We start from the raw sequence: 115,343 nt of genomic DNA, 5'->3' as shown, positions 1-115,343 counted from the left end.
GAGCTGCGTGCCCTTGAGCGCGCTCCCCGGAGTGTCGAGCAACGCACCGGAGACGGTGACTCTGCCGGTCCGGTCGAGTGGTCCTATGAGCAGGAGCAGGGCCGCCTGCTGGTGACGTTGCGGGAGCAGGTTGAGGCGCAGGAGCTGAGCATCCGCCTGGCGGCAACAGCCACCGAGGGAGGGCCTGGCTCCTGGCTGGAGGAGACGGACGAGGAGCCTGCCGACCGGCTTTGAGCGGTAGGCAAGCTGTTGACCTTCCCGCTGCTCGCCCTGGTCACTCACCAGGCATTCAAGCCGCCGCGCGGCCTGGTTCGCTTTTTCGCCTGGGCTCACTCATTAGATCTGTCTTCAAGACCTTCGTGCCGCCAGAGCTAGAGAGAGGAAGAGTGCTGGCAAGAGGTGCCAGCACTCTTCTTTTTGTTTCTCTCCTCTTTTTTTTGAATACTTCCGAGGATTCCGATACTTTAGCGGAATCCTCTCGCTACTCTTGTGGACATGAGCGCGCTGCTGCTAAGGCTGCTTCAGCCTGGTAGCTGCAGTATAATCACCAGACTATTCCGATAAAAATGCCAATGGCTATCGTCTGACAGATAGGGAAACAATGAATCTGATTGTGGAAGGGAAAGGCATCTTTATTAGTAAACATCAAGGAAGAATTCGTCTGGTTCAGGGATCGCAGGTCGTAGAGGAAGTACCTCTGATCCATCTCAAGCAAATTCTTGTTATCGATACAGGCGTTGGGATCTCCAGCGATGTGGTGAAGCTCTGCAGCGAGGAAGGGATTGCGCTGCATTTCCTGGAGAAAAATGGCATGGTGAGGGCCTCACTTTACGCCGCCGGACTGACAGGTACTGTGCTCACCAGGCGCGCGCAACTGCAGGCTTTCAGTTCCGCGAAGGGCTGCGAGCTTGCCCTGGCTTTCACCCGCGGCAAACTGGCGAATCAGATGAATCTGCTGCGCTACTTCATGCGGAGCCGCAAAGATGAGCAGCCGCAGCTCTGCCAGAAGCTGCACCAGTCGGCGCAAGCCATTCAGGATCTGCTTGGGGAAATGGACGGGTTGACCATCAATCGAGAGGGAGTTGAAGAGCTGCGCCCCTCTTTGCTCTCATTGGAGGGCCGGGCCGCTCAACACTACTGGGCAGGTGTCAGATATGTTCTGCCTGAGCAGATCGCTTGGCCCGGACGGCAGACACGGGGAGCCACCGATCTTTTCAATGCCCTCCTCAACTACGGCTACGGCGTGCTTTATGCTCAAGTTGAACAGCCGCCGTGTTGAGACAATAGTGGCGGCGATCCGTCGGAGCCTGCAGACAGAGGGTCTGCCAGGGCCCACAGCTCAGCAGCGCCGCTGCCCACTGTACGAGTTTCGCCGCTTCTGCAACGACGTGGTGTGAGTCAGGAGAACAGGAGAGCAGAGAGCTAACGCAAGGCGTGCCGGTCTTTTCTCTAAGACCGGGATTCCGACGATTTAGCGGAATCGTCAGGCTATACTGCTTCCCAGAGCAGCAGGCCGCCTGGCTCAGCTCCTCGGCCAGGTCAAGCAAGACAAGAGCACGAAGGGAAAGGAGACGCCGCCTTGAATACCGAGACCATGAAACGGGTCCATCGCCTGCAGACTATCATTCACCTTTTCGAGAGTCAGGTGAAGCGGCGGTGGCGCACCCGCGAAATCGCTGAGCGGCTGGGCATCAATGAGGATACGGCGAACAAGTACCTGAATGAGCTGCAGCTAACCGGCCTGCTGCCTCTCACGAAAGAGGGCCTCTACTGGTTTTTGCCGGAAGGGGCGGTCATCCCCAGGCTACAGCTCTCCCTGAGCTATCCCGAGGCGGTGGGCCTCTATCTGGCTGGCCGCCTCCTGGCTCAGACGCGCGATGAGCGGAACTGGCATTTGACAATGGCCCTGCATAAGTTGGTAGAGGCCCTGCCCGCTCCCGTGCGCGAGCAACAGGAGACTATTGCCGCGCTGCTGCTCACGGAGGATCGCGACAGGGAGGATGTTTCGGCCATTTTTCTGGCACTGGCGTGCGGCTGGGTCCAACACCGCCGCCTACGCCTGGTCTACGAGCCGCCGCGCAAGAGCCGTTTCGAGACGCTTTTCGATCCTTACCTGCTGGAACCATCAGCTATCGGACGGACTATCTACGTGCTCGGCTACAGTCATACCGTGCAGGCGTTGCGTACTTTGAAGCTGGAGCGCATCCGGCATGCAGAGCTAACCAGTGAGACGTTTGTCCCCAATCCCTCCTTTAAGGCTGAGGAATTGCTGCAACGGGCCTGGGGCGTGATGTACGGCGATGAGGAACCGGTCAGGGTACGCTTGCACTTCAGCAGCCAGGTGGTGAAGCGCGTGCGTGAGACGCGCTGGCATCCGTCGCAGGAGATTCGTCTGACGCGCGACGGCTGCGAGTGGACGGCCCTGATCGGTGACCTGGTCGAGATCGAACCCTGGGTTCGCGGTTGGGGCGCCGACTGTGTGGTGTTGGAACCGGAAGAGCTACGCCTGCGAGTCATTAGCCACGTCCAACGAGCCTGCCAGAACTATGGATTGCAGCCCGCCCCCCTCTCCACCCACGAGCCAGGCAGGCTCAACGCGGATCTGTTCCGCCGTCCCGCCCGGCCAGAAGAGGCTGAAATGAAGGAAAGAAAGGAGTGAGCGGTTTTCCTCATGAAGACTCTCTATCCCTATCAGGAGCGCGTGCTCCAGGTGCTGGCCCAGGGCCGCAATGTGATTCTGGTCATTCCGACGGGCGGCGGAAAGACGCTGGCAGCCCTGCTACCCTTCCTGCAGAGCTGCGCGTTTAACGATGGGACGCTGCCCGGGAAGGCGCTCTACGTCTCGCCCATGCGGGTGCTGGCCACGCAGTTCATCAGAACCTGCCGCCAGTTACTGGAGGAGGAGCTGAACCCGCTCTTGATCGAGCCGCTGCGCCAACGCTATGCCCAGTTCGGTCGTTCGCTGCTCAGTTTGCAAACAGGCGAGTCGCCGGACGATCCCCAGTTCGAGTCATTGATCATTGCCTGCACGATCGATCAGCTGCTGGCCAGTGCTCTCGGCGTGCCCTATAGCGTCGACGGGGCGCGCGCCAATATCAATGTTGGTCTGCTCGCCAGCACCTACCTGATTCTGGATGAGCCGCATCTCTATCCGCTCAATCGGCAAGGCCAGAGCTGCTTTGGCGCCCTGACAACAACGATCGAGCTGCTGCGCCAGCTCAAGGATCTGACCCGCTTTATCTTCATGAGCGCGACCCTCTCCAGGCCACTGGTGGAGCAACTGGCGCAGATGATCGATGCTGAGGTGATTGAGGCAAGCGATGAGGAGCTGACCGCCCTGGCCAAGGGACGTCAGCGCGTCTTTCGGCGCGTGGCGGAGCCGCTGAGCGCCGAGCAGGTGCTTGCGCGTCACCAGCGCTGCTCTCTGGCGGTCTGTAACCGTGTCGAGCGAGCCCAGGAGCTATATCTGCAGCTTGATGAGCTGATTCAAGAGCGCGGGCTTAACATCCGTCTGCAACTGCTGCACAGCCGCTTTAGCGATGAGGATCGGCGCCGTCAGGGCGAGGAACTGCAGCGTTTGCTTGGTCCCGCCGCCTGGGACGAGGAGAGCGGACGCTATCAGGGCGAGAATGTGATTGTGGTGGCGACGCAGGTGGTCGAGGTAGGGCTTGATATCTCGGTTGAGACGCTGCACAGCGAGCTGTCGCCAGCCAATAGCCTGATCCAGCGCGCCGGACGCTGCGCGCGCTTCCCTCGCCAGCAGGGGCAGGTCTTTGTCTACTCGCTCCCCGTCGATGATCAGGGTCAGTCGCAGACACTGCCCTACGAGCCGGAACCCTGTCAACGTACCTGGGAGGCCCTGGCCGAGTACGATGGCCAGGTAGTGCGCTTTCAGGAGGAGCGCCGCCTGCTTGACGCGGTCCACTGTGAGAGCGACCTCCAGTTGCTGGCGCGCTACGAGGAGCAACGGCCCCTTCTGCTGGAGAAGATGGTGACCAGCTTGAGAAAACCCGATCCAAGTGTGCGCTCTACGCTGATCCGTGATGATCTGCAAGTGGCGCTGCTGGTGCACGATAAGCCCGAAGAGGAGATCGTCACAGCGCCCTGGCACTGGCAGCTTTTCACGCTGCGTCCCAGTCTGCTGCAGGGCCGGCACTGGCAGGCCCTGCAAGAGCAGGCTAACGCACTGGGCTTCAAGTGGGTGTGCAAACAAGCGGTGCTCGTGGATAGCGGGAGCGGGACAGCGGCCCAGGGCGAGGACGATAGCCGGCGCGAGCCACTCTATACGTGGGAGCCGGTGACCAACCCGGCCCAGATCAGCAGTGCGCTGGTCTTGGCTTTGCCGCAGGCCCTGGTGACCTACGATCGCGATCTGGGCCTGGTCTTCCGCGACGGACGTCCGCCGCTGTCCGCGCGCTGGCGGCAGCGCCTTGAGGGCACGCACTACCAGAGCCGTCCGCAGGAGCGGCCTTCAGGTGCGGCCAGTCAGACGGTCTCGCGCCAGCGCTACGAGGAGCACATTGGGGGACTGGCCGACGCCTACCACTACGGCCTCTACCATGAGCTGGCCTATGCTCTGCGCCGCCTGGAGGAGCGCATGGGAGTGGCAGCGGGCACGATTGATCAGGCCATTCAGTTGGCCCTGGCCCTGCACGATCTGGGGAAACTGGCTGAGGGCTGGCAGCGCTGGGCCCGCGCCTGGGAGCGCCTCTATCACGAAAAGAAGGGTCTGCACTATCAGGAACCGGCAGCCGATTATCTCTTTGCCAAGACGACCTATAATGTGCGAGCCCGCGAAGAGCGACAGTGGGAGCAAGAGCTAGCCGAACGCCGTCCTAACCACGCCTGTGAGAGCGTGGCTTTGGCGCGCCGCTTCATTGTGGACTGCCTGGGCGCGACAACGCCGGCCAGCCCCACTGCGCCCGTGGTGCGGGCCACCTGCTATGCCATTGCCCGTCATCATACCACAGGGGCCCACGAATATGGCGCGAGCAGGCTGGCGCCAGGAGCCTTAGAGGCGGTACGGCGAGCCTTAGCCCTGGTACAGCGCGAGACCCCGCCTCGGCCCATGAACCTGCAGTTGATTCTGCCAGCGTGCCAGCAAGGAGATCTCTTCCCCGAGAACGCCACTTCGGGGAAGTTCAGTCAGCCTGCGCTGGACCTGCACAAACCCCAGTACGAAACCTGGCTGGCCTTTGTCATGACACGAGCCCTGCGTCTGGCTGACCAGCGCGCCGACGCCTATCGTTAGCAAGGCGAGCCTGCCAGGAAACTGGCAAGCTCGTGATACGCAATCATGCGCCAGATAGTGTACCAAATGCCTGCCAAGTTATCATTTATGGTTTGCTCGTTTTATAAATAGCGCACAATCGCCTAACAGAGGACAGTGTATGACAACGCTCTATGTCAACAAAGCGAGCGGGACATTCGCCGATACCCTGCTCGCCCTGGGCCTAGCCGATCTCATGCAGCTCGGCCTGGCGCGCCTGGGTCGTCTGGAGCAGTCGCCGGAGATCTACGACGCCGGCCAGAGCTTTCTGATCCAGCTCCCTCCCGTCGAAGAAAGCGACCTGGCGAGCAGCAACCGCCTCCCCCTGCTGCGCCCGCTGAGCACCGCCAAACAGCAGGAGCGGCAGGCAAAGAAGGGGCGCACACTCAGCGAGGTCGAGATCTTCGACTACGAGGCCGAGCAAGAGAAACAGCGTCAGCTGCAGGCGCAGCTCGCCAAACTGCCGCCCGAGAAGCGGTCGCCGAAAGCGCGTCTCAACCCTTCCCCGGAGCTGCAGCAGATCCTGAGCAACGGCCCCAGCCCTGAGCTGGAGCACTACAAGGCCATCAACGTCATGAAGGTCGCCGACACCTTCAATGAGCTGGTGCTGCGTTGGGAGAGCCTGAGCGCCGAGCAGCAATGGTTTGCCGTGCGTCTGCTCTTCCGCCTTTTCTCCGAGCCGCTCAACGACGTCGAGCAGGCGCAACGCACCTGGGAGAAGTGGGCCAAGGAGCAGGGCCTCAGCGGCAAGGCCCAGGCCACCGCCGTGCAGCTGCTCAATCCGACCAGTGGCAAAGGGGCCAACGCCCCCAAAAGCAACCGTCTGGCGGTTGGCGGCCTGGAAAGCTTCTGGCTGCTGGAGCTGGTCAAGTTCCGCGGCTTCATGCTGGGGGCCGCTCCCTATACGCTCAGTGGCAGCAAGGACCGCAAGACCTTCGTGGTGCTGCCCGAAAAGGTCGAGCTGGAGACGCTCAGGACCATCATGCAGAAGTTTCGCGAGATCTGCTGGTCCAGCACGGCCATCAAACAGGATATTCTGGCCGTCCTGCGCCTGGCTCAGGCTCTGGTGAACCACCGGCGCAATGAGCTGGCGAGCAGCCAGAACCTTGACCCGGACGAGCTTCCTCCCCTGGTCAGTATCACCCACGGGCTTGACGTGGCTTTCTACAAGGACATGGGCAGCGCCCACGCGGTGATGAACGTCTCGACCATCAATCTGCCCTCGTGGCTGCCGCCGCGACCGCGCTCCGTCGCCGAGGCCACGCAGATCGATGAGCTGCTGGACGAGCACATCGCTATCATCAACCGCATCGAGGGATCACAGGGGAAAGAAGGCAGCGAAGAGCTAGAGCTGCTGCGCATCTATCGCGACTGCCTCTCCAGCCATGATCTGCGCCTCTTCTGGCGCTTCGCCGCCAGCTATGGCCCTTACCTCTTCCGTCAGCGGGAACGCGAGAAAAACGAGAAGCGCTGGCTGAAGCAGTTCACCAGCCAGGGATTGGACAAACTTGTATTATCGGAGAATGCAGCTATGGAAACAAAAAAAGGAACCCAGGACCTGAAACTGACCCCCATTCTTCAGAACAAAGGCTTCCAGCGCATTGCCTCGGCCATTCGTGAGGCGACGGTCAACGCCCAGCGGCGTCGCTTCCAGGATCATAATCATAACTATCCCTACGAGGTGCGCTACGGACTGGGGCAGGAGCTGCTGCGCAAGATCCACCGTCGCGACGAATTCATGAAGGCCCTCAGCGAGTTTCTGTTGCAGTACAACGCCGAGACAGCGCGCGAAGAGGAGAGACTGGCGCAGAAGCTGGGACGTGCCTTGCGTCCAGAGGACTACAGTCAGCATCATCTGCGCTACCCCGTCATGACCAGCGACATCGACGAGTTTACGCCCCTCCTCGACCAGTATCCCTGCGAGCTGGTGGCCTCGATGCTGCTCTCCTATGGCTACGCCCGCTGGGGCAAGGCCGCGGAAAGCAGCCAGAGCGAGGAGGATACAGAGGCAGCAGACGACCAAAGCCCACAGGCCTGATTCATCGTTCACTTTCTACAAGGATAACCGCAACGGTAACGATCATCCTAAAGAAAGGAAGGCAATCGAACTATGGCGAACACACCAGTCTCTCTCTCAATCGCTGCGCGCATGACCCTGAACATGCACAGCCTCAATAACGAAGGCGGCGAGAGGAACCAGATTCAGACGCGCATGGTCGATATCGTCGGAGACGACGGTCTGCTGCACACCGTCAACGCCATCTCTGGCGACATGCTCAAGCACGTGCTCATGGAGCACTTCTATCGCCGCGCACGTGAGGAGGGCTTGAGCCTCTGCGCTGGCTGTCAGCAGTTCGATGCCAACCGCATCAATGCCGACAGCGACTTTATGAAGGGAGCCGGCAATACTGGCGCGGCGCTCATCGATGGCCTGCTGGAGCGCTGCGCTATGGACGACGTTGGTGGGATTCTGGTGACTGAAGGCGGGCGTTCGGTCCCGCGCAAGTCGGTTTGTGAATTCGGCTGGGTTGTGGCCTTACCCGAGCGCGTACGGACCGATAGCTACTTCCACGTCAAGTACGCCCTGGAGCGCGGTCCGGGCGCGACGCGCAAGGAGGAGAGCGACGAACACAAAGGGGCCAACCTTGGACAAAGCATCTTCCATCGCCCGGCTTCCAGCGGTGTCTACGCTGTAGTCTGCCACGTCGAGTTGAGCCGGGTGGGCTACAACGATATCACGCAGAACTACGCCATCAGCGCCGAAGAGCGCCAGCGCCGCACTCGCGTACTGCTTGAAAGCCTGCTCTACAGCTTCCTGGAGCTAAACGGCGCCATGCGCTCGACCCAGCTCCCTCACCTGCTGGCCCTGGAAGGCTTCATCAGCACCAGCGACACCGCCACTCCGGCGCCGCTGGTCAGTCCGCTCCTGGGCGGCAGCGACGAGCCGCAGGCCTATCGCGAGCAGGCGGAAGCCATTGTCCGCGCCCTGAACGGCACTGGCCCCCAGCATGTGCGCCTGCAAACCTTCGACACGCTGGCCGAGTTCTCGCAGCAGATGCGCTCGCTGATCGACAGCATTACTCCCGAGGGGGCCTCGGCCTAGGTAGGTCGGTAGTTCGGTTGGCAGATCACATAGAAAGGAGGCAGACGGCCAATGTGGATCGTCGCGCACTACTTGCCGGTCTCTTTCTTCTCACTGCGACCGGCCAGCGCTACATCCTCGGGTGGTCAGACGCTGCTGGTGCCGACCCCTTTCGCTATCAAGATGGCCTTGCTCAGCACTCTGATCCGTACTCGCGGTCTGGCAGAGGGGGAACGCCTCTTCCCCGCTCTGCGCGACCTGCCTATCGCCCTGGAGCCACCAGAGCAGGCGGTCGTTATCAAGGGCTTCAGTAAGATCCGCCGCGAGCTGAAGGACAAGAGCAATCCCGAAAAGGCCGCTCGCGCGCGTCTAGAAAAAGAGTATCCTTTTCAGCCGACAATCGCTTATCGTGAGTACATTAGCTACTACGGAAGCCTGCGTCTGGCCTGCGAGGTTGCTGAAGGGAGTCCTCTGGTGACAGTGCTGCCGGAGCTGCTGGTCGGTCTCAACTACCTGGGTAAGCGCGGCGGCTTCATCCAGATCCTGCAGCCTCCTCAGCAGAGCGCGGAGCTGCCCGCTGGCAACTTTCTGCTGCTGACCGCCTCGCGGCAGGAGACGTTTCCTATGCAGGGGACGCTGCAGGTGCTCGACGACTGCGGCCCGAAGCTGACCTTCGCTCAGGCCAACATCTATACGAATGAGCGCATTGTGCTGAACCGAGATCGCGTGCTACGTCATGTGGTGCTCCCTTATCAGCGCTGGCGCTCCTCACACGCCTATAGCTGGTATCGCCTCCTGCCATCCTCATGAGAGGAGAGCATACGAGCGGCGATGCTGCTGCCGCGTAGCGCCGTCCTCTGTTCCTGCTAGAGAAGGGCGGAGGCTCCACCGACGGACGCGCACATACACTTACATGGAAGGAGGGCATATGCTGACAACCTATCACTTGCTATGGACCATGCGCGTCGAGACGCCACTAGAGCTGGACGATTCTCCCGGGACGGCGCTGCGCGGCGCCCTCTTTACGGCAATCTGGCGCCGTTTCTGCACAAACAAGCAGGCGCGCACCTGCCTGGAATGTCCCCTGTTACAGGTCTGCCCTGTCAGTTCACTGCTGGCACCAACGGATGACCCGCAAGCACCAGTACTGCAGCGCCTTAACGGGCAGCCCTGGGGGCGCGATATTCCTCGCCCCTATGTGCTGGAGCCACTGTTAGAGGGCGGGCGGCGCTACGAGCCAGGCGAGCAACTTGTATTTGGGATGACGCTCATTGGCCGGCGCGTGGAGCTGCTGCCTTATGTCATGCTGAGCAGCCAGGAACTGGAGCGCCAGGGTCTCGGGCGGCCTCTGCCAGAGAATGGCTCGCCCCCTCGGCGTGGCGAGCTGCGCATCGAACAGATCGAAGCCTATCACCCCTTCAGCGGAGCGCGGCAACTACTCTACCGGGCAGGAGCACGCCAGGTGACCACGCCAACGCTGGCCGTGCAGGCGGAGGACGTGCGCCAGCGCGCGCTGACGCTGTCGGGGCGACGAGTAAGGCTAACGTTCTTGACGCCTCTGCGCCTGGTACGACACGGCACCCTCTGCAAGGAGCCGGATTTCGCGGCCCTGGTACAGCGACTGCTTGAGCGCCTGGAGCAGTTGGGACTTGCTTACGGCAACGCCGAAGAGGCCCGCGCTCTGGCGCAGCAACGTGGGCGCCTGTTGGAACTGGCGTCAGCTGTGCGCTGTGAGGAGCATACCACTCGCTGGCAGGATATGCCCAGTTATTCGCGTCGGCTGCGACGCGCTACCCCCATTGGCGGTTTGCTGGGAGAGGCGACCTTCGCTGGTGAGCTGGCGGAGCTGCGGGAGCTGCTGGTGTGGGGTGAGCTGATCCACGTGGGGAAGAACGTGGTGAAAGGCGATGGCTGGTATCGCGTCTGTCATTCGCTGGAAGCGGATGCACATCCCCCCTCTCTCTCTGTTCATGAGCGAGAGTAAGCGCACCAATCAGGAGCAACCTGGCAGCAGGCTGGCCTCATCAGCCTCATCAGCTGCCAGGTTGGCTTACCTCTGATTTGCCTCGCCGACGACGCTCCCTTTTCACAGGGAGGAGGCTAGTACACTCCACTCACTTCGCTGCCTATCGCGGAGGTATTGCCGCGGCCATGCTGCCAAAGCACTCACTGGTTAAGTAAGCCTGGGCCAGGTCGGTCAGCAGAGCAAAGCAGCCAGCCTGGCCCGCGCCAATTACTCCCTGCCCGCCGTGGGACTGCCGCCTATGAGGTGGCTTCGTCGGAGGTGCCGGGCTTGCGTCCCCGGACCGTCAGCAGGTTCCAGAGCGCACAAAAGTCCTCTTGTTGCATCTCCGCTACAGCTTGCTGATAGAGGCGCTCTAGCTCTTCCCTTGTCCCCATCCCCATCTTGATCAGAAACGGTTGCACCAGCTCCAGGAAGATCAGGGCATCTTTGAAAACGGGATAGTGTCCCTCGGTCCCCATCGACCACTCGATCACGCTCGCTCGCAGCCGCACTTCTTCAAAGCCCGCCTGACGCACCAGCCGCGGCAGCACCGGCGTGATGCCGACGTGCCCCCCATCGGGCGAAAAGCTCTGTCCGGCCCGCTTGAGGGCCTGAGTACCCAGATGAAAGTAGTGTTCATAGGCTGGGCTGGTCGTCAAAGGAGACTCCATCTCGGTCAGGCGCACAACTCCCCCAGGCTTGAGCAGGCGGAAGCACTCCTTGAGCAAGCGTGGCCAGGCCTCCGGCAGCATGAAGCCACAGAGCAGACGCCCGTTGATCAGGTCAAAGGAGCTATCTGGGAACGCCAATGGCTCCATCACATTCATCACCTGAAAGTGGGCGTTCTCCAGTCCACGCGATTGCGCCTGGGCTCGGGCATACTCGATCACTTGCTGGCTAATATCGATGCCGAAGACGTCGACGTGCGGATAGTGAAAGGCCACTTCCAGGTCCCAGCCACCAGGACCACAGGCCAGATCGAGCACTCTCCCCCCTTCCGGCAACTGCTGCCCCTCGGGAAAGAGTCCCCCCATTCCCTCGGTCAGCAGCCGATCCTGTTGCATCAGGCGCGCTAACTCGCCCGCATTCTCTGGGTCGATGATATAGGTATGCTTCGCGGCTTCTTCCATGCCTCTTGCTCCTCGCTCGTCAGGTTCACGGTTCCACGGCTCATCTGGCCCTGAGCCAGACCAGACCGGGACCTTGTGTCACGACTGCTCACCACCTGGCGCCTCTGCCAAAGAAGAGATTTCCACTACCGTACAGGGACGCCAGCCAGACCGCTACCATCCCAAACACGACAGAGCATCAAGCCTCTAGCTTGCCTCCAGCGCACCCCTGACCTGGATTGGGAAAGGTAGCGCATCGACACATGTCCAGAGTGATGACGCCTGTTTCTCACTCTGCTTCTTCAAGTGTAGCAGACACTGGCCCGGCAGTGGAAGAGGCACGGCCACCAGAAGACTGATTCTCGCCATCTTCGCCGGCGAGATGGCCCCTTCGTCTCCAGAGAAGAGCCAAGATAAGAAGAAGGCAACAGGAGCTTTCAAGCTCCTATTGCCTTCGGCTGGTAGAGGTGCAGGAATAAAAGGAGGAATTTTTGGTAGTAAGGGATGAGAGATTCGCACAGAGCAACGAGCGAGGAGGAAACTAGCGACGCACCTCCTCCGGCAACTCATACCACTGCAGACGCCGCCCGACCAGGGCCCGCAGCTTCCAGGCGCTGGACTTCGGTGCCTGATCCAACAGGCGCAGCATCTCCTCACTGTGCCGCTTGACCAGGACTGCTTCTTCGGCCTGCAGAAGCTGATCCGCCTCTTGGGCCAGGCGCCGCAGATTATCAGTGACGGTCGTGTACCAGCCCCAGTCGTGAGCACAGACCTGCGTCACGATGCGCATATCAAGCTGCTCGCCAGGATTGGCCGCCTCCTCCTGGGGAGGGAAGTCCAACAGCAGCGCCAGCAGATCCTGAATATCTTTGGCATTCAGCTCCACAATCTGCAGCTTCGTCAGCAAGAGATCGGCTGGCGATAGCGTCAACGGATGCAACTGGAGCCGCGGCTCCAGTACGAGCTTATGACACATCTCAAAGACGCTTAGGAAAATATCGATCTGGCGCTGGTGGACCTGATCGTAGAAGAGCAGACGCCGCTCGCCGTGCAAAGCGTTAAAGCGCCGGTCCGCAACATAGCCGTTGGCCTCCAGAGCACCCCGTAATGGACGAGCCTGCTTCTTGGGAGCCACAAAGTCCAGATCGGCATAGGAGCGCGCGAGAGAGCGATGCCTGGCACTGGGACAGCGCAGCCTCACCGCCAGGCCTCCCAGGAGGCGCAGCGTCAAGCCCTCTTGCTGCAGCGCTGTCACCAGACGCTGGGCCTCGGCCTCGCCATCGGCCAGAGTCGGCCCTGGCCCGTTGGCGCTCTCAGCCTCCGCTGCCAGGGGCAAGTCAGCCTCAAAGTCTCCCTGCCTTGTCATGGCCACCGCCTTTCCTTTGCCGTCTTGACTGACGGATCGAGTGAGTGGGCTTCATCCAGTGATCAGTTGATAACTGAGCAGCTTTGGCCCCTTGAGCGTGACCAGCGCAGCGCGCAGATGCCCGTCGCCATACTCGCTGCCTGGATTGATACAGGTCGTGCGCCCGATTTTGCTCACCGCTCGCGACTCATGAACGTGACCATGCAGCGAGACCAGGGGCTGGAAACGCTCGATCATCGCCCGCACGGCTTTGCTGCCCACCGGCCCGGTGGCAATCTCGCCACCGACGACGACCGGCTTGAGCTGCTCGTCCAGCTGCGGCGCGGTATCCAGACCAGAGCCATACGGCGGAACATGGACGTTGAAGATCGCTCGCTCGGGATGCTGGAGCTGACCGGCCATTGATTCAATAAAGCGACCCAGCTCCTCATCAGGAATATCGCGCGGCGCATGCCAGGGCGTCAAATTCGCAAAGCCCGCGCTGACCATCTCATGCTCATCATCGATCAGCACCACCTGGCCCTCGGGCATCTCCACATAGCTGGCCTGCTTTAAGACCTCCACGATCTCTGGCTCGTCATCGTTTCCCGCGTCGATAAAGCAGCGCACGCCGCTTCCGCGAAGACGCTCCTCTGCCAGCTCACACCAGCGCTGCACGCTCTCAACCATCAGGCGGGTAAAGAGGCGGTCGACAAGGGTCCGGTCGCTTTCCAGGGCGGCCAGCTCCTCCACCGTCGTCCGAAATGGATAGGCTCCAGCATGACGCACCTGACGCTCGAAGGCAGCCAGGGCCTCTTCAGACTCCAGCGTCACTCGCTCCCCTAGAAACGTGGCTCGATAGCGACTACTGTGGCCATCGCGCACGATGGGGATCAGTGCTTTGCCAGTAATATCGCCTCCGAGAATCAAGACATTGGCCCCGTAAAACTTGGCGCTGTTAATGAACTTCATAAAACAGCGTTCGGAGCCATGAATATCAGTAGCAAAGAAGATCGTGGTTCGACGAGTGCCAAACATCAGCGAGACAACTCCCCTTCCAGAGCGGCGGCCCGGCCCGCTCTCTCCAGCACCCTACCCCAGGGCCAGCCAGCGCGACTACGCTCAGCGGCTACATGCCCCAAGGCCATCGGCGGGCGAGGCGCGCCAGACCGGATGACATACCTACCACCAGCGCCTGGCCAGCCCGGCGATCGGTCAGGACATGAACGCCCCACCATTCACATCGACCGCCAGACCGGTCATATAGGCTGCACGCTCACTCAGCAGAAAGGTCACTACCCGCGCCACATCCTCCGGCTCCTCCAGGCGCCCCAAGGGGATCGCCCGCAGATAGTCGGCAATCACCTCCTCGGACGTGATACCCCGCAATTGGGCCTCCCACACCACTTCACGCTCTTGCATCGAGGTCCGCACATAGCCCGGACAAACAGCATTGACGCGAATGCCGGCCTCAGCAGTCTCCAGAGCCAGGGCCTGGGTGAAGCCAACGACGGCGAACTTGGAGGCGGAATAATGGGCCAGGAAAGGCGCCGCCTTCTTGCCGGCCATCGAAGCAATGTTGACGATGCTGCCTCCCCCTCCACGATGCAACATGGCGCGCACCTCGGCCTGACAGCAGAGAAAGACCCCTTTGGCGTTGACATCCATGTTAAAGTTCCAGTCGTCCTCAGTCAGGTCAACCACGCGAGCCATCGAAGAAACGCCAGCGTTGTTGACAGCCAGCTCCAGGCCCCCCAGGCGAGCCTGGGCATCTTCAATGCAGGCAGCCACTGCCGCGCCCTGTCGCACATCGAGAGCTGCCGCGTAGAGACGGGCCTCTGGCCGGAGCGTCCTCGCTTCAGTCGCGGTGCGTTGAGCGGCCTCTCCATCCAGATCGGTAATATAGAGATCGGCCCCCTCGCGCACCATCTCCAGAGCAATGGCGCGCCCAATCCCGGTACCTGCACCAGTGATGAAACCGCGCAAACCAGCTAAGAGCATCTCCCTTGGTCCTCCTTATGGCTTTCTCGGTTCAGTCTGAGTTGAGTTGAGTTGAGTTGAGACCACCAGACTGGACGGGTAGGTCTGCCTGGGCCTGAATCAGGCGCGCCACATCCGCGAGCTGGGCCAGCTCGGGAAAGAGAGGCTGCAGACGACGGTAGAGATCGCGGTAGAGCAAGAAACCACGCTGATAGAGCGCCACCTGCTCGGCGCGTGGCCAGTAGGTCGGTCCTTGAACGATGAAGCGTGTGATCTCTTCCCAGCGCTCAAAGAGGCCGGCGCCCATCCCGGCGACGTAGGCCACGCCCAGAGCCGAGGCTGCCTCACCGGCCACAACGCTCACCGGCTCGCCGACAACATCCGCCGCGATCTGCATCCAGAGCGCGCTCCGACTGCCCCCATCGGCGGCACAGAGGCGCCGGATGGGCCGTCCTCCCTCACGCAGCAGCGCCAGATGATGGGCGAAACCATAACAGACCGCCTCCAGGACAGCCCGATAGAGATGGGCGCGCCGATGATGGAGCATGACACCTGCGAAGACCCCACGCGCCGTCGGGTCGAAAATGGGGGTCTTCTCCCCCAGAAAATAGGGCAGCGCTAACACGCCATCGGCGCCGGCGGGCACGGCAGCCGCCTCCTCATCCAACTGAGCCAGCGAACAGCCGGGCGCCAGCTGGCTGACAAACCATTTCACCAGCGAGCCACTGGCCGCCATACAGCCGTTGATGAGCGTCAGGCCCGGGATATCGTGATAATCAAAGTAGAAATGGGGATCAGGCTCCGGCTGATCGGAGCAGTAGAGAATGTCGCCCGCTCCGCCGAACTTCAACAAGATATCGCCTTGCTGAGTCAGACCTGCCGCCAGCGCTGCCGCCACATGATCGGCACTTCCAGCCACCACCGGCGTTCCGGCCTGCAGGCCAGTTGCCTCGGCCACCGCGGCACTGACTCCACCCACAATCTCAGTAGGGGCATGCACCGGTGGCAGCAGGGCGCGCGCGATGCCAGCATGCTCCAGATAGGGCTGATGCCACTGCCGCCGCCGCACATCATAGAGCGCGCTCTCTACGGCCCAGTTCTCTTCGAGCGAAAGCTGACCAGTGAGGCGAAACACAATGAAGTCATAGGAGCCGCAAAGGCAGACGGTGCGCGCTACCACCTGCGGCTCGTGCTTGAGCAGCCAGCGCCAGCGTGGATCAATATTTTGCTGATTGACTGCGCTCCCAGTAACCTGGAAGAACGCTTCTTCATCGACGGCGGCGCGCAGCTCTTCGACTTCCAGAGCTGAGCGCGCATCGTTCTGCAGGATCGCCGGGCGCAGCGGGCGCCCACCCTGATCTAGCAGCACCATCGCTGGCACCATGCCAGAGACGCCGATCGCCGCAATCTCGTCGGCAGGGATCTGCCTCAACAGCTCGCGCAGCGCCTCCTGACAGGTCTGCCACCATTGCTCGGCATCCTCTTCGGCCCAGCCGGGCTGAGGCGAGCGCAGCTCATGCGGGCGCTCAACCTGCGCCACCAGGCCACGCTCACGCTCGAGGGCGACAGCCTTTAAGGCGGTGGTACCCACGTCCAGCCCCAGCGCGTAGCGCTTCTGAGCGGCCATCGTCAGGCCTCCTCACGCGCAGCACGTACCTCAGCCATAAAGCGCCGCACACGTTCGGGATCAACCGGATTCCAGGTGTAGCCGTCGCGCTTGAGACCCGTACCCACAATCACGCCGTCGGCAACCGCCAGCGTGGCGCGGACCGTCTCGATGCGTACCCCGGTGTTAGCCAGTACAGGGGTGGAGGGAACGGCAGCCTTGGCCTCACGAATGTGGCTGAGATCGGCCTCGGCGCCAGCCATTGGACCGGAAATCAGGATAGCATCGGCCAGCGAGGAAACAACGACGCTCCGCGCCAGTGCTCCAATGGGGCGCGGGCTGAGCGGACGCGCAAACTCAGGCTCGATGTTGAAGAAGAGCTTGATGTGCTCGGCCCCAATCTGCCGGCGATAGTCCAGGGCAGCGGCGGCATCAGGCTGCCAGAGACCCATGTCACTGTCATAGACGCCGGTGAAGACCTCGCGCACAAAACTGGCCCGTACCGCCTGGGCTACCGCCAGCGCCGCCAGCGGGTCCCAGAGCAGGTCAACCCCATAGGGTAAGCTCAGATAGGGGCGCAGCTCGCCAATCGCGGCAGCCATCGCCGCTACCTGAGCGCGATCGATCTTGAGGGCATAGGGGCGATCACCTTCATTACAGAAGAGCAGTCCGTCTACCCCCCCCTCCTGGAGGACTTCCAAATCACGCCGGAGGGCGTCAACAATGGCCGCCATTCCTGCACGACTGTCATAGAGCGGTCGCCCGGGTAGGGGCGGCAAATGCATCATGGCGATTACCGGACGCTCGCGTCCGAAGAGCTGTTCCAGCACAGAACCTGGCCCTGTTGCTCTCTCTGACATCTTCTTCTTATTACCTCCCTGAGAGCGACTAACCATATACGCCTAGAGGCGACAGACAAGCGGTCGCACCACTCTGGCAATCGAACGGGACGGGATCGGGCCGGTCCGCCCTGTCGGCCCTGGTCCAGGCGAAGAGGGAACAACGAGCCTGCGGCTCATTCCTCTTCCCTTCCCATCGCTGGACCAGGACCAGGAGCGGCGTGGGGTAAGCCTGTCACGTCTGGCCAGAAGAGGCCACTATCTTATTCCACGCCCCACGCGCTCCCACTCCCAGCCTGTCCGTCCGCCCGTCCTACTCAGGCGGGATCTCACGGAAAGCCGCGCTGAGCTGGATACCCTGACGCTGGCGGATCAAACGTACGATCAGATAGTAGATCAGGCCCAGCACCGGCACAGCGAAGGCTTCCGCCATTGAGAGCAGCGAGACCTTGCCAAAGGCGGTCGTCGTAAAGGTGACATAGAGGACAAAGGCCCAGCTCAAGAGCATCACGACGCCGACCAGCGTCAGCACGGGGATACCCAGCAGGCGGGTCCGCACCATCGCCGGCGCCTCCTCAAAGAGAGCGGGGCGTATGAAAGGCATCAGGATCGCTGCCAGTGCTACCGCGATAAAGGCCAGCGCCATGACCGCGATCACATTGATCAGCAGAGCGCTCAGGCCCTGATAAATGTTGAGGTAATTGAGCAGCTCGATCCAGAGGGCAATCACCACCGTGGCAATTACCGGTGTGTGCAGGCGCTCACTTACTTCTGCCACTCCCGCCGGCGCCAGGCGATCAAAGGACCAGGCGAAGAGGTTGCGCGTCGCGATCATAAAGCCGGTCGGCGTCCACCAGAGCACCGAGAGCACAAAGCAGGCGGTTACAAACACCTGCAGGAAAGTGGGCAACGAGAGGAATTTGACCAGCGACGGCAAGTACGGGGCAAATGACAAGGGCGAGGGCGAGACGTTGAAGCCGAGATAGACCAGCGAACTGAATTCCGAGCCATAGGTACGATAGATCAGTGCGCTCCCCAACACGTAGAGCAGGGCACTGATAAGCAAAGCCCCCAGAATGGAGAAGGTGGCAGTCCGCCGCACGTTCTTGATCTCACCCGCAAAGTAGCCAGTCCATTGGAAGCCAGTAAAAACCTGGAAGGCGTAGATCATGGCGAAGATCGTGCCAGCCCAGTCCAGACCCGCGCCCGACGAGAAACCGGCCTTCGCCGCCGCGCTGACAGCTGTGGCCAGGGTGGTCCCGCTGTGCGCGTTAAAATTGCTGACAAAGGCGCTGTGATCGGTAATCGCCAGACCAATCAGCCAGACCAGCATGCCCAGCCAGACCACGACAAACATCACCAGCATATAGCGCGCCACCCGCCTGGCTCCTAACACCATCAGGCCAGCAAAGATCACGGTGAGCGCAGTCGCGATCAGAAATTGCGTGAGCTGGTCGGGGGCCCAGGTAAAGCCGGCCACAAAGCCCAGGCTGGGACCCAGCAGCGTGAGCATGGTCGTGAAATTAAAGGAGATCCAGGTCGTAAAGACAAAGGTCAGTGTCAGATTGGTCAAGAAGCCAATTCCCGGCCCCAGCACCCGGCTGACCCAGACATAGTCACCGCCGGAGCGCGGCATCGCTACCGTGAAATAGAGGTAGACCATGCCGAAGCAGAAGACCAGCGGCAGGGAGAGCAAGAAGGAGACCAGGACATTTGCACCAGGCCAGAAGGTGGGCGCAAATGAGAAGACCTGTGTGATCCCCACCGGAATGAGGACAGCGGAAAACACCAGGTTGAAGGCGTCAAACGGCGACAGCTCGCGCACCAGTCCTGTGGCATTGCGAACAAAATGCGTCGTGGTGCCGGCTGCTCCCTTGCTGACGGTAGACATCAGATCCTCCCTCCAGATGCAGGGGAATGCAAACAGCGGACAACAGTGATAGCTGTCCCTCCCGGCAAAAGCAGCTCACCGTGGGAGAGGGTCATGCGACTATGATGTCCAGAGATCAGGACATACGACTGGCCTGACAAACTGAAACAGAGGAAAATCAGGGTGTTGTGCTGCTCTCACCTCCAGAGGCGAATTCGACCTTACCAGCAGGCGGCGATGGATGAAAGCCGCTAGCGCTGTGGCGGCGGTGGCGCTACCGACTCGCGCACCACGAGCGTGACCGGTAGAACCACATGGGGGATCACCGGAGCAACCTCCGCCTGGTCATCATGAGGCTGCTGCTGACCGGCGCGGTCGCGATGGTTCTCGCCGGCTTCGATGCGCTGGAGCAACAGCTCTACGGCAGCGGTGGCCACGCGCGTCGATGGCTGCTGGACCGTGGTGAGCGATGGCGTGATCATCGCCGTGAACTCAACGCCATCGAAGCCAGTGAGCGAGCAGTCGCGCGGCACCTGCAGCTGTAGCTCACGCAACGCGCGCAGCGCCCCGAGAGCGATCATATCGTTGGCCGCTACCACTGCGGTCGGACGCTCCTCCCCCACGGCAGCAAAGACACCCTCACGTGCACAGATATGGATCGTCTCGTAGCCGTGACTGGCGCGATACTCGCCAAAGCGCAGGAGCAGGTTCGCGGGAGCACCCCCGCCTTCGGCCAGGCCAGCGCGGAGACCATTCAGGCGATCCGTAACTGTGGGCAGGCCCTCCGGCCCTCCGATAAAGAGCAGCGAGCGGTGTCCCAACTGCGCCAGCAGTCGCCCAAGCTGGCGCCCTCCATCAAAGTTGTCGACAAAAACGCCCGGTAGATTATCGATACGCTCGTCCACGACCACTACAGGCACGCCGGCAGCTACTGCCTCCAGCAGCGCCCGATTGGGCACACGCGTTCCGGGGAAATAGAGCAGGCCGTCAACCTGACGACTGAGCAGCATCGAAAGATAGTCGGCCTCGCGCCTCGAATCAAGATTCGTGTTGCAGAGAATGACGCTATAGCCTCGGTCGTGCGCAGCGATCTCCATCGCCTCGGCCATGCTACCAAAGAAGGGATTGGCCAGGTCCGGCACCAGCAGCCCCAGCGAACGGCTGCTTTTGCTCACCAGGCCCTGGGCCAGCCGATTCGGGCGATAGCCCAGACGCTCGATGGCTTCCAGAACCCGCAGGCGCGTAGGCTCGCTGATCGGTCTCCGCCCCGAGAGCACATGCGAGACCGTGCTCACCGAGACACCCGCCGCCCGCGCGACATCTTTGATGGTGATCATCCGTGCTCCGCTCGTGCCCTTTCGCCTGGTAATCAAAACGTTTTGATTTCGATAGGGGAAGTATAAGGGAAAACGTTTTGATTGTCAAGGGTCAGACCTCCGGTTGCCGCCCTCTCGCCTCCTGCCGGGCACGAGCGAGCGCAGGCAAGAGCGGGACCGCGGGCGAGAGCAGCAGCAGGCCAGAGGGATCGTTGAGCGCTCAGGGTCAGGGAGCGGCCTCAAAGCTCTGCTCGATCAGCAAGCGCAACTCTTCGGCCCCTACAGCGCGCGGACTGTTGACGAGCAGGCGCTGCTGCTTGAGCGCACCCTCGACGAGGGCTGGCACCTCCTCGCCTGTATAGCCGAGCGTCCCCAGGTCACTGGGCACCCCCGTATCGCGCATGAGCGTCCGCAAGGTCTGTGGCAGGATCTCCCGTCGCTGTGCCTCATTCAAGCCGCTGACCTGGGCACCGAGCAACTGGGCCGCGCGCAGATGACGCTCCGGGTCAGCGGGATAGGTCCAGCGGAAGGTTGCTGGAGCGGTGACGATCACTGAGAGGCCATGCGGGATGAGCGGCTCTTCGTGCGGATAGTCGGGCGGCGAGAAGCGCTTGACCATGCCAGCGATGGGATAGGCGAGGGCATGGGGAATATGAACGCCGGCGTTGCCGAAGCCGATGCCGGCATAGGTGGCTGCCAGCGCCAGATAGGTGCGAGCCTCGACGTCCATGCCGTTGAGGACGGCTCTGCGCAGGTAGCGCCCGAGATATTCCAGCGCCTTCTCGCACCAGAGATCGCTGATGGGATTGCTCCCGACATAGACCGGACGCTCTTCCGGCTTGTGGCGTGGGCGGGCGTGGTAGGGCCGGCTGGTGTAGGACTCCAGTGCGTGGGTGAGGACATCAAAGCCAGGATAGGCCGTCGCCATAGGCGGCAGGGTGACTGTGTTGAGGGGGTCGATGATGGCGAACGTGGGGCGTAGAAAGGGGTGGGAGATGCCGGTTTTGACTTTGAGCGCGAGGATGTCCAGAATGGCTACCGCCGTTGTTTCGCTGCCTGTGCCAGCGGTGGTCGGGATGGCGATCAGCGGCTTGAGTGGTCCGGGGACAGGCAGCCCCTTGCCGATGGGCTTATTGACGTAGTCCATAAGCGGCGCCGGGTAGGTGGCATAGAGGCGCGCCCACTTGGCGGTATCGATGCTGCTGCCTCCGCCAATGGCGATCATCCCATCGTAGTTGCGGCCCTCGATGAAGCGGGCGATCTCTTCAAACGAGCGATCCGTCGGTTCGACGTGGACGTCATCGTAGATGTCTGCCTGGAGGCCAGCCTCGGTGAGCAGACGGCGCACGCGTTCGGGCAGGCCGAGCTGCATGAGGCCGCGATCGGTGACGATCAAGGCGCGCTGGATACCCAGCCGTTTGGCGTCATAGGCCACTTCGGCAGTTGCTCCTACGCCAAACTTGATGGGGGTCATCTCCATGACAAAGACGGTTTCGTTCGGAATGTCGAGGCACCCCATGATGGTTCATCTCCCTCGCAGTAGCTGCTTCATGACCTTCCCGCCAGGATTGCGCGGCAGCTCGTCCCGCACTTCAATCAGCGCCGGCACCTTGAACGAGGCCAGGTGCTGCGCCGCGAAGGTCCGCAGCTCTTCGGTATCCAGCACCTGACCTGGACGTGGCACCACGACCGCTTTGACGATTTCTCCGTAGAACGGGTCCGCCTGCCCAACGACAGCCACCTCTAGCACGGCGGGATGGCCATAAAGAACGTTTTCGACTTCGGCGCAGTAGATTTTCTCCCCTGCTCTGTTCATCATATCCTTTTTGCGGTCCACAATGTGCACGAAACCGTCCTCGTCAAGGCGGGCCATGTCGCCCGTCAGAAACCAGCCGCCGTCGAGAAAGGCCGCCTGCGTTGCCTCTGGATTGCGCCAGTACTCTTTGAAGACCATCGGGCCGCAAATGGCCAGCTCGCCAACTGTCCCCGGCGGCAATGGCTCATGATTGTCGCCAACAACCAGCAGCTCGCTGACTGGCAGCGGCAACCCCGCCGAGCCTGGTCGCTCTAGCTTGTAGCGGTCCGGCAGGCAGGTCGCAGGCGAGGTGGTCTCGGTCAGGCCGTAGAAGTTGAAAAACCGCACCTGCGGGGCCTTCTGCGTCCAGCTGCGCACGACATCTGGTGGCAAAGGGGCCCCGCCCGAGGCTGCCAGGCGCAACGATGAGCTGTCGCGCTGCCGAAAATCGCTGTGATTCATGAGCATGATGTACATGGTGGGCACGCCGAAGAAATGGGTCACGCGCTCGCGCTCGATCAGCTCTAGCGCCGGGCCGGGTCGGAAGGGCAGGCGCTGCAGGACAAGCGTACCGCCCTGGTAGAGAAACTGGGCGAACTGGGCCGCCAGCCCCGTAATATGGAAGATGGGAACGCCGAGCAGGGTGATGTCGTCAGCGCTCAGTCCTTTGACCAGCTCGTAGTTGAGGAGGGTGTGGATGAGGTTAAAGTGGGTGCAGATGACCCCCTTGGGTAAGCCAGTGGTCCCGGAGGTATAGCAGAGATAGACCGGACTGTCTTCGCCGATCTCGACCGGCCTGGGGTGACCGCCGCGTAGCAGGTCGCGCCAGGGACGAGTTCCCGCCGGGCCTTGAGGGTGCTCGTCACCAATCACAAAGACGCCCTGGAGTTCCTTTAAGGCTGCCCGCTCTGGGGCCAGCTGCTCCCAGTGCTCTGTGGTGGTAATCAGCACCCGGCTGCCAGAGTGCGCTAGCAAAGCACCCAGCTCCGGCCCACGCAGGCGCGTATTGAGCGGTACCAGCACACCCCCCAGCAGCGAGCAGCCGACAGCGGCAATAACGAACTCCGGTAAGTTGCCTGTAAGAACCGCCAGGCGCTCGCCAACATCGAAAGCGTAATCCTCTTGCAGGACTGCCGCCAGCGAACAGGCCTCCTCCCAGAGGTGACGATAGCTCCAGCGCTGGCCTTCGAAGACCAGCGCGGTTTTCTCGGGAAAGGTCTCCACCGAGCGGCGCAGCACCTCGTTGAAATGCCGTGGGCGACGGGCATAGGTCAGGACCGCTCTGCCGTAATGGGTCTCGCGCGTGCGCTCTGGAAGAGGCCCAGACGCAACTGATGGCTCCGGCCTCATATTTCCTCCTCCTTTCCTGAGTGATTCCGTCATTTCCTCTCTCTGGACTTGGGCCTCGTCGCGGGCGGCACCTCACCGTCTCTCATCGCGCTCATCTTCGAGAATGGCGACAGCGCGCACCGGCGAGCCGGTGCCCTGGCGAATGCGCAGGGGGAAGCCGACAAAGATGAAGCGCCGTCCCACCAGTTGCTCAAGGTTGGCCAGGTTCTCGTAATGGGTGATTCCGTGGGCACGGCACATCATATGACAGGGATAGGTTCGGCTGATGGGATTATCCGGGCTGGGCGCATCCACACCGAAGGTTTTGACCCCATGCTCGACCAGCCAGTTGCTTCCTGCCTCATCGAGGCCGGGGTACTGGCTCAGATAGGCAGCGGTACCGTGGTAACGGTTGTAGGTGCCGGTGTAGAGCAGCAGAATATCGCCGCGCCGCAGCTCGCTCCCGGAGCCTTCCAGGGCCAGGTCAAGATCACGCGCCCCGATGTAGGTCTGCGGCTCCTTAAAGGAGACATCGAGGCAGAGCGCTGGACCATAGAAGAGATCGAGCGCCATCTGGTCGATCGAGGGAGCCTCGGGACGCGGATCAAGATGGCTGAGGGCATCAACGTGGGTGGGACCGTGATCGCTCATGAGCAGCCCGCGCGACTGGTAGGAGAAGCCTCCTTCGAAGTTCTTGCGCGTCTCTTCATGCGAATGGTGCTCCCAGATCACGGTCTTCAGGTGGCCCGGATAGACGTACATGCCCTGGTAAATTTCCTGGGATAGATCAATCAGGCGTGTCATTGCTTGCGATCCCTCCGCGTGTAGAATAGCTGGCCAGATGGCGCTCTTGCTCTTAATACATGACAATACCCGCTGAGACATTGAGGTCCTCACCCGTGATGGAGGCCGCCTGCTCCGAGGCCAGAAAAACTGCCGCGGCAGCGACCTCTTCCGCTGTGACCAGCCGCCCGAGGGGGGCATCGCGCAGGAAGGTTGCGCGCGCTTCCTCCAGACTGATGCCCTTGACTTCGGCTTGCTTGCGGATGACCTGTTCGATGCGTTCGCCCTCGACGGGGCCGGGCGAGATCACATTGACGCGAATGCCGTAGGGACCAACCTCCCAGGCCAGTGTACGCGCCAGCCCCACCAGCGCCAGCTTGCTGGCCGCATAGGGCGTGCGTCCGAACAGGGGCCGTTTGCCGGTCATTGAGCCGATGCAGATAATACAGCCGGAAGCCTGAGCGATCATCAACGGGAGCAAGGCACGGCAACAGAGAAAGGTTCCGCGCACATTGACAGCAAAGGTCTCTTCCCAGGCGTCAGGAGTGATCTCCCAGAGGGGGGCAGTTGGTCCGGCGGTGCCGCTGTTGTTGACCAGGATATCTACCCTCCCAAAATGCTCCTGCACAGCTTGAGCAAGCGCGGCGACAGCCGTCGCCTGGCTGACGTCGGTTGGAATGACCACGGCCTCGCCACCGAGGTCGCTGACCATGCGGCGCGTTTCTTCAAGGGCGGTGACTGAGCGAGCGGCCAGGGCCAGCCGCGCGCCAGCCCGTGCGTAGGCCAGGGCGATCGTGCGACCGATGCCGCGTCCGCCACCGGTAATGACGGCAACTTTCTCTTGCAAGAGCATATGCAGCGCCTCCTCCTCAGTGGGACGGTATGCCAAGCCAGACGAAAGAGGAGGCAGCCGCTCGGGCCGGAGCGGACTGCCTGCGGTGGTGTAGTTGTCGCCTCAGTGTGTCTGTCTCGAGTGGCGGCTCTGGGCCTCCTTGACCCAGCGGACAATCTTCTCGGGAGTGATCGGCATCTCAGCGATGCTGATCCCGAAGGGTCTGAGGGCATCCTCAATGGCGCTCGTGACGGCTGGCGGCGCCACCATGCGCCCGCCTTCCCCACCGCCTTTGACGCCATAGGCGGTGAAGGGCGAGGGTGTCTCTTGATGGTAGACCTCGATGGAGGGCACATCGCTGGCCGAGGGCAAGAGGTAGTCGACAAAGGTCGACGTGAGATTCTGCCCATCCGCGCCGTAACGCACCTCTTCCAGGAGCGCCAGGCCGATGCCCTGGGCGATGCCGCCACGGATCTGGCCCTGCAGCGAACGCGGATTGAGGACAGTGCCAACGTCGTGCACGGCCACATACTTCTTAAAGAGCACCGCCCCCGTCTCGATATCCACCTCGACGGCCACCAGATGGGCGGCGTGTCCCATGATCGGATAGAAGACCCCCAGGTCCTTGCGGTCGTCGTGTGGCTTCGTGGTATAGGGATGATCGTAGGTAAAGGTGCCTTCAAGGCCGCTCTCCAGCTCGGGCGGCAGGTCGAGCTTGAACCAGTAGGCGCGCATGCCGATATCAGCCAGGCTGACAGAGGAGGAGGGCACGCCCTTGACGCGCACCTGACCGCCGACCAGTTCCAGATCGGAGACGCTGGCTTCGAGCATATGGGCAGCAATCTTGAAGATTTTTTCCTTGAGACGGGCAGCAGCACCATGTACCGCCCCAGCCAGCATGACCGTCATGCGACTGCCACCCGGGCCGGCGCTCGGCAGGGCGTGCGCGGTGCTATCGTAGGTGACGTTGACGTCGCGGGGATCAATGTCCAGCTCTTCGGCCACGACCTGCGCCACCACGGTCTCGGGACTGTTGCCCCAGAACGGTGAGAACATGGTGACCGTCACTCCTCCGGTGGGGCCAACGCTGATGCGTACGCTTTCCGGGGTTGAGTTGAGGCCCGTAGCTGGTGCGGGGTTGTGAAACCAGAACTCCGTCGAGCTGTAGGTGCTGCGCTGCTGGGCCGTTGCCAGCCCAATGCCCAGATAGCGCCCCTCCTGACGCGCCCGCGCCTGCTCCTGGCGCCAGGCGTCAAGGTCGAAGTGCGCCAGGGCCAGGTCGAGGACGCCAGGATAGTTACCGCTGTCGTAGACGTTGCCGGTAGGAATCTTGTAGGGGAACTGGTCGGGCTGAATGAAGTTGCGCCGGCGAATCTCGACGCGATCGATCCCCAGCTGCTCGGCGGCGGCATCGACTAAGCGCTCAAGAACCCAATTGCCAACGTCGGAACCGGCCCCCCGAAAGACGGTCTGCTGATTTTTGTTGGTCAAGACGGCCTTGATGCCCGTTGCTACGCTGCGAATGGTGTAGGGGCCGGTAATCTGCGCCATCATGTTGGTGTTGCCGGTAATGGCAAAGATGAAGTAGGCGCCGTAGTCGTCGATGGTCTGCAGGCGCAGACTGAGGAACTTGCCGTCGTTGGTCACCGCCAGCTCAGCATCGTAGATGCGTTCCGGTCCCTGAGAATCGTTGGCCATCAGGTTGTCCAGGCGATCTTCCATGAACTTGACCGGGCGACCTGTGACTTTGGAGAGGGCGCCGGCGATGCCGATGACCTTGGCCAGGAAATGCTTGCTGCCAAAGCTGCCCCCGGTATACATCGGGTAGAAGTTGAGCTTGTGGGGTGGGATCTTGAGCATGCTGGACATGACCCAGGAGGCCGAGTTGAGCATGTTGGTATTCGACCAGATCTCCATCGTGCCCCTGGCCGGGTCATAAGCACAGACGGCGCCATTTGGCTCCAGTGGGGCTGCTGTGGCCCGTGGCCAGCGCAAGCGGCGCCGAATGACATGGTCGGCCTGAGCAAAGTCTCCGTCAACATCGCCGAAGGTAAAAACATGGTCATAGACGACGTTGGTTCCAAGATTCTCGTGGACGAGGGGCGCGCCGGGCTGCATGGCGCTGAGGGCGTCGGTCACCGCTGGCAGCGGCTCCCAGTCAATTTCAATCAGGTCAAGGGCATCCTCAGCGATGGCGCGGCTCTCAGCGGCGACAGCGACCACTGCCTCGCCGGCATAGCGCACTTTTTCAACGGCGATGGCCTGTTCGACCACGGGTTCAGCACAGAAAGCCGGTACCGGACCAATGACCTCGGCGGCCTCCTTGCCTGTGAGCACGGCCTGCACCCCTGGCAGGGCACGCGCTGCGCTGGTGTCGATGGCTCGAATGCGGGCATGGGCATAGGGACTGCGCAGAACGGCGGCGTGCAGCATCCCTGCGACCTTGAAATCGTTGATATAGGTTACCGTTCCCATCAGTAAGGCGGGATCTTCTCGCCGCTTGAGGTCCTTGCCAATCCAGGCGCGTTCGCTGACAGTAGTGGTCATGGGTGCACGCTCCTTTCGTGAGGTCAAGCCGTCGTCTCCGACGGAGTGGCGGCCTCCGCCTCCTCACGCAGGCGCTGGGCTGCCAGGCGGATAGCCTCGACGATGTGCTGATAGCCCGTGCAGCGGCAGAGATTGCCGGAAAGGGCGGAACGGATTTCCTCTTCGCCAGGATCGGGATTCTGCTGAAGCAGCTCGTAGGCTGTCATGAGCATGCCCGGCGTGCAAAAGCCACACTGAAGCGCCTGTTTTTCCCAGAAAGCTTCTTGTAAGGGATGCATACGCCCGTGGCGGGCCAGGCCCTCGACGGTCATCACCTCATGGCCATTGGCCTGCACAGCCAGTAACAGACAGGCCCGTACGCTCTGGCCATCGAGCAGGACGGTACAGGCGCCACAGCTGCCGTGCTCGCAGCCAGCGTTTGTACCCGTCAGTTCCAGGTCTTCTCGTAGCATGTCCAACAAGGTGCGGCGCGGCTCGACGAAGAGGCGATGGGGGACGCCGTTGACAGAGAGGCGCACCGGGATAAAGTCGTCATCCATCATGAGTGGCTCCTTTCTGCGCGCTGGGCGGCCAGCGCCAAGGCGCGCCGGGTCAGCACGCCAGCCAGGTGACGGCGGTAATCGGCAGAGCCGTGAATATCCGAAGGAGGCTCTTTGAGGTCACTGACAACGGCTTCCGCGGCGGCCTGCCAGGCGACATTGTCGGGATGGCGGCCTCGGAGGACGGTTTCGGCGGCGGCAGCTCGGAGCGGAGTGGGGTCAACGCTACAGAGAGCAAGGCGGGCCTGGGCGATGGTGCCATCTTCGGCCAGGGAGATGACAGCGGCGACACCAGCCAGAGCGTAATCGCCTTCGCGCCGCGCGAATTCGAGGAAGGCGCTACCGCTGCGGGGTGGCAGGCCAGGAAGGTGTATTTCGGTCAGAACTTCCCCATGCTGCAGAGCCGTCTGAAATGGCCCCGTGAAGAAGGCTGCCGCTGCGATGGTGCGATTGCCGTTGCTGCTCTGTAGGGTGAAGGTAGCCTCCAGGGCCAGCATCACGGCGGGCAGCTCCGCCGCTGGGTCGGCATGGGCGAGGCTGCCACCCAGCGTGCTCCGATGGCGAATGGCGGGGTGCCCGACGTAGTGGGCGGCTTCGGCCAGGAGAGGCTGCCGGGCTGCTACCAGTGGATCGCGCTCCAGGGTAGCATCGCGTGTCAGTGCGCCCAAGACCAGACCGCCATTCTGCGGATGAATGAAGGCCAGACTCTGGATCTCGTTGAGGTCAATGAGCGCTGAGGGGCGGGCCAGGCGGAGATTGAGCAAGGGAAGCAGGCTCTGGCCACCAGCCAGAAGACGGGCTTCCTCTCCCTGCTCGTCCAGTAATTGCGTGGCTTCGGCGATAGTATGTGGAGCAAAATAGCGGAAACGCGCTGGCTTCATGAGCAGTTCCCTTCCTTTCTCGTCTCGGGGGTCCTTCAGGTCACGGGCCGTCAGCTGGCGAGACAGGACAGGCGGCAGCCCTGCGCCCTGTGATCTCAATTTGCGGCAATGGCGACACGCGCTTCGACTCTGCTTCTTCCTGCCTCATCGCTCAGGGTTCTCTGCCTGTGCTGGTCATTGCCTCTGTGCTCGCTCAGGGACGCGATGACCAGGCGAAGAGTTCGATGACATGGCCATCGGGATCACAGATGTAGAGCTGCATGACGCCGTCACCGCGTGGTCGCGGCCCCCCGACGATGGGCACGCCCAGCGCCTGCAGGTGCTGCCTGGCCCCTTCCAGGTCGATGACCTCAAAGGCCAGATGGGTGACCCGCCCAAGGGCCAGCTCCTTGGGCAGATAGCCAGGATGGGTTTCCAACGCCCGCCCGGCAACTTCTTCGCCAATCAGGTGGATCTGAAAATCTCCTCTGGTCAGCCAGGCGCCGGGAAAGTCAAAGCTGGGGGGACGAGGAATCTCCTGCAGACCCAGTACCTGGCTATAGAATTGGCGCGAACGGTCCACTTCTTTCACCAGCAGGGCCACATGGTCAGCCCGACGGATGTCCATCACAGCGCACACTCCTGCTAAAGAACAGCCATAATCTCAGTCCACGCCGCTGTCGTTTCCTCTCCTAGCGTAGCATCCCGGCAGGGAGGAATACATCAGACAAAGGGTGGTTGGAGGGAGAGACTTTCGAGGGATGGCTTCCTCCCCCAAAAAGGGGAAGGAGGCCATACTTAGGTGGCAAGAGGGAGCCTGACGCGGACCAGTGTGCCCTGGGCCGGCGCGCTGGTGATCTCGAGGACGCCCCCGATCTGGCTGGCGCGCTCGCGCATGGAGTGCAGCCCAAGATGGCCGGGAAAGGTGGCAGTGGTATCGAAGCCCAGGCCATCATCGCCTACTTCCAGCACTATCGTCCCAGCCTCTCTATAAAGAGCCAGCTGACAGCGATGAGCGCGCGCATGCTTGACCACGTTGTAGAGAGCCTCTTGCGCAATGCGATAGAGCGCTTCTTTGGTTTCCAGGGGAAGCCCTGGCTCAGGGTCGAGTCGTGTCTCTACGTCCAGCTGGTGCAGGGCCTTAATGGCCGCGGCGCGCCGGGCGAGGGCCTCGACGATGCCGTTGCTCTCCAGGGCTTCAGGATGGAGGGCGAAGATCAGCGAACGCATCTCAGCATGGGTAGCCCTGGCCAGGGAAAGCACGTAATCAAGAGATTCGTGCGCGTGCCTCTGATCGGTCTCCAGAGCAGCTCGGGCCGCCTGCGCTCCCAAAACGATGCCGTAGAGACCCTGAGCGACTGAGTCGTGTAGTTCACGTGCCAGGCGTTGACGCTCTTCCAGGGCGGCTTTTTCCTGGGCGGTCTGCAGCAGCCGCGCGTTCTCGACGGCGACGGCTGCCTGATCGGCAATGGCAGAGAAGAAGGCGATCTCGCTCTCATCGGGCGGCGGCCCCGGCGGACAATAGACGGTAAAGACGCCCCGGCATTCGCTGCCATAGATCAAGGGGATGCAGACGATGGTCTCCCAGCAGGAGGCACGCAGGAAAGGGTGAACAGGCTCGTAATGGGGGTCGGCCAATAACGCCTGACGCAGGCCGGTCGCCACAACGGTCCGCCGCTCCGCGTAAGCCTGCATCGTAGGGAGGCAGATGCCCTGCTGCACCAATCGCACCAGGCCGTGGGCATAGCCTGGCGGGAGACCGTAGCTGCCAACCACGCGGAAGAGAGGGGGCTCACCGTTAATGAGTGGTACGAGGCAGGCCATGACTCCTGTCGCCTGGACTACACTACGCGCCAGGGCGTTGAGCGTGGCCTCCAGCGAGCCGGCGCCAACCAGTGTGCTGGCAAACTGCGCCAGCACTTCAGCCTTGCGTTCAAGCTGGCGCTGGAAGGTAAGGTCACGCACGACGATGATGGTGAACCACTCTCCCTGACTCTCAATGACACTCTGCTGGCATTCTACTTCCCGCTTCTCGCCATTGGAACGGAGAATGATCGCGGACCAGCGCCCGGCCCGCAGGCTGAAGAGCTGGGCGCTATCGCTCTGCTGCTGGGGAAAGAGTACGCTCAGGGGCTGGCCCTGCAGGCTGCTGACTTCGCGTCCGAAGATCTCGGCGGCAGCCCGATTACCATAGAGACAGATCTGCTCGGCATTGCTGATCAGGTAGCCGTCTGGGGAAAGATCGAGCAAAGGCGCTACGATGGCCGGGTCCAGGCGACTGAGATGCAAAAGGTGCTGAAGCGGCAGAGGATTGCTGTCTGCTCTGCGAGAGGTCAGGGCGGGTCGCAAGCTACTTGACATGGTGGTACCTCCCTTGGGCGCACCTCCCAGGTGGGATAGACGAGGAAGGCGCTAGGGTGCGGGCATCAAGCCATTGCGCATGGCATAAAGGACGGCCTGGGTGCGACTCTGTACGCCGAGCTTATGGAGAATGTTGCTGACGTGGGTCTTAACGGTCTCTTCGCGCAGATGGAGTGAGCGCGCAATCTGTTTGTTTGACTGGCCCTGGCCGAGAAGCTGAAGCACCTGCATTTCGCGCCCGGTCAGCTTCTCAACCTGACCCTGTCCGTGCAGTTCATGCATCAGATGAGTAAGGGCCGAGGGCGCGAGCTGCACCTGGCCAGCGGCGGCGGCACGCAGGGAGCGACACAGCTCTTCGCCGTCAAGATCTTTGAGCAGGTAGCCAATAGCACCAGCGCGCATAATCTCGACAATGGTCTTCTCTTCGAGTACGCTGGTTAGCCCGAGCACCTCGATCTCGGGCAGTTCTTTGCGAATGGCTGCCGTGGCAGCTATGCCGTCCATGACGGGCATCAGAATGTCCATCAAGACAACATCGGGCATGAGCTGGCGCGCCAGTTCGACGGCCTCGGCGCCGTTCGCTGCCTCACCTACAATTTCGATATCCGGGTCCATACGGAGAAAGAGGCGCAACCCTTGACGCACTACTTTGTGATCGTCGGCTATCAGGACGCGAATCATTGCGCAGCCCTCCTTGTTCGATCAGCAGCGACCACTCTTCTCTAAAGGAGGCAGGCACGGGCAGCACTCCGAAGCAGAGTATACCATACCCGGCGATTGGCTTGCCGGTCGTGTGGAGACCGAGCAGGCCAGGTGAGTAGTGGCACAGGCTCCCTTCCGTGGCGCTGGGAGTGGTCACTCCGCAGGCTTGTCTGCTCGGTTGCCTGTGGCCACCTGGCTCGGCTCTCGCGGGCTGGCTAGAGTAGGCCCTGCACTCTGGCTCGCGCGTAGGCCGCTAGCGTGAAGCTGTCGGTAATCTTATTCTCGCGCAACAGGCGCTCAAACAGCGAAAGGGATACTGGTAGAATCTCGCTAATGGCCTCCCGCTGCTCTGTTGTGCGAAAGGTTGCGACTTCAGCATAAAAGAGTTCGTCACATTCCGCCGCTATGCCGGTATTGGGGTGGATCTGGCCGAGGGGGACCAGGCGCACAGGCTCAGCCCCCAATTCTTCTTCCAGCTCTCTGCGGGCGCTTTCTTCGCTGGTACAACCCGGCCAACCAAATCCTCGCGGGATCTCCAGATGCCAGGTGCGCGTAGCGTGGCGGAAATGACGCAAGAGTAGGATCTGCCCCTGACATAGGGGGAGGATCGCAACGCCAGGCGTCTGCCCTTGCGGCGTCACCAGACGGATATAGGTGCCGATCGCTTCGTCCGGGAAGCGGACGGCATCGCGTATCACGAGCAGATATTGATCACGACAGGCGACCCCCACCTGCGACCATTCCCTGGCCGTTTCTTGGGCGATTCCTTGCGCGGCCAGCGCTTCCTGCATCGAGGCCTCAGCCTGGGCAATCTCCTCCTGACCAAGCAAGATGGTGATAATAGCCCCCGGCGGATTGGCAAAGAGATCGTGACGCTCGTGAACAAGCTCGAAGTACTGCTCTGAATTCCTCATCTATCTTTGCTCCTATAATACACACCTTTTAAGGTTTTTTAGATTTTAATACTAATCTGCCATCTTGCCCTTTATCGCCATCTGGAAGGCATCGGCAGGGCGGCTTTTGGTCTGCTCCTCGCTCCGCCATCAGCGAGCTCGATCTCCATTGGAGTATAGAGCGCTGGCAACGTCAAGGAATCAATGAAAAGTTCTCCACACACAAGGAGCGGAAGACACGGAAAAAGGAGCGGACTGAGACGTTTTTCTCTCTGGAGAGAAAGGAGTCCGGCCATGAACCAATCACTCGAATCGTCCTCTCAAATGGCCCCGGACCAGGCTCAGGATCAAGCGCTGCGGCCATTGCCACCAGCTGCCAGGCTTGGGCAAGATGGCAACGTTGAGTTTGAGCGTCTGAGTACCGATGAGCTGCAGTCGATTCCTGCTGTGGCTCAGGCCCTCGATAATCAGTGGCTTCCACGCAGCTTGCTTCAACCAGTTTTTCAGGCAGGTGGAGTGACAACAAAACACACTCGAATCTTAAGAAATCACGTCCGCTCAGAGTATATTCGCTTACTTATTCAAAGTGAGCAGATCATTCTGAATCGTGCATACCTCTATAATTCGGCAGCAGTCACGCAGGACTACGTTGGCCGACGCAACCCTGCACGCCAGATCTTCCAGGAGTTGCTCGAAAAGGCTACGATTGTCCCCTTCTTGCTCTATGAACGCAGTCCGGTAGATCCGCCCCAATCTTCACCGCAAGGCCAGGCTTATGGCGTCACGGCGGCCTTCCAGCAGTGGCGGGAGGTCTGCCAGGAGGTGCGCCCTCGCTGTCTCCGCCTTTCCTGGGATGATCAGGAGAACGAGCTCCGGGCCAGACAGGCCCTGGTGCACCCCTTTACCAGCTTCGCCAGGTCCATTACTGAGCACGATCTCGACCTCTGGCTGCAGGATCTCGCCCTTCCGGAGAGCGCCAGGGAGCCTTTTCGGCAACGCCTGATCGAGGTCGAACGTTTCTGTCTCGCTCTGGCTGACGCTGGCAAGGATGTGACTCGCGATGCTCTGTACAAGGAGTTCGTGGTGGCAGGGTCAAATACAGCTGAGCGACGCTACGATAGCAGCAAGCCTTTTGCTGCAAAGCTGAAGCAGCTCTTTGATCTGCGCTATAACGCGAACCTCCCCGATGCTTTGGGCAGCTATCTGCTCACGCCCGCCGACAGCCTGCCTCGTGTTGCCTTACAGGAGCTGGCTGCCCCCCAACGGCAGGCATCGCTGAGCGGCGAGGAGATTGTACAGCTCCTTAAGCATCTGGCCTTTGCTCTTGTGCAACAAGGGCTGAATCTCCCGTCTCTGCACCTGCTTAGCCTGCAGGATGTGGCGACGATCCGCCGCATGGATGAATGGCAGGACTATATGCAACAGATGCGAGCCTTGCTCGCTCATCCCCAGACCTTTGCTGACGGGGGCGCAGCCCACGTGTATGAGAGCTACATCCGCCTGACCAGAAGAATTGTGCAGCGGATTCAGGAGAAAAAGCTGCGCATCCCGCTGAAGGCCTGGTCTCCCGTTGTCATGATCGTCTTTAATATTGCCGGGGCTTTGCTTGAGGTCACGCTGACCAGCAACGGCCTGATCTACTCGCTGGCCGGACAGGTCGCCGGGTCACTGGTAGGCGAGGCCGCCTCGGTCGTCGCAACGCTGGTGATTCGCGATGCCGCGCAGCGGCACGCCCGGCAGGGCCTGAGCATGAGTGTCGACTTTATGCGCTGCCACCTGCGCTCAGCACAGTCAGAGTGGCGCGAGATCCAGCGCATGGTCCGGGCCTTGCCTGGCTTTCAGGAGAGTCGGGTCCCGCCAGTCAGGCCCGACGAGGCCACTTCTAACCTGAGTGGCATGGAGAGCAACACTCATTCAAGCTGAGCAGCTTGCCACTCTACAAGTCAGGTACTCCTGCTTCAAGCCGGAAGCTTCCGGCGCACAGTTCTCCTGGAAAGGAAAGAAAAACCTGGATATGATTCTGCCGAAGGAACGCGATCCCCGCCTGGTGACCATCCGCCGCGGCGGAACCCTCACCGACGAGCATCATCACTTGCTCGCTCTCTGGGCGGCCACCTGTGCAGAACACGTGCTGCCGCTCTTTGAATCGCTCCGTCCAGAGGACCCACGACCGCGTCAGGCTATCGCCGCTGCACGCGCCTGGGTCCGCGGCGAGATCAAGATGATGGAGGCCCGTGCCGCTGGCGGGCATGCGATGGCAGCAGCCAGAGACTTGCGCGGATCAGCCCGCTATGCCGCCTATGCCGCTGGTCAGGCCGCGGTCGTTGCCCATGTCGCCGCGCATGCCCTGGGCGCTGCTGCTTATGCGATCAAGGCCGCGTGTGCCGCTGCTCCGGCAGGTGAGAGCGAGAGCGCACGACAGCGGGAGTGCCAGTGGCAGCGCGATCAACTACCCGACGCCATTCGTGAGCTGGTTCTTGATGACCAGCGGGTGCGCAATGCTCTCTGCTGGTTCGTCTTCTCCTGACAGCAGCGCCGATAAGGCAGGCTTCACATTAAGAACTCATAAAAATAGAAGGGAGTGCGCATTTCCCTCTCCTACGCATTGACAGGGGCCTATCTGCTTCTCTACACTCCCGGCAGAGAAGCATCTCCTGCGTGAGAGGGAATCGATCCTGACTTCTTGAGAGGTCTGGCCTGGCGGCCTGGCCTGCGCTCTGCGGTTGCAGCCTGCATTCTTTCCTTGATCGCGCTGCTGGCCGGCCAGCAGGCAGGCAGTTGAGGAGCAGGTGTCTGAGAGGACTGTGAGCAGAGCAGGAACGTCCTCGCAGGAGATCTGACACCAGCAGAGAAAGGAGCTGCCGATGCCCTGGTGGTTCTTCCGTCGCCGCCGTGCCCCAGCTGCTGCCGCTGGCCCTACAGGTGTGGCCCCGTCCGCACCTGACAGGCAACCTGGCGAGGGTGCTCTACCGCGCCTGCAGGGCAACCGTCGCTATCTTCAAGAGCAGCCCTATTTGTTACCTAAAGACCTCGGCGAAGTGAACCGGCTCGACTTTCAGCATTATGTTTTGCGTAGCCTGCTACGCGGCAACTACTTAGCGCCGATTGGTCAGCCGCGCCGTATCCTCGATGTGGGGTGCGGCACGGGTCAGTGGGCCTTTGAATTGGCTCAGCAATTCCCTCAAGCCGAAGTCATCGGCCTTGACCTGGAGCAGGTCAAGATCACCAGCACGCCCCCAGCGAACTTCCGCTTTGTGCAAAGCAATGCGCTGCAGGGGCTTCCCTTCGAAAGTGGCTCGTTCGATTTCGTCCACCAGCGGCTGCTGATTCTGGCCGTACCTGTGGCCGCCTGGCCTGGTCTGATCCAGGAGCTAGCGCGTGTTACCGCCCCCGGCGGCTGGGTTGAGCTGGTTGAGACCAGCACCATGCAGGACTTCGTCCCGGCGGGACCGGCCACACGCGCCTTCTACCAGCTGGGGAGGCCCCTGGCGGCGACGCGTGGCCTGGATGTCGAGGGTGTGGTGCTGCGCTCCCTGGAGCGTTACCTGGCGGAAGCAGGTTTCATCAATATCCAGCGCCAGCTGATCGAGGCTCCTCTCGGCGACTGGGGTGGACGGCTTGGCTCCCTGCTGGCGCTCGACATTCGCGAGGCTTCCAAGGCCGTGTGTGGGCCTATAGCCGCCCTCGCTCACCTCCCAGAGCAGGAAGTCCTTGACCTGCTTGAGCGCGCGAGCCAGGAATGGAATACGCAGCAAACCCGTTGTCCCTTCGTAGTCGTCTACGGCCAGAAGCCGACCCACGGCTGAGAGATCTGAGTTCTCTCTATCATCTTAGTCGGGCCTGGCCGCCGTGCGTCCCGGCAGCAGCGAGGTTTGCCGGTGTCTGGTCCAGGTGGATGGCTCTCCACCTGGACCAGGCGACCATGATCATGACCAAAGGAGAGCCGCCTTGATCAGGGGCTTTCACTGGCAGGCCCTGGCTAGCTGGCGAGCGCGCCGGCATCTACGGCCAGCGTGCTGCCGGTCATCAAGAGTGACAGATCACTGGCGCAGAAGAGCGCCACCCGTGCTACATCGTCGGGCACTCCAGCCCGTCCTAGCGGCAGACTCTCGCCAAATGAGTCGCCGAGCACATCTGGCGCTCCGGCAGACGTCATCTCCTGACGCAGCTCGGCGATCCCCGGCGTGCGGATCAGTGTCGGAGCCAGAGCCAGCACGCGAATATTGTAGGGGCCAAACTCAATGGCCAGGCTCTTCGTCAGGCCCCGAACTGCATGCTTTGAGGCCACGTAATGCGCCATGCCAGCCCCTCCCTGGTAGCCGGCAGTCGAGGCCAGATTGATAATCACGCCGCCGCGCTGGGCCTGGATCATGCAACGCGCCGCCTCGCGCGCTCCCAGAAAGGTTCCGCGCAGATTGATCGCCAGCACCCGGTCCCATTGCTCATCAGACATCTCCAGCACGGGGCTGCTGGGATAGATACCGGCGTTGTTGACCCAGATATCCAGGCTGCCCAGCTCCTGCACGGCCCGCTGGGCCAGATTGCGCACCGAATCGCTATCCGTGACATCCACAGAAGCAAACAACGCCCGCACCTGATAGCGCGCAGCAAGACGCTCCGCCGCGGCCTGGCCCTCATCGGCCCGCAGATCGCCCAGTAGCACCCCTGCTCCGGCCTCCGCCAGTCGCTCCGCAATGGCCAGACCAAGGCCCCGGGCCCCACCGGTAATAACGGCATTGCGCCCGCGTAGCGAGATCAGCTCGGCCAGTGTCTTCTGACTTACATCAGGGATCGCCATCGTCTGTACTCCTTTCTGCGATTGTCTGTTCAGCCAGACAACAGACGCCTATTGAGGTAGCTTCGTCGAGCCTCGTCAAGAGGGAGGTCCATAGACAATAGACAGCATATACCGCAATCAGCGTCAGTTGCCAGCCGGACACCAGCACATGTGAGGCGGCAGAGGAACCTTCAGGCTCAGACGAAGTCAGAGCCTGAGAGGGCGGCGTGCAGAGCGCCATAGGCGGCGGCCTTGTCTCCGAGCAGGGCGGGCACAATCGGCGTCTCCCGGACCGCTGGAGCCCCATAGCGAGCGAGATTCTCACGCAACCAGGGGAAGAATAGATCAAACGCCTCGCAGAGGCCTCCAGTGATAATCAGCAGCTCGGGATCAAACAGGCTGGCGATGCTTGCCAGAGCCAGCCCCAGCAGGTGCCCTACCTCCTCCACGAGCGCAAGGCTGGCTGGCTGGCCCTGACGGGCCTGAGCAATGACCTCATAAGAAGTCAGAGGCGGGTCGAGCTGCTGGCTGCGAGCAGCCAGGGCGCTGCCGGAAGCCAGTAATTCCAGATAGCCATGATCGGGATCAGGGAGGTGAGCGCGATCGAGCGTCAGCCAGCCAAAGGCGCCGGCGCTCCCATGTGCCCCCCTGACCAGCCGGCCCCCCAGCATGAGTGCCCCACCGATACCTGTGCCCACACTGACCAGCGCGACCTGCTGCCGTCCGCGCGCCGCACCACGCCAGGCTTCACCCAGCAGGGCAAGCTGAGCATCATTGCTCAAGACCACCGCCGCCCCCAGACGCTGCTCCAACTCGGCGGCCAGCTCGCGCTCATGTAAAAAAGGGAGATTCGGCACCCAGAGCGACCGGCGACGGGTGCAGGTGCCTGGTAGCCCCAGGCCGATGCTCGCCACCGGCTCTCCCTGCTGCCGCGCCACCGTTTCAACCAGCTCCACCAGTGCGCGCAGAAACTCCTCATAGTTCGCTGGGGTTCTGACGCGCGGCGTCAGGGCCACCTCACCCGTCGCCGTCAGATAGGCCCCCTGAATTTTCGTACCACCTACATCGATGCCCAACTCCATTGTTGCCTCACACCTCCTGGTCGTGGACGCTTCAAGCCAGCTTAGCCCTTGATGCCGGTCAGCGAGATCCCTTCGATAAAGTAGCGCTGCGCCCACAGCGTCAGCAGCACACTGGGCAGGATGCCGATCGCCGTGCCCGCCATAACAATATTGGCGAATGTGACACTCGATGTATAGGTCCGCAGCCCATTCAGCGAGAGGACCACCGTGCTCATCTCGGGCGAATAGACTATTGAGAGGGGCCACAGGAAATTGTTCCACTGGAAGACAAAGGCAAAGAGAACCAGCGCCGCAGCTGCCGGACGCAGTAATGGCACCACTACGCGCCAGAGGAGCGTCCACTCGGAAGCCCCATCCAGACGGGCGGCCTCCAGCAGCTCATCGGGAATACCGGCAATAAACTGACGCATCAAGAAGATACCGAAGCCGTTGGCCAGATTGGGCAGAATCAGGCCCGGATAGGTATTATCGAGATGCAGGGCCGCCATCATGCGATAGAGCGGGATCAACATGACAAATTGGGGAACCATCATGGTCGCCAGGACACAGACGAAGATGGCATTTTTCCCGCGGAACTGATGCTTGGCGAAGACATAACCAGCCATGATACTGGTGAGCAGGATGCCCACCGTTGAGGAGACAGTCACGATCAGCGAATTGAGTATAGCGCGCGCAAACGGCGTTACTTCGAAGACCGTTCGATACGAAGAGAAAGCCGGGTGAGCGGGCCACCAGACCGGCGGAAGCGCCTCCAGGTCCTCTGGCGACTTCAGGCTGGAGGCAATCAACCAGAAGAAGGGGAAAAGCATGATCACCAGGATCAGCACCATACAGAGATACTGCAGTGCCAGAGAGAGCCAGCGCCGTCCCTGACTGGGGCGACGATAGCTCTTGGTATAGACCGACATCGTTGCTCTCCTTCGTCGTCTGATGCCCGCGCCCCTGCGGGAGCAGCGGGAGCCGGGTTCACCATCGCGCAGCGCACTCCCTTCCCTTGCGACCCTGCCCTGCCTTCACAGGGAACGGAAGAGGCGCAGCTGGAACAGAGAGAGCACCAGCACAATCGCCAGCATAATCATCGCCATCGCGCTCGCCTGTCCGGCCTGCCCGTAGTTAAATGCCGTAATATACATCTCGTAGGCGGCGACATCGGTTGAATTGACGGGAGATCCCTGCGTCAGCACGTAGACGGGGTCAAAGACCTGTAGCGTATTGATAGTCAGAATCACAAAGACAAAGGCCAGCGTCCGTCTGAGCAGAGGGAGCGTAATATACCAGTGGCGGCGCCACCAGCCGGCGCCATCAAGAGAAGCGGCCTCATAATACTCCTGGGGGATCTCCGTCAGGCCCGCCACCACCATGACCACATAGTAGCCCAGGGTCTGCCAGACATTCAAAATGACCAGCGAGAGCATGGCCTCATGCACGGAGCCTAACCAGCCCTGGGGGGGCAGATGTAGCCAGGTCAGGATCTCATTGAGTGGTCCATATTGAGGCTCGTAGAGATAGCCCCAGACAATGGCCACGGCAACCGTCGGAATCATGTAGGGCAGGAAGAGCACCGTGCGCAGCAGATTACGCCCGTAAATCCGCGCCTGGTACAGAAAGAGACCGAGCAGAATCGCTAGCGGCAGGATGATCACGAGATTGGCCAGCGAATAGAGAAAGACATTGAGCAGGGCCGTGCGAAAGATCGGCTGCTCAAAGACCGTCGCGTAGTTCTTGAGGCCGACCCAGCGCATGCGCGAGTAAGGAATGGCCATCGAGCCTTGATGCAAGCTGATCCAGGCCGTTAAGAGAATCGGCACCGCCACAAAAACGATCAGTAAACCCAGGCCCGGACTGAGGAAACCGACCGTGGCCAGCGACCTGGAGCGGATCAGCGAGCGCTGCCGCTGTATCAATTTGCAGATCCTCCCTTCACCGGAAGCTTTCAGCTATCCCATCGGCGACTCTGGAGAACGGAAGAGAAAGGAGGTTCAGCTGCCTCGGGAGAGAGGGGGGTTCTTCCTCTCTCCCGAGCGTGCACCGCCTGGGCGGCCTGCACGAGGGCAGCGCTGCTGAGATCGAGGCATCCACCAGCGGCCCTGGCAGGACCTCCTTTCTTATCTTATCTTAGGCTCTCCTCACTCCAGTATCAGGAATACTGTTCCGTCCTCCCTACCCCATATCAGGAATAGTAGCGGCTGAGAATCTGGCTGAGGTTGTTCTGTGCCTGGGCCATCGCTTGCTGAGGTGAACTCTGGCCATACATCAGTGCCTCCAGCGACTTCTGCAGGCTGGTAGTGAGTTCATCGCCGCCCAGCACCGTCGGGAACGGGATGCTGTTCTTGAGCTGCTGGACATAGGTGCTGATGAACGGCTCGCTTAAGTCGGCCTGATGGGCCGTCAGATCGGAGGTACGGCTTGGCAGAATCCCCATGCCCATCAGGATATCCCCCATGGCCGAGGAGCCATTTTTGCCGCTCTGAGGGCCATTGAGCCACTGCAAGAACTGCCAGGCCGCCTCTTGCTGAGCCGGGTCCGCGTTGGCATTGACCACCGTACTCCAGGAATACGACACGCTATGGGAGCCGTTGCCGTGTGGTCCCACGGGGATAGGAGCCGTGCCGACATCGCTAAAGCGCGCCCCCATGCCGGCCTTCAGGTTACTCTCCCACCAGTTGGCCATGATGATCATGGCTGTCTTGCCCGCGACAAAATTCTCAAGATAGGGTCCGGTCGTCGAAGCATTGGCCTGGCCCATCGCCGGATCGGTAACCTTCTTCTGGAAAATCAACTGATAGTAGAGGTTCGCCGTATCAAGGGCAGCCTGGCTGGTCAGCAGGGGTTTGTGATCGGCGGAGAGGAGCTGACCGCCATCTGAATCCACCAGCGAGAGCCACGGGTGAACGACGCCGCTATTCCAGCTGGTGATGACCCCAAAGCCCTGCTGGAGAATCTTGCCGGAGCTGTCGCGCTTGGTCAGCTTGACGGCATCGCTCACCAGTTCGTCCCAGGTGGCCGGAGGGTTGGCTATACCGGCCTCGCGGAAGAGGGCCTTGTTGTAATTGAGGGCATAGAGGTCAACTTCGTTAGGATAGCCATAGGTTTTGCCGTCGACCTGAACGGCAGACACCACATTCTGAGGATAGGCCTGCTGGATATCCTGCACAAAGGTGGTCGGGGCCTGAGCTACCAGGCCGTCCTGCACCAGCTGAGGCAGCCAGAGATTGTAGATGCCCATGATGGTCGGCCCGCTGGCGCTGCTTCCCTGGGTGGTGATGGTTGTGAGCAGGTTGCCAAAGGGCACGGTGCGCACCTGGATCGTCACCTCGGGATGCAGCTTCTCGTAGGCGCTGATAGCCTGGTTGAGCTGGTCAACCTGGGGACCCGACCAGTGGGTCAGATAAGTAATGGTTACCTTGCTGGAGGACGAGCCGGTACTGCTACCGCCGCAGGCAGCAAGCAGGAGGGAGAACAAGATCAGCACGAGGGTGACTCGCAGTGTTGGGCGCGTCAGTGAAAAGCGTAGCATAGCTACCTCCAGAGAAGTATCTCATGCCCAAGTCGGGCCGGGGGACAGCCTCCTTCGCAGGCCAGGCGGGCCAGGAGGAGAGTGCTGGCCTCTGCCGTCGATCGCATGAGTGGGCGCTGTTGGGGATCAGCCAGAGAAGCCGGCAACAGCGCTGGCAGATCGCGCTTTCAAGAGCCGTATAGACGACGACGGAACTCCTTGTAGACCTCCTCATTGTTGTCGGGGCTCACGCCCTCGGTATTGGGGGAGGCAAAGGGACGGACCCGGTAGCCGCGACGGGCGAGGGCCAGGGCCGTTTCTGAGACGATGGCCTGCACCAGGGCAATAGCGGCCAGCGTCGAGACGCCGCCTACCTTGCCCGCAACTCCCGGGACAGCGACGACGGCATCCTCCGAGGGAACGCCGTTGAAGAGGATGACATCGGCAATGTCTCCCAGTTTCTTCCCGCTGGAGTGGGTGGCAGGCCGATGGCGATGGTTCTCTTCGGAGGTGATCGCCACCACGTAGAGACCGGCGGCTTTGGCCGCCAGGGCCATTTCTACTGGTGCGGCATTCTGCCCGCCGTGGGAGATAACGATCAGCATGTCGCCAGGGTCCCAGCGCGTATGACGCAGGAAGATGCGGATGTAGTCCTCCTGGCGCTCCAGCCAGAGCAGCTCTTCTGCCCCTCCTGGTCCGCTGACGGCGGTCCACATCAGGCGCGGGTCCATCATGGGGTAGAACCCGACATAGCCGCCATAGCGCGGGAAACAGTCCTGGACCGGGAGGACAGAATGCCCGCTGCCGAATAGACGCACCCAGTGACCACCGGCGATCACGTCGGCGACGCGCTCAGCTACCAGGCGGATCTGTTCGCTCTGCTCCTGGAGCTTATCGATGGTGTGGGCGACTGCTGAAAGATAGGGTACTTCCTGGTGCATGCTCACTCCTTCAGTCTGGAGAGATGGGGTGCGAGAGCGCCTTCCACCCAGCACCACGCCGCTAGCGCTGCCTGCGGGAAGCCCGTAGAAAGAGCTGGACTCGATAGCGGTCGCCGCGCAGGATCGAGACGACAAATTCAAAGGGTTGCTTGGCTTCATCGAAGGTCAGACGCTCGACGTGGAAGCCACAGGCCCCCTCGCTGACCTGCAGCAGCTGCGCTTGCTGGCCGCTGATGCTGGTCATCGAGAAGATTTCTACCGCCTCAGCCGGCACAACGCCGTAGCGTTCCTCCAGATACTGGTAGAGCGAGCGCTCGTTGAGGTCAGCTCGCTCTAGTTCAGGGAAGCGGGCCGCTGGTAGATAGGCCGTCTGAATGCCGATCGGGGTGTCGTTGGCGTAACGCACGCGGCGAACAACCACCAGGGCTTCGCCAGCAGCCAGGCGCAGGCGCTGGGCCATTTCTGACGTGGAGGGTTCGAGGCCAATGCTAAGAACGCGCGCACCAGCGCGCATACCTCGGGCGGCCATTTCATCGCTAAAGGAGGTCAGCCCGCGGGCGCCCGCGGTAATGGTGAGATCACGCACAAATGAGCCGCGTCCTCGCTCGCGCACGATCAGCCCCTCGTCGACCAGAACCGCCAGGGCCTGACGCACCGTCGTGCGGCTGACCCCGTAGAGGTTGCACAGTTCCAGCTCTCCTGGAAGCTGCTGCCCCGGCTTCCAGGTGCCGTTAAGAATGCGTTCACGCATGTCTCGCTCAACCTGGAAGTGCATGGGCACCGGGCTGCTTTTGGATGCCGCTCGATAGCGAGGCTCCGCCATCGCTTTCTTCCCTCCGCCGCTCTCTGAAATGTTATAACATAATGACATTTTACTGTCCCGGTCCGCCAAAATCAAGAGGGCGACCAAGATAGTGATCCCTTCGGAGGAAAAAGTGGGCTGCGCGGGCAGTGATCTGGCCCGGCCCGCTGGTCGGCTGGTCGCCAGTCAGTGCAGCCGCGATGGATCGCCAAACAGACTCACACTGCTCACAGGGCGCTCACGATTCTCTGGATAGAGAAGGCGCGCTATCTCCCCCCGAACGAAGGTAGAGAGCTGGACCCCCACGGCTATCCAGGCAGCGCCGACGACCGCCATGCCGTCATCGACGCTCCGAACCACCCAAAAAGACAGACGGAGGATGGGGCAACAGCTTCCTTCTGCTGCCCCATCCTCTCGCTCAGGGGAAGACAGCCGGTTCACCTTCTTAGAAGCCCTCTTGTGGCCGGCCCGAATCCGGCAAGATCAGATGAGCATGCGATCATGCAGCTGTCCTGACACAAGGGGTCCTTTCCTTAGCGACCCACAATCAGCAGAGATTTGATGGCGCGGCGCTGGTCCATCGCGGCGTAAGCCTCAGCAGTATGATCGAGATCGGTTGTGAAGTCAAAGACACGACCCGGATTGATCTTGCCGCTGAGAACTGCCTCTAGCAGATCGGGCGCGGGGCCGCCACGCATGCCGATGTTGCGGTAGAAGGTCGTTTCGGCTGGGATCTCGACCTCGTGGGGGAGACCGACGCGTCCGACAATGGCGCCGGGGCGGGCACTGGCAAAGGCAGTCTGGTTGGCTTCGTTGGTGCCGACGCATTCAAGGACAGCGTCCGCGCCGATGCCGTCGGTCAGGCGCATGATCGCCTGCACCGCTGCATCACCACGCTCGGCCACGATATCCGTGGCACCGAATTCGCGCGCCAGCTCCTGACGCCTGGGGTGGCGGCTGAGAATGATCACGCGCTCAGCGCCAAGCAGCCGCGCAGAGAGCACGGCACAGAGGCCCACAGCACCATCGCCAACCACTGCCACGGTCTGGCCAGGCTTCACCCCCGCCGAGATGGCGGCATGATAGCCGGTCCCCATGACATCGGTCAGGGTCAGGAGCGAGGCCAACACCTCATCGGAAAACTGGCGCCCAGGAACAGCAACAAGTGTGCCGTCGGCCAGCGGGACCCGCGCCAGTTCGGCCTGTCCCGCGACCCCTTCAACGCCCTGACCAAAGAAGCCCCCACGGACACAGGCCGTATGGAAGCCGGCCCGGCAGTGCGGACAGGTACCGTCGCTAATAGCAAAGGGGGCAATGACGAAGTCGCCCCGCTTGATAGTTGTGACCTCGGGGCCTACCTCCTCGACGACACCGATGAATTCGTGACCAATGGACCCCTCGGGATGGGGCGCAATTCCGCGATAATACCAGAGGTCGGAGCCGCAGACACAGGCCCGAACGATGCGGACGATCGCGTCAGTCGGCTCCTGAATAACTGGGTCTGGACGCTCTTCTACCGTGATATTGCCAGCTCCACGAAAGATCGCTGCTTTCATCTATTTTGCTCCCTTCTCTGACTAGAAGGACTGACTGATCACCTTCCAAGGAGTGAGTCTTTCTTTGCTTTTTCATCTGCCAGGTATTATAGAGACGCTCGCAGGCAGAGCGATAGAATATTCTTCGTTAATAATTGGCCGATTCTGCAGAATGCCGCCGGCGGGCGCGCTGGAATGAGGCGCAGCACGAGGCAACCAGACACCTTCTTGCCAGGGCGCCTCATCAATGACTATAGGCAAGCAAACTAGCAGGATGGTCAGGAGAGGACAGATCGGGGGGGTTTCCTGCCGCGAATTAGCAAGCCAGAGCCTCAGCTATGCAGAGGCGAGTGAGCGAGCCGTTTGGAAGCTATTGTGGGCTGTGCTAACAGGGGAGGGAGAGCGGGGAAGGTCAGAGCCATAGCGAGCCCTCTCTTCTCCTGCGCCTGCCTCTCTGTCTACATTGCTTCAGCCTCGACCTTAGCGAGAAACCCAGTTGCAGCCCTCAACATGGCCTCATAGCGATCGCGGCGGATATTGTGACCAGCCCCAGCAATCTGGACTACCTGGCACTGCCTCGCGAGCGCTGCCGCCTGGTGTGCTGTCTCAGGGGTCAGGACCGCGCCCAGCTGGGGGTCGCCGGTGATCAGTAGCATGGGGCACTGGATGCGAGCGAATACCTCGCGCCAGGGGAAGGCACCTATCGCAACATGGGCCGCATCCAGGACGGCGATCTGCACTTCGGCTTTGGAGGCGGCCCAGGGGTCGATCTCTTCTTCAGCCCAGGCCGGTTGCAGGGCCCGAGCCTTGATCAGGCGCTCTTCGGGCGGCAAGGCCCGCAGTTCAAAGAGCCACTGCCAGGTCGAGGGAGACGCCGGACCGTCAGGGGTGGCAATGAGGGCCTTGGTGACGTCAGTCTGCAAGGGAGGGGCGTCGAGGAGGGGAGGATCTTCGAGAACGATGGCCCGCACGAGGTCGGGATACTCAGCGGCGACCATTGCAGCGGTGACCGCCCCCATTGAGTGCCCGATGAGTATGGGCCTGTCTAGAGACAGGGCACGTATGACGGCGACAGCATCTTCGGCCAGGAGGGCGATTGAGATCGCTTCTGCAGAGAGGCTTGACTGCCCATGTCCACGGGCATCAGGCATGATGACATCGTAGCTAGTCGCCAGCTCGGTGGCTGCGCGCGACCAGCAGCGGCCATTGTCGGTGAGGCCGTGCAACAGGAGGATACTGCGCCGTTGCTGGTCACCGGTGCGAGTATAGTGGATGCGGATGCCATTCGCCTCGATGGTTCCTTCCGTCCATTGGCTCATTGCCTCTACCTTTCCTTCTCTCAGGTACCGAAGGAGACGCTTTACTGATCATCTGGTTAGTGGTCTTGCATTTCAAGCGCTGGCAGCGGCGAGGGCTAGACTCCCTTGTGGTCGCTAGAGCGTTTGGCCGCCATCGACAACCAGGGCGTGACCTGTGACAAAGGCAGCAGCCTCCGAGCAGAGCCAGATCACCGCAGCAGCGATTTCTTCGGGCGTACCCATCCGTCCGATCGGCTCCTGGGCGAGGACCCTGGCCCGCTCCTCGGGAGTATCGCCGAAGACCCGCAGCCTCATGGGAGTATCGACGATTCCCGGACAGACGGCATTGACCCGGATATTCGAGCGCGCATAGTCGAGAGCCGCCACCTTCGTGAGGCCAACGACGCCGTGCTTGGCGGCGCTGTACGCGGCTCCCCCCGGAAAGGCTTTGACGCCCGCTCCCGAGGAGGTATTTACAATGACGCCACCTCCATATTGGAGCAGCAACGGGATTTCATACTTCATGCAGAGAAAGACGCCTCGCAGATTGACGCTGAGAACACGCTCCCATTCCTCTTCTGGGATGTCGGCCAAGGCTGCCGTAGCCTGCTCAATACCAGCATTATTGAATGCATAGTCCAGCCGCCCAAAGGTTTCGACAGTTTTGTCCAGGGCAGCCTTGACGTCCACGGACCGGGTGACGTCACATTTGAGGGCCAGGGCCTGCCCCCCTTCCTCTGTGATGAGTCGCGCTGTCTCCTGGCTGCCCTCCAGGGAGATATCGGCAACGGCGACACCTGCTCCCTCGCGCGCAAAGGCCAGAGCCGCCGCCCGCCCAATGCCACTGGCGGCCCCAGTGACGAAGGCCACTTTGCCGGCAAAGTGGCGCTTCTGACCTTCATGTTCAGGGGCGGTCATAGGATCAAAGCCTCCTTTTTGATTATCAGTGCTGAAGAGAGTGGTTAGCTGCAAGCTAACCATCCTTGATCTCTTGCAGGCAGCAGGCCAGACATCAAGGGGAGCACTCTGCTGCTCAGGAAAACAAGAGCTGCGCCTGCTAGAGCTAGAAGACAGTATAAAACCCTTCGCGGTCACCCAAGCTTGGGAAATCATGCAGAATGTTTGGCAGATTCTCCGCTCATCCAGAAGCTGGAGGGCGACTAGCCAGTCTCCTTCTTCCCTATCTCACCCAGGACACTTGAGCCTTTCACTGGCACTCTCGTGGAGGAGGGAGCGAGGGGATACCCCTTTGGGGATCACTAGCGAGTGAACAGCCTTACGCGCCCTCACCACCGGAGAGACAGGCATAGTGAGATAGAGAAGAACACTTGACATTCAGTATGAGGATAGGACAAAAGCAACGAGGCCAGTCTAACATTCGGTAGATCTTGTGATATAATCCAATCAAGCGATCGCTTGATCTTACTGCAATATGTCAGCTAAGTGCGCCCGTTCTTCGCTATGGCAGGGCAGGAGATGGCCTGAGACAGAGTCTTATACGCTGCCTCTAGCCGGCGGAAGATCATCCAGTGCCTCTACGACAAGGAAAGTCAGGAAGAGCGATGACAGATCTGAAGCCCGTACATCCCTTCCCCGCACGGATGGCCCCCGAGGTTGCTCTGAGTGAGCTGGCCCAGGTCCCGGCGGGCAGCACGGTCCTCGATCCCATGATGGGCTCAGGGACCGTGCTGAGAGCGGCCATCACCCACGGCCTTCGCGCCATTGGCCGCGACATCGACCCGCTGGCTGTCCTGATGGCCCGGGTCTGGACCACCCCCCTGAATACAGATCAGTTGCGTCAACGGGCCAGGCAGCTGGCGGCGCGCCTCAGCAGCGCTGCGACGCCGGTCCCGCTGCCCTGGATCGACGACGATCCCGAGACCGCTACCTTCGTCCACTACTGGTTTGCCGAGCCACAGCAGCGAGACCTGCGTCTGCTCAGCGCCGCCCTGTGTGACGACGACGGTCCCCTCGGCGATGCTCTTCGGCTGGCCCTGAGCCGCATCATTATCACCAAAGACCTGGGCGCCTCCCTGGCTCGCGACGTCTCCCACAGTCGTCCGCACCGCACGCGCCTGACCACTCCCTTCTCCGTCCGAGACGGCTTCCTTCGCGCCGTGGAGCTGATCGCCAGCCGACTGGACGCGCAGCCACCCCAGGCCGGCGCGGCGGAGATCGCTTTAGAGGACGCCCGCCACCTGGCCTCGCTGGCTGACCACAGCGTCGACGTGGTCCTGACCTCGCCGCCCTACCTCAATGCCATTGACTATCTGCGCGGGCACCGTCTGGCCCTGGTCTGGCTCGGCTACCGCTTGCGGGAGCTGCGCGCCATCCGGGCGAACAGTATCGGGGCCGAGCGGGCGCCAGTCCCAGGTGCAGACCTGACGGCCCTGCAGGATCTTCCTCCTTGCCAGGAGACACTCCAGCAGCTGCCCAGTCGCGAGCGAGGGATGCTGCAGCGCTACCTGCTGGATCTGGCGGCGCTGCTTGCAGAGATGCGACGCGTGCTACGCCCGGGCGGACGCGCCATCGTGGTACTGGGCAATTCCTGCCTGCGAGGCGTCTTCCTGCAGAACGCTCGCCTGTTCTGGCTGCTGGCACAGCGGCAGGGGTTCCAACTAGAGCGCTGGGTCGAGCGGGAACTGCCTCCCAACCGTCGCTACCTGCCACCGCCTCGCACCGCTCACCAGGCATTGCTGAAGAGACGCATGCATACAGAAACGATCGTTACCCTTTCCTCCCTCTGATGCCCGAGCCGAGCGCAGCAGGAAGGAGGACGGGCCAGAAGCACTCTTTCGCCCTCCTTGGCGAACGGGTACGCTTCGTTTGTTCGGCGTTGTTCCCACCAAAGGAGGCCCCGATGGGTCTACCAGTATCACCCCCATCAACCCAGGAACTAGAGGCTGTCTATCAGCGCTTGCTCGCTCAAGATCCCACTGCACCGGACGACTTTGCGGAGCTGGTTCTTGATCCATTAACCGCTCAGCTGCGCCTGCGCTACACCTACGTTCCAGATTATCAGTTGATTCGGGATGCCGTAACAGACTCGCTGCTGACGTTCCTTGAACACCCGGAGCGTTACCGGCCAGAGCGTGGCAGCCTGTGGCACTATCTCGTGATGAACGCCGAAGGCGATCTCCGCAACGCCCTTAGCCAGTACCAACGCGAGCAGCAGCGCCAGATTCCTCTTTCTGCTGTCGCACTTGCTCTCTCACCAGGGAATAGTTCTATAGAAGAGGTGAGGCCCTGGCAGGAAGCGGAAGCAAGGCTTGCGCTGAGTGCCCCACCCCTGCAGGCGCTGCTTCAGCGCCTGCGCAGCGAGACATTTACACCCAGCGAATGGCGCATTGTCGTCCTCATGCTCCAGGGTGAGAGGCGGACGGGTGTCTACGCGGCAGAACTGGGACTGACTCACTTGTCAATTGAGGAGCAGCGCAAGCAAGTCAAGCGAGTGAAGGATCGCTTGCGTTTACGGCTCAAGAGGCACGGAGTACGTTTTGATGAGTAGTGAACCTTCACCAGCGCTGGCCTATGCGGCCCAGCGTGCGGCTCAGAGAAGCTTTTTCCTGGCCAGTGCCCTGCGCCAGTACCAGGATCTGCACCAGCTTGATGAGCAAGGGCTAGCCCGTGACCTTGGCTGCGCGCCAGAGGATCTGCCGCGTCTTGCCCTGTGCCGCCGGCCTGTGGGGACCTCGGCGACTTTCCTGGACGATGTAGAGCAACTGACTCGACGCTTTCGGCTGAAGGATGGGCGCCTGCTGGCCTTGCTTCGCCAGGTCGAGGCGATGGAGGCTCTGCAGACCCACATGGCGCGCGCCTCTCAGAGAGAGAGCCTGCTGCAGGCAGCGCGCGATCGCGAGGAGGGGCAAGAGCCATGATGGTTGCCCTGCCGGCCTGGGTAGCGGAGGAGGCCGCCGCCTTCTGGCACTCCGTTGCCTGCACGCCAACCTATCCCTGTGATCTGGCAGCAATCGCCGGACGCGCCTACCCGGTCGCGATCTTCTCACTCACGCGCTTGAGCGTGGAGCGGGTTGAGCGCTGGCTACAGCAGCGGGGAATCGCCTACTGCTCCAGCTGTGCTGAACGCCCGCTTCATGGTTGCCTCCTTGCAGTGCGAGGGCACGGATTGATCTTTGTTGATCGCAGCGATCCGCCCGAAGAGCAGCGCTATACCCTGGCTCACGAGCTAGCTCATTTTCTACACGACTACCTTCAGCCCCGGCAACACGCTATCCGGCTCCTGGGGCCATCGATTCTTCCTGTGCTCGATGGCGAGCGCCCTCCTACCTTCGAGGAGCGACTTGACGCAATCCTGGCCAGCTGCAAGCTCGGCTTCTACCTGGACCTGTTACCGCGGACAACCGAAGATATGGAGCGGGTCAGTGCCCTGCTGCGCGCCGAGCGAGGGGCTGATCGCCTGGCCCTCGAACTGCTCGCGCCCGCCGAGCGGGTGCTCTCCCAGGTCGACCAGCAGCTCCAGAAAGGCGCAGACCCGGCAGAGAGGAGGCGCATCGCCCGGCACCTGCTGATGGCCACCTATGGCCTGCCGCCGGCCATTGCTCAGGGCTACGCCGCGCTGCTCTTCCCAGCGACAACTCAGCGCTCCATTGCTCATCTGCTCGGCTTTTACGATTAACGCCGGCTATTGACAGAAGCTGTCGCACTTTTCCGGGAGGAAGGGAATATGTAGTAGAAACGCTGCAGGATTGGTTGCTCAATGAAGGAGTGGATGAGATGCCTCCACAAGATGAGCCATTGCTGGTGGATGCCCGTACCTATGAGGAGGCATATGGGGAGTCGCTTGAGGAAACACTGGACATTGACAGGTGGCAGGGAGGTAGCGATCTAGAGGCCCTCTATCGCAAACTAGAGGCCGAAATCGCGGAGGCTGTGGTCTTTGAGCGGGCTCAGCGCGAACCAATTCGCCGCGAGGTCTTTCCGCGCATTGCCAGGCGCCCTGGCGCTCCGCGGGGCGCCGGGTGCTACCGGGTCTCATTTGATGATCTGCGCTATGCTCACCGCGCCCTGCTCTTTAACGGAGCGGTCGAGGCCTGTGATGGCACCAGCCAGCGCTACGATAGCCTGCCCATCACGATCACTCAGTTAGGGGTCTGCCTGGTCTCCTATCAGGGTGACCAGGGGTCCTGGTCGCAGCGTCTCTTTCGCCGCGACCTGCGAGCGACGACCGGTAAGCCCTTGGAGGATCTGCTGGCGCTGCTGGAAAGGCGCAGCCAGCGCGGCAGCATCGAGGTTGAGGAACAGAGCCGATTGAGTGAGCTGGCCCGCCGCGGCATCATGAGCTATGCCGAACGGGCGGTGCTCACCTGGAAGGCTCAGGCCCCCTGGCGCCTGGGCCACGGCCCTCCTGTCCCCTATGAGCTGTTGACCGGCTCGGGTAGCATGGAGCTGTTCACGCGCAGCCTGGCTGTGCTGGAGGAGCTGCTCCTTGGCCATCGCAAGGTGGTCTTTGTGCAGAGCGATACTCAGAAGCGCCATTGGCTGACCATCGGCCAGGCCCTTGAGCCTCTGGAGTTTCTCGTTCTGGAGACCATAGAGGAGCAGCTGCTTGAAATCGCCACCAGGGGACACTATCCCGCTCACTTCAAACAGCAGGCAGAACATTTCAGCCATGAGGTCGGCTCGCAGGTGGTGATGGGTGTCTACCGCGCTTCGGCCTATGCCCAGCCTTACCTCTTCTATAGTCACATCGACCATGTCTTTGAGGCCGCGCTGATCGCTCTGGCAGATAGTGTCTTGCACAAGCACCGGGGTTTTCCCTTGCTTATCGATCTGGCTGACGCCATCTGCCGCGTAGTCTTCGGCAATGACATCTTTGAAGATGCCATTCACACGGCTCATGTCCATGCTGGTGAGCCATTCCGCTTTGTCAGTGAGCGCCGGACACGCGCCAGAAAGTAGCAGGCCGCCCAATGAAGAAGCAGCACGATGATTCCCACAACTCTCTCTGGTCCTTTGAGGAGCTGCCCCCAGCTAGACCCGCACAGGCACAGCGTCATCGCAATGGCGCGCCAGCAGAGGGCGCCACGAAGCGGATTGAGGAGAAGGAAGACGGGGGAGGAGGAGAAGAGACCATCAAGTCCTTTCCTCGCGAGGTCTTCGCGCGCCTGGCAGAGGATGCAGAGCACGCCGGCGGAGAATGGCAGGAGCAGGATTACGGCCCTGGCTATGTAGGCCAAACCCTGTTTGACACCCCGGCCAGTGAAGATAATACCGTGACCGTTGTCCTCCCGCGGGCCAACATCGGGAAAGTGCCTGCGCAGGCACCGGTCCGCATTCAGAGCACCGACAAGCGCTCCTACCTGGGGATCGTGGTCCGCGGGCCATTTGCCGAACCGGATGGCATCCGCGGCGACTCGCCGATCGTGATCACGACCTCCGTCCACGGCACTGTTTTCCTGCCAGACTATCACGGGCGCGTCCAGGTTCAGCTACTGGGCGAGGAGCTAGGAGGCAAAGGCGGTCAGCTGGTTCCGCAGCGCTTCCGCCCGTTGCCCAAGAGCCCCGTCTACGTGCTCACCAGCGAAGAAATGGCCCGTGTGCTCAAACTGGAGGGCGAAATCGAGCTGGGCCTGGCCATCGGTCATGAGGAGCTGGTCGTGCGGGTCCCCGCCAGGCGCAAGTCGCTCTGGTTTCGCCACCTCGGCATTCTCGGGACAACCGGCGGTGGCAAGTCAACGACCGTTTCCGGCCTGGTGAGTCAGCTCCAGCGCCAGGGCTTCGCTACGATACTCATCGATACCGAAGGCGAATATACCACCATTGACGAGCCGACGGAGGACGAAACGATGCTCGCCGCTCTGCAGCGGCGCCAGAAGGAGCCTGCTGGCGTGGAGCAGGTCACCATCTATCATCTAGTAGGGCGCCGAACCGCCAATCCGAAGCCGAAGCATGCCACCGTCCAGCCCTTCTGTCTCTCGTTTGAGCAGCTCTCACCATATCTTGTGTGCGAGCTGCTGGAGATGACAGAGGCCCAGCAAGAGCGCTATCTGCGCGCCTACGATATCACCAAGCAGCTTCTACAGCAATTGAAGATCTCGCCCAGAGCTGGAGAAGATGCCAACTGGCTGTTGGAGCTGGATGAGCTGGAGGAAGGTTATCGAGGCATGCGCCTGGAGCACATCTATGATGTGGTCCGCGCCTGCTCTTCCCTTGTCGAGAAGGCCGAGGAAAACATCGAGTTCACTAGCCCGGACTTTAAAGCAGCCTCCCAGACTGTCCTTCCGAAGCTTAAGTCTGCAGCCAGGGGGCTGCCAGGAGCGCCCCCGAGCTGGAAAGCCCTGCAGGGGAAGCTCAGGCGCTTGCTGAATCTGCGCATTTTCGATCATCACAAGGCCCAGCCGCTGCAGTATGACCAGATGTTAGGCCGAGGACAGGTGGCAATTATCGACCTCAGCGATACCGACTCACCACAGATCAACAATCTGGTGATCGCCGAGCTGCTACGCGGAGTGCATCGCTATCAGGATGAGCACTATGCCCGGCTTGAGCAACAGCAAGAGCGGCAGGCCGTCAAAGATAGTGAGGGATTGGTCCCGGTCATGGTGATCATCGAAGAGGCGCACGAGTTCTTGTCGGCGGAGCGCGTACGCCAGATGCCAACCCTGTTCCAGCAGGTGGCGCGCATTGCCCGGCGTGGACGTAAGCGCTGGCTGGGATTGTCCTTTGTGACTCAACTACCGCAGCATCTGCCCGACGAGGTGTTGGGACTCATCAACAATGTGATTCTGCACAAGATCACCGATGCCAACGTCATCAGCCGCCTGAAGCGGAGCATCGGCGGCATCGATGAGGGACTCTGGACGCGGCTGCCCAATCTGGCCCCAGGGCAGGCGATTGTTGCTCTGGATGGAATGATCCAGCCTTTCCTGGTGGCCATCGATCCTACCCCCTGCAAGCTACGCATGGTCGATGAGCTTGCCCCGGCCAGCGAGCGGTTTCCTCCACTTTCTTCGGGAAAGGTATTACCAATCAGCAGGTGGGCGTGGAAGGATCAGGGATGCGTGCCGGGATATCCACACAGAGCGCCGGCGCTTGGCTTCAGTAGCTCGACAGAAGCAAGGGAGAGCCGCTAACTCTGCCTGGACCCGCCCGGCACGTGCCCGGAGTGAAAATAGCCAGGCGACCGGGTCCAGACGCAGACGAGCGATCAGGCGTCGGTCAGAGGCAACCGCTGTCACAGAAGCCACAGGCAAAGCACAGGGCCGGGCAGCTCCGAGGCGCCAAGCCGGCGCTCAGCTCAGGGCTTCTGCCCATAGGCCGCCACGAAGCGGTACATTGTCTTCAGCTGATTGCACTCTTGAAAGACGGCATCCAGCAGTGCTTGATACTCCGGCGGCGCCATTTGAAAGCGCCTCACGACCGCCCCACTCAGAGCCGTGCCGACCTCACGGAAGTCCAGTGCTAACAAGGAGCCGATGCGTCCCCCCCAGTCTCCCAGAGGTACCTCGATGTCATGTCGTTGCACCTGTACCAGCCCGGCCTCCCTCAAGTAGCGATCCAGTGAGCGTGCTACTTCCCCAGAGCCATCCAGTCCCCGCAGCGCCGTTAGCTGCAGGGTCATAGTGAGCACACGCTGCGTCGCTGGCCCAACGGGAGCGATCTCCGTGCTTGCCTCCAGCAGCTCGACCCAGCCCCCACGAGCAGTTACTCGCACCAGCTCGCGCACCACCTGGGGCCAGGCTGGCAGCGGCAGCGCTGCCGTTAAAAATCGCTGGTGAACAAAATCAAAGGTATTGTCATTAAAGGGCAGGCCATTGAGTGCGTCTCCTTGGACAAAGCGATAGTTGGGCGGAGGCGACACCGAGTTTTTGGCCTGCTCCACATCCAGACCGACCACGCTGGCCTGGGGGAACTCCTTCGCCACCTCGTAAGCCCACTGACCAGTACCACAGCCAACATCGAGAATCTGGCGCGTGGCCTGTTCTTGCAGCGGAGCCAGATAGTTGCGGCGCAGGATGGCACGCAGGATGTAGTGTTGAAAGTCCAGACGGTTGACCTCCTTGAGGTCCTTGGGGAGCAGATAGGGCTGCTCCTCCAAGTAGCGTCGCTCTTCGGCATCAGCCCGGCTGGGTAGGGTCACCTCTCCTGCCCAACTGCGAGGACGGGCCGGCGAAGGAGCATCGGGAAGCTGCTGAGAGTGGCTGGTGGGGGCCGCCGCGCTCTTGCGTCTGAAGAACCACCAGGGCACGCTGGGACCTCCTTGTTCTTTAGTCTAGAAGAGCCTTTGGGGGTGGAGCTATAAGAACACTCCTCAGTGTAGATAAGAGGATGATAGATGTCAATATAGAGGAGTGGGAAGAACATCTCGCCGTTCGTTTTTCATACATTTTTAATGACTTGCAGTGACAGCAGAAGTCGATCAGCAAAGAGACCATTGAGCAGCTGCCGGCCATCGTTATCTTCGTGCTTCACGGTAGCGCTGAGGATACTGGCACCATGAGCATGGAATAATTGAGCCAGTTGTCCGGTGTCCGAGGGGCCGCTGATGGTAAGGAGGGCAGGGGTCTAGCAGGCAGAAGCGCCGTGACAGGCTGCTCAGCGGCCCAAGTTCGTCGGGATAGGGAGCTGTTCCGGCTGGCCGAAGCGGGCGACGAGCGAGGCGTTGTGAAACATGATCACGCTGGCGACCAGGCGCGCGCACGCCGTTGCGGCTCTCTGCAGGGAAACTACCTGAATACCGTAGGCCCGATAGGCCTGCTGGGCAGCGTCGGCCCGATAGACGGCAAAGGCCGGCTGACCGTTGGCGACGGTTGGTAGCAGACGCCACTGCCGCCCTTTTGCCGGATGCAAGGGACAGGCTGCCAGGATGGCCCGAATGGCGGCGTGCCCCTGATACCAGGCGGCGTAAGGGGGCATGGAGAGGGTAGCATCTTCTTTAAGCAAGGCGACCAGTCCCTCGACGTCATCGCTCTCCCAGGCCCGGACGTAGCGCGCGAGAAGCTGGCGCGTCGTGTCATCCAGGGCGCCTGGTTGTACTGGCTCACTGCTGAGTGGATGATAGTGCTTCTCCAGGGTGATGCGCGCGCGGTGCAGGGCGGCGTTGATGGCGGCGGTGGAACTGTTGAGCAATTGGGCGATCTCGCTGGCTCGCCAGTCCAGGACATCAGCGAGGATCACGATGGCGCGTTGACGGGGGGAAAGCAGCTGCAGGGCGGTGAGGAAGGCGAGTGAGATGCTTTCTGTGCGCGTGTAGCGTGTTTCCGGATTCTCCGCCGCTTCGCCGAGCCAGCTCGTGGGGAATGGTTCGAGCCAGGTTGCTTCGGCGAGTGGGGAGGCAATGAGGTGAGCGGGATCAGCGGCGGGGAAGGCGGCCAGCGGCAGGGTCCTGGCCGGGCGTTGCTTGAGAGCGTCAAGACAGGTGTTGGTGGCGATTTTGTAGAGCTAGGCGCGCAGGGAGGCTGTGTCTTTGAGGCTCTGGAAGTGACGCCAGGCGCGCAGTAATGTCTCTTGAACCTGGTCTTCGGCGTCATGAAGCGAGCCGAGCAGGCGGTAACAGTAGGCAAGCAATTCCTGGCGATGGGCTTCGAGAAGGAGGCCGATATCAGGGGACTGGCTGGCTTGAGCTGGGCCGGTCACGGGAGAGACTGGAGATGATTGGAGGCCGCTGGGGAAAGGCTGGGCCTGGGCTCGGGCCTGCTTGTGCCTGGTCATCCTTGCTCCTCTGCGGATGAATAGCAAGAAGTATCCGTCTGGTCAGGGTGCTCGCTCAGGGTGAGGGAGCAGTCGCTCTTTTCATTGTAGCACATCCAGGCTGGCCCGCCTGTCCGCTGGCTGTGTGCGTGATCAGCGGCGGTGGCGAGTTTTTTTTGTGGGTGCACGGGCGCACAGTTTTTGCTCTTGCGCCAGTCTTATTGATAGGGACCAAGGCAGTGGACCGTTCTGGTCGCTGTGGCAGGTGGCCAGGGGGAAGCAGGATGGTCAGCGTCTCAAGCCAGAGGGGTCCATTGCCGGTCTGCAGTGTGCAGAAGCCTGAGAAAAGAGAGAAAGGGATGACTAACAATCTTGATTTGAAAGGACCGGCCTTTGTCGGTCTGAAGGTCCGTGATGTGGAGGCCTCGGCGCGATTCTATGAACATGTTCTGGGATTGCGCCGCGATCCCGAAGTGTTTCCTCGAGGGATGGCTTTTCTGACCTACCCTGTTCCTTTTGGTCTGATTCAGGCGCCACCCGATACGAACTGGGAGGCTCTGCCTGCTCCGATCGAGACACCGGCGATCTGGTTCAAGGCAGCTGATAGTCAGGTGGTTCACGATGCGCTGGTGGCTGCGGAGGTGCCTATGCTGCGACCCCTTACGATCGGGCGCTTCGGTCGGCAGTTTACGTTTCTAGATCCCGACGGCTATGCGATCACGATCTATGATCGCGATGCGCCCGCTGCTGGCTGGCAGCACGTTGGTCGTTAGCCGAAGGGCGAGGGAGGAGGCAGCTTCTCGCAGCTCTCTCCTCTCTCTGCTGGCAGGGGAGACGAAGGAAGATGCAGGCGCTATCTTCTTTCTCTTCTGTGCTCGATGCGCGCGGCTCAGAGCAGGCAGGCGACGCGGATGGCCTGACCCGGCCTGATGGCTGTCGGGATGGCGGCGTGATCGCTGCTTTCCTTGCCTGAGGTCGGTGAGGGCCAGGTGCGAGGTGAGGGCTTTATTCGAGCATCGCCCGCTGGGGACGGTTACACGGGTGCCGTTGGCCTGGCCGGCGTCTGTGGGGAGATGAGGCGCTGGCCAGGCTAGGGTTGGCTGAGTTAGCGGGAGCGCGGCGGATGGGCGACGGTGGGATCGGCGGGCGGCGGTGTGAGGCGCGTGCGATAGGGCTGGCCCGTGTCGCTGGCGCGATGGATGGAGGAGAACCATACCCGGAGAACGGGAAGCAGTCACCCGGCTGCCCCACCCCGAGCACGGGGCACAAGCCGATGGTCTGGCCTACCACCTCGCCGACGAGGGCGCCTAACGGCACGGCGCCAATCACGACGAAGCGCATACTGGCGTTCATCCGCCCCTGCAGGCGCTCTGGCGTGATCGCCTGTCGGAGGGTCAATTGATTGATACTGGAGATGGTCCCCCTAGATTCAGGAACTGCGCTTCGACCAGCAAAGGAAGAGGGATCACGAGGGGACCGCGCGTCAGTGGGATGAGCAAAGCACTGATCTCCTCGTTACTGCACAGGACAGGCTGGTCAGCAGCGGCTCTTGCCTGGTGTCATCGAAGAACTGACGCTGAGCAAGAGAGGGCCTGGACCTCTCGCCTGCTGCGAAGCTGGAAAGCCACGCAGGCGGTCCCCATCCTGCTGATCAGCACGTATGATAACAGTATGGACGCGGTGGCTGCTTTGGAAGTAGGCGCAGATGACTCTCTGACGGCTCCGCTACCTGACGCGAGCCATCTGATTCCCGCTGCAGCAAGCGTTTCAGGTGCACCAGATGCAGTGCCCCGAGGAAAGGTGAGTTTCCTTCCTCTCTTCGGGGGATACACGGAAGCAGGAGATCAGACGATTCGCTGGAGCAGCAAGGCTCGTCGTTCCTCCTCAGAGAGCGTGGCGTAGTCGCCGCTCCTGGCCTGATAGAGCGCTATTTCTCGCCTGGCTGCAGCCAGCCTCTCCTCGGGGATGGGGTTTCTCCAAAGCGCGGCGCTGGCCAGAAGGGCCACAGCGATAGTGGCACCGCTGGCTACGATCCAGAGAGGAGGGGCAAAGAAGAGCGAGATCAGGAGCACCAGAGCAACCCCCAGGCCCAGCCCTATCGAGCACCAGATCCGCCACTGATGACGGCGATACTCCCTTTCCTGGCGCATTAGACGCTCGCTCGCTGTTCGCATCGCCTCCCGGGCTGGTCGCTGCTCTTCCTGCTCACGGATGGCTCGCTCCAGCTGCTCTCTCGCCTCCTGGAAGCGCTGCAGGACGACCTGATCGGCAAGCTGACGAGTCTGTTCGATGAGCGCCTCGGTCGTGCTGGCCAGATCGTTCTTGATCTGCTGAGCACACTGCTGCAGCTCATCAGTATACTGTTGCAAGAGGCCACTCAGCAGGTCCTCCGTCTTCCGCCGCTCCTGTTCCAGTTGGGTTTTGGCCTCGATCAGTTGCAATTGACGTGCATGCTCTTGGGCCTGATCCAGGAGGCGCTGCGCCAGATCGAAGACGCGGTTGCGGGCCGCCATCTCCCCAAGAGCAGCTCCTTGCTGCGCTTCCTGCTTGCTCACCTGCTCAATGATCTCCTGATAGGCCTCGTAGGAAAGCTCCCCAGCACAATAGCGCTCAACCGCGCGTTTGACCATGGACTCGGCTTGTTGATCGAGCAAGCGTCCCGCCTCCGTGAGGAACACTCTGATGGCCTCATTTCTTTGACGATGCGTCATTTCTGGATACCATCCGATTCTGGTGACGTCTTTCAGTTTCTCGACTGCTCCTGGATTGATCAACACAGTGCGCCCCTCTTTATCGACAAATATGGAATGAAATTGAACACTATAATAGATTATAGCCTCTTTGAAACTAAGATGCAAGCAACGGAAGATCTCGCTTGAAAACTGGCAGGCGAAGCTCCCTCGTTCTGTGCGATCTAGGCTAGGGAAGGCTGGTTACGGGAGGTAGAGACAGGTACAGTGCGTCTCCACAACCAGCAGTCTCACACTATCCAGCCCGGACCGCCTTTCTCTGCTTGAGCAGAGCAGCCTTAGCTCACGACCGTCTACGCTCTATCACTCTGTCACTGGCCTGCTAGGACTGTGCCGCAGCCGACCGAAATTCATGCGCCAGAGCGTCGCCGACTGCCCGTATGTCAGGCGCCCCAGCGTCTGGCCATCCTTCTCGATGCGCGCGACTATGCGCAGGGGACGCCGCGACTCTCGGCGAAGCGCAAGGCGGTATAGATCTCGTACTGCTGGCAGAGGCGCTCCTCGTCGGAGGTAATTTTGTCGTGGCAGCGGGTCAAGACATTCTGCAGGCGAAAGAGCCGATCCAGGAGCGCTAGAGATAGGTGGATCATGCCCCATGTGTGGCGGATTCTCCAGAGATGCCAGGGAAGGAGCGAGGTAGGCGCAGGTAACGAGGGGCCCGGTCTCTCGATTTGTGCTCGCGGGCGAGACCGGGATCGCCGCCGCGCAGGGTTGGTACGATGTGGATGCTCTTACACCCAATATTACAGTATAATACTCTTCATCTTTCCAGAGTAGACAGGTGTCTTAGAGTATGTTACGATATTTATGGGTGGATGCTGGCGTTTCCCTAAAACTCTTTGCTTCAGAGAGGATCAGATGAGCAAACAGGCGCTGCCGCTACCGGCAAGGAACAGCTCCAATTGCTCACTCGCTAGCTGAGTGGGCACAAGAAGAAGAGGGCAACGCCTGGCATATGGGCTGCAGACACGAGGTGAGAGGCTGTTTCGCTCAAGATAAGCTGGTTCGGATCGGGAGGCGATCGTCACCCCAAATCGCTCAGCTTCCTGTTATCTCAATTCAATAGAGAGCGTTACATTCAGTTTCCCCAGCGAGGTTTCTCCAGGAAACAAGATGGAACAAGAAACGCAGTGTCAGAGCAATGAGTATAAATTGTCTCCAGTTTTGCCTGTCTTTTCAGCTATACTCTTTTAAGAGAGGTAGATGCTATCTCAAGAACTGTTAGCCTGTTGGAGAGAGGCCCAGTCAGCTCCTAACGCTTCTTCTGTTGATAGAAGAGGAGCCAGCGGGTCTGTTTCTCCCTGTGCTGCTGTTATACTCGCTTGCTTTCGTCCAGAGAGTGGGACTCTCCCGGTGAAACAGGGAGAAATATCAAGGACAAGGAGAAGCAGACAGATGCCCATTAGGGTCCATCTGATACAGCACTGCTAGAGTGGAAAGGAAGGAGAAGCGATGCACCAGACCCAGGACTCAGAGGGTGCAGGCCCGCTCCGCCAGGCCTTGATCCGGGCACGCCGCGCCCGCCTGCTCACCCTCGAAGAGGTCGCCGAAGCCGTCGGCGTCAGCAAGGCCACCGTCTGCCGCTGGGAGCGCGCCGGCGATGTCCCCCAGCCCCTGCACCTGCGCAAGCTCTGCCACCTCTTCGGCCTCTCCCCCGCCCAGCTGGGCTTCCGCGATGAGGAGCTGGGCCTCTCCCTGCCCGAGCCTGTCCCTCCCACCAGCGAGCCTCTCCAGGTCGAGTCGGTGCTGCTCCCTTCTCCCCCTGCCGAGGCTGACGCCCTGGCCACTGCCCGCCAGCAGTGCCTGCCCCTGCGGCTGCTGGGCCTCGTCTGGCGCTGGCCCGCCACTGACTCCCCCTATCAGCAGCTCCAGATCCTTGTGAGTACCGAGCTAGAGAAGGACGCTATGAACCAGAACGAGTTGACCCGGCGCGAGACGCTGCGCTTGCTGGCTCTGGCGCCGATTGAATTGTTGGGTCTGTCACAGGCCGGTCCAGCTCCGAAGGGGTCGGCCCTGACCGAGGATATCTTGAAGCAGTGTGCCGCTGGCCTGACCGCCTGCTGGCAGTTGCACCGGCAGGGCGAGTTTGCCTTAGCTGACCAGGCAGTCGCCGCCTATCTGCCCACCTTGCAGGCCCTGGCCAAGGCCGCTTCCCCCAGGCAGCGTCAGGCCGCCGCTGAGCTTGCAGCTCAGGGCTTCCTGCTGCGTTCGCGGTTGGCCTTGCATCTGAGTACTCCAGGACAAGCAGTGTCCTATGCCCAAAAGGCTGAAGATTTCAGCTGCATGGCCGATAATCTCTCCCTGCAGTTAACGGCACTGGGTTTGCAGGCAGTAATGTCCCACTATGGTCATTGCTACAGACAGGCACTGCAGACGATGCAGAAAGCACAACACTTGTTAGAGGAGCGGGATCGGCGTGATCGTCACAAGGAAGCCTCAGTCGCTCAGCCCGCCAGCGAGCCAGTTCCTCCCATCGTTTACAGCAGTTGCTATGGCAGGCTAGCGATGAATCTGGCCGTAGTCACCGGCCAGAAGGGAGAGGTACAGCACGCTCTCAAGCTGGCACATGAGATGTTCCTTGCACAGCACGGAATGGTCCCTATATGGGCGGCTTTTAGTCTGGGTGATCTACTGCTTGATGACGTCTACGCATACAGGGACTCAGGGCTACCACAGGCAGCATTAGAAGCCTGTCAACAGATAGAGCAGCAGTATCAGAATGGTGAAGCAAGATTAACATCCTGCATTGAGGCCCAATTGCTGGCCGTCCTGATCGAAGCCAGTCGCGACGACCAGCCACGCCGCCTCGACTGGTGCCTGGACAAATGGCAGGCCGGCCTCGCCACCGCCCGGCAGCTCCAGAGCCAGCAGCGCCTGGCCGAGGCTCGCCAGGCCTACATCGCCCTCTGTGCCGCCTTCCCTGGCGAGAAGCGCCTCCGCGCGCTGCGCGACCTGCTCACCCTCACCTGAGCTTCTCGCCAACATCGTATGGCGGTCCTCTGAGCAGCACACCTGACCTGTTGTGTGCTGCTCTTTTGTTTCCTTCCCGTCTCTTCCCATCCTCATATCTCCAGTCTTAGCAAAGAGGGAAACACTTAGTAACCTCGCCATCGCAATCGATAACTACTTTCACTGCTCTCACTCAGTGAACAATCGCCTTGTTCCACATAAGCAGCTTGCTTGCTGAAACGATAGGAGACAGCACATCTCATCTCATCATCAGCGCAATAAGAGTCAGATAAGCTTGCTTCTTATTTCATCTGCTAATCTCCTCTTCTAAGAGCAACAATGACAGCAAGCAAGGAACAACATGACTACTCACTGAGCATCAACCTGAGATGCTATTTTTCAGCTTGCCTTCTATACTTCTTGCTAGCGGTAATAGCATGCTGCACGGAAATCCGATGGATCTCAGCACGATCTATCAACGGCGATGATCGATACAGGTACGCCCTTCGCCTGCCCTGCATACAGCAAGCGAAGGCGGCCATGATATCAGCCAGTGTCAGAGGAAACGCTATATTCTGCGGCACATCTCTATTTCGATGCGAGCAACGATTGTCAACTGTCCGCCAGGGGCGAGAGACAGATCATCCTTGCCAAAGAAATAAGGAAGGAGACCCGCTATGGGCCTACTACATAAGCTGCTCGCAGGCCGTCAAGCCCGGGTCCGCGTGGCCCTCACGCCAAGCCCGGATACGCCAGCGACAGCCACCACACACACCTCTCCAGAGGGTTCACCTCTCCTCACGCAGCGCCAGTATCTGGCTGATGTTCCCTATGTATTGCCCAAAGATCCCCTGGAAGACCAGCGGCTCAACTACCAGCACCATGCCCTGTATCGTACCCTGAGTAACCATTACCTGGCCCCGCTCTCCCCCGAGAGCACCCGCACCATCCTGGATGTGGGCACCGGCACCGGCATCTGGGCCTTCGAGATGCAGGCCCTCTTTCCTCACGCCCTCGTGGTGGGCGTCGACGTCTCCTTGCAGTCCCTGCCCCAGCCGGTGCCCCCCACCTGCGTCTTCGTCCGGGCGAACGTGCTGGAGGGCTTGCCCTTTCCCGACGGGCAGTTCACCTACACCCATCAGCGGCTCCTGGTGGCCGCCATTCCCGCCCAGGCCTGGCCCGGCGTCGTCCGCGAGCTGGTGCGCGTCACCCGTCCCGGCGGCTGGATCGAATTGCTCGAACTCAGCGATGGCATCCAGCCCGCCGGGCCAGCCACCCGGCGCCTGCTCGACTGGTTCACCAGCATCAGCCGCCAGCTCGGCTTCGAGATGGCTGTCCTGCGCCAGCTCGGCGAACTGCTCCAGCAGGCCGGCTGCGTCGACGTCACCAGCCACGATATTCCTGTCCCCTTGGGCCACTGGGCCGGGGCCGCCGGCCAGCTCTTGCTCACCGATGTCCTCCACGGCCTGGATGCCCTCAAGGACTCGTATTGCGCCCGCACCAACACCCCGCCGGCGGTCGTCGACCAGATGCTGCGCGAGGCCGCCAAGGAATGGGAGCAGCAGCAGGCTCGCTACGTCTTTCACGCCGCCTACGGCAGGAGGCCCCAGCCATGAGACCGACCGACCGTGATGGCGACCCGGCTGATCCCAGCCTCGGCCACGGCGAGGGCCCGAGGATGACCGCCTCGGGCACGCGCGCACACCCCAGCCCTGGCAGGGACCTGCTGATCCTCACCCAGGAGCAGGTCGCTGCCCTGCGAACGGTGCTGGAAGGCTACCGGGCCTCTGCCTTTCGCCAGCTCTTGCCCACCACCGAGCGCAATGAACGCCTGCGCCAGACCCAGGCCCTGCTCGGCTGGCTGCACGCGCTCGCACCCCCGCCGGGTGGCGAGTGTTGGCTCAACCTCGCACCCGACGAGCTGGATGGCCTGCGGCAGGTGCTGCAGGTCGTCCGCGAGCAGCCCACGCTGCGGGACCGCTGGCGCCGCGAGTTCCAGCTCCTGGCGCCGCTCTTCGGCTGGTCGACCTCCCTCCCTTGAACAGGTGGGGAGTTCCCGAGCCGCCTGACCACCGACGCCAGTCACAACCCAGTCGGAGCCGCACGCCGCGGCTCGCTCTATCATCCTGACCCATCGGAGGAAATGATCCCATGATGTCATCTCGCTGGCAGCATCCTTCTTGGAACCTCTGTGGGTGGATCTTCGCCCAGATCGGAGGTCCACGATGACCTCGCCCCTGCTCCCTCAGCGCCTGTCGAGGCAGCAGGCGCCTGCTGCCCCTACCAGCCACCCGCCTGGCCTCACGGCCCAGCAGCAGCGCCGGCTGGCGCGGCTGCGCCCGACCGACTGGCTCGTCCTGTTGCTGCGCCAGCAGGGCTGGCAGGTCGGCGCGATTGCCACCGCCCTGGGCGTCAGCCCCGGGCGGATTTCTCAACGCCTCCATCGCGCCCACTTCGCCCTGGAGGTGCCCCGCTCCACCCAGGCCCTGCTCGCCGCCGTTCCCTGGCAGCTGTGCCCCGCCGAAGCCCGGGCCGCCTGCGCGCGCTTGCTCGCCCGCTGGCGGCAGGGGCCTCCGCCAGCCACCCCCTGGGACCCTTCCCGCTCGCAGGCCGGGCGCGCCGGCGAGCCGGCCCAGCCAGACGGAGGGATGTGCCATGCCGCTTCGTGAGCACGACGCCCGTTTCGCTATCGGGCTGGACCTGCTCTTCGTCGATGACGACCGCCAGCAGGTCGCCCTCATCCGCCGCCAGGACGAGGGCCAGCTCGCGATGCTGGGTGAGAAACTGCGCTGGGGCGAGCCTGCCGCCACTGGCATCCTGCGCGCCCTGCGCGAGGAACTGGGCATTGAGCGCACCGACTGGCACCTGCACGGCGCCGGCCTGCGCTCCTGCCGGCTCGGCGGCCTCTTCGGCCTGGACCGTCCAGCCCGTGACCCCCGCTTCCTGGGGGCGACTTCCCTGGCCGCCCGCGCCCAGGTCCTTTCCCTCCTCTTCCTCATCGAGGCCGACCTGCCCCAGCTTGTGCGCATCGCCCGCCCCGGCCCCACCAGCAGCGTTCTGGGCCTGGAGGTGCTCCCCGTGGCCGCCCTGGAGCAGCAGGCCCTCTTCCTCGACCATGCCGCGCTCATCCAGCAGGTCCTCGCCGCTGAGCGGGCGGGCCACCTGCCCTTGCTGCCCGTGGGCTCCGCCTGGCCCCTGCGCCGTGCTGACCCCGAGCCGGCCTCAGACCCCGAGTCCCCCCCGCGGCGGGACCGTTCACCTCAGCAAGGAGACAGCCATGAGCACCCCAGTTGATCCCGCTCGCCCGCAGCCCGCGCCTCAGCCGCGCGGACGCTCCACCTCCATCATCGACGCCGAAAACGCCGGAGAGCTGGCCCGCCTCATGCAGCAGGATCGCCTGCTCACCGAGGCCCTGGGCGGCCTCTTGCCGGAGTTTCCTGAAGGGGCGCCCCTGCCCGAAGGGGGGCGCGTCCTTGACCTGGCCTGCGGCCCGGGAGGCTGGGCGTTGGCAGTGGCCTTCGCCTATCCCAACGTGAACGTGATCGGCGTCGACCTCAGCCCAGCGATCGTCGAGTACGCCACCGCGCAGGCCCGCTCCCGTGGCCTGGACAACGTTCACTTCCAGGTGATGGACGTCATGGAGCCGCTGGCCTTCGAGGACGGCTCGTTCGACCTGATCAATGGCCGGCTCCTGTGCGGCTTCATGCTTCCAGCGGCCTGGCCGCGGCTACTCGCTGAGTGCCGCCGCCTGCTCGTCCCCGGCGGGGTCGTGCGCCTGACTGAGATGGAGGAGCCGCTGACCAGCAGTCCCGCCTTCGAGCGGCTCATGGCCCTGGGCTGCCAGGCCCTCTGGCGGGCCGGCCAGAGCTGTTCCCCCAATGGGCAGCATCTGGGCATCACCCCGGTCCTGCCCCGGCTGCTGCGACAGGCCGGCCTGGTCGATGTCCGGCTGCGACCCACCGTCATCGAGTGGTCGGCGGGCACCCCGAGACACTACTCGGTCTTCAAGGATTTTCTCATCGGGCTGGAGCTGGTCCTGCCCTTCCTGGAGCGCCAGGGGCTGGCCACGCGAGCGGCGTTGACCACCCTCTATCAGCAGGCCGTCGCCGAGATGCAGGCCGACGACTTCTGCGCCCTCTGGCCCCTGCTCACCGTCTGGGGCCGTGCGCCGGAGCCGGGGAGACCAGCCCCAGCGAGGCCCGCCGACCGCGCCCTGTCCTAGCCATCGCTCACAGGAGAAAAACGCAGGAGGCCACTGAGCATGAACACGGAGCCGGTGATCAATCGCGAAGACGAACAGCGCCAGCTCTCGACGATCCTGCAAGCCCTCAGGCAGCCGCACCGCAACCAGGGCCAGTCGTGGCCGATTGTGCACCTGTCCGGCGTGGCCGGCATCGGCAAGACCACCCTGCTGCGCCAGGTCCAGCAGCAGGCCCGCGCGCTCCGCCTGCCAGTCCTCTGGGGTGCGGTGCAGCCAGGAGCGCCGATCGATGCCGTCGTCAGCCAGCTGCTGCCAGCTCTGCCGTCGCCACCACCTTCCCTTTCCTCTGGAGCAGGACACGGCCCAGGACCGGATCACCCCACCCCGGGTCTGGCGCAGCTCATCCCAGGGCTCCGCCTCCTCGTGCAGCAGCAGGGAGCCGCCGTGCTGCTGCTGGATGACGTGGAGAGTGACGATGCGTCGCAGCTGCGCTGGCTGGTGGCGCTGCTCGATGCGCTGGGAAAGCAGACCCCCCTGCTCCTGGTGCTGGCGGCGGCGGCGCCGCTCCCCTGGTCCTGGCAGAGCGTGCTGAGCCGCCCGGTCCTCCTCCTGGAGCTGGGGCCACTCGACCGCGTCAGCAGCGCCCTCCTGCTCGATCGCCACGCCCCGACGCTAGCTCCCGAGGTGCGCGCCCTCGCCCTCAACTGGGCCGATGGCTACCCGCTCGCCCTGGTCGTCCTCGCCGAAGCCCTGCGCGACGGGAGGCTGGACCCCCGTCAGCCAGCAGATCGGGCCCGGCTGCGGGAGCAGCTCACCGAGCGCGTCCTCCGGCAGGGTGTCCTGGGCACGCTGCCCCCGGCGGAACGGCCTGCCGTCGAGCAGTTGCTGCGCCTGCTCGCCGTGCCGCGCCGCTTCACCGCCATGCTGCTGCAAGACCTGATCGAGCAGTTTGCCCCCGAATGGAGACAAAGCGATCCCTTTGCCTATTTCTTTCTGCCGCAGCGGCTTGCTGCCGGCACCCACGCCCTGCACTGGCAGTTCGAGCGTGCCGGCTATGTCGTCAGCGCCCCGGTCCGCCACCTGCTGCAGATTCTCTGGCAAGAGGAAGCGCCAAGCCAGTGGCGACAGCTCCAGCGGTGGCTGGCCGCCTTCCAGGAGCGGCTGACGGAGCGAGCCAGCGGACCCGAACGAATCCGCTCCCTGGCCGATCAGCTCGCCTATCGCCTCCTCAGCGAGGAACCAACACGGCGAGGGGAGCAGCTGCCCAGCCTGCTGGCATCCCTGCGCCAGGAACCACAGGCCGTGAGCCTGCAGGTGGTGGCCGCCCTCCAGCAGGACCAGGAGCTCCAGCTCGCTCTGGGCGAACAGGCGTCAGACTGGCAGGCAGCCCTGCAGACCCTGGAGCGTGCGATCCTCACACAAGAACAAGGAAAGGAGTAACAGACCGATGAAGTATGGAGACCGTCAGCGCTTTTCAGCCTTCTTGCTGAGCTGGCTGGCCCAGACGCAGGCCAAAAGCCCCTGGCTGCTCTGGCTTCACGATGACAGCCCGAGCACGACCCTCAGTCCAGCCTTCCCAGTGCCAGGCGATCCCTCTGGCGGGTTTGGCAAGAGTCGGCTGCTGCACCGTAGCCTCTCCCTCGTCCGCCAGCGCTTTCCCGGGCTGCCCATCGTCTGGGTCGATGGCCTCTGCACAGCGGCGCATGATCAGCTCTCCCTGCTAGAGCACGTCGTCGAGCAGCTCCAGGCCGCATACCCTCCCTGGCAAGCCCAGACCTTTGCCATGACCAGGGAGACGCTCCAGACCACCGGCCAGCTCTCGCCATCAGGGCGGCACTCGCTCATCGATCTGGACAGGAGAGAGCGGCTCTGGGCGGCCCTGGCCCGGGATATCAAGGCCCTCCGGCCTCACCTGCCCGCTGAGGGACCCACCCTCCTGCTCTTCTTTGACCATCTGGAGCAGCTGCTCCCGAGCGCTCAGGAGCTGGTGCTCGCTCCTGACGAGCGCTTTCCCGAGCGCTTCGGCTTACCCCGCGTCAAGGCCGTGCTGGTCAGCCGCCGGCCTCCTGACTGGCATCAGTCTCTCTGGAAGGGGCGGCAGTCCGAGATCGTGACGGTCGCCCTCCCCCCGTGGTCTGCCACGGAGATCCGCCAGCTGCTCGCTCAGGAGGGGGTGCTCCAGACCAGCGCGACCGGGACCGCCCCCGCACAGCTCACCGCCGCCAGTGAGCGCCTGCGCGAGCTGACCGGGGGCCAGCCGGCCCTGGTGCAGCTGGCCTGCAAGCAGTTGCAACGGAAACAGCTGCGCCTGGAGGAGCTGGCGCGTCTGGACCAGCGCACCTTTTCCGAGCACCTGATCGCCTGGTTTCTCATGCAAGAAGGGCCGCTCCCCTGGTGGCTGCTGGCACTGGCCTACTTGCTGCCGGGGTCCAGCGAGCCGGGGCTTGCACTTTCCTGGCTGGCTCACCTGCTTAACCGCTTCTCGACACGGCTGCCAGGGCAGGAGCCCCTTAGTAAGGCACAACTGCTGACGGTGCCAGGTATCCGCCTGAGCTGCGACGGGAAGAGCGTGTCTTTACAAGAGGAGATCCGTCACCTGCTCGTGCAGGTCGGCTGGAGGCTCCTCGATCCTGATGGACGCTTCCGCCGCGAACTGAGCCGCCTCGTACTCACCCACAGTCTCACAGCCCTGGAGCTGGAAGCTGGTCAGGTGCTGCCCGAGGCCGACTGGCAGGCCTGGCAGAGGCTGCAGCTTCTTCATCATCTGATCATAGATCATCAAGAAGGCTGGCGGCGTGGGAAGCTGTTGCTCACTCGGGCCCTGGCTCAGCGTCTTCCAGCGACAGCTAGCCGTTTGCTCGCCATCCTCCAGCAGTTTGAGGGGCAGCTTAGCCCGCTCAAGCGCCGAGAGCTTCGCGTATGGGAAAGACAGATACAACAACTCGAGATCACAGAGCGGGGGCGCGAGCCAGAGCAGGCCGAGCCAGCCTAGCCTGCAGCGTCCCCGCCCAGGCAGAGGGGAGCACACTGATGGCCTCCCTTCCGAGGAGACAAGCAAGAGAGCAGGCAGGCAATCATAGCCCTGGCGGGAATGCTCCTTCCCTTCCAGGAACCAGCGATCCAGGACCCTGCAGGCCACGTCTGGCCGACTCGCTCTCTCTGGCAGCTCGGGCAGCCCTGCCTGTCAGCATGGGACCTGCCCCAGCCAGCACACAGGCCGCCCAGAAGGATCGCCAGCTGTCAGGCCAGAAGAAGCCAGGCAACCGGCGACCTTGCCACCTGCCAGATCGCTCGACAGCAGCACATCCATCCCACCACGTTGCCTTATTCATAGCGCAAGACCATCAGAGGGCGGATGCGCACCGGCTGCCATGCGACCAGTGCAGCAACAGCCATTGCCAACAAGCAGATGCTCGCGATGACCCCAAGCGCCAGGTACCAGCTTACGCCAAAGCTCGCTTTAAAGACATACTGCCCGAGTAAACTGGTCAGCAGGGTCACCAGCAGCATGGCCAGCGTTGCCCCTGTGGCCCCAATCAGGCCATTTTCTAGCAAGACCTCGCTCAGCACCGCCTCACTGGTATAGCCAAGGGCCTTCAAGATTCCCATTTCGCGCCGCCGCTCCAGCATGGCCAGCGCTACCGCATTGGCAATAATCACCGTGGCCGCAAGCAGCGAGAGGAGGGCCACCGCCAGCACCACCGAGAGCGCCTGACCCAGATAGCGATTGAGATAGTCGCCCGTGTTCGCCAGATTGAACACAGCGACATCCGGCGCCTCCTGACCGATGGCAGCAAAGGCCTGCCCCAGATGCGCAGGATCAATGCGTAGATAGTAGATAGAGGTTGGCACCCCTCCAACTGCCAGCGCCTGAACGACATCGCTCGTCGTCAGTACGGGATTAAACACGACCTCCAGCCCGCGCGTGAGATAGGTTCCCACCACGGTACAGCTACGGCTCACCTTCCCGTCCAGGCTGCTCAGTATCAGGGTACTGCCAAGGTGTACATGGCCCTTGAGCGGCAGCCATGCCAGCAAGTGATCATTGAGCAGCACATGGCAGGAACCGACATCGCTGCTATTCAGGTTACGCCCCTGCACAATGCTCAGAATCTGGCTCGTATCAGGGAGCTGATTCTGCGCCACATCATAGCCCTCCAGACCATTCAGGTAGTTAATAGCAGAGGCTCCCAGATTCTGATACCCGAAGGAGGCATTCGCTGGAATAAGCTGCTGCAAGGGGACCCCATCGATGCTAAGCGGGATCATCCTGGTGTCCAGGTGGCGCGCGCTCCGCTGTAGACCAGGGATGCTGGAGAGACCGCTCGCCAACCTATCGGCCTCGCTCCCCTGCGCAATAGCAATGGCATTAAAAGTCATATTGTTCGCGACCGTGCGATTGATCAGATCGGTCAGGTTCTCGCGTAGCACCAGGATCAGGCCGATGGCGACCACGCCAATGAAGAGCGCCAGCAAGGTGGTACTGGTGCGCGCCCGTTGCCGATTGAGATGAGAGAGCGCCATTCTGAGACTGACCTTGAGCCGCACGGGGAGGAAAGCAACGATTGCCCCTAGCAGCGCCAGTAGCAGCACCAGCCCCCCAAAGGCCGGCAAGACTCGCACGAGTAACACAGCAATGAGCAGAGCCAGTACCACGAGTACCCCCTGCTTGAGATTGAAACGCTCGGGCACCGGTAGCTTGCTGACAGCAAGCAGCACAAAGCCAAAGAGGAGGACGAGCAACCCGAGAACGACCAGCCCGCCGTAGACAACTCCCCCAGCGAGCAGCGAATCCTTAAGGATCACCCCAGCCATCACCCAGAAGAGAAGCGAGAGCACGAGGATCAGACCACAGGTCAGTAGAGCGCTCCTGACATGGTGGCTGTCCGGTTCATCGCGCAGAACGCTGAGCGGGCGAATATGAGCCGCCTTCACGATAGGCAGCAGTCCGAAGATCAGGGCTGTGAGCACACCCACCAGCAGCCCACCGAGGACCAGGAGCGGATCAATCACAAAGGGGATCTGCATCGGTGAAAGCTGCTGCACCAGGCCACGCACCAGTGCACTCAGGCCAATGGCCAGCAAGGCCCCGACGGTCCCTCCGGCTAGCCCCAACAACCCGGCTTCCAGCCCAAAGAGGAGGAGCAGATGGCCTTGATGATAGCCAACCGTCTTCAGGGTTGCAATCTCCAAACGGCGACGGGCCAGCAGCACCTGCATGGTGTGTACAATGCCAATACCGCCAATCAGCAGCGCCAGCAGGCCCACCAGCGCGAGAAACTTCTGCTCCACAGCAACCTGATCCTGGTTGGCCTTGAAGGCCTGATCAACAGTCGTCACACTAGAGAGCGGGAACTGCTGGCTGATCGCCTTGACCGCCTCGTCAACGTGGGCTTTATCAGCAGCGGTGACATCGATAGTATCGTAGAAGACCGACCGATTCCCCATCGCCTGCTGATAGTCGCTGACCGCCAATACCAGAAAATCGTTGATCGAGGCGAAGACGCCAGAATTGGTGACAATGCCGGCGACGGTCACATGGAGATCGGCTCCACCCAGACTCTGGGCATTCAGATGCACTTCGATGCTGTCGCCAACCCGCTTGTGCTACTGATCGGCCAATGCCTGATCGATCACCACCTGCCCCCCACCGAGGAGCGCTCTGAGCTGGCCATTGGCAGGACTGATAAAGTCAGGCCCCCGCACCAGGGGGAAAGTCGCCGGGTCAACGACCTCAACCGTAAAGTACTCGGTGGAAGAGACCGCCAGACTGGCCGAACCCAGAAACGAGCTGCGCGGCGTGTAGCCGGTGATCGTTCCAGCCCTTTGCAGCTGAGCGAAAAAGGTCAGGTCCTGCTGAGTGAATGGCCGGCTCTGCGAGGTGACCGCGATATCTCCGCCGTTGGAGTCGCGCACATTGCCTGTGAAGGCATTGTTGAGCATAAAGCCCACCAGTTGCAAAGAGACAATGGTCATCACCCCAACGGCAATGCAACAGAGGGCCAGCAGCGTGCGCTGTCCACCGCGCACCAGAGAGCGTGTCGCGTATTTCACATACATGCTGGCCTTCATTGGGTAATCCTCCCACCGCTGGTGTCCAGCGCCGCTATCTGACCATCGACAAGGCGGATCACACGATCAGCCCGTACAGCCACATCTTGCGAATGCGTCGCGATGATAAAGGTCTTGCCCGTCTTGCGACGAAGCTCGGCAATCAGAGCAAGCACATGATCGCTGTTGCGCGAATCCAGATTGCCTGTCGGCTCATCAGCCACGATGATAGCAGGATCAGTCGCCAATGCCCGAGCAATCGCTACACGCTGCTGCTCTCCGCCAGAAAGCTGGCTGGGGCGATGGTGGGCACGGTGCCCCAGCCCCACGAGATCTAATAGTTCCCGGGCACGCTGTGAGGCTGAGCCAGCATGCTTGCCAACATAGAGGGGGACCTCGACGTTCTCCTGCGCGGTCAGCGTCGGGATCAGATTGAAGGTCTGGAAAACCATCCCAATGCAGCGATTACGAATGTCGGCAAGAGCGCGCTCACTCATGTGCGCAATATCGACGCCATCAATGATGACATGACCCGTGGTGGGTGTGTCCAGACCGGCAATGATTCCTAAAAGCGTGCTCTTGCCCGCTCCCGATGGGCCGACAATGGCCACGAATTCGCCAGCCAGGATCTGAAAGCTAATCCCTTTGAGAATGGGCAAGCTACCATGTTCTAGCTTCATCTCTTTGGTAACCTGCTGAACATCCATGACAATGCCCCGGGTCGCCCTCTGATCACCATCTCTTTCCAGCTCAAGAGCATCGACCCGTAGATCCTGTTCTCGCTTCTCAGGCATCTTTGTTCCTCCATTCCTTTGGAATTCAGATACATGCGCTCAACAGCTCATGCTGAGGCGGAGCCGGCCACTCAGGCCTGCCCTTCCGCTGGCATGATGCTGATCTACCCATCATGCGGTGCGTTACTAAAGTGCTTGAGTGGCGGATGTACCGGGGCCTCGACGGCAGGAGCCAGGCGCAGAGCCAGCAAGCGATAGGAGAAGCTCACCAGCTGATAGAGGACATAGAGGGCCAGGGCCCCAACGATCATCCAGGTGATGGTGTCCCCCACAATACCTCGTATCGTTCTGAACCAGCCCAAGAGGCTCATACCTATGAATAGAGCCGTCAAAACAATCGACGCAATTCCATAATAGAAGTAGATGCGCAGTCCATGAGTTCCGAAAGGGCGCATATGGTGACTCGCTACCTCACGCTTGAAGATGATTTTCACCATTTTATGGAGCCAGAACTCGTTAGATGCCTGCCGCAGGTCAGGCATGTCCAAGAGACGAGCAAGCATGAAGTACCCATCAAGCTCGCCAATCGAAATGTAGTCGGTCCATGCTTGAAAGCTCCAGACCGATGTCTATCCAGGCTCGTTCTAGAGAGCACATTCTGATCGGCTTCTGCAGTTTTCACTGCAGAAGCTGAATTAAATCAAAAACGATCATTATAGACATAAAAAGGTCCTCCTTTGTCCTGAAACGAAGCAGGTCTTCTGATTGATGCTGGTAAGCTCCTATCGCTGTTGACCATCCCTGGTCGTTTTCGCCGCGCGAACCTGACCAGCTGGCCGGAAGCATCAAGAACTCTTTCCGAGCAGGCTTCAGCCTGGGTGGAGGAGTCAGCAACTTGCCCGCGACAAGGGAGCTGCTCAGCAGGAGTGCAGCTCTTACTACTATCTCCTGACAGGCTCAGATTCTTCTAAGAAAGAGGATGAGACATATTTTTAGAAATGTCAATCCCTATTTGCCCATGTGATCAGGAGATATGAGATTCCGATGGATGATCTTCAATTGTGGGATCCCTCTTCACCCGTAGTGATTTTTTTGAGGAATTTCAGCAGGAATGTGACTCCCGTGAGACCCTTCCTGTAGAGTTCCCTGGTAGAGCAGGATGGATCACCAGCAGGTCAGCTCTATGAGAAGAAAAGAGGTATACAGCATGGTGGCTGCTACAATTACCCCAGTCAAGTATAAAAGCCGAGCAGCGTCGCGAATGGGGAGCTGTCGCTCCGGGTCTGCGCCACTGGTGGAGCATGGTAGAGCGAGGGGTCCAGGTCATCAGCGATCACATGATCGTGCGTGCGGAGGTCCAGACTGGTCACAAGGTGCTGGATGTAGCCACTGGCTATGGCGAGCCGGCCCTGACAGCGGCGCAGCGCGTTGGTCCCAGCGGACGAGTCATCGGCATCGACCTTGCTTCCGAGCTCCTGGAGATTGCGAGTGACCGCGCGGCAGCTTATGGCTTTAAGCATGTGAGCTTCTATGAGATGGATCTGAGGATATCAGCCTTCCCCAGGATAGCTTTGACGTCGCCTTGTGCCGTTCAGGGTTGACCTACTTTCCTAATCCTCTAGCTGCCCTTGAGAGCGTCAGACGTCATCTCAACATAGGGGGCTGCTCTGTTGCTGCCACCTGGTGTAGCCCTGAAGAGTCGCCTATTGAGGGGCTGCCTGATGAAATTGGCGCCAAGAGCGCGCATATCTCACTGCTTGAGCGTGGTATTCCTGGTCCCTTTAACCTGAGCGATAGCCAGACCCTCGAAGAGAAGTTCACCCAGGCCGGTTTCTCCGAAGTATCCAGCGAGAAGCTCAGCGTCGCCTTTGAGTTCGCCTCTGTTGACGACTTTGTACTCTAACACCCAGGAAACCAACATTGCAACGCGAGCCATCACCGCGCGACTGCCCCACGAGCGCCAGGAAGCAGTTTGGGACCAGGTCAGAAAGCAGACCGCCAGGCGCTTTCAAACCCCTTCTGGCAAAGTCTTCATTCCGGTTGAGGTGGTCTGCATCGTCGGTCGGCGCTAGCACCAGTGCTCAGAGCCAAGAGGAAGGAGGGCTTCACTATGGCTACGGAAGATGTGCTTTCCTCTATTCGCCTGGTAGTTGAACCTCAGGAGAGCCTTGTCGACGAACCGGTCGCTATCCAGCTGCACGGCCGGAGCCAGGTCAGCAGGTTATGCTTCGCGCTTCCACCCTCGACGGCTGGCGTTTCCCGTGGGCATCGTGGGTCACCTTTTACTGGCCTTTATTCAGATTAACTACGACAATTGCTGTTTGAGCCAGCAGTCACGAATACCACAAACTATTACAGATTTTTATCTAGATAATTGTTATGATATACTAAAATAATTTTTTGATACTATTCACGACAATAGACAGGATATCAGCTTGAGCACTCCCCACTATCTGGCCGTCTGTCCGATCAGTTGGAGGTACGTGTCTCGGCTCTGCCATCAAGGTGCGTCGGGCTTGCTTTTCGCTCCCACTTCGAGTACGCTGTTGGCTGGCGAACAGGTCAGACACGGCATGTTCCAGACAGCAGAGTCATGCCGCTGGTAACAAGCAGAGAGCAGGAACATGCAGCAATACGGTCTTTCTCATGACGAGACAGCGCTGGTCGGACGTGATCGTGAACTCGCCCGGCTGAGAAGCCTTGAGGCGAAGAGCCGCGCTGGTAGCCTGCAGGTGGCGCTCCTGGCAGGCGAACCAGGTCTTGGCAAGACGCGGCTCTTACGTGAGATTGCTCGCTGTGCCCGCCAGCAGGGGACCACGGTGCTGGAGGGAGGGGCTTCCGATGCCGAGGGGATGCCTCCCTACCTGCCGTTCCTGGAGGCTCTCGGTCAACACATCCGCAGCGCTTCCACCGACGAGCTACGCGCCCAGGCTGGCACTATGGTCTCCGTTCTGGCTACCATCCTCCCCGAGCTGTCCCTACGCCTGGGAGAGTCCGTCAGCAGCTACCCCTTGCCTCCCGAGCAGGCCCGCCTCCGCCTCTTCGAAGCAGTCGGCGTCTTTCTGAGCGCGATCGCCACTCCCCGGCCTTTACTGCTGATCCTGGACGACCTCCACTGGTCCGATCGCGCCAGTCTTGATCTGCTCTGCCACGTGGCCCAGCATCAGACCAACACACGCCTGCTGATCGTGGGGGCCTACCGCGACGGCGAGCTGATGCAGCGCGCCGCTTTCGAGCGCGCTCTGACCGAGCTAGCGCGTCTGCGGCTGCTGACTCCTATCACCCTGGCCCCGCTGACTGCCACAGCGGTGGCCGCGCTGGCCTCGGGCTACCTCGGCGCCGCTGTTGACCCTGCCGTCAGCAGGCTGCTGGCCGCTCAGAGCGAGGGCAATCCATTTCTGGCCGAGGAGCTGCTCCGTGGCTGGCTTGAAAGTGGCGCTCTTGCCCAGCAACAGGACGGCGGCGCCTTCTATCTGGTGGCCCCTCATCCTCCTTTGCTGCCGCCCAGTATTTTGAACGCCGTTCGCCAGCGGCTGGCCCGCCTGGCTCCAGCAACCGCCGAGCTGCTGCGCTGCGCGTCGATCATTGGCCGCACCTTTGACCTGGCCCTGTTGGCCAGAGTGACAGGCCAGGACGAAGAGAGCGCGGAGGAATGCTTGCACGAGGCTGTACAGGCTCGCTTGATTCACCAGCTGCCTCCGACCGCTACCACCGCTCCCACCCCCTTTGCTTTCAGCCACGATACGATTCGCCAGTGCCTCTATCAGGAGGTGAGAGCCGTGCGCCGCCTGCGCCTGCACACACGCATCGGGCAGGAGCTGGAGCTCCGCCTTGCGCGCGCGCATGCTTCCACCAGCGCTCAGCAACTGGCAGAGCTGGCTTTCCATTTCGCTCGCAGTGGCGAGGTCGAGCGTGGCGCCACCTATTCCCAGCGCGCCGCCCAGCAGGCTCTACAGACCTATGCCCCTGCAGAAGCGATGGCTCATCAGCAGACGGCCCTGCAGCTCCTCAGTGCGGACGACCCGCGCCGTGGTCCCTGGCTCCTCGAACTGGGTGCAGCAGCTCTGCTGGCCTCCGCCTGGCAGGAGGCCATCGACGCCTTCCAATGCGCCCAGGAATGGGGACGCCGTCACGGCGAGCAACACCTGATCGGCTGTGCTGCGCTGGGGCTGGGCCGCGCCTACTGGCGCCAGGAACGCATCGGCCCGGCCCGGCTGGCCTTGGAGCAGGCTGTCGCGGAGCTTTCGGCCCAGACCACCGCCGAGACCGTCGAGGCCCTGGTCGAGCTGGGTTCACTGCTGATCCTCAGCTTGCACCAGCAAGAGGCGGCGCTCACCTGTCTTGAGCGTGCCCTCGATCTGGCCCGCCAGCTCGGCGAGCGACGACTAGAAGCGGCAGCTTGCCGCGCCCTGGGCAATCTGCTGGTACGCACCAATCAGATAGAGAGCGGCCTGCCGCTACTGGAGCAGGCCCTCTCGCTGGCCATCTCCCTGGGTGAGGCGCTGGAGGTCTCGGAATGCTGTGCTTGCCTGACGATGGCCTATGGCTGGCATGGCGCACTTGATCGGCGCGCCCAGCTGTTTCCCCTCTGGCTTGAGTACGCTCGCCGTTGCCATGATCCTTATCAGCTGCGGCACCTCTATACGCACCTGGCTTCTAGCTACGCCCTGCGCAGCCAGTGGGCCGAGGCCGATGAGGCGCTGGACAGAAGTCAGTCAGTGGTTGAGGAGCTCGCCAGCCCCGAGCCAGCGGCGCTGCTGCAGTGGACGCGCGGTCTGCTCCTGGCCCCGCGCGGGCATCTGAGCGAGGCCGAAGATCTTATCAAGACAGCTCTCGTCTGGTATCGCCAGCACGCTTCCCAGTCGCTGGCCTGGTGGCTTGGCGGCCTCGGCTTCGTCCAGGCCATTCAGGGCAAACAGCAGGAGGCCCGTACTTGCCTCGCCGAGCTGGAGACGCTCGTGGCCCCTCTGCCAGCGGAGTCCATGCCCCTGGCGCACGCCCTCTGCTTCATGGCCGCCACCAGCGCGGTGCTTGCCGACCAGACCTGGGCCACACGCCTCTACCCCCGTCTGCTTCCTTTTCGCGGTCAGTTCCATTCCTTTCTGGTCGATCGTCTCCTTGGGGAGCTGGCCCTCCTGACGGGGGAGACCGCTGCCGCCGAGACCCACCTCGCGCGCGCCGAGGCCGCCGCCAGGCGCCTCAGCCTCTCCTTCGAGCTGGCTGCGACCCTGGGAACGCAGTCCTTCCTCGTGCTTGTGCGCGACGGCCCCCAGGGAATTGCCCAGGCCCGGCTACGCCTGGAAGAGGCCGTGGCACTCAGCATCAGTACTGGTACCCCTACCCTGGCGCAGCTCTTGCAGCAACAGTGGCAGGAGTGGGTCCATCCACATGAGCGCGCCGCTGGCCGCCCGGATCGCTCAACCAGATTGGCCCATCAGCCTCTTCCCGCTGGCCTCAGTGCCCGCGAGGGCCAGGTCCTGCGCCTTGTTGCTCAAGGAAAGAGCAATCGCCAGATCGCTGAAATCCTGGTGATCAGCGAGCGCACGGTCGCCAATCATCTGCGCAACATCTTCAACAAGACCGGGGTTGATAACCGCGCAGCTGCCGCTGTCTTCGCTATTCGTCATGGGCTGCTGGATTAAGCCAGGCCAGACTTATGTTGCTTTGGTCAATTTTGACTATTCCACCACCGTCGCTGAGCCTCCCCGAGTGACGAGAAAGTCAGTCATTTCTGACGATGTACGTCTAAAGGACAGCTGTTACGCTCTCTTGAGAGCGGTTTAGAAGCATGTCATCGCACATGTCATCTCTCAAGAGGGATTTGCTCATGAAAAAGGTATTGCGCCTGATCGTTCTCTTTGGGGCTCCGCTCCTCGTAGGGACGATCAATCTCGGTCATCCCGTCGTCTCGGCCTATCCCAATGTCTATCACGCTCTGCTGCATCAGGGAGGCTGGTGGCTCGTGCTGCACTTTCTCAATCTGGCCGCCTTTCCTCTGCTGGGTCTGGCCGCCTACTTGCTGATAGAAGACTGGCGCGGTCCGGCTGCCACGGTGAGCAAGGGCGCTATCGCGGCATTTATCCCCCTCTATGCCGCCTTTGATGCAATGGTGGGTCTTGGTACCGGGACCCTGGTTCAGTCCGCTCGCACTCTGCCACCGGAGCAGCTCGCCGTCGTCGAACCCATCATTCAAGCCTACTGGGCCAGCAGCACGGCGAATATCCTGGCCACCCTCGGCTCTGCCGCCTGGGGCATCAGCCTGCTGGCAGCAGCGGTAGCCATCACCCCACCGGGTCGGCGGCTAGCGGTCACGGCGCTAGCAGTGGTCGGCTTCGCCCTCGTCGGCTGGGGCGTTGCCAGCGGCAGCTCAGGTACGCTGCTCTGGTGGGGAGCCGTAGCTCTCGTGGCTCTCGCCGTGCTGGGACTCAATCGCGGGCGCCCTGTGGCAACCCTGCTTGCACTGGCCGCTATGCTCTTTGGGACAACGCACGTGATCCCCTATGGCCCGCTGGGAGCAGCCTGCTTCCTGGCCGCCGCGCTCTGGCTGCAACTGAGCCAGCAGCCAGCCGCTGACACCAAAGCGCGCGATGTCACACCGGCTGGAGCTGCCTCATAGCCTGAACAGATCGGAAAGGACAGAAACAAAGATGGATCGCTCTTCTTTCCTTCGCCGCGAGCCATTGGCTCACACCTATTCCATTGTGGCCCTCGATCGCGCCTCCGGGCAGATGGGTGTTGCCGTGCAATCGTACTACTTCGGCGTGGGAAGCGTGGTTCCCTGGGCCGAGGCCGGCGTGGGAGCTGTTGCTACGCAAGCTTTTGTCAATACGGACTACGGTCCCGAAGGACTGGCCCTTATGCGACAAGGATTGAGCGCCGCTCAGGCGCTGGAGCGCTTGCTCCAAGGCGATGAGGAACGCGAGATTCGTCAGGTTGCTTTGGTGGATGCCCACGGTGGCGTTGCCGTTCACACGGGAGAGCGCTGCGTTGCCGCCGCCGGCCACCTGAGCGGCGACGGCTTCGCGGTCCAGGCCAATATGATGGTCAACGATGGCGTCTGGCCAGCGATGAAACGAGCCTATGAGGAGAGCACAGGCGACCTCTGCGATCGTCTGCTCACAGCCCTGGAGGCGGCCCAGGCCGCGGGCGGCGACATTCGCGGTCAGCAAGCAGCTGCCATAGTCATTGTCTCAGGGAAGCGGACAGAGCAACCGTGGCGTGAACGCCTCTTCGACGTACGCGTCGAGGATCACCCTCGCCCTGTTGACGAACTCAGACGCCTGGTGACGATCCGTAAAGCCTGGCTGCTGTTCGAGCAGAGCAATGAGCGGCTGCTGGCGCAGCAGCCTGACGAGGCGATCAGACTGTTCCGGCAAGCCCTCGCTCTTGATCCCGACAACGTCGATCTCAAGTTTCGCGGGACGGCGATCCTGCTTCAGGCTGGGGAGCTCCCGCAGGCGCTGGTTCTGCTTCGGGAGGTCTTTGCCAGTAAGCCAGGCTGGACGGAGTTGGTCCCGCGCCTGGCTGCTGTCGGACTGATCCCCAATGACCCGGAGCTGCTCACGTTGATCCAGGATCAGCGAGTGTGATAGCCCTGACGCGCTCGGGCTGAACTCTCTGAGCGTGTCCTTCGCAATCCGTACTTCTCCTGCCTTCCCGGGCCACTTGTGCCGACCTGCGGAAAAAAACCGTCGGGTCGGCACGTTCCATCCATCAGGGGTCATGTTTATGGAAGAGTACCAGCAGCAAAGGCAGATAAGGCGGTCAAGTGACTGCTGACATGGCTTAATACAATTAAGCTGCCTCTCTTTCTTACTTATTCTTACTTACAGCAATAGGTGATTGAAGAGCGCTCCCCTCCACCAGGACAAGGCACTGACAGCGGTGGCCAGACCGGGGATCTTTTGCGTCGCACTGGGCCGAGGAAAGGACCAGGCAGGGTTGTCATCATGACAGAATTAGAGCTTGCGCACCCATTTCCAGCACGTATGGCCTCCGAGGTGGCCCCGCGCGAGCTGATGCGCTTTCTCGCTGGCAGCGCCGTGCTCGACTCCACGATGGGATCAGGAACCGTTGTGAAAGCGGCCCTCGATCAGCGTCTGCTTGCCAGTGGCCGTGAGACATCAATCCCCGATCGTGCGATGGGTACAGCGCTGCGGAGCCACGGCGCCAGCCAGCAGCTGGTCTGGTTGTTACCGTGCCGTCTGTGATCGCCTCCCCAGTCAGCGGCCCAACTATCGCTGCGATCGTTCCGATGCCAATGAATAAGCCCTGCCAGCGCCCCCACTCCCAATCCCTGGAGGCCACGAAACAGAATCTCACGCAGACGCCCCAGGGTCAGATCTTGACTGCGCCCCAGATAGCACTTGAACAAGTACCCATGCACCCGCTTGTACGTATACCAGTAGCGTCCCTCCGCCCGCTGCTCGCAGCGCACGGCAAAACGCAGCGCTCCCTCTTGATAGGTAAAAGCCGAATGCACTTGTAGCCAGGCAAACCAGTCCGGACTTTCAACAGCGATCGGCACACCTCCCTCCGCGGGATAGAGCCACGTCTCTATAAGCACGGGATAACGCAGAGGCACTCGCCAGACCTCCTACCAGAATCAAGCCCATTCTTTGAGTAACTTTCTGGGTAATGTAGCATCCCTTTGGGTAACTCGCAAGCCCAAGAGCCGAGCTGGAGCAACCTCCCTGGCACCGAGACCCAGCGAGCGCGAATCGGCAGGCCGGCCCCCATGAGACTTGACAAAGGGCTGCCCCTCATATATACTTGCTTTTGCAACAATATTTATTGCAACAATTGCAATCGCAACAAATCGCGGCCTCGCCAGGTAAGCCACTGACCCAGCGAGCCGCGCTGCTGCGGAAAGGGGCACGCCAAGCGCATGGATGACTACCAGGACTACCGTCTCTTTCAAGAGCTGAGCTTGCTGCTTGACCACGCCGACCGCCTGGTCCTCCGTCAGTTTCGTCTGAACACGCTGCAATACAATGCTCTGCTCCTGCTCGATACCGACGAGGGCTGGCGGCTGACGGATCTCAGCGAACGCCTGCTGTGCGAACGGAGCACGGTCACCCGCTTGGTAGATTATCTGGAAAGCGAGGGCCTCATTGCCCGTAGCCCCGACCCTGGCGATCGCCGCTCACAGCGCGTCACGCTGACAGCAGCAGGCGTCGCCCGGCGCCGCGAGGCCCAGGCCGCCATTGAAGAGGCTATTGGCCGCCGCTTCAGCATCTTGAACAGCGAAGAGGAGCGGCAGCTTATTGCCATGCTCAAGCGCTTGCGCACTGTTGTCAGTGCCGAGATCGCCGAGATAGAAGCGGCCTCGTCCGAGGCGAGCAGCACCCCATCCTAGTCTAGTTTGCGCTAGTAGGTAGGTAGGACAGCTACGATGCCAGACATCTTTGAGTCGGCCACGGATGCAGTACCTGCGCAGTCGGAGCCGGACGCCGAGCAGATGGCGGCGGTGCCTGGTGACCTGCCCCTGAGCGAGATCCTCATCCGTTGGACAGCTCAACGCACTCAATTTCGCCATGATAATACCACTCTGCCCCTGGCTCCTATCCCCGGCGAGCCAGTCGAAGTCTGGGCGGCCAGCGGCGAGGAAGTGCCCATCGAGCGCGCCGTGCTCTACTACACCGTCGACGGTAGCCGCCCCGATCGCTCGTCGACGGCCCTGCCGATGGAGCGCGCCCGCGTGAGCTGGGACCCGCACGCTGGCTATATCACCCACTGGCTGGCTCGCATCCCCGGTCAGCCAGCCGGCACGTGCGTGCGCTACCGCATCGCCGGCTGGCTGGCCCGTCCCGGCTCTCCTCCCGCCGAGGAGCCGGAGCCGGAGATCTGGGCCCAGGACGGCCAAGGCTTTGCCTTCCACTTCTCGGGTGAGCGGGCCTTCACTACTTTCGCCTACCTCGTCGAAGAAGAGCAGCAGCGTCGTCCGCCTTCGTGGGCGACAGAGGCCGTCATCTATCAGATTTTTCTCGATCGCTTCCGCAGCGATGCCGCCGATGGCCATGTTGCTACCGAGAGCGACCCACAGGCGTTGCACGGGGGCACGCTGAATGGCGTCCGCGCCGCCCTGCCCTATCTCTCAGAGCTGGGGGTGACCTGCCTGTGGCTCTCCCCGCTCCACCTGGCCGAAAGCTACCATCGCTACGATGCCCTCGACTACTTTCGCGTTGATCCCCGTCTGGGCAGCAGCGCCGACCTGCAGGCTCTCATGGCGGAGGCTCACGCCCGTGGCATGCGCGTCTTGCTCGACTTCGTGCCGGCTCATGTCTCCTGGCATCATCCCGCCTTTGTGGCCGCACAGATGGATCGTCAGGCCCCCTCTCATGACTGGTTCTATTTCGAGCGCTGGCCCGATCGCTATGGCACCTTCCTCGACGCTGTTCCCAGCCTTCCTTCCCTGCGATCAGAGAGCGAGGGAGCCAGACGCCATATTATCGCCAGCGCCCTGCACTGGTTGAGCGAGTACGGTGTCGATGGCTTCCGCCTTGATCATGCCATCGGCCACAGCATGGATTTCTGGTGTGAGTTTCGCCAGGCTACCCGCGGTCTGCGACCCGACGTGTTCTTGCTGGGCGAGGTCACCGATACACCCGATGCCCTACGCCGCTATCATGGCAGACTGGATGCGGTCCTCGATTTCCCGCTGGCAGCAGCCCTACGCTCGACGTTCGGCGTCCACACCTGGGACCTGGGTCGCTTCGATCGCTTCCTCAGCTCCTACGAGAGCTATATGGCGGACGGCCCCGCCCGCGCGAGCTTTCTCGATAACCACGATATGAATCGCTTCCTCTTTATTACCGGCAATCGTCCGGAACTGCTCAAGCTGGCGGCCCTTTGCCAATTCACGCTTGCCCCAACCCCCATCATCTATTACGGGACGGAGGTCGGCATGTCCCAACGTGCTGACATCTCAACGAAAACCTTTGGCGGCGATGCCGAGGCCCGCGCTGCTATGCCCTGGCGCCCAGAAGACTGGAATCAGGAGCTGCTCGCCTTTTACCGGTCCCTGATCCGCCTGCGGCGCGCCCTGCCGGTTCTGACCTACGGTGCGCGTCGCGTCGTCCACCTGGATACGAGCCAGGCAACCTATGCCTACGTGCGCACCCAGGCCGGCGGCCCACATCTGGAGCGAGGCGATGCCCTGGTGCTCTTCAACCTGAGCGAGCAGCCTCAAACTGTCGTGCTGCCAGCGGTGGCGCTCCCCCCGGCTGCGACCACACTTCTGGCCAGCGGTCAGGCACCAGTTATACGCAGGTCTCGACATCAGGTTGCCATCACTAGTGAGCCGTTGAGCGGAGCAGTTTTCTCATGGCAGGAAGGAGGATGAGAGCCGCCTTTTCCCCCGTCGATCGCCGTGCACCCTTCACAAGAAGAGCAGAGCACGCTCTTTGACAACCAGACTGACGACAACACAACCCTGGGTTTTGCGTCCAATGGGGAGAGTGCACAGCAAGCCGCCTGCCTCTCCCCAGCTATCTTCCCTCTTGTCAGAGAGGATGAGAGATGATGAAGAAGATTTTTGCCTCGCGTGCATCTGGCAGCCGGCCATTGCTGGCCATGTTCCTGTTCAGCCTCATGCTCGCGCTGCTGCTCCCAGCCTGCGGTGGTGCCGAGAACAGCGGCAGCAACAACAGCAGCAGCATCGACTTCAGTGGTACGATCGTTATCTGGCACGGCTGGCAAGGCACCTATTTGCAGGCCAAGCAGGCCATTTTCAATGAATATATGCGCCTGCACCCCAAAGTAAAGATCGTGCTGGTCCACCAGGATAACATCGCCAGCAAGGCGGCCACCGCGGTGAAGGCTGGCAATGGTCCCGATATCATCGCCTTCACCGACGATAATCTGGGATCGCTGGCGCTCGGCCATGTCGTTGTGCCGCTCGATCAGTACATCAGCCAGGACTATCTCAACCAGACCTATACCCCGGCAGCGGCTTCGGCCCTGGTCTTTAACGGCCACGTCTACGGCGTCCCGGAGGCCGTCGAAGCCGTCACGCTCATGTACAACAAGAGCCTGATCTCGGCGGACCAGCTTCCCAAGACTACCGATGACCTGCTGGCCTTCGAGAAACGCTATGAGCAGGCCCACCCGGGTCAGTATGGCGTCGTCTGGCCAACCGAGGACGCCTACTTTAATGCCCCCTGGTTCTACGGCTTCGGGGCTCAGTATGTGACACCCGACGGCAAAGCCCACCTCGACACATCCCAGGCTCTGCAGGCAATGGAGTATATTGCCTCCTTCCGCCCCTATCTCCCGAAGCAGCCGACCTACGATGTGGTTTCCTCGCTCTTTGCCGAGGGCAAGGCCGCCATCATCATCAACGGTCCCTGGTCCTATGCCGATTACAGCAGTGGGGGGAAGATCAATATCGGCTTCGCCACGCTTCCCATTGTCACCGCCACGGGCACCCCGGCCAAGCCGTTTGTGGGGGTCAAATCGCTCTGGATGGCCAAAACTGCCAAAAATCCAGCCCTGGTGGCCGATCTGATGAAGTTCTATACCAACAAGGCTAATCAGATCACCATGTCACGCGCTGACGGCGAAATCCCGGCGAACAGCGCCGCCGCCGATGATCCGGCCATCCAGCAGCTGCCCGCCGTGGCCGGCTATGCGGCCCAGGTGAAGCTGGGCGTGGCTTTGCCCAATACTCCCTACATGTCCGCACTGTGGACGCCCGTGCAGAATGCACTGACGGCAGTCTGGAACGGTACGCAGACGCCTGCTAAAGCCCTCAGCGACGCCCAAGCCGCTGCCACCAAAGGGATCGCGCAGATCAGCTCATAGCCCCGGCTTTGGCGCGCTCACCAGGCAGGATGCCTGGCACGATGCGAGCGTTCCATCGCTCAGACGCTGAAGATCATGCTCCCTCTCCTCGTTCCTCCTCCCTTTCCAGCGATGGATGGGGCGGATGGGACGAGGAGATGAACCGGAGGCGAGGATGCCTATGCTGCGAGTCAAACGGCGCACCATTGTGGCTTTTCTGCTGCCAATGCTGGCCATGATGGCGGTGATCAATCTGTGGCCGATTCTGTACACGCTCTACCTGTCGACCACTAATTACAGCGAGTTTACCTCGGATAACTATCGTTTCATCGGTCTGGAGAACTACCGGCAGCTGCTCTTTTCTTTCGACAGCGATTTCTTCCCGGTGCTCTGGCAGACGCTGCTCTACGTCGTCGTTTGCGTGAGCTGCTTTCTGGTCGTTGGGATGCTGACCGCCCTGGCGCTGAACAACCCCCGGGTCAAGGGGCTGCCATTCTGGCGCGTGGTGCTGCTCCTGCCCTGGGCCGCCCCTTCGGGTATCACGGCCCTCATCTGGAAGTTCCTCTTTCAGTACGATTTTGGCCCGTTCAACCAGATTGGGCGCCTGCTCTTCGGTCCCCAGTTCGGGATTCCCTGGCTGCTCAATCCGACGCTGGCCTTCATCTCAGTGGTGATTGTCAATGTCTGGCTGAGCTATCCCTTCTTCACGGTGGTCATCCTGGGAGCGCTGCAGGGCATTCCCGGCGAATTGCGCGAGGCGGCCCGGATCGACGGGGCCGGCCCCTGGCAATACTTCCGCCATGTGACGCTGCCGCTGGTGACGCCGGCCCTGGTGCCCGCTACCATTCTCAGCGCGATTACGACTTTCCAGATGTTTAATACGGTCTTCCTGATCACGCAGGGGGGACCAGTGGTCAGCGCCCTCAAGCCGGGGGCTACGGAATTTGTCATGATCTATATGTACAATCGTATCCTCGGCGCAACCGTCGCCAATCCGCACTACGGCTTTATCGCCGCCTTCGCGATCACTTTGTTTGTCATCCTGGCGGCCCTGACCTACCTGGGTTCTGGCCTGGGAGCACGGTCCCCGCGGGCGAGCAGCATCAGGGAGGCACGAGCATGAGTCAGCAACTGCCTGTCGTTGAGATCAGGAGAGAGCCAGCCCCCGTGAACGCAGCGGCAGGGCAGCCGGGACGCCTGCCCGCAGGACGCCGGATCTCTCTTCTGGGAAGGCGTCTAGGATCGGTCGCTCTCTACGTTTTTCTGACGGTGATGGCCGTCTTCGCGCTCTTCCCTCTCTATTATGTGGTCCAGGCTTCGTTTGCCGGAGCCCAGAACCTCTATACCACCGATCTGCACCTGTTTCCCGCTCACTTTACGCTCGCCAACTATGTGACGGCCTTTACCCAGGAGCCGCTGCTCAATTGGATCGGCAATACCTTGCTGGTCTGTGGCCTGACGGCTCTCTGCGGGCTGATCTGTTCAACGAGCGGCGCCTATGCGCTCGCGCGCTTCCGTTTCGCAGGTCGCGAGCTGACGCTGCGCGCGCTGCTGGCGCTGCAGGCTTTCCCGGGCTTGCTGGCGCTGACGGCCTACTATCTCCTGCTGAATACGCTGCATCTGCTCAACAACCTGCTCGGTCTGGTGCTCATCTACTCAGCCGGAGCGGTGGTCTTCTGCTGCTGGAACACCAAAACCTACCTCGACGGCCTGCCGGTCGAGCTGGAGCAGGCGGCCTTGCTGGACGGCGCCACGCCGCTCCAGGCTTTCTGGCATATCGTCCTGCCGCTGGCTACGCCGGCGCTGGCGGTGGCCGCCCTCTTTACCTTTATGACGGGCTGGAATGAGTTCGCCCTGGCCAATCTGGTGCTGAACGCCAATGCCAACGGCAGCAACCTGACCTTTATTCTGGGCCTCTATAGCCTGCAGAGCGACTTTCGAACGCCGTGGGGCATTTTTGCCGCCGCTTCGGTGATTGTGTCGCTCCCTCTGATGCTGATCTTCTTTTTCGCTCAGCGCTACTTCCGGTCCGGGCTGGCTCAAGGTGGTCTTGCTAACTAGCTCCTGGCAAGACCATCGCTATGCTTCTCTCGCTGCTGCGACAAGTGTCGCCTGCGGCACAGGCCCGGCCCTCCGAGCAGGCTGCCCTGATTCGCAGCTGGCTTCCTGACGCAGGCTCGCTGGAGCGCGCTGCGGCGCTCCAGCAGGTTCCTTCTGGAGGTCTCCGATGGAAGATACTGGCCGTCAACGTGTTCTCTTCATCTCGCTCCTGCTGACACTGGTATTGCTGTGCTCGACACTGTTGAGCGGCGGACCGCTCCCGCGCCTTCTGCCGGAAGCCGTCCAGGCGCAGAGCACGCCGAACGTCGCGCTGAACACCGCCGACTTCAAGCCGGCAGTCATCTATCAGGTGGTGCTCGACCGCTTCTTCGATGGCAATGCAGCTAATAACGATCCGTCGGGCGATACCGGCCTCTATGATAGCACCAAGACGAATTGGAAGCTCTACTGGGGCGGCGACCTGGCCGGTCTGACGCAGAAGATTCCTTACCTTGCTGGCATGGGCATTACAGCCATCTGGATCTCGCCACCGGTGGAGAATGTCCACCTGCCAGTCTACGAACCAGGTTCGTCAGCCCCAGAGGCTGGCTATCATGGCTACTGGGCTCGCGATTTCTACCGCATCGATCCGCATCTAGGCACCTGGAGCGATTTTGATAATCTGGTAGCAACCGCTCACAGTTACGGGATGAAGGTCATTATCGATTTCGCTCCCAACCATTCGAATCCGAACGACACGGGCGAGTATGGCAGTCTCTACCAGAATGGTACCTTCGAGGCGGCCTACAACAATGATCCAAACGGCTGGTTCCATCACAACGGCGGCATCTCAGACTACAACAACCTCTACCAGGATGAGTATGATAATCTGGCCGATCTGGCCGACCTGGCTCAGGAGAACAGTAGCGTCGATAGCTACCTCAAGGGAGCGATGGCTCAGTTTCTGGCTCACGGTGTCGATGGCGTGCGCGTCGACGCCGTGAAGCATATGCCCGCTCCCGATGGCGGCTGGCTCCGCACCCTGAGCGATAGCGTGGAGGCTCAGGGAGCACATTATATGGTCGGCGAGTGGTACCTGAGCAGTATCAGCGACCCAACCTATCCGTACGCGCTGAAGTTCGCCAACCGCAGCGGCATCAACCTGCTGAATTTTCCTCTGACGACGGCCCTGCGCGACGTCTATGCTTCCGGCAATGGCGCCAGCGAGGTGGACAGCGTCCTCACTCAGGAAAAGAGCGGCTTTCTGTGGCTGAACGACCAGGCGATCTTCATCGATAACCAGGATATGCCGCGCTTCTTGACGCTCAACAGCAGCTCCGATCGCCTGCATGAGGCCCTGGCCGCGGTACTGACGCTGCCCGGTATTCCCATCATCTACTACGGTACCGAGCAGTATCTGCACAACGATACGAACGGCGGCGGCGATCCCTATAACCGTCCCATGATGAGCAGCTTTAGTACGACGACAACGGCCTATAACGAGATCAAGGCCCTCTCGACGCTGCGTCAGAGCAACCCGGCTCTGGCCTACGGCACTTATCAGCAACGCTGGATTAACAGCGACGTGTTCATCTATGAGCGCCAGTTTTTCAATAATGTAGTGCTCGTGGCCATCAATAAAGGGTCTTCCAGCTACAGCATCTCTGGCCTTTACACGGCCTTGCCCAACGGCTCCTACAGCGACTATCTGGGGACGCTGCTTCACGGCGGCACGAGCATCACAGTCACGAACGGCGCCGTTAGCACCTTTACCCTGGGCGCCAACCAGGTTTCGGTCTGGCAATATACCGCTCCCGAGAGCAGTACGCCAGAGATCGGCAGCGTGGGGCCTAACCTGAGCCGGCCTGGCGATCAGGTGATTATCGATGGCCAGGGCTTTGGCAGCACCGTTGGCAGTGTGAAGTTCGGTACGACAACTGCGACTGTGAATAGCTGGAGTCCGCACTCGATTACGGTCACGACGCCGAATGTGGCCAGCGGCCTCTACAGTGTTCAGGTCTGTACCTCTAGCTGCAGCAACGTCTACGAAACACGGGTCTCCAGTACAACGCAGGTGGCCGTGACCTTCACTGTCAATAATGCGCCTTCCACCAACTACGGGGATAACGTTTACCTGACCGGGCAATTCGACGAGCTGGGCAACTGGGGTACCACAACAACCACTGCCATCGGCCCGCTGAATGATCCGAACTATCCGAACTGGTTCGTGATGGCCAGTGTGCCAGCCTGTTGGACAGTCCAGTTTAAGTTTATTATCATCCGCGCTGACGGCAGCGTTCAGTGGGAGAACGGCAGCAACCACAGCTATACCGCACCCTGCAGCGGCACCGGCGCCGTGACGGTGAACTGGCAGTATTGAGTTGAGCTCGCCAGCAACGAGGTCGCACCGCACGCACCCAGGATGCAACTGGGAGCGCCCCCTTGGCCTCCTCCATCTCATGCAGCCCTTCCCTCTACGGGAAAGAAAGGAGCCTTTCCAGGACATCTCTGGAAAGGCTCCCTCTCTACCATCGGTATGTCACAAGCCAGGAGAGGCCCCCAAGGTACTGGAACCATTGTAGCAGCACATCGACGATAGTACGCTAAATACAGGTATCTTCTTGCGAGACACTTCTGTCTTGACAAAGGCTGTCTATAGTGTTATTCTTAAGCATGAGGGTAAAAGTGGAAAGGAAACCACTCTAGCGTTGTACTTGGAACTGCAAGCGCAGCATCCGGCTTTCCTTGTGAACTCTGCCACTTCGCCTCGCCTTTGCGAGGCAGCTCTGGCCGCTGTTCAGTCGAGCGGCACTCTCCTCTGTTGATTCACTCTCACAGCTGCCTGCCCCGCTCTTGCTCTGCCTTTTGCCAGGAGCACTGCAGCAGTTGCGCATGCTTTCTGTCCGTCTGGCCCGGCCCGGGCCATTGCCACAAGGTATGAGCAGAGCGGGGATGGAATAGCCAGAGAGAGCAGAGGAACAGCTCTGCCAATCGAGGCGAGAAGACGCGCCTTTTCTTTTCTCCAGGTGCAACGGATGATGCTGCATAGGAGGAGTAACATGCTGGACGAACAACGTGAACGACTCAGGACCGTTTTGGCACAGCAGCGCCATCCGTTGCTCTTTGTCACGCTGAGCGGGTCACACCTCTACGGATTCGCGTCGCCCGATTCCGACTACGATCTGCGCGGCGCCCATATTCTGCCGCTGCGCGAGGTAATCGGGCTGCGCGAGGGAGCAGAGACCCACGAGCAGCACTCCAACGACGACGGAACGGAAGTCGATCTAGTGACGTACGATGTCCGCAAATGCTTTACGCTGCTGCTGGGCAAGAATGGCAACGTTCTAGAGGCCATTTACTCGCCATTGGTGATCTACACTACGCCCGAGCACGAAGAGCTGAAGGCGCTGGCGATGCGCTGCGTTACACGCTACTACGCCTACCATTATCTGGGCTTCGCTCGCAATCGCCTGAAACAGGTCAGCCACCAACAGCCTCTCTCTATCAAGTCTGCGCTCCACACCTATCGCGTCATTTTGACTGGCCTGCATCTGATGCGCACTGGAGAGCTGGAGGCGAATCTGAGGCACCTCAATGCAGTGTTCAGGCTCTCATCGGTGGCGGACCTGCTCGCGCGCAAACAGGCCGGCGGCGACAAGGCCCAGCTAGAGGAGGGCGCTGTCGCCCCCTACGAGGCGGAGTGGAGGCGCCTGTTGGGCGATCTGGAGCAATCTGTGGAGAGCAGCGCTCTGCCTGTTAAGCCAGATGCTCAGGCCCAAGCGGACCTGAACGATCTTCTGATCCGTCTGCGGCTACAGACCGTGTAAGAGGAAGGAAGCCCATGCTTTCTTCGGCTGAGAGGCAGGAAGTCACCATCTACGAAGAGGGGGTACGAGCGTCTTCTTTGCAGGAAGTTTAGCACGTCCCCCTTCTGGGGACGTTGCGATGAGAGGACAGAAGGAAAGAGACCATGCCCGAGATTCCTAAAGGATTCACACGACTGGCGGGCAGTGAGCGTCACCTCCCTGCCCAGGCCCGGCAGATCGGGCCGGCTGATCCCAACGAGCGCATCGAGGTCAGCGTCTATCTCAGAGATCCGGCGGGGAGCGCCCTGGCCGGTCAGTTAGAGCACCAGATCAGTCAGCCGGGCCAGCGCCTGAGCCGAGAGGAGTATCTGGCTCAGCATAGCGCCAGTTCAGAGGACATTGCCAGGGTGGAAGCCTTCGCCCGCGCTCATCAGCTAGAGGTGCTGGCGGTCGATCGCGCGGCCCGCCGGCTGGTATTGGCCGGCACAGTCAGCCAACTCTGCTCCGCCTTTGGCACCGAGCTGCATTATTACGAGCACGAGGGGCAGACGTTCCGCGGGCGCTCCGGTCCCCTGCACATCCCCCAAGAGCTTGAGCCGATTGTGGTAGGCGTCTTTGGACTGGACGATCGTCCCCAGGCCCAACCCCATCTGCGCTTTGCCTCGGCAGCCGGGGCTAGCGCCCCAGTAGAAACCGCCACCGTCAGCTATACTCCGCTGCAGGTCGCCCAGCTCTATAACTTTCCGAGTGGCCTGACCGGCAGCGGCCAGTGTATCGCGCTGATCGAGCTGGGCGGAGGCTACAACAGCGAGGACCTGACGACCTACTTCCAGCAACTCGGCCTGAAGCCGCCGACGGTCGTCAGCGTCTCTGTCGACGGCGGAGAGAATAGCCCAACAGGCGAGCCGAATAGCGCGGATGGCGAGGTTGCGCTCGATATCGAGATCGCCGGCGCCATTGCTCCTGCAGCCCGCATCGCCGTCTACTTTGCCCCCAATACCGAGCGCGGCTTTCTGGACGCCATTACCCAGGCCATCCACGACACCACCAATGCGCCTGCGGTGATCTCCATTAGCTGGGGTGCCCCCGAGGTCGACTGGACTCGCCAGGCGCTGACCACCATGAACGAGGCCTTTCAGGCCGCGGCCTCGCTGGGGATCACGATCTGTGTAGCTGCCGGCGATAACGGCTCAAGCGATGGAGTAAACGATCAGAAGGCCCATGTGGATTTTCCGGCCTCCAGTCCCTATGTGCTTGGCTGCGGCGGCACGCGTCTGGAGGCCCAGAACAGGCAGGTTGTCAGCGAAGTGGTCTGGAATGGGACCGCCAGCGGGGATGGCGCGACCGGCGGCGGTATCAGCGATGTGTTTCCGCTCCCCGCCTGGCAGGCGAATGCTCATGTTCCCCCATCGATTAACGACCAGCATCAGGGACGGGGCGTACCCGATGTGGCCGGCAACGCAGACCCGCAGACGGGCTACCAGATCCTTGTCGATGGCCAGAGCACTTCTGTCGGCGGCACCAGCGCGGTGGCTCCGCTATGGGCCGGCCTGATTGCGCTGCTCAATCAGCGGCGCGGCCAGTCCCTTGGGTACCTGAACCCGTTCCTCTATCAGCATTACACCCAATTGCTGCAGCAAAAGGCGCTGCGCGACGTGACGAGCGGCAATAACGGCGGCTACAGCGCCGGCCCCGGTTGGGATGCCTGTACGGGCCTGGGCACGCCCGATGGCACGCTGCTGCTGCAGGCCCTGCTGACTTCCTCAGCTAGCTAGCTCGCTCTATCATCATCGAGCGAGAGCCGCCGCGTCGGAAAAGCTTTGCCTGCCTGGCAGCGCGGCGGCACCCGACGCTGACCGGGCCACGCCGTCCAGCGCCCGTGCAGCGGTGGCAGCTCCAGAGGAAGAGGAAGCTGCGCCATGCCCTGGCATCGGCGCCAGTCGTCAGAGCGGAGTCTGTTACTGTCTGGGGCCACCCCCTCCCATCGCTGTTGAGCCAGCCAGGGTTTCTTTTTCAGCTCTGGTCTGCTATACTTTCATACATAGCTATCTGCCAGGCGGCAACGCTGAGCCAGCGCTGCCGCGAAGTCAAAGAGCGGCCCTTAGACAACTGGGGCCGCTTTTGTCCAGATGGCGACCAATAGGCAAAACACAAGAGAAGCGGCCTGCTTCTCTGGAAAGCACAATTGTATGGTGATCTGGGAACGTCATCTTTGTCCCGATTGCAGTTTGATATGGGAGCGCAATCTCGACGGCGCCTGGCGCTATACAGCGCTCATCGCCGTGCCCCTGCCTGCCGAGCGGCGCTGTCCGCTCTGCGCCAGCCACCTGCAGATCCGCTGGGTGCGTCCTCTGCCCGTGCTGCCAGAAACGGATAACGGCTAAGCTAAGGCCAGCCCTGGCTCCTCTCAGCCCCGCAGGTTCTCTACATTGATCTTGACACCAGGGAGAGCAGAACAGAGGAGGGGAGGCAAGAGCCTTGTTTTCGCTCTCACCACCCTCCTCGTGTGTGGCTTTTTGCTGTCTTTGCTGCCTTGCTTAGGGCTTGAGCACGACCTTGGTATAGCCCTCGACGCGCTTATCAAATTTTTCATAGGCTGTGGGGGCGTTATCTAAGGGCACATGATGCGAGACAATGAAGCTGGGCCTGGCTCGTCCTGCAATGATCAGATCGCGCAGATAACGATTGTAGCGCTTGACATTGCACTGTCCTGTGGCCAGGCGCAGGCCCTTCTCAAAGAGCTTGCCAAAGGAGATGAGCAGGCGTCCCTCTCTGGCGTGCGGATCAACACCTCCCGGATCGGCTGGCACATAGAGGCCAGGAATGCCCAGAATCCCGGTAGGATTGACGATCTGAATAAGAGCCTCCAGCACTGCCGAAGGAGCTTCTTTGTCCTGACCTGGCTGGATGGCCTGATAGCCGACGGCATCGATGCCCTTGTCAACGCCATCGCCTCCCCGCATCTGACGGATCTGCTCGACCGGGTCCCCCTTGCTGAAGTCGATTGGAATGGCCCCGATCTCCTCGATCTTCTTCAGGCGCTCCGGCACGCGGTCGACGACATAGACCTCGGAGGCGCCCCGCAGCAGGCAGCTATAAGCGGCCATCGCCCCCACTGGACCAGCTCCGAAGATCACCACGGTCTCCCCGGGCGAGACCTGCGCCAGCTCGGCACCGTGATAGCCCGTGGGAAAGATATCCGCCAGCAAGACAAAGTCATCTTCGTGCTCGTCGCCAGGCGGCAGCTTGAGCGCATTGAAGTCCGCATAGGGTACCCGCAAATATTCTGCCTGTCCGCCCGGATAGGGCCCCATCGCCACATAACCATAGGCACCGCCGGCAAAGCCAGGATTGACGGTCAGGCAGAAGCCGGTAAAACCGCGCTCGCAGTTCTTGCAGAAGCCACAAGCGACGTTGAAGGGCATCACTACGCGATCTCCCTTTTTGAGCGTCGTGACCGCCGAGCCGACTTCTTCGACGATGCCCAGGTTCTCGTGACCGAAGATGAGGCCCGGCGGCGCCGCGGTGCGCCCCTCGTACATGTGTAAGTCAGAGCCGCAGATGCAGGTCGAGGTGATGCGGACAATGACGTCGTTGGGATGCTGAATTTTGGGATCAGGGACCTGCTCGACCGCTACTTTAAAGGGTTCTTTGTAGACGACGGCTTTCATCTCTGGCGTCCTTTCTCTCGTCAACGTGACGTCAGCCTGGCCCCCACACTGGCCAGGCATGACACTACAACACCGTAGTACAGACAAAACAACGCCGTTTGTCAGACTGAGCAAGCTCCCGACAACGTCTTCTTGCTACCAGAACGATAGGCGCTGCAGATTGCTCAGCCGCGCTCCATTCTTGAGGGGCCCCGACCACGTTTCAGAAAGAAACTCATCAAAAGTCGATCTTCACAACTATATAGTATATAATTCATAAATCAAAGTCAATAATAATAAACTCAACAATCTCAAGACAAAAAGTACATCCTTAATCCAAGCACGTAGCGCACCAATCCGGACTGGCGCTACAGACGCGGCAGGCGCACATCCACAGGGCAGGGGCCAAAGAGCGAACACTCTTCCTCTCCTGCCTGGCTGCTCTCCGGCCCCTGTTCCTGCTCAGACCTCTTGTTGGTCCTCCTCCTTTTGCTGGCTGTTCTCCAAGTGAGTGTCTTGAAAGGTTAAGTAGGTAATTGTATCCCAGGCGTTATGAATGCCAACGAGGAGCATAAGAACAGCGGCAGCGCCAATGACCAGGAGCGCGGGCCAGGCCCTGCTCAGCAGCGCTAACCCTGCACCGAGAAAGGAGGCATAGGCGAGGAAGGGGAGAATCACATGCCAGATCCAGTCTTCTAAGACGGGCCGATAGCTCCTTTGGCGGCGCGCCCGCCGAATCACGATGAGTATATAGATGAGGCCAGCCAGGCCACCGATGTCTATTAGCAAGGCCGCCTGCCAGAGCGCCGGCCAGGGGACGGAGAGGATCAGGGAGACGAGGAAGGCAGCACACATATGGACCACTGTGGGCGTGCCAAAAGCTCCTATGGCCTCTTCACTGGCCTGATGTGCTCTTCTTGAGGCCAGCAAGGTGATCACGATAAACATCAGCCCGATCAAGGTAGCAGAGGCCGAGCCGAGAATGACGTAAAAATTCTGCCAGCTGCTCTGAATAGATTCCTGCATGAATCAGCTTTTCTCCTTCAACACGTGACACATGACGTGACACATGGCTAGCTCGCTAGCCACCTGGTCAGCCAGCTCGCCCGGTCTTTCCCTCCTCCGCCCAGCGCCAAAGACGCCTTTCGGCAGCCGGGAACGTTCGATCAGTCAGCACTCCGGCTGCGGAGGAGGCTCCTGGGGCACCGAGGAGGCAGAGGCAGGCGCACACACATACCACTGTTTGCCATCGCTGCGCTGGATCTCAAGGAGACCCTCGGCTCGCGCCTGCTCCAACAGCTCCCGCAGCGAGCGAAAACCATAGGTTTTGGGCTTGAACTGAGGCGCCCGTTTGTGCAGGTGTTGCCCGAGCTGGGACTCGCTCACCCAGCCATCCTGGCGCTTGCTCACCTGAGTGGCTTCCTGATAGGCCGACAGTAACAGCTCTCTGGGCACCGTTCGGGCCGGCTGGCTCTCCTTCTCAGCAGCAGGCTGGGCCAGCTCCGATGACGCAGCCTGGGAGGGCAGAGACGGGGACGGCTCTTTCGCAGGAGCAGGCTGCTCCCTGGCAGTGACCTGGCTTTCCTGGCTTGTTGTCGGTGCCGTTTTGAGCAGCCGCAGCCGATGCAGCTGATCAGTGGTAATAAAAACGTGGCAGGCTTCGCAGAGCATCTGAGAAACCGGTGGATGGCCAATCCCCAGCACAAAGCAGCCAGCCTCGCGCAGGCGCCTGACCAGGGGCGCATAGTCGCTGTCGCTACTCACCAGACAAAAGCTGCGCAGTCCTTCAAAGAGGAGATCCATAGCGTCGACCGCCAGGGCGAGATCAACGGCGTTCTTGCCGGTCGCGGCTCGTGGAACCTGGACCTGCTGGAAGCCACAGCACTCCGCGACGGCGCGCCATGAAGCCATGCAGCCAGTAGTCCAATCCCCATAGATGCGCCGGATGGTGGGGCACCCGAACTGGCTGGCTTTGACCACGATGGCCGCCGCCCACTCTGGTCCGATATTCTCCCCATCGACGAGAAGCGCCATCACCAACTGCCGGCGGCTCAGCTGAGACAGCCTGCTCTGCCGCTTCCAATCGCCGATGAGAGCCGCAAGGAGACGAATCAGGATAGGCATGAGTCTTCTTCCCCACGTGTTGAGGAACCTCACTCGCCAGAGCAGCAAGGAGGGAGCACGGGCCGACCAGGAGCAGGCAGGCCTTGCTGCCTGTCAGGTTGCAACATCTCCTTTATCGCTTGCTGAGAGTACGGTCCCTCTTCTGGCTATCATCTTTCTTCTGTTATGCAGACAGGGGCAAAGTGATCCTGCATCGACGCCAGACTGTCAGCAAGCCAGGGTCCCTGCCTCACACCACAGGAGCAACTCCCCCTCGCCACACCGGACGGGGAAGCCATCCCCTACTCAGGGGCGCATGCAATCCATGCCCTGGGCAGCTCCTGTTGTGCCAGCCACTGGAGTTCTTCGTTGCTCGCTCGCCCCATCCTCACCAGAAATGGCAAGTAGCAGTTCTATCCCGAACCTCGATCACAGACGTTTTGTCGACTCCTGCCCCGTCCCCGGCCCCTTTGCGGTCTGAAGCAGAGAAACACTTCTGACAAGAGCATCTTCAGGACGCTGTCGCCCGTTCCTGAAGCTACCTCTTCAAGTGTAACAGCAGCCAGCCTGGCAATGAAAGGGGAAGATGATCAGGCAGCCCGGGTCAGCACCGATGGCCAGCGACGGCGCTCGTTTCCCCCAGGCTCTCCAGGGCAGGATTGTATATATTGCCCAAAACCCAGCGGCAGATCCTCGGCTAAAGTGGCCATAGCCTTCGGTCTCATTGCCTCCCTATACTCTCTATAGAGGGGGTGACGGCGCACAATCTGTGCATTTTGTCCTAAACAACGGACCTCGCGCGGAGAAGCATCGCTGTCAGAGTTGATCAGCCTCTCCCACCGGCAAGCCAGCAGCAACAGTGTGTTCCAGTTACACCTACCATTTTTAGAGGCTTTAGAAATAAAGAGCGTGCTCCTTTTGGCTGATCACCGCAAGAGAGAGCGCTCTTTTCTCGCCTGTCTACCGGTTGAGAAGGCGAGTGTCCTCGACGCTGTTCTTCGCACTTGCCGGCTTTCTCTTTATTGCCAGCGACTGGCCAGATGAGTCCAGGCCAGAGCGCCGGGCTGTAAAGGGACAACGAGCTGACCTCGACTTTGGACGTGAAAAAGGTGCGCCGTTAACCGATCACCAATGGCCACGTCTAGGGAGGGAACTGGTTTTATGAGCATCTTTCACAATCACGGCCTTAGCCATCGGGAAAGCAAGGATGCCTCCTTCAGCCGGGAAGATTTTGAGGGGTATAGCGCAGCCCAGGCGGAGGCAAAGTTACCCCAAGCCCGCAGTGAGGCGGAGATAAGTCGGGCCATCGCTCTGGGGTTAGAAGCGGCCCAGAGCATTGAGGATCGAACGATCTCCTGCTTCAGTCGCGGGGAGCTACCTCATTGGGCAGGCATCAATACATTCCTGAAGATGCCATTCCTCGAGAATGTTCATGAGGTGGATCAATATGACATCGCGATTCTGGGCGTCCCCTTTGACATCGGCACGACCTACCGACCAGGCACTCGCTTTGGGCCGCAGGCCATTCGCCGCATCTCAGCCCTCTACACGACCTACAACTACGAGCTGGGCGTTGACCTGCGCGAGCAGGTCAAAATTTGCGATCTAGGCGATGTCTTCACCGTGGCCAATATCGAAAAGAGCTTCGACCAGATCAGCAAGGCCGTCTCGTTCGTGCTGAGCAAAGGGACCATGCCCATTATCCTGGGCGGTGATCACGCCATTGGCTACCCATGCCTACGAGGAATAGCGGAGAACATCGAAGGCAACGTCGGCATTATCCACCTTGACCGCCATGTCGATACGCAAGAAAAGGACATGGATGAGCGCATGCACACGACCCCCTGGTTTCACGCGACTAATATCCCCAACGCTCCCCCCGCAAACCTGGTTCAGATTGGCATCGGCGGCTGGCAGGTCCCCCGCGCCGGCGTTGCAGTAGCACGCGAGCGAGGAACAACCATTCTGACCATTACTGATGTTGAGCGCCTGGGCATCGAGAAAGTGGCCGAGATCGCCCTGGAAGTAGCTTGGAAAGGAGCAAAGGCCGTCTATTTAAGCTTCGATATCGATTCGCTCGACGCCGGCTTTGTGCCCGGCACCGGCTGGCCAGAGCCTGGCGGCTTCCTTCCCAGGGAGGCTTTGAAGCTGCTGCAACTGGTGGCCCGGGAAGGTGTCTGCGGCATGGAGGTCGTAGAGGTCTCGCCTCCCTATGACATCAGCGATACGACAGCCCTGATGGCAGTACGCGCTATTGTCGACGTGATCGCTACGATGGTTCTTCATGGCAAGATCGGGGGCCGCTGAGCTATCCTGCGCCTGCCGCTTTGCAGTCCAGGATCAGTGACATGATTCGTTCGATAACGGAGGCAAAGGATGACCCGCGGAACGCGGATCTTCTACGCGAGCGATATCCACGGCTCGGAACGCTGCTTCTTGAAGTTCCTCAACGCTGCTCAGTTCTATAAGGCTCATGTGCTCATCCTTGGCGGCGATATCACTGGCAAGATTGTGGTGCCTCTTCTTCGCCGCGATGGTGGCTACGAGGCCAATTTCCTTGGGCGCATTCAGCGAGCTGAGACGAGCGACGAGCTGCAAGCCTTGGAAAAGGCTATTCGTTTCAATGGCTTCTACCCCGTGCGCCTGGAACAGGATGAGTATGAGGCTATCCTAGCTGATAAAGCCAAACAGAGCGCCCTCTTCGAACGGCTCGTCGTGGAAACGCTTGAACGCTGGCTGACCATCGCAGAGGAGCGCCTGCAACACCTGGGGGTGCGCTGCTTCATCAATCCGGGCAACGATGATGAGTGGATCGTGGATCGCGTTCTGGGACAGACACAGTACGTGAAGAACGCTGACGGACAGGTCACTGCTCTGGACGACGAACATGAGATGATCGTGGTCGGCTATAGCAATCGCACCCCTTTCGATAGCCCGCGCGAGCTGCCAGAAGAGGAGCTGGAAGCCCTGATCGTCCGCCTCGCCGATCAGTTGGCTCATCCAGAACGCGCGATCTTTACCTTGCACGTTCCCCCTCACGGCTCAGGACTGGATCACGCCCCCCTGCTCCGCGATGGACAGGTGGTGACACGCGCCGGTCACACGGTGATGACCCCCGTGGGCAGCCTGGCTGTGCGTCGGACCATTGAGCGCTATCAGCCATTGCTGGGACTGCATGGGCATGTCCACGAGTCGCGCGGCGCACGCAAGCTGGGCCGTACCTTGTGCTTGAATCCAGGCAGCGAGTACGGCGAAGGCGTCCTGCATGGCGCAATCATTCAGCTCGCCCGGGACCGCGTGGCTGGCTATCAACTGGTGACCGCATGACGGTCACCCGGTTGATTGGATGACTGTATCTATGAAGGAGCGTCCCCCTATGGTCAGCACTTTCTCTCGAAAAGCAACAGGGCTGGTGCGCCAGGCCAAGGCTTCAGATGTCTTCATCTACAATGTGAACTTCATCAACATCGCCATCGGGGTGGCCTTCATGTTCCTCTTCCTCCCGACCGATGCTTACCCCGGTGCCAACATGTATCTGGCCACGCTGCTCTGCTTCGTAGCAGTCCTGCCCTGTAGCCTGGTCTATGCCATGTTCGCCAGCGCCATGCCGCGCTCGGGCGGCGAATATGTCTACGTCAGCCGCTCGCTCTCACCGGTCTGGGGCTTCGTCGCCAACTGGAATTACACGCTTTGGAGCTTTCTTTATATTGGCGTGCCTGCGGCTTTCCTGGGTAAGTATGGCATCTCCGCCCTCTGCCGTAGTCTGAGTGTCTATTTTCATGCTCCAGCGCTGGCGACCATCGGCAACTGGTTCACGACTCCCACCGGAGTCTTCTTAACAGGGGGCCTGCTGATTCTCGCCTACGTGGTCGTCTTTTCGATCGGCATCAACACCTATATGACCCTGCAGCGCTGGCTCTTTATTGTGGCCTCTGCCGGGTTGGTGGTGATTGGCTTGGTCTTCCTCCTTCGCGCCAACAGCCTGGTCACAGCCTTCAATAGCTATCTGGCTCCCTTCACTGGCCTGAGTGACACCTACCACTACTTGCTCAGGAATGCTGGAAGCTCCCCATCTTCTTCCCTGAACTGGCTGTCAACTATCGCTGGCATGACCTGGCCTTTCAGCGTGCTTGGCTTCAGTATCGCCTCGGCCTACATCGGCGGCGAAATCAAAGGGGCGAACCGCGCCCAGATGCTCGGCATGCCAGGCTCGCTCATCTACTCGACTGTCTGGATTCTGCTGCTGGTCTGGGCCGCTTTGCATGCTGCTGCCCTGCCTTTCTGGCGCGCTTTGGACAGCGCCGATCTGGCAGCGCTGCATCTGAGCTTTATTCCGACGTTCGCAGAAATTGCGACGATGCTCACCCATAATCTGCTCCTGATATTGTTGATGGGTGTCGGCTTTGCTCTCTGGACGTTCGCCTGGCTGCCGATCTATATCCTGACAACGACGCGCAATTTGATGGCCTGGGCCCTGGATGGTCTGGCCCCTGGGCGTCTGGCCGAGGTCAGCGAGCGCACGCATGCCCCGATCTGGTCAATCGGGCTTTCGGGTCTGCTCGGTCTGGTGCTGCTGGCGGTCTATGCCTACGACCCTTCGTTCGCAACCATTGCCGGCTTCTTCGGTCAGGTGTTTACTTTCATCTTGACCTCGATCGCCGCCATCGTCTTCCCGCTCCGGCAGCGGGAAATGTTCGAGGCCTCACCGGTAAACTGGCGTTTGGGACGCCTGCCCTTGCTCTCTGTGCTGGGAGGGATCAGCGTGGTGGGCCTCTTAGTCATCGAGTGGGCTTTCCTTCTGGACCCCAATTCGGGCATCAGTTTCGCGCAGCCAACCATGCTTCTGATCAATATTGCCGTCTTCCTATCCGGCTTCCTTTACTATGCCGCAGTGCGCTGGCTGCGCGCGCGCCAGGGTATCGATCTCGATCTTGTGTTCCAGGAAATTCCCCCAGAGTAAGCGTTGCTAACGCTCTCGATTACTTCGCCAGGAGCAAACAACAATGGAGACGAGTCTGCCAACGAGCCACTGGTCGAAGACGTTGCTAGAAACCCTCGTGACGGGACCCGACATCGGTGCCCGTCTGCTCGGCGGCCACGCAGTGCAGTTCCATGCCGCGCGCGCTCAGGTCCCCCCCTCTCTACTGCGACAGCCCGGCGATCTCGATCTCTTCACGACCAGCTCTCAACGCCGCCGTGTGCAGCAGTGGCTGGAAGAGCTGGGCCTCCTCCCGAACAAGTCTTTCAACGTGCTGCATGGCCGCTATCGCCTGATGTATCTCGCTAAAGGCGAAAAAGTGGATATATTCATTGACGAATTTCAGATGTGTCACCGCCTCGCCTTCTCCGATCGTCTGGCCCTCCAACCTGTGACGCTCCCGCTCGCTGATCTTTTACTGACGAAGCTTCAAATCGTGGAGCTGACGGAGAAGGATATGCGGGATGCGCTCGCCCTGATGTTAGCCGCTCCCTGGGGCACACACGATGAACCGGGCCTGCTGAATGTCAATCGCATTGCCACCCTGCTGGCTCGCGACTGGGGACTCTGGAAGACGGTGACGACGAATCTGGCTGTCCTACGAGGACGCGCTGCTCTTCTGGTCGAGGATCATGAGGCTCTGGCACTACTGCATGATCGCCTCCTGCAGCTGCAGGAGGCGATCGAAGCCGCTCGCAAAGGCTGGCGCTGGCGTTGGCGGGCCATCATCGGCGAGCGTGTGCGCTGGTACGAACTGCCAGAAGAGCCATAGTTGTCTATAGTTTCCTCTGGGAAGCTAATAGAGAGGAGGAGGAGGAGGAGGAGGAGATAGAGATAACAGAGGCCTTAGCTATCAAATCATGACGCTGGCCTCTCGTCGGATGATTCCGATGCACAAGTTGGAACAACTGGCTCGATGCGATCAGGCTCGTCCCTCTGTCGCGTCGATAGGTTTCAGCTGTCCTGCGTCTGAGCGGGCTGGTTCCGATCCTGGGCCTCCAGACTGTGGACGATGGCCTGTTCAACATCGTCGAGATGAGCGATCATAGAAGCGCGGGCAGCCAGTGGATCATGAGCGGCAATCGCCTCGACGATGGCTGCATGCTGTTCGAGTGAGCGCTTGATGCGTTCCGGCAAGACCAGGCTGCGACTGCGTGCGGTCGCCAACTCATCCAGCAGGGAGGCCATGAGCAGCACGAGCAGGCGATTGGCTGTACTGGCAGCAATCAAGGCATGGAGTTGCCCATCCAGCTCGCTGATGAGCGCCCGGTCAACCTCCTCAGCGGTGCGCAGGGCGCGATCCCTGGCGAGGACGGTCTGCATTTCTGCAATCTGCTCCGGTTGTGCACGCAGGGCCGCCCACTCGGCTGCCGCCCCCTCCAGTACGCGGCGGATCTCGAAGAGCTGACGAATGCGCGCCACGCTCTCCTCCTCCGTCTCGCGAGCCTCCAGAGCCAGCGAGAGGCGCTGCGCCGTGGCCTGCAGCGATCCCCCAACTACAAAGACCCCACGACCATGCCGCGCCTCCACCAGGCCGAGCGCCGCCAGTGTATGCAGCGCCTCCCGCAGCGCCGTGCGGCTCACTCGCAACTGAGCGGCCAGCTCCCGCTCCGGCGGCAGGCGCTCGCCAGGCGTCAGCACACCCTGCTCCACCAGGTCACGAATATAGGAAACGATGCGCCCCTCCAGGCTGCGATGATCATCCTGTACCGGTTGAAAGACCCCCATTGCTCTACGGTGCCCTCCATGCAAGTGGCCTGACGCCAAGCTCCGCACTGAGCGCGTCCAGCTCGGCGAGTGTCGCCGGATCAAGGGGAATGCCCTGAGCCAGGCGCCGGGTCCGCGTCGCCGCCCGCCGCGCCCCAGGGATGCGGATCTCCTCGCCGGGAGCAGCAGGCTCCTGCTGGAGCGCCTCCAGCAGGCTCCCCAGGCGCTGCCGATAGATCTCCTGGGGCATCAGCGCCGGCAGAGAGAGCGCCAGACACCAGAGGCCCGCGTCGGTCGGCCCCGTCCAGTCCTCATACGGCGAGCGTACATGCGGTCCCCAACTTGAACCTGGCACGATCGCCGAGAGGATCTCGATCATGAGCGCAAGGGCGTAGCCTTTGGGGCCAGCCATCGGCAGCACAGCCCCGGCCAGTGCCGCCCGAGCATCCGTCGTAGGACGCCCCTCAGCGTCAACGGCCCACCCCTCGGGGATCGCATGTCCCTCACGAGCGGCCATGATAATATTACCACGCGCCACAACGGTCGTCGCCATATCGATCACCACCGGCGGCTCGCCCGGCGCCGCGCCGGGTGCGGCGAAGGCCAGCGGATTGGTGCCGAGAAAAGCCCGGCGCCCACCCCAGGGCGGCATGGCCGGCGGCGTATTACAGACCATCAGCGCCAGACAGTCAGCCTCGGTCGCGCGCTCGACATAGGCCGAGAGCGCTGCCGCATGATTGGTATGGGCGACCGCCACCATGCCCGTCCCCTGGCTGCGGGCCAGGCGGACCGCCTCGTCCATCGCCGCCACGGCAGCGACTGGGCCAAGGGCGTTATCCGCATCGAGCAGGGCCACCGCCGGCGCCGGGTGGCTCCAGCGCAATCGGGGACGGGCGGCGGCCAGACCGGCGCGCACTCGCCGCGCATAGAGAGCCAGACGAGAAACTCCGTGCGTATCAATCCCCTCTAGATTGGCCGTTACCAGCGCCCAGGCCACCGTGCGCGCGTCGGCGCCCGGTAGTCCGACGGCCTCCATGACAGCCGTGGCAAACCGCTCCAGTTCCGCGGCCTCCACCAAAGCCGGTGCCACGCCAGCCGCATCTGTCATCGTTTTCTCCCCCTTTCGCGGCAGAAACTTCCCCCCCTTAGTGGAGAAGAGACCACCTCTCAGGCGAGTCGCAGCTATATTCTCGCCTGCTTACCTGACCGAGAGGGCGGCTAAGCGCTGCAGGACCTCCGTGACCACCAGGCGCGAGGTCCGTTCCTGGGCATCCGCCGTCAGGCCAGCGATATGCGGCGTGAGCAGCACCGCAGAGCAGGAGCGCAAAGGACTCTCCGCTGGCAGCGGCTCCTCCTCAGTGACGTCCAGCACGGCATAGCGTAACCGCCCGGCGGTGAGTGCCTCGACCAGCGCGCTTTCATCGACGATGCCACCACGCGCCGTATTGATCAGAACGGCCTGGGGACGCATCAGAGCCAGCCGCTCGGCGTCGAGCAGATGGTAGGTCTCCGGCGAGAGAGGCACATGTACGCTCACCACATCGGCCTGTGCCAGCACCTCGCTGAGCGAGAGCAGACGAATACCCAGCTCCGCCGGCGCATAGTCATAGGGGCCGATAAAGGGATCGTAGCCGATCACGCTCATTCCAAAAGCCTGCGCCCGCCTGGCCACCCGCCTCCCGATCTCTCCTACACCAACCAGGCCCAGGGTACGCCCCCATAGCTCTGTCCCGCCGAGCCGCTCCCGCTCCCACTTGCCGGCCCGCACACTGGCATCCGCCGCCGCCAGGTTGCGCGTCACCTGCAACATGGCAGCCATGACATACTCAGCAACGGCAATGGCATTGGCATTGCGCGCTGTCACCAGCCCGATCCCCCGCGATTGAAGTGCCTCCAGGTCGATATTGTCAAGTCCCACCCCCAGGCGCCCAACCACTCGCAGGCGAGGGGCCGCCTCCAGCAGCGAGGCCGTGACTCGCGTCTGATTGCGCACAATGAGCGCATCCGCCTCGGCCACCAGCTCCCGCAGACGCTCAGGATCACGCCAGAGCATGGGATCAAAGCAAAGCGTGTGGCCAGAGGCCGCCAGCAATTCGGGGCCGGGCGAGGCCAGCCACTCACTGACAACAATCAACACCGTGCTTCCTCCTTTGGTCGAGGCTGTCAGCAGGCGCTCACCACTCACAGCTGAGATATTTGACCTCTTGAAACTCATCCAGACCCTCGTGTGAGCCTTCGCGCCCCAGGCCGCTCTGCTTCAGGCCGCCCATTGGGGCATAGGCTACCGAGGGCAGGGGCGAGTTCAAGCCAATGATGCCAGCTTCCAGGGCTTCCGCCACACGCCAGGCCCGCTCAAGCTGGCGCGTATAGAAATAGGCCGCCAGCCCCATTTCACAGGCGTTCGCCCGCCCAATGACCTCCTCTTCCGTTTCGAACGGGAAAACGAGCGCCACAGGACCAAAGACCTCCTCCTGAGCCAGCGCACTCTCGACAGAGAGATCGACCAGGAGCGCCGGCGCGACGAAGCTTCCCTGGGCAGGAACCGCCACCGCTTCGGTGACAACACGGGCCCCCTGCGCTTGAGCCTCCTCCACCAGTCTGGTAAGCGCATGCTGGCGCTGCTCGTCGATCACTGGGCCGAGATCAGGGATCGGCTCCTGAACGGGATTGCCGACGCGCATGGCGTTGATACGGGCCGCGAAGCGCTCGACAAACTCGGCGAAGATCGGCGCCTCCACGAAAAAGCGATTGGCCGCGATGCATGACTGCCCATTGTTGCGGAACTTGGCGAGCATGGCCCCCTCGACTGCGCGCTCCAGATCGGCATCGGCGAAGACGATAAAGGGCGCGTTGCCGCCCAGCTCCAGCAGAGGACGAACTATCCGCTCAGCAGCCTGACGCATAATCTGGCGCCCAACCTCGGTCGAACCGGTGAAGCTGACGACACGCACGGAGGGATGTTGCAACAAGGTTTCCGTGATCTCCGCCGCCGGCCCGTGAACCAGATTGGCCACGCCAGGCGGCAGGCCCGCCTCGTGCAGGCAGCGAAAGAGTTCGATCACAGCCAGCGGCGCCTTCTCCGAGGGGCGCGAGACGACCGTGCAGCCAGCAGCCAGGGCAGCAGCGATCTTGCGCGCCTGAATCGAGACCGGGAAGTTCCACGGCGTTAAGCAGAGCGCCACCCCGCAGGGCTGCCGCAGGGTAAGCTGCCGCCGCTGAGGAGTCTCAGGACGCAGCAGCTCACCCGCTGGGCGTCGCACCTGCTCGGCGAACCAGCGCAGATATTCCACTGCAAAGCGTACCTCTGCCACGGCCTCGGGCAAACGCTTGCCCGATTCCAGTGCCAGCAGGTAGCCGATGCGTTCGGCCCGCTCTTGCAACAAGAGACTGGCCCGCAAGAGGAGGTCGGCCCGCGCCCGCGCCGGCAGGCCCGCCCAGGACGGAAAAGCATCCTGCGCGGCGGCGGCTGCCGCCAGCGCCTCGGCTCGACCGCCATAGCCAATAGTGGCCACCAGCGAGCCATTGGCAGGATTGCACACCTCTCGCCGGCGGCCCTCAGCAGGAGGGCACCACTCGCCAGCGATATAGAGGGAGGCAGTCGATGAAAGATCGTGATCAGCCATAGCGATGCCTTGTCCTTCTATGGTAGCTAGCTGCTCCCTGCAGCAGGGTTTTCCTCTTGATCCAGGCACTCAGGCGCTGCGGTAGAGTTTCGTCAACACAAATTCGCGGTGGCCCAGGGCCTCAGCACAGGTCAGACGGCCATTGATGGTGCGATCAATGAGGGCCATCAGTTGATCCCCTGCTTCGCGCAGACCATACTCGCGCCGGAGAAGGCCCGAGACGTCGAGATCAATGTGCTCGGCCATCGTCTGCGCTGTCAGGGGATTGGCCGTAATCTTAATCACGGGCACAATCGGATGGCCAACAATATTGCCCTGACCCGTAGGGAACAAATGTAAGACGGCGCCCGCCGCTCCCATCAGGGTGATGAACTCGGCAGCCGCCGACGAAGAATCCATGAAATTGAGGCCACGCCTGGTCGGGGCCTGGGCCGGCTCCAGGGCATCTACTACCGGTACAGTGCCGGTTTTGGCAATATTGCCGAGGGCCTTCTCTTCGATGGTGCTCAGACCACCGCGGATGTTGCCCTGCGTCGGCTGCGATCCCAGCAGGTTGGCCCCGCTGGCCTCGATCTCCCGAATGTAGTCATCGTACATGGCCTGGAAACGGGAGCGTACAGCCTCGTCGATGCAGCGCTGGGCGATCAGGTGCTCACCTCCCGTCAGCTCTGAGGTCTCGCCGAAGATGACTGTCCCCCCCGCCTGCACATGACGATCAACGACCTGGGCCACCGTCGGGCAGGAGGCCAGCCCGGTGGTGGTGTCGGACTCGCCACACTTGATGCTGATGATGATCTCTTCCCGTTCCACAGGCTCTCGACGCAGCTCCGAGGCATCTTGCAGCATGAGCTGTGCCACACGAGCCGCCCTCTCCAGGGTCTTCAGGTCGCCAAAACGCTCGATGGAGAGACCTTCGACTGGCTTGCCGCTCGGGGCGATACCTTCAACGATGCGCTGGGTCCAGTTCGGCTCAATGCCAATGACAACCACCGCCGCGACGTTCGGGTTGGCTCCGGTCCCCGCCAGGGTGCGAAAGGTCAGCTCCAGGTCGGCGCCGTACTGCAGTCGCCCATAGGCATGGGGCAGGGCCAGGGTTCCGGGTACCGTACGCGCCACTGCCTCGCAGACGGCATTGGAGAGGTCGTCAACGGGCAAAATAACGACGTGGTTACGAATGCCTACACGACCGTCAGGACGACGGTAGCCGCTTAAATGCTGTTCTGCCATCGCGCGCTCCTGATGTTGTGAGTGTGGACATGCTGCCCGGCCTGAATAGGTCGGCGCGCCAGCCCGATCGGCAAACCATATTCGATCACCACCTGCCCCTCGTCCAGGTCGCTGAGGGCTACTTTGTGCCCCAGAGGGATGGCTTCCAAAACGCTGATGGTGATCTCGCGCTCACTGTCCATGTAGACAGCAAGATGGCGACCCGGCTGCACATCTTGAACAGCGACGGCAACATGGTCGCCTTCGTTGTGAATAAGAAAACCAGGCGCCGCCGACGCGCCGCGTCGCTCTTCCAGGGCCTGGCTGTCAGCCTGGCTCATGCTAACGCTCCCCGCTTGTTTTTCTCTTCTTTAGAGGGGTCAACGGCTTCTGAAGCCGCCAGACTTCCCTGGGGTCCTCTCTTTCCCTCCTCAATTCGAGAGGTAGGAGGTATGACCACACGATGAGGAGTATAGTTGCCTCCGAGAGGGTTGTCAAGGGCTGTGGCCCTCGCGCCACTTACCAGCGGCGAGTACCGTCTCTCCATTCCCAGCAGGGTCTGGGGGTCATCCTTATCTTTCCAGTGGGGCATCCAAACCCTTGACAGGGTGTCCCATCGCCGGGTATAGTCTTGAACAAGGGTTTAAATTAATTAAGTAAATCAATTTAAGGCGCGGCGAGAGGAGGAGCGATGACCACCAGTCTGACGCGGCATGGGTTACGCGAGGTCAACCGGGAGCAGGTGCTGCGCATCATCTTGCGCGAGGGGCCACTGGCGCGGATCGACCTGGCGCACCGCACCGGCCTGACCGCTGCCGCCATCAGCAACATTACGCGTGAACTGATCGAGGACGGATTGTTGCGCGAGGTTGGTCCAGCGCGAGGGAAGCGTGTGGGGGCGAGCGCCATCCTGCTAGACCTGCCCGAGGACGGACCCATTATTGGAGCAGTGCACCAGGGAGTGAGCGCGATACGTCTGGCGCTGTGCACTCTGCGCGGGCGTGTTTTGGTCCGCAGCCAGGTCAGCACCCCGCGCCCTCTCAGTCCTGGCGAGACGGTCGCCCTGATTGGCCAGAAGCTGCACGATCTGCTGGCCGACAACGAATATACGAAAACCTCTCTCCTTGGAGTGGGGGCGGGAGTCGTTGGCCTGGTTGACAGCGAGCGAGCCCTGGTCAAGCGGGCTCCGCGTCTTGGCTGGGAAAAGGTCCCTTTAGGCGATTTACTGGCTGAGCGGCTGGGATGCCCGGTAGCGCTGGATAACAACGTGCGAGCAATGGCTCTGGGTGAGGCCCTGCTGGGTCAGGGGCGCTTCTGGCCGGACTTTGCCTTTGTCTATGTTGGCACCGGCATTGGCTCCGGGCTGATCATCAACGGCTACCCCTATCGCGGGGCACACGGCAGCGCCGGTGAGATCGGTCACATCACTGTCGACCCGGAGGGTGAGCGCTGTGCCTGCGGCAATCGCGGCTGTCTGGAGACTATCGCCGCCGAGCCAGCCATTGTGCGTCTGGCCAGCCTGCAGGGCCTGGCCCTCCAATCGGAGACGGCCAGTCCAAAGGAAGCCGTGCGTCGCCTGGCCTCGCTCGCGCGCCAGGGGGATGAAGTGGCCCGTGCTGTTGTCCGCACCTGTGGCGAATCGCTGGGCATCGCCCTCTCAACGCTCACCGATATTTTGAACCCGAGCCGCATCGTACTGCACGGCGCGATCGCTGAGGCAGGTGATCTCTTCTTCTCTGCCGTTGCCACCTGTTTACACCAGCGCGCCTTCCTGACCAGAGACGAAACCATAGAGCTGGTAGCGCCCACCTTTGGAGAAGATGCCGGCCTAGTTGGGGCTGCCAGCGTCGCCCTTGAGGCCCTGGTACTGCGAGCTGCGGGGCGCGAGCGCTGACCCGCGTCCGAGGCGAACCGGGACGCGAGGGCAAGATCAGGTTGTCACGTCAGGCCAAGTCGGGCAGCCCTGTCTTGGCCAGCTGAGTGAGTGAGCAAAGCCAGGTAGAGCAAGTGATCATGAACCGCGAAAACCGACGAGAAGCACCGCTACCGGTGTTAGCCTTTGCCAGTATTGCGCGCCCTACCTTCGCCGTCGACTATGCCGGGCAGATGGCGGCGAAGGCCCTGGCAGCCCTGCAGCAAGAGGGGTGGCCCGTTTACGGCGACACCTCTCTGCTGATGGATGCCCAGGCCGCGCGCCAGAGCGCCATCCACCTCCAAGAGCGAGAGCCAGACGTCCTTGTCCTACTGTGCGCCACCTTCAGTGACGCCAGCATGGCCGTCGAGCTGGCCGCTCATATCCCTGCGCCCGTCTGTTTGTGGGCCTTGCGCGAGCCGGGCTCTCCCGGTGAGCGGCTCTGGCTCAATTCTCTCTGTGGTGCCCATCTGGCGGCCCATGCCCTGCACAAAACAGGACGGGTGGTTCGCTACCTCTACGGCGATCCCGGCGAGGCCGGTCTGTTTGAGCCACTCAAGGCCCTGGCTCAAGCTGCCGCGACGCGTAGACGCCTGCGCACGAGCCGTCTTGGGCTCGTCGGCGAGGCTCCTCCAGGCTTCTATGGCTGCCAGTTCGATGAGCTGGAGCTGGGGCGTGTGATCGGCACCGGCGTGCATCACGTCAACCTCACCCGCATTTTCCAGGCGGCCAGCCAGGTCCCGGCCAGCGCCGTGGACGCGGCCATTGCCTCAACGCAGGCAGCCACCTCTGGTCTGTCAGCGCTTAACCCGGACGAGGTCCGGCGTTTCGGAGCCGCCTATGTTGCGCTTCGCTCCCTGCTCCAAGAAGAGCAGCTTGATGGGCTGGCCGTGCGTTGCTGGCCGGAGTTTCCTCAGGACTTTGGTCTGATGCCCTGCGCTACTCTTGGTCGCCTGGCTGACGATGGCTTCGTCTGTGCCTGCGAAGCTGATCTTCACGGGGCCGTTACCTTGTTGATCCTGCAGTGGCTCAGCGGTGCTGCCCCGTTGCTGGCCGATGTCGTGGCGCTCAATGAGGAGGCCGGCACGATCTCGCTCTGGCATTGTGGCAACGCTCCCGCTTGTCTGGCGCGCCCGGGTGAGGAGATTCCTCTTACCGTTCACTGCAATCGCCGGATCGGTGTGACCGGCAACTTCGCCATTCGTCCTGGGCCGGCCACGCTGGCTCGTCTTGGTGTTGGCCCTCGCGGCTACCGCCTGCTCTACGCCGAAGGCGAGCTTCTTGACGAGCCGGTCAATCGCTTCGCGGGCAATACAGCGGTCTTCCGTCCCAGCTGTGACGCTCGTCAGCTACTCGATACCCTCATCGAAGGCGGCTGGGAGCACCATGTCGCTTTCGTGGCGGGCCATCAGGCCGCAGCGCTGGCGGCCCTGGCAGAGCTGCTGGAGATCGAGAAGGTGGCGCTCTAGCGAGTCAGGCCAGACCTGGCAAGATAGCGACTGCTGAGCAGAGGGATCAGTCGAGACAGCCCGAGGAACTGGCTGCTCAGCGCCCACGCCGGCCCACAGGCGGGAACTGATCCCTGTTGCCCCTCTTGCGTCTAGCATAACAGAAAGGTCGGTATGAGACATGGTAATCAACGACGATGCTCCGCAGATGCAACCTGTACGATCCGAGATGGGACCAGCGGCTGGTTCCGCTTTTGGGCTTGAAGCAGAGCCAAACCCGGCAAGCTCCCCCAGGCTCACACGACGGAGGGTGCTCAGCCAGGGGGTCAAGGCAAGCCTGGGGGTGACCGTTCTTGGCTCCTGGCTGGCCGCCTGCGGCGGAGCACCGGCCTCCACCAGTGGTCCTGTGACCATCCAGTTCGCGGCCCTGGTCGATACTACCGGCGAGCAAACGGCGGAGATCAAGCGCTTCAATGATTTGCATGCCGGCAAGATCCATGTGGACTATGTCGAGTTGCCCTCAGTGGCCACCGATCAGTACAGCAAGTTTGTCAATGCTTTCCGCGCCCAGTCGCCCACACCCGATGTGGTGCAGATCGATGTGACCTGGCCCGCGCAGTTTGCTACCCCCGGCTGGCTGGCCCCCATCGACCAGTACGTCACCTCCAGCTACCTCAACCAGTTCTGGCCAAGCGCGCGCACCGTTGGCCGCGTGAATGGCCACCTCTATGGCATCCAGCGCTACATGGATATCGGCATGCTCTACTACCGCACCGATCTGGTCGAGAAGTACGGCGGGAGCGTGCCGCAAACCCGCGAGGAAATGCAGGCTCTGGCCGAGCGTATTCTGGCCGGGGAATCATCACACGGGGTCAGTTACGGCTATCTGATGCCAGGCAAGAAGATTGAGGCCATTGTCGACGAGTGGCTGGAATTCCTCTGGGGCGCCGGCGGCTCTATTGGGGAACCAGGCAAGCTGCAGGTCAACGGCCCGCTTCAGGTCGATGCGCTGCAGTACATGCACGACCTGATCTATAAGTTCCGGCTGGCGCCAACGGGGACCTCGACCTATGCCCCCAATGATATTTTGACCCTCTTCAGCCAGGGTAAGGCACCGTTCATGCGCAACTGGGTCTTCGCCTATGCAATCGCGAATACGCCTTCGCGCTCAAAGGTGGCTGGAAAGGTAGGCGTCGCGCCCACGCTGGCAACCAGTGGTCACAGCGGTCACGGCTGCACCGGCGGCTGGGTGCTGGCGATCAACGCCAATTCACAATATAAAGAGGCTGCCTGGACCTTCATCGACTATATGCTGAGCAAGGAGACGCAGACCTCGATGGCCCTCAATGCGGGCTTGATTCCCAGCCGTCCCGATGTGGTCAGCGATGCCTCGGTCCAGGCCAAGGTGCCTTACTTTAAGCAGATCGGCAGCATCCTGAACAGCGGTCAGAATCGCCCGACGCTGAAGAACTATAACCAGTTCACAACCCCGCTGCAGGCGGCGATCAACTCCGTGCTGAGCAACCAGGCCAGCCCGAGCGAAGCTCTCAACAGTGTCCAGACACAGGTAGCGTCGTTGACATGAGGTGAGCCGCGCACGGCAGGAGGGCAGTGGAAGGAGAGAGGAGAGGAAAGGAGAGGAGAGGAGAGGGCAGGCGGCGGCTCCGCCACCGCCACCGCCGGGTAATTGCTGGCCCTTGTTCCCATGTCCAAACGAGCCAGAGAGAACCCATCGGCCAGCCTCTCCTGTCCTCTTGTC

95 protein-coding genes and 1 pseudogene (1 of these 96 only partly in view) are annotated in these 115,343 nt (G+C 61.4%); 47 read left to right on the top strand and 49 right to left on the bottom strand.

Features of this window, described 5'->3' with window-relative positions; translation table 11 throughout:
- The 8 genes from A4R35_RS02450 to cas6 all read left to right on the top strand — a co-directional run.
- Positions 1-234 carry the final stretch of a glycoside hydrolase family 31 protein gene (locus A4R35_RS02450; RefSeq protein ID WP_112426208.1) on the top strand. The gene continues 2,328 nt to the left of window position 1, outside the view, so 234 of the gene's 2,562 nt are visible here — the last part of the coding sequence; the start codon falls outside the window, past its left edge; the stop codon is at positions 232-234.
- A 367-nt stretch (positions 235-601) separates the two neighbouring features.
- Positions 602-1,279: a CRISPR-associated endonuclease Cas1 gene (gene cas1, locus A4R35_RS02445; RefSeq protein WP_112426206.1), complete on the top strand. Its 678-nt coding sequence runs from the start codon at positions 602-604 to the stop codon at positions 1,277-1,279.
- A gap of 300 nt (positions 1,280-1,579) precedes the next feature.
- A complete protein-coding gene (locus A4R35_RS02440; protein WP_112426204.1) occupies positions 1,580-2,659 on the top strand; it encodes a helix-turn-helix transcriptional regulator in 1,080 nt (359 codons plus the stop codon).
- 12 nt (positions 2,660-2,671) lie between these two features.
- Positions 2,672-5,251, top strand: coding sequence for a CRISPR-associated helicase Cas3' (gene cas3, locus A4R35_RS02435; protein ID WP_112426202.1), 2,580 nt, complete (start codon positions 2,672-2,674; stop codon positions 5,249-5,251).
- Between the two features lie 139 nt (positions 5,252-5,390).
- Positions 5,391-7,307 (top strand): hypothetical protein, encoded by a 1,917-nt coding sequence (locus A4R35_RS02430; RefSeq protein ID WP_112426200.1) that lies wholly within the window; start codon positions 5,391-5,393, stop codon positions 7,305-7,307.
- Between the two features lie 72 nt (positions 7,308-7,379).
- On the top strand, positions 7,380-8,372 hold the full coding sequence (locus tag A4R35_RS02425; RefSeq protein WP_112426199.1) for a DevR family CRISPR-associated autoregulator: 993 nt from the start codon (positions 7,380-7,382) through the stop codon (positions 8,370-8,372).
- Between the two features lie 51 nt (positions 8,373-8,423).
- Positions 8,424-9,161, top strand: coding sequence for a hypothetical protein (locus tag A4R35_RS02420; protein WP_112426197.1), 738 nt, complete (start codon positions 8,424-8,426; stop codon positions 9,159-9,161).
- A gap of 118 nt (positions 9,162-9,279) precedes the next feature.
- Positions 9,280-10,335, top strand: a complete 1,056-nt coding sequence (gene cas6 / locus A4R35_RS02415; protein WP_112426195.1) for a CRISPR system precrRNA processing endoribonuclease RAMP protein Cas6 — start codon at positions 9,280-9,282, stop codon at positions 10,333-10,335.
- A gap of 278 nt (positions 10,336-10,613) precedes the next feature.
- Here cas6 and A4R35_RS02410 read toward each other — a convergent pair whose 3' ends face one another.
- The 19 genes from A4R35_RS02410 to A4R35_RS02320 form a co-directional block, all read right to left on the bottom strand.
- A complete protein-coding gene (locus A4R35_RS02410; RefSeq protein WP_112426193.1) occupies positions 10,614-11,486 on the bottom strand; it encodes a class I SAM-dependent methyltransferase in 873 nt (290 codons plus the stop codon).
- 520 nt (positions 11,487-12,006) lie between these two features.
- Complete coding sequence (locus A4R35_RS02405; protein ID WP_112426191.1) at positions 12,007-12,831, bottom strand: nucleotidyltransferase family protein; 825 nt, start codon at positions 12,829-12,831, stop codon at positions 12,007-12,009.
- A 51-nt stretch (positions 12,832-12,882) separates the two neighbouring features.
- Entirely contained in the window at positions 12,883-13,848 is a 966-nt protein-coding gene (locus tag A4R35_RS02400; RefSeq protein WP_112426189.1) for a metallophosphoesterase family protein, read from the bottom strand.
- Between the two features lie 177 nt (positions 13,849-14,025).
- Positions 14,026-14,811, bottom strand: a complete 786-nt coding sequence (locus A4R35_RS02395; RefSeq protein WP_112426187.1) for an SDR family NAD(P)-dependent oxidoreductase — start codon at positions 14,809-14,811, stop codon at positions 14,026-14,028.
- A 31-nt stretch (positions 14,812-14,842) separates the two neighbouring features.
- Positions 14,843-16,417: an FGGY-family carbohydrate kinase gene (locus A4R35_RS02390; RefSeq protein WP_112426185.1), complete on the bottom strand. Its 1,575-nt coding sequence runs from the start codon at positions 16,415-16,417 to the stop codon at positions 14,843-14,845.
- A gap of 2 nt (positions 16,418-16,419) precedes the next feature.
- On the bottom strand, positions 16,420-17,256 hold the full coding sequence (locus A4R35_RS02385) for a BtpA/SgcQ family protein (protein ID WP_112426183.1): 837 nt from the start codon (positions 17,254-17,256) through the stop codon (positions 16,420-16,422).
- A gap of 292 nt (positions 17,257-17,548) precedes the next feature.
- The gene (locus tag A4R35_RS02380; protein ID WP_112426181.1) at positions 17,549-19,126 is read right to left on the bottom strand and encodes an APC family permease; all 1,578 of its coding nucleotides are present in this window, start codon (positions 19,124-19,126) and stop codon (positions 17,549-17,551) included.
- 230 nt (positions 19,127-19,356) lie between these two features.
- Positions 19,357-20,442 (bottom strand): LacI family DNA-binding transcriptional regulator, encoded by a 1,086-nt coding sequence (locus A4R35_RS02375; protein ID WP_112426179.1) that lies wholly within the window; start codon positions 20,440-20,442, stop codon positions 19,357-19,359.
- Between the two features lie 205 nt (positions 20,443-20,647).
- A complete protein-coding gene (locus A4R35_RS02370) occupies positions 20,648-21,940 on the bottom strand; it encodes a hydroxyacid-oxoacid transhydrogenase (RefSeq protein WP_112426177.1) in 1,293 nt (430 codons plus the stop codon).
- Positions 21,941-21,946: 6 nt separating this feature from the next.
- Entirely contained in the window at positions 21,947-23,566 is a 1,620-nt protein-coding gene (locus A4R35_RS02365; RefSeq protein ID WP_189361249.1) for a class I adenylate-forming enzyme family protein, read from the bottom strand.
- Positions 23,567-23,638: 72 nt separating this feature from the next.
- Positions 23,639-24,349, bottom strand: a complete 711-nt coding sequence (locus tag A4R35_RS02360) for a cyclase family protein (RefSeq protein WP_112426173.1) — start codon at positions 24,347-24,349, stop codon at positions 23,639-23,641.
- 52 nt (positions 24,350-24,401) lie between these two features.
- On the bottom strand, positions 24,402-25,181 hold the full coding sequence (locus A4R35_RS02355) for an SDR family NAD(P)-dependent oxidoreductase (RefSeq protein WP_112426171.1): 780 nt from the start codon (positions 25,179-25,181) through the stop codon (positions 24,402-24,404).
- Positions 25,182-25,283: 102 nt separating this feature from the next.
- A complete protein-coding gene (locus A4R35_RS02350) occupies positions 25,284-27,707 on the bottom strand; it encodes a xanthine dehydrogenase family protein molybdopterin-binding subunit (RefSeq protein ID WP_112426169.1) in 2,424 nt (807 codons plus the stop codon).
- A gap of 23 nt (positions 27,708-27,730) precedes the next feature.
- On the bottom strand, positions 27,731-28,249 hold the full coding sequence (locus A4R35_RS02345) for a (2Fe-2S)-binding protein (RefSeq protein ID WP_223258152.1): 519 nt from the start codon (positions 28,247-28,249) through the stop codon (positions 27,731-27,733).
- The gene (locus A4R35_RS02340; RefSeq protein WP_112426165.1) at positions 28,246-29,127 is read right to left on the bottom strand and encodes an FAD binding domain-containing protein; all 882 of its coding nucleotides are present in this window, start codon (positions 29,125-29,127) and stop codon (positions 28,246-28,248) included. The genes A4R35_RS02345 and A4R35_RS02340 overlap by 4 nt, the downstream gene beginning before the upstream one ends.
- A gap of 193 nt (positions 29,128-29,320) precedes the next feature.
- Positions 29,321-29,734 carry a VOC family protein gene (locus tag A4R35_RS02335; protein WP_112426163.1) on the bottom strand — a complete coding sequence of 138 codons (414 nt, stop codon included), beginning with the start codon at positions 29,732-29,734 and terminating at the stop codon, positions 29,321-29,323.
- Positions 29,735-29,904: 170 nt separating this feature from the next.
- Complete coding sequence (locus A4R35_RS02330; RefSeq protein ID WP_112426161.1) at positions 29,905-31,467, bottom strand: PAS domain-containing sensor histidine kinase; 1,563 nt, start codon at positions 31,465-31,467, stop codon at positions 29,905-29,907.
- 51 nt (positions 31,468-31,518) lie between these two features.
- Positions 31,519-32,148: a response regulator gene (locus A4R35_RS02325; protein ID WP_112426160.1), complete on the bottom strand. Its 630-nt coding sequence runs from the start codon at positions 32,146-32,148 to the stop codon at positions 31,519-31,521.
- Between the two features lie 236 nt (positions 32,149-32,384).
- Positions 32,385-33,083, bottom strand: coding sequence for an NUDIX hydrolase (locus A4R35_RS02320; protein WP_112426158.1), 699 nt, complete (start codon positions 33,081-33,083; stop codon positions 32,385-32,387).
- Positions 33,084-33,356: 273 nt separating this feature from the next.
- Here A4R35_RS02320 and A4R35_RS02315 point away from each other — a divergent pair, with 273 nt between their 5' ends.
- From A4R35_RS02315 to A4R35_RS02305, 3 genes are all read left to right on the top strand, one after another.
- On the top strand, positions 33,357-34,985 hold the full coding sequence (locus A4R35_RS02315) for a hypothetical protein (RefSeq protein WP_112426156.1): 1,629 nt from the start codon (positions 33,357-33,359) through the stop codon (positions 34,983-34,985).
- Between the two features lie 91 nt (positions 34,986-35,076).
- Positions 35,077-35,589: a putative immunity protein gene (locus A4R35_RS02310; protein WP_112426154.1), complete on the top strand. Its 513-nt coding sequence runs from the start codon at positions 35,077-35,079 to the stop codon at positions 35,587-35,589.
- Positions 35,590-35,926: 337 nt separating this feature from the next.
- Entirely contained in the window at positions 35,927-36,868 is a 942-nt protein-coding gene (locus tag A4R35_RS02305; protein WP_112426152.1) for a class I SAM-dependent methyltransferase, read from the top strand.
- Positions 36,869-37,041: 173 nt separating this feature from the next.
- On the opposite strand, the gene A4R35_RS02300 is transcribed toward A4R35_RS02305, so the two are convergent.
- From A4R35_RS02300 to A4R35_RS02255, 10 genes are all read right to left on the bottom strand, one after another.
- Positions 37,042-37,860, bottom strand: a complete 819-nt coding sequence (locus A4R35_RS02300) for an SDR family NAD(P)-dependent oxidoreductase (RefSeq protein WP_112426150.1) — start codon at positions 37,858-37,860, stop codon at positions 37,042-37,044.
- Positions 37,861-38,036: 176 nt separating this feature from the next.
- On the bottom strand, positions 38,037-38,921 hold the full coding sequence (locus A4R35_RS02295) for an ROK family protein (RefSeq protein ID WP_112426148.1): 885 nt from the start codon (positions 38,919-38,921) through the stop codon (positions 38,037-38,039).
- 41 nt (positions 38,922-38,962) lie between these two features.
- On the bottom strand, positions 38,963-39,829 hold the full coding sequence (locus A4R35_RS02290) for a carbohydrate ABC transporter permease (protein WP_112426145.1): 867 nt from the start codon (positions 39,827-39,829) through the stop codon (positions 38,963-38,965).
- A gap of 105 nt (positions 39,830-39,934) precedes the next feature.
- The gene (locus tag A4R35_RS02285; RefSeq protein ID WP_112426143.1) at positions 39,935-40,825 is read right to left on the bottom strand and encodes a carbohydrate ABC transporter permease; all 891 of its coding nucleotides are present in this window, start codon (positions 40,823-40,825) and stop codon (positions 39,935-39,937) included.
- Positions 40,826-41,091: 266 nt separating this feature from the next.
- Positions 41,092-42,438, bottom strand: coding sequence for an ABC transporter substrate-binding protein (locus A4R35_RS02280; RefSeq protein WP_112426141.1), 1,347 nt, complete (start codon positions 42,436-42,438; stop codon positions 41,092-41,094).
- A 167-nt stretch (positions 42,439-42,605) separates the two neighbouring features.
- Positions 42,606-43,358, bottom strand: coding sequence for a sugar isomerase domain-containing protein (locus A4R35_RS02275; RefSeq protein ID WP_112426139.1), 753 nt, complete (start codon positions 43,356-43,358; stop codon positions 42,606-42,608).
- A 61-nt stretch (positions 43,359-43,419) separates the two neighbouring features.
- The gene (locus A4R35_RS02270) at positions 43,420-44,133 is read right to left on the bottom strand and encodes a GntR family transcriptional regulator (protein WP_189361247.1); all 714 of its coding nucleotides are present in this window, start codon (positions 44,131-44,133) and stop codon (positions 43,420-43,422) included.
- Between the two features lie 560 nt (positions 44,134-44,693).
- Entirely contained in the window at positions 44,694-45,716 is a 1,023-nt protein-coding gene (locus A4R35_RS02265) for a zinc-dependent alcohol dehydrogenase family protein (RefSeq protein ID WP_112426136.1), read from the bottom strand.
- A gap of 437 nt (positions 45,717-46,153) precedes the next feature.
- On the bottom strand, positions 46,154-47,014 hold the full coding sequence (locus tag A4R35_RS02260; RefSeq protein ID WP_112426134.1) for an alpha/beta fold hydrolase: 861 nt from the start codon (positions 47,012-47,014) through the stop codon (positions 46,154-46,156).
- A 114-nt stretch (positions 47,015-47,128) separates the two neighbouring features.
- The gene (locus A4R35_RS02255) at positions 47,129-47,911 is read right to left on the bottom strand and encodes an SDR family oxidoreductase (RefSeq protein ID WP_112433946.1); all 783 of its coding nucleotides are present in this window, start codon (positions 47,909-47,911) and stop codon (positions 47,129-47,131) included.
- 644 nt (positions 47,912-48,555) lie between these two features.
- Between A4R35_RS02255 and A4R35_RS02250 the strand changes: the two genes are divergently transcribed.
- The 6 genes from A4R35_RS02250 (at position 48,556) to A4R35_RS02225 (ending at position 55,086) form a co-directional block, all read left to right on the top strand.
- The gene (locus A4R35_RS02250; protein ID WP_112426132.1) at positions 48,556-49,740 is read left to right on the top strand and encodes a TRM11 family methyltransferase; all 1,185 of its coding nucleotides are present in this window, start codon (positions 48,556-48,558) and stop codon (positions 49,738-49,740) included.
- A 113-nt stretch (positions 49,741-49,853) separates the two neighbouring features.
- A complete protein-coding gene (locus tag A4R35_RS02245; RefSeq protein ID WP_189361245.1) occupies positions 49,854-50,501 on the top strand; it encodes an RNA polymerase sigma factor in 648 nt (215 codons plus the stop codon).
- Complete coding sequence (locus A4R35_RS02240) at positions 50,494-50,871, top strand: hypothetical protein (protein WP_112426128.1); 378 nt, start codon at positions 50,494-50,496, stop codon at positions 50,869-50,871. Before A4R35_RS02245 ends, A4R35_RS02240 begins: the two co-directional genes overlap by 8 nt.
- Positions 50,868-51,629, top strand: coding sequence for an ImmA/IrrE family metallo-endopeptidase (locus A4R35_RS02235; protein WP_112426126.1), 762 nt, complete (start codon positions 50,868-50,870; stop codon positions 51,627-51,629). Before A4R35_RS02240 ends, A4R35_RS02235 begins: the two co-directional genes overlap by 4 nt.
- A 98-nt stretch (positions 51,630-51,727) precedes the next feature.
- Positions 51,728-52,912 (top strand): hypothetical protein, encoded by a 1,185-nt coding sequence (locus A4R35_RS02230; protein ID WP_112426124.1) that lies wholly within the window; start codon positions 51,728-51,730, stop codon positions 52,910-52,912.
- A gap of 11 nt (positions 52,913-52,923) precedes the next feature.
- The gene (locus tag A4R35_RS02225; protein WP_112426122.1) at positions 52,924-55,086 is read left to right on the top strand and encodes an ATP-binding protein; all 2,163 of its coding nucleotides are present in this window, start codon (positions 52,924-52,926) and stop codon (positions 55,084-55,086) included.
- A 164-nt stretch (positions 55,087-55,250) separates the two neighbouring features.
- Here the strand turns inward: A4R35_RS02225 and A4R35_RS02220 are convergent, their stop codons facing one another.
- The 3 genes from A4R35_RS02220 to A4R35_RS24575 form a co-directional block, all read right to left on the bottom strand.
- Positions 55,251-56,201 carry a class I SAM-dependent methyltransferase gene (locus A4R35_RS02220; protein ID WP_112426120.1) on the bottom strand — a complete coding sequence of 317 codons (951 nt, stop codon included), beginning with the start codon at positions 56,199-56,201 and terminating at the stop codon, positions 55,251-55,253.
- 347 nt (positions 56,202-56,548) lie between these two features.
- A complete protein-coding gene (locus A4R35_RS02215; RefSeq protein ID WP_223258490.1) occupies positions 56,549-57,385 on the bottom strand; it encodes an RNA polymerase subunit sigma-70 in 837 nt (278 codons plus the stop codon).
- Between the two features lie 9 nt (positions 57,386-57,394).
- Positions 57,395-57,664, bottom strand: coding sequence for a sigma factor (locus tag A4R35_RS24575; protein ID WP_223258151.1), 270 nt, complete (start codon positions 57,662-57,664; stop codon positions 57,395-57,397).
- A gap of 338 nt (positions 57,665-58,002) precedes the next feature.
- Between A4R35_RS24575 and A4R35_RS02210 the strand changes: the two genes are divergently transcribed.
- Both A4R35_RS02210 and A4R35_RS24935 read left to right on the top strand, forming a co-directional pair.
- Positions 58,003-58,416, top strand: a complete 414-nt coding sequence (locus A4R35_RS02210; protein WP_112426118.1) for a VOC family protein — start codon at positions 58,003-58,005, stop codon at positions 58,414-58,416.
- 71 nt (positions 58,417-58,487) lie between these two features.
- Entirely contained in the window at positions 58,488-58,616 is a 129-nt protein-coding gene (locus A4R35_RS24935; protein ID WP_262982313.1) for a hypothetical protein, read from the top strand.
- A 32-nt stretch (positions 58,617-58,648) separates the two neighbouring features.
- Here A4R35_RS24935 and A4R35_RS23830 read toward each other — a convergent pair whose 3' ends face one another.
- The 3 genes from A4R35_RS23830 to A4R35_RS24115 all read right to left on the bottom strand — a co-directional run bounded on the left by A4R35_RS23830 (position 58,649) and on the right by A4R35_RS24115 (position 60,983).
- Positions 58,649-58,996, bottom strand: a complete 348-nt coding sequence (locus tag A4R35_RS23830) for a hypothetical protein (RefSeq protein ID WP_146747091.1) — start codon at positions 58,994-58,996, stop codon at positions 58,649-58,651.
- A gap of 491 nt (positions 58,997-59,487) precedes the next feature.
- A complete protein-coding gene (locus A4R35_RS02205; RefSeq protein ID WP_146747090.1) occupies positions 59,488-60,321 on the bottom strand; it encodes a hypothetical protein in 834 nt (277 codons plus the stop codon).
- 497 nt (positions 60,322-60,818) lie between these two features.
- A complete protein-coding gene (locus A4R35_RS24115; protein WP_189361243.1) occupies positions 60,819-60,983 on the bottom strand; it encodes a hypothetical protein in 165 nt (54 codons plus the stop codon).
- Between the two features lie 862 nt (positions 60,984-61,845).
- On the opposite strand from A4R35_RS24115, the gene A4R35_RS02200 reads away from it, so the two are divergent.
- The 8 genes from A4R35_RS02200 (at position 61,846) to A4R35_RS02170 (ending at position 70,535) form a co-directional block, all read left to right on the top strand.
- On the top strand, positions 61,846-63,363 hold the full coding sequence (locus tag A4R35_RS02200) for a helix-turn-helix transcriptional regulator (protein WP_112426115.1): 1,518 nt from the start codon (positions 61,846-61,848) through the stop codon (positions 63,361-63,363).
- A 656-nt stretch (positions 63,364-64,019) separates the two neighbouring features.
- On the top strand, positions 64,020-64,958 hold the full coding sequence (locus A4R35_RS02195; protein WP_112426113.1) for a class I SAM-dependent methyltransferase: 939 nt from the start codon (positions 64,020-64,022) through the stop codon (positions 64,956-64,958).
- Entirely contained in the window at positions 64,955-65,383 is a 429-nt protein-coding gene (locus A4R35_RS02190) for a hypothetical protein (protein WP_112426111.1), read from the top strand. The genes A4R35_RS02195 and A4R35_RS02190 overlap by 4 nt, the downstream gene beginning before the upstream one ends.
- Before the next feature lie 184 nt (positions 65,384-65,567).
- Positions 65,568-66,011 carry a sigma-70 RNA polymerase sigma factor region 4 domain-containing protein gene (locus A4R35_RS02185; RefSeq protein ID WP_112426109.1) on the top strand — a complete coding sequence of 148 codons (444 nt, stop codon included), beginning with the start codon at positions 65,568-65,570 and terminating at the stop codon, positions 66,009-66,011.
- Positions 65,998-66,636 (top strand): NUDIX domain-containing protein, encoded by a 639-nt coding sequence (locus tag A4R35_RS23825; RefSeq protein ID WP_146747089.1) that lies wholly within the window; start codon positions 65,998-66,000, stop codon positions 66,634-66,636. The genes A4R35_RS02185 and A4R35_RS23825 overlap by 14 nt, the downstream gene beginning before the upstream one ends.
- Positions 66,620-67,564, top strand: a complete 945-nt coding sequence (locus A4R35_RS02180) for a class I SAM-dependent methyltransferase (protein WP_146747088.1) — start codon at positions 66,620-66,622, stop codon at positions 67,562-67,564. Before A4R35_RS23825 ends, A4R35_RS02180 begins: the two co-directional genes overlap by 17 nt.
- A gap of 39 nt (positions 67,565-67,603) precedes the next feature.
- Complete coding sequence (locus tag A4R35_RS02175; RefSeq protein ID WP_112426105.1) at positions 67,604-68,983, top strand: ATP-binding protein; 1,380 nt, start codon at positions 67,604-67,606, stop codon at positions 68,981-68,983.
- Between the two features lie 7 nt (positions 68,984-68,990).
- Entirely contained in the window at positions 68,991-70,535 is a 1,545-nt protein-coding gene (locus A4R35_RS02170) for a hypothetical protein (protein ID WP_112426103.1), read from the top strand.
- A gap of 332 nt (positions 70,536-70,867) precedes the next feature.
- On the opposite strand, the gene A4R35_RS02165 is transcribed toward A4R35_RS02170, so the two are convergent.
- From A4R35_RS02165 to A4R35_RS02150, 4 genes are all read right to left on the bottom strand, one after another.
- Positions 70,868-73,123, bottom strand: a complete 2,256-nt coding sequence (locus tag A4R35_RS02165; RefSeq protein WP_112426101.1) for an FtsX-like permease family protein — start codon at positions 73,121-73,123, stop codon at positions 70,868-70,870.
- A gap of 27 nt (positions 73,124-73,150) precedes the next feature.
- Entirely contained in the window at positions 73,151-73,615 is a 465-nt protein-coding gene (locus A4R35_RS02160; protein WP_112426099.1) for an ABC transporter permease, read from the bottom strand.
- Positions 73,612-74,388, bottom strand: a complete 777-nt coding sequence (locus A4R35_RS02155; protein WP_112426097.1) for an ABC transporter ATP-binding protein — start codon at positions 74,386-74,388, stop codon at positions 73,612-73,614. The genes A4R35_RS02160 and A4R35_RS02155 overlap by 4 nt, the downstream gene beginning before the upstream one ends.
- Before the next feature lie 104 nt (positions 74,389-74,492).
- Positions 74,493-74,783 carry a hypothetical protein gene (locus A4R35_RS02150; RefSeq protein WP_146747087.1) on the bottom strand — a complete coding sequence of 97 codons (291 nt, stop codon included), beginning with the start codon at positions 74,781-74,783 and terminating at the stop codon, positions 74,493-74,495.
- A gap of 846 nt (positions 74,784-75,629) precedes the next feature.
- Here A4R35_RS02150 and A4R35_RS25220 point away from each other — a divergent pair.
- The 4 genes and pseudogenes from A4R35_RS25220 (at position 75,630) to A4R35_RS02125 (ending at position 81,917) form a co-directional block, all read left to right on the top strand.
- Positions 75,630-76,231, top strand: a pseudogene (locus A4R35_RS25220) (class I SAM-dependent methyltransferase).
- A gap of 721 nt (positions 76,232-76,952) precedes the next feature.
- A complete protein-coding gene (locus tag A4R35_RS02135) occupies positions 76,953-79,970 on the top strand; it encodes a helix-turn-helix transcriptional regulator (RefSeq protein ID WP_112426089.1) in 3,018 nt (1,005 codons plus the stop codon).
- 185 nt (positions 79,971-80,155) lie between these two features.
- Positions 80,156-80,944: a hypothetical protein gene (locus tag A4R35_RS02130; protein ID WP_112426087.1), complete on the top strand. Its 789-nt coding sequence runs from the start codon at positions 80,156-80,158 to the stop codon at positions 80,942-80,944.
- A gap of 31 nt (positions 80,945-80,975) precedes the next feature.
- The gene (locus A4R35_RS02125; protein ID WP_189361238.1) at positions 80,976-81,917 is read left to right on the top strand and encodes a DUF1028 domain-containing protein; all 942 of its coding nucleotides are present in this window, start codon (positions 80,976-80,978) and stop codon (positions 81,915-81,917) included.
- 503 nt (positions 81,918-82,420) lie between these two features.
- Here the strand turns inward: A4R35_RS02125 and A4R35_RS02120 are convergent.
- The gene (locus tag A4R35_RS02120) at positions 82,421-82,912 is read right to left on the bottom strand and encodes a hypothetical protein (protein WP_112426083.1); all 492 of its coding nucleotides are present in this window, start codon (positions 82,910-82,912) and stop codon (positions 82,421-82,423) included.
- A gap of 303 nt (positions 82,913-83,215) precedes the next feature.
- On the opposite strand from A4R35_RS02120, the gene A4R35_RS02115 reads away from it, so the two are divergent.
- The 9 genes from A4R35_RS02115 (at position 83,216) to A4R35_RS02075 (ending at position 95,341) form a co-directional block, all read left to right on the top strand.
- The gene (locus tag A4R35_RS02115; RefSeq protein ID WP_112426081.1) at positions 83,216-83,686 is read left to right on the top strand and encodes a MarR family winged helix-turn-helix transcriptional regulator; all 471 of its coding nucleotides are present in this window, start codon (positions 83,216-83,218) and stop codon (positions 83,684-83,686) included.
- Between the two features lie 36 nt (positions 83,687-83,722).
- Complete coding sequence (locus A4R35_RS02110) at positions 83,723-85,672, top strand: alpha-amylase family glycosyl hydrolase (protein ID WP_112426079.1); 1,950 nt, start codon at positions 83,723-83,725, stop codon at positions 85,670-85,672.
- Between the two features lie 176 nt (positions 85,673-85,848).
- Positions 85,849-87,132, top strand: coding sequence for a sugar ABC transporter substrate-binding protein (locus A4R35_RS02105; protein ID WP_112426077.1), 1,284 nt, complete (start codon positions 85,849-85,851; stop codon positions 87,130-87,132).
- Between the two features lie 160 nt (positions 87,133-87,292).
- Positions 87,293-88,234, top strand: coding sequence for a carbohydrate ABC transporter permease (locus tag A4R35_RS02100; protein WP_189361236.1), 942 nt, complete (start codon positions 87,293-87,295; stop codon positions 88,232-88,234).
- Complete coding sequence (locus A4R35_RS02095) at positions 88,231-89,172, top strand: sugar ABC transporter permease (RefSeq protein ID WP_112426073.1); 942 nt, start codon at positions 88,231-88,233, stop codon at positions 89,170-89,172. The genes A4R35_RS02100 and A4R35_RS02095 overlap by 4 nt, the downstream gene beginning before the upstream one ends.
- 166 nt (positions 89,173-89,338) lie before the next feature.
- Positions 89,339-91,531, top strand: a complete 2,193-nt coding sequence (locus A4R35_RS02090) for an alpha-amylase family glycosyl hydrolase (protein WP_112426071.1) — start codon at positions 89,339-89,341, stop codon at positions 91,529-91,531.
- Between the two features lie 679 nt (positions 91,532-92,210).
- The gene (locus tag A4R35_RS02085; protein WP_112426069.1) at positions 92,211-92,978 is read left to right on the top strand and encodes a nucleotidyltransferase domain-containing protein; all 768 of its coding nucleotides are present in this window, start codon (positions 92,211-92,213) and stop codon (positions 92,976-92,978) included.
- A 143-nt stretch (positions 92,979-93,121) separates the two neighbouring features.
- Entirely contained in the window at positions 93,122-94,732 is a 1,611-nt protein-coding gene (locus A4R35_RS02080; RefSeq protein WP_112426067.1) for a S53 family peptidase, read from the top strand.
- Between the two features lie 414 nt (positions 94,733-95,146).
- Positions 95,147-95,341, top strand: a complete 195-nt coding sequence (locus tag A4R35_RS02075; protein WP_052889323.1) for a hypothetical protein — start codon at positions 95,147-95,149, stop codon at positions 95,339-95,341.
- A gap of 153 nt (positions 95,342-95,494) precedes the next feature.
- On the opposite strand, the gene A4R35_RS02070 is transcribed toward A4R35_RS02075, so the two are convergent.
- The 3 genes from A4R35_RS02070 to A4R35_RS02060 all read right to left on the bottom strand — a co-directional run bounded on the left by A4R35_RS02070 (position 95,495) and on the right by A4R35_RS02060 (position 98,731).
- Complete coding sequence (locus A4R35_RS02070; RefSeq protein ID WP_112426065.1) at positions 95,495-96,628, bottom strand: glutathione-independent formaldehyde dehydrogenase; 1,134 nt, start codon at positions 96,626-96,628, stop codon at positions 95,495-95,497.
- A gap of 441 nt (positions 96,629-97,069) precedes the next feature.
- Positions 97,070-97,633, bottom strand: coding sequence for a hypothetical protein (locus A4R35_RS02065; protein WP_112426063.1), 564 nt, complete (start codon positions 97,631-97,633; stop codon positions 97,070-97,072).
- A gap of 144 nt (positions 97,634-97,777) precedes the next feature.
- A complete protein-coding gene (locus A4R35_RS02060) occupies positions 97,778-98,731 on the bottom strand; it encodes an NYN domain-containing protein (RefSeq protein WP_112426061.1) in 954 nt (317 codons plus the stop codon).
- 1,140 nt (positions 98,732-99,871) lie between these two features.
- On the opposite strand from A4R35_RS02060, the gene A4R35_RS02055 reads away from it, so the two are divergent.
- From A4R35_RS02055 to A4R35_RS02040, 4 genes are all read left to right on the top strand, one after another.
- A complete protein-coding gene (locus tag A4R35_RS02055; RefSeq protein WP_112426059.1) occupies positions 99,872-101,017 on the top strand; it encodes an agmatinase family protein in 1,146 nt (381 codons plus the stop codon).
- Between the two features lie 69 nt (positions 101,018-101,086).
- A complete protein-coding gene (locus A4R35_RS02050) occupies positions 101,087-102,037 on the top strand; it encodes a metallophosphoesterase family protein (protein ID WP_112426057.1) in 951 nt (316 codons plus the stop codon).
- Positions 102,038-102,086: 49 nt separating this feature from the next.
- Positions 102,087-103,670, top strand: a complete 1,584-nt coding sequence (locus tag A4R35_RS02045; RefSeq protein ID WP_189361234.1) for an APC family permease — start codon at positions 102,087-102,089, stop codon at positions 103,668-103,670.
- 43 nt (positions 103,671-103,713) lie between these two features.
- Positions 103,714-104,460 carry a hypothetical protein gene (locus A4R35_RS02040; RefSeq protein ID WP_112426053.1) on the top strand — a complete coding sequence of 249 codons (747 nt, stop codon included), beginning with the start codon at positions 103,714-103,716 and terminating at the stop codon, positions 104,458-104,460.
- A gap of 182 nt (positions 104,461-104,642) precedes the next feature.
- Here A4R35_RS02040 and A4R35_RS02035 read toward each other — a convergent pair whose 3' ends face one another.
- The 6 genes from A4R35_RS02035 to A4R35_RS02010 form a co-directional block, all read right to left on the bottom strand.
- Positions 104,643-105,416, bottom strand: a complete 774-nt coding sequence (locus A4R35_RS02035; RefSeq protein WP_112426051.1) for a FadR/GntR family transcriptional regulator — start codon at positions 105,414-105,416, stop codon at positions 104,643-104,645.
- A gap of 4 nt (positions 105,417-105,420) precedes the next feature.
- Complete coding sequence (locus A4R35_RS02030) at positions 105,421-106,503, bottom strand: Ldh family oxidoreductase (RefSeq protein WP_112426049.1); 1,083 nt, start codon at positions 106,501-106,503, stop codon at positions 105,421-105,423.
- 90 nt (positions 106,504-106,593) lie between these two features.
- Positions 106,594-107,532, bottom strand: a complete 939-nt coding sequence (locus A4R35_RS02025; RefSeq protein WP_223258150.1) for a hydroxyacid dehydrogenase — start codon at positions 107,530-107,532, stop codon at positions 106,594-106,596.
- Between the two features lie 37 nt (positions 107,533-107,569).
- A complete protein-coding gene (locus A4R35_RS02020) occupies positions 107,570-109,018 on the bottom strand; it encodes an NAD-dependent succinate-semialdehyde dehydrogenase (RefSeq protein ID WP_112426047.1) in 1,449 nt (482 codons plus the stop codon).
- A 69-nt stretch (positions 109,019-109,087) separates the two neighbouring features.
- On the bottom strand, positions 109,088-110,245 hold the full coding sequence (locus tag A4R35_RS02015; RefSeq protein ID WP_112426045.1) for a UxaA family hydrolase: 1,158 nt from the start codon (positions 110,243-110,245) through the stop codon (positions 109,088-109,090).
- Entirely contained in the window at positions 110,227-110,565 is a 339-nt protein-coding gene (locus tag A4R35_RS02010) for a UxaA family hydrolase (protein WP_112426043.1), read from the bottom strand. The genes A4R35_RS02015 and A4R35_RS02010 overlap by 19 nt, the downstream gene beginning before the upstream one ends.
- Positions 110,566-110,915: 350 nt before the next feature.
- On the opposite strand from A4R35_RS02010, the gene A4R35_RS02005 reads away from it, so the two are divergent.
- The 3 genes from A4R35_RS02005 (at position 110,916) to A4R35_RS01995 (ending at position 115,169) form a co-directional block, all read left to right on the top strand.
- The gene (locus A4R35_RS02005; protein WP_112426041.1) at positions 110,916-112,118 is read left to right on the top strand and encodes an ROK family transcriptional regulator; all 1,203 of its coding nucleotides are present in this window, start codon (positions 110,916-110,918) and stop codon (positions 112,116-112,118) included.
- A gap of 119 nt (positions 112,119-112,237) precedes the next feature.
- The gene (locus tag A4R35_RS02000) at positions 112,238-113,605 is read left to right on the top strand and encodes a hypothetical protein (RefSeq protein WP_112426039.1); all 1,368 of its coding nucleotides are present in this window, start codon (positions 112,238-112,240) and stop codon (positions 113,603-113,605) included.
- Positions 113,606-113,927: 322 nt separating this feature from the next.
- Positions 113,928-115,169, top strand: a complete 1,242-nt coding sequence (locus A4R35_RS01995) for an ABC transporter substrate-binding protein (protein WP_189361232.1) — start codon at positions 113,928-113,930, stop codon at positions 115,167-115,169.
- Positions 115,170-115,343: the final 174 nt, after the last annotated feature.

It is taken from the genome of Thermogemmatispora tikiterensis (assembly GCF_003268475.1).
Lineage (GTDB): Bacteria > Chloroflexota > Ktedonobacteria > Ktedonobacterales > Ktedonobacteraceae > Thermogemmatispora > Thermogemmatispora tikiterensis.
Note: the sequence above shows the minus strand (reverse complement) of the source record. Positions and strands in the feature narration are given on the sequence as shown.

Coding starts and splice junctions, on each gene's coding strand:
- cas1 (WP_112426206.1), top strand. CDS start 602: ATGAATCTGATTGTGGAAGGGAAAGGCATCTTTATTAGTAAACATCAA.
- cas3 (WP_112426202.1), top strand. CDS start 2,672: ATGAAGACTCTCTATCCCTATCAGGAGCGCGTGCTCCAGGTGCTGGCC.
- A4R35_RS02430 (WP_112426200.1), top strand. CDS start 5,391: ATGACAACGCTCTATGTCAACAAAGCGAGCGGGACATTCGCCGATACC.
- A4R35_RS02425 (WP_112426199.1), top strand. CDS start 7,380: ATGGCGAACACACCAGTCTCTCTCTCAATCGCTGCGCGCATGACCCTG.
- A4R35_RS02420 (WP_112426197.1), top strand. CDS start 8,424: ATGTGGATCGTCGCGCACTACTTGCCGGTCTCTTTCTTCTCACTGCGA.
- cas6 (WP_112426195.1), top strand. CDS start 9,280: ATGCTGACAACCTATCACTTGCTATGGACCATGCGCGTCGAGACGCCA.
- A4R35_RS02410 (WP_112426193.1), bottom strand. CDS start 11,486: ATGGAAGAAGCCGCGAAGCATACCTATATCATCGACCCAGAGAATGCG.
- A4R35_RS02405 (WP_112426191.1), bottom strand. CDS start 12,831: ATGACAAGGCAGGGAGACTTTGAGGCTGACTTGCCCCTGGCAGCGGAG.
- A4R35_RS02400 (WP_112426189.1), bottom strand. CDS start 13,848: ATGTTTGGCACTCGTCGAACCACGATCTTCTTTGCTACTGATATTCAT.
- A4R35_RS02395 (WP_112426187.1), bottom strand. CDS start 14,811: ATGCTCTTAGCTGGTTTGCGCGGTTTCATCACTGGTGCAGGTACCGGG.
- A4R35_RS02390 (WP_112426185.1), bottom strand. CDS start 16,417: ATGGCCGCTCAGAAGCGCTACGCGCTGGGGCTGGACGTGGGTACCACC.
- A4R35_RS02385 (WP_112426183.1), bottom strand. CDS start 17,256: ATGTCAGAGAGAGCAACAGGGCCAGGTTCTGTGCTGGAACAGCTCTTC.
- A4R35_RS02380 (WP_112426181.1), bottom strand. CDS start 19,126: ATGTCTACCGTCAGCAAGGGAGCAGCCGGCACCACGACGCATTTTGTT.
- A4R35_RS02375 (WP_112426179.1), bottom strand. CDS start 20,442: ATGATCACCATCAAAGATGTCGCGCGGGCGGCGGGTGTCTCGGTGAGC.
- A4R35_RS02370 (WP_112426177.1), bottom strand. CDS start 21,940: ATGGGGTGCCTCGACATTCCGAACGAAACCGTCTTTGTCATGGAGATG.
- A4R35_RS02365 (WP_189361249.1), bottom strand. CDS start 23,566: ATGAGGCCGGAGCCATCAGTTGCGTCTGGGCCTCTTCCAGAGCGCACG.
- A4R35_RS02360 (WP_112426173.1), bottom strand. CDS start 24,349: ATGACACGCCTGATTGATCTATCCCAGGAAATTTACCAGGGCATGTAC.
- A4R35_RS02355 (WP_112426171.1), bottom strand. CDS start 25,181: ATGCTCTTGCAAGAGAAAGTTGCCGTCATTACCGGTGGCGGACGCGGC.
- A4R35_RS02350 (WP_112426169.1), bottom strand. CDS start 27,707: ATGACCACTACTGTCAGCGAACGCGCCTGGATTGGCAAGGACCTCAAG.
- A4R35_RS02345 (WP_223258152.1), bottom strand. CDS start 28,249: ATGATGGATGACGACTTTATCCCGGTGCGCCTCTCTGTCAACGGCGTC.
- A4R35_RS02340 (WP_112426165.1), bottom strand. CDS start 29,127: ATGAAGCCAGCGCGTTTCCGCTATTTTGCTCCACATACTATCGCCGAA.
- A4R35_RS02335 (WP_112426163.1), bottom strand. CDS start 29,734: ATGGACATCCGTCGGGCTGACCATGTGGCCCTGCTGGTGAAAGAAGTG.
- A4R35_RS02330 (WP_112426161.1), bottom strand. CDS start 31,467: ATGTCAAGTAGCTTGCGACCCGCCCTGACCTCTCGCAGAGCAGACAGC.
- A4R35_RS02325 (WP_112426160.1), bottom strand. CDS start 32,148: ATGATTCGCGTCCTGATAGCCGACGATCACAAAGTAGTGCGTCAAGGG.
- A4R35_RS02320 (WP_112426158.1), bottom strand. CDS start 33,083: ATGAGGAATTCAGAGCAGTACTTCGAGCTTGTTCACGAGCGTCACGAT.
- A4R35_RS02315 (WP_112426156.1), top strand. CDS start 33,357: ATGAACCAATCACTCGAATCGTCCTCTCAAATGGCCCCGGACCAGGCT.
- A4R35_RS02310 (WP_112426154.1), top strand. CDS start 35,077: ATGATTCTGCCGAAGGAACGCGATCCCCGCCTGGTGACCATCCGCCGC.
- A4R35_RS02305 (WP_112426152.1), top strand. CDS start 35,927: ATGCCCTGGTGGTTCTTCCGTCGCCGCCGTGCCCCAGCTGCTGCCGCT.
- A4R35_RS02300 (WP_112426150.1), bottom strand. CDS start 37,860: ATGGCGATCCCTGATGTAAGTCAGAAGACACTGGCCGAGCTGATCTCG.
- A4R35_RS02295 (WP_112426148.1), bottom strand. CDS start 38,921: ATGGAGTTGGGCATCGATGTAGGTGGTACGAAAATTCAGGGGGCCTAT.
- A4R35_RS02290 (WP_112426145.1), bottom strand. CDS start 39,829: ATGTCGGTCTATACCAAGAGCTATCGTCGCCCCAGTCAGGGACGGCGC.
- A4R35_RS02280 (WP_112426141.1), bottom strand. CDS start 42,438: ATGCTACGCTTTTCACTGACGCGCCCAACACTGCGAGTCACCCTCGTG.
- A4R35_RS02275 (WP_112426139.1), bottom strand. CDS start 43,358: ATGCACCAGGAAGTACCCTATCTTTCAGCAGTCGCCCACACCATCGAT.
- A4R35_RS02270 (WP_189361247.1), bottom strand. CDS start 44,133: ATGCACTTCCAGGTTGAGCGAGACATGCGTGAACGCATTCTTAACGGC.
- A4R35_RS02265 (WP_112426136.1), bottom strand. CDS start 45,716: ATGAAAGCAGCGATCTTTCGTGGAGCTGGCAATATCACGGTAGAAGAG.
- A4R35_RS02260 (WP_112426134.1), bottom strand. CDS start 47,014: ATGAGCCAATGGACGGAAGGAACCATCGAGGCGAATGGCATCCGCATC.
- A4R35_RS02255 (WP_112433946.1), bottom strand. CDS start 47,911: ATGACCGCCCCTGAACATGAAGGTCAGAAGCGCCACTTTGCCGGCAAA.
- A4R35_RS02250 (WP_112426132.1), top strand. CDS start 48,556: ATGACAGATCTGAAGCCCGTACATCCCTTCCCCGCACGGATGGCCCCC.
- A4R35_RS02245 (WP_189361245.1), top strand. CDS start 49,854: ATGGGTCTACCAGTATCACCCCCATCAACCCAGGAACTAGAGGCTGTC.
- A4R35_RS02240 (WP_112426128.1), top strand. CDS start 50,494: ATGAGTAGTGAACCTTCACCAGCGCTGGCCTATGCGGCCCAGCGTGCG.
- A4R35_RS02235 (WP_112426126.1), top strand. CDS start 50,868: ATGATGGTTGCCCTGCCGGCCTGGGTAGCGGAGGAGGCCGCCGCCTTC.
- A4R35_RS02230 (WP_112426124.1), top strand. CDS start 51,728: ATGCCTCCACAAGATGAGCCATTGCTGGTGGATGCCCGTACCTATGAG.
- A4R35_RS02225 (WP_112426122.1), top strand. CDS start 52,924: ATGAAGAAGCAGCACGATGATTCCCACAACTCTCTCTGGTCCTTTGAG.
- A4R35_RS24575 (WP_223258151.1), bottom strand. CDS start 57,664: ATGACCAGGCACAAGCAGGCCCGAGCCCAGGCCCAGCCTTTCCCCAGC.
- A4R35_RS02210 (WP_112426118.1), top strand. CDS start 58,003: ATGACTAACAATCTTGATTTGAAAGGACCGGCCTTTGTCGGTCTGAAG.
- A4R35_RS24935 (WP_262982313.1), top strand. CDS start 58,488: ATGCAGGCGCTATCTTCTTTCTCTTCTGTGCTCGATGCGCGCGGCTCA.
- A4R35_RS23830 (WP_146747091.1), bottom strand. CDS start 58,996: ATGAACGCCAGTATGCGCTTCGTCGTGATTGGCGCCGTGCCGTTAGGC.
- A4R35_RS24115 (WP_189361243.1), bottom strand. CDS start 60,983: ATGATCCACCTATCTCTAGCGCTCCTGGATCGGCTCTTTCGCCTGCAG.
- A4R35_RS02200 (WP_112426115.1), top strand. CDS start 61,846: ATGCACCAGACCCAGGACTCAGAGGGTGCAGGCCCGCTCCGCCAGGCC.
- A4R35_RS02195 (WP_112426113.1), top strand. CDS start 64,020: ATGGGCCTACTACATAAGCTGCTCGCAGGCCGTCAAGCCCGGGTCCGC.
- A4R35_RS02190 (WP_112426111.1), top strand. CDS start 64,955: ATGAGACCGACCGACCGTGATGGCGACCCGGCTGATCCCAGCCTCGGC.
- A4R35_RS02185 (WP_112426109.1), top strand. CDS start 65,568: ATGACCTCGCCCCTGCTCCCTCAGCGCCTGTCGAGGCAGCAGGCGCCT.
- A4R35_RS23825 (WP_146747089.1), top strand. CDS start 65,998: ATGCCGCTTCGTGAGCACGACGCCCGTTTCGCTATCGGGCTGGACCTG.
- A4R35_RS02180 (WP_146747088.1), top strand. CDS start 66,620: ATGAGCACCCCAGTTGATCCCGCTCGCCCGCAGCCCGCGCCTCAGCCG.
- A4R35_RS02175 (WP_112426105.1), top strand. CDS start 67,604: ATGAACACGGAGCCGGTGATCAATCGCGAAGACGAACAGCGCCAGCTC.
- A4R35_RS02170 (WP_112426103.1), top strand. CDS start 68,991: ATGAAGTATGGAGACCGTCAGCGCTTTTCAGCCTTCTTGCTGAGCTGG.
- A4R35_RS02160 (WP_112426099.1), bottom strand. CDS start 73,615: ATGAAGGCCAGCATGTATGTGAAATACGCGACACGCTCTCTGGTGCGC.
- A4R35_RS02155 (WP_112426097.1), bottom strand. CDS start 74,388: ATGCCTGAGAAGCGAGAACAGGATCTACGGGTCGATGCTCTTGAGCTG.
- A4R35_RS02150 (WP_146747087.1), bottom strand. CDS start 74,783: ATGCGCCCTTTCGGAACTCATGGACTGCGCATCTACTTCTATTATGGA.
- A4R35_RS02135 (WP_112426089.1), top strand. CDS start 76,953: ATGCAGCAATACGGTCTTTCTCATGACGAGACAGCGCTGGTCGGACGT.
- A4R35_RS02130 (WP_112426087.1), top strand. CDS start 80,156: ATGAAAAAGGTATTGCGCCTGATCGTTCTCTTTGGGGCTCCGCTCCTC.
- A4R35_RS02125 (WP_189361238.1), top strand. CDS start 80,976: ATGGATCGCTCTTCTTTCCTTCGCCGCGAGCCATTGGCTCACACCTAT.
- A4R35_RS02115 (WP_112426081.1), top strand. CDS start 83,216: ATGGATGACTACCAGGACTACCGTCTCTTTCAAGAGCTGAGCTTGCTG.
- A4R35_RS02110 (WP_112426079.1), top strand. CDS start 83,723: ATGCCAGACATCTTTGAGTCGGCCACGGATGCAGTACCTGCGCAGTCG.
- A4R35_RS02105 (WP_112426077.1), top strand. CDS start 85,849: ATGATGAAGAAGATTTTTGCCTCGCGTGCATCTGGCAGCCGGCCATTG.
- A4R35_RS02100 (WP_189361236.1), top strand. CDS start 87,293: ATGCTGCGAGTCAAACGGCGCACCATTGTGGCTTTTCTGCTGCCAATG.
- A4R35_RS02095 (WP_112426073.1), top strand. CDS start 88,231: ATGAGTCAGCAACTGCCTGTCGTTGAGATCAGGAGAGAGCCAGCCCCC.
- A4R35_RS02090 (WP_112426071.1), top strand. CDS start 89,339: ATGGAAGATACTGGCCGTCAACGTGTTCTCTTCATCTCGCTCCTGCTG.
- A4R35_RS02085 (WP_112426069.1), top strand. CDS start 92,211: ATGCTGGACGAACAACGTGAACGACTCAGGACCGTTTTGGCACAGCAG.
- A4R35_RS02080 (WP_112426067.1), top strand. CDS start 93,122: ATGCCCGAGATTCCTAAAGGATTCACACGACTGGCGGGCAGTGAGCGT.
- A4R35_RS02075 (WP_052889323.1), top strand. CDS start 95,147: ATGGTGATCTGGGAACGTCATCTTTGTCCCGATTGCAGTTTGATATGG.
- A4R35_RS02070 (WP_112426065.1), bottom strand. CDS start 96,628: ATGAAAGCCGTCGTCTACAAAGAACCCTTTAAAGTAGCGGTCGAGCAG.
- A4R35_RS02065 (WP_112426063.1), bottom strand. CDS start 97,633: ATGCAGGAATCTATTCAGAGCAGCTGGCAGAATTTTTACGTCATTCTC.
- A4R35_RS02060 (WP_112426061.1), bottom strand. CDS start 98,731: ATGCCTATCCTGATTCGTCTCCTTGCGGCTCTCATCGGCGATTGGAAG.
- A4R35_RS02055 (WP_112426059.1), top strand. CDS start 99,872: ATGAGCATCTTTCACAATCACGGCCTTAGCCATCGGGAAAGCAAGGAT.
- A4R35_RS02050 (WP_112426057.1), top strand. CDS start 101,087: ATGACCCGCGGAACGCGGATCTTCTACGCGAGCGATATCCACGGCTCG.
- A4R35_RS02045 (WP_189361234.1), top strand. CDS start 102,087: ATGGTCAGCACTTTCTCTCGAAAAGCAACAGGGCTGGTGCGCCAGGCC.
- A4R35_RS02040 (WP_112426053.1), top strand. CDS start 103,714: ATGGAGACGAGTCTGCCAACGAGCCACTGGTCGAAGACGTTGCTAGAA.
- A4R35_RS02035 (WP_112426051.1), bottom strand. CDS start 105,416: ATGGGGGTCTTTCAACCGGTACAGGATGATCATCGCAGCCTGGAGGGG.
- A4R35_RS02030 (WP_112426049.1), bottom strand. CDS start 106,503: ATGACAGATGCGGCTGGCGTGGCACCGGCTTTGGTGGAGGCCGCGGAA.
- A4R35_RS02020 (WP_112426047.1), bottom strand. CDS start 109,018: ATGGCTGATCACGATCTTTCATCGACTGCCTCCCTCTATATCGCTGGC.
- A4R35_RS02015 (WP_112426045.1), bottom strand. CDS start 110,245: ATGGCAGAACAGCATTTAAGCGGCTACCGTCGTCCTGACGGTCGTGTA.
- A4R35_RS02010 (WP_112426043.1), bottom strand. CDS start 110,565: ATGAGCCAGGCTGACAGCCAGGCCCTGGAAGAGCGACGCGGCGCGTCG.
- A4R35_RS02005 (WP_112426041.1), top strand. CDS start 110,916: ATGACCACCAGTCTGACGCGGCATGGGTTACGCGAGGTCAACCGGGAG.
- A4R35_RS02000 (WP_112426039.1), top strand. CDS start 112,238: ATGAACCGCGAAAACCGACGAGAAGCACCGCTACCGGTGTTAGCCTTT.